98 protein-coding genes and 1 pseudogene (2 of these 99 running past the window's edge) are annotated in these 115,343 nt (G+C 60.1%); 41 read left to right on the top strand and 58 right to left on the bottom strand.

Annotated features, from left to right (window positions below; genetic code table 11):
* The 3 genes and pseudogenes from CAF73_RS16555 to CAF73_RS16550 form a co-directional block, all read left to right on the top strand.
* Positions 1–85, top strand: the final stretch of a protein-coding gene (locus CAF73_RS16555; protein WP_085703276.1) for a SurA N-terminal domain-containing protein. The gene continues 1,787 nt to the left of window position 1, outside the view; the window shows 85 of its 1,872 coding nt (coding positions 1,788–1,872); its start codon lies beyond the left edge, outside the window; its stop codon occupies positions 83–85.
* A 77-nt stretch (positions 86–162) separates the two neighbouring features.
* Positions 163–261: pseudogene (locus CAF73_RS30480) on the top strand (LysR family transcriptional regulator); the annotation flags it as partial.
* A gap of 92 nt (positions 262–353) precedes the next feature.
* Positions 354–1,223 (top strand): DUF2242 domain-containing protein, encoded by an 870-nt coding sequence (locus tag CAF73_RS16550; protein ID WP_085703275.1) that lies wholly within the window; start codon positions 354–356, stop codon positions 1,221–1,223.
* 321 nt (positions 1,224–1,544) lie between these two features.
* Here the strand turns inward: CAF73_RS16550 and CAF73_RS16545 are convergent, their stop codons facing one another.
* Both CAF73_RS16545 and CAF73_RS16540 read right to left on the bottom strand, forming a co-directional pair.
* A complete protein-coding gene (locus tag CAF73_RS16545) occupies positions 1,545–2,585 on the bottom strand; it encodes an AraC family transcriptional regulator (protein WP_085703274.1) in 1,041 nt (346 codons plus the stop codon).
* Positions 2,586–2,588: 3 nt separating this feature from the next.
* Positions 2,589–3,719 carry a nitrilase-related carbon-nitrogen hydrolase gene (locus CAF73_RS16540; protein WP_085699009.1) on the bottom strand — a complete coding sequence of 377 codons (1,131 nt, stop codon included), beginning with the start codon at positions 3,717–3,719 and terminating at the stop codon, positions 2,589–2,591.
* Between the two features lie 205 nt (positions 3,720–3,924).
* On the opposite strand from CAF73_RS16540, the gene CAF73_RS16535 reads away from it, so the two are divergent.
* On the top strand, positions 3,925–5,964 hold the full coding sequence (locus CAF73_RS16535) for an NADPH-dependent 2,4-dienoyl-CoA reductase (RefSeq protein ID WP_085699011.1): 2,040 nt from the start codon (positions 3,925–3,927) through the stop codon (positions 5,962–5,964).
* Between the two features lie 174 nt (positions 5,965–6,138).
* Positions 6,139–7,047, top strand: a complete 909-nt coding sequence (locus tag CAF73_RS16530) for a 1-aminocyclopropane-1-carboxylate deaminase/D-cysteine desulfhydrase (RefSeq protein ID WP_085703273.1) — start codon at positions 6,139–6,141, stop codon at positions 7,045–7,047.
* Here the strand turns inward: CAF73_RS16530 and CAF73_RS16525 are convergent.
* From CAF73_RS16525 to CAF73_RS16515, 3 genes are all read right to left on the bottom strand, one after another.
* Positions 7,044–7,598: a cytochrome b gene (locus CAF73_RS16525; protein WP_085699015.1), complete on the bottom strand. Its 555-nt coding sequence runs from the start codon at positions 7,596–7,598 to the stop codon at positions 7,044–7,046. The two genes, CAF73_RS16530 and CAF73_RS16525, sit on opposite strands and share 4 nt — an antisense overlap.
* 188 nt (positions 7,599–7,786) lie before the next feature.
* Positions 7,787–8,614, bottom strand: coding sequence for a phosphonoacetaldehyde hydrolase (phnX, locus tag CAF73_RS16520; protein WP_085703272.1), 828 nt, complete (start codon positions 8,612–8,614; stop codon positions 7,787–7,789).
* 145 nt (positions 8,615–8,759) lie between these two features.
* On the bottom strand, positions 8,760–9,869 hold the full coding sequence (locus CAF73_RS16515) for a 2-aminoethylphosphonate--pyruvate transaminase (RefSeq protein ID WP_085703271.1): 1,110 nt from the start codon (positions 9,867–9,869) through the stop codon (positions 8,760–8,762).
* Positions 9,870–9,982: 113 nt separating this feature from the next.
* Here CAF73_RS16515 and CAF73_RS16510 point away from each other — a divergent pair, with 113 nt between their 5' ends.
* Positions 9,983–10,843, top strand: coding sequence for a LysR substrate-binding domain-containing protein (locus CAF73_RS16510; protein WP_085703270.1), 861 nt, complete (start codon positions 9,983–9,985; stop codon positions 10,841–10,843).
* A gap of 104 nt (positions 10,844–10,947) precedes the next feature.
* Here the strand turns inward: CAF73_RS16510 and CAF73_RS16505 are convergent, their stop codons facing one another.
* The gene (locus CAF73_RS16505; RefSeq protein WP_085703269.1) at positions 10,948–11,820 is read right to left on the bottom strand and encodes a LysR family transcriptional regulator; all 873 of its coding nucleotides are present in this window, start codon (positions 11,818–11,820) and stop codon (positions 10,948–10,950) included.
* Positions 11,821–12,089: 269 nt separating this feature from the next.
* Here CAF73_RS16505 and CAF73_RS16500 point away from each other — a divergent pair, with 269 nt between their 5' ends.
* Both CAF73_RS16500 and CAF73_RS16495 read left to right on the top strand, forming a co-directional pair.
* On the top strand, positions 12,090–13,415 hold the full coding sequence (locus CAF73_RS16500) for an MFS transporter (protein WP_085703268.1): 1,326 nt from the start codon (positions 12,090–12,092) through the stop codon (positions 13,413–13,415).
* Positions 13,416–13,487: 72 nt separating this feature from the next.
* Positions 13,488–14,879 carry an FAD-dependent oxidoreductase gene (locus CAF73_RS16495; protein WP_085703267.1) on the top strand — a complete coding sequence of 464 codons (1,392 nt, stop codon included), beginning with the start codon at positions 13,488–13,490 and terminating at the stop codon, positions 14,877–14,879.
* 3 nt (positions 14,880–14,882) lie between these two features.
* Here CAF73_RS16495 and CAF73_RS16490 read toward each other — a convergent pair whose 3' ends face one another.
* Positions 14,883–16,289, bottom strand: coding sequence for a type VI secretion system Vgr family protein (locus tag CAF73_RS16490; protein WP_085703266.1), 1,407 nt, complete (start codon positions 16,287–16,289; stop codon positions 14,883–14,885).
* A gap of 220 nt (positions 16,290–16,509) precedes the next feature.
* Here CAF73_RS16490 and CAF73_RS16485 point away from each other — a divergent pair, with 220 nt between their 5' ends.
* On the top strand, positions 16,510–17,214 hold the full coding sequence (locus CAF73_RS16485) for a YebC/PmpR family DNA-binding transcriptional regulator (protein WP_027614601.1): 705 nt from the start codon (positions 16,510–16,512) through the stop codon (positions 17,212–17,214).
* A gap of 38 nt (positions 17,215–17,252) precedes the next feature.
* On the opposite strand, the gene CAF73_RS16480 is transcribed toward CAF73_RS16485, so the two are convergent.
* From CAF73_RS16480 to CAF73_RS16465, 4 genes are all read right to left on the bottom strand, one after another.
* A complete protein-coding gene (locus CAF73_RS16480) occupies positions 17,253–18,566 on the bottom strand; it encodes a leucine-rich repeat-containing protein kinase family protein (RefSeq protein WP_085703265.1) in 1,314 nt (437 codons plus the stop codon).
* Positions 18,567–18,627: 61 nt separating this feature from the next.
* A complete protein-coding gene (gene zapE, locus CAF73_RS16475; protein ID WP_085703264.1) occupies positions 18,628–19,761 on the bottom strand; it encodes a cell division protein ZapE in 1,134 nt (377 codons plus the stop codon).
* A gap of 260 nt (positions 19,762–20,021) precedes the next feature.
* Positions 20,022–20,774, bottom strand: coding sequence for an anti-sigma factor (locus CAF73_RS16470; protein ID WP_085703263.1), 753 nt, complete (start codon positions 20,772–20,774; stop codon positions 20,022–20,024).
* Positions 20,771–21,277, bottom strand: coding sequence for an RNA polymerase sigma factor (locus CAF73_RS16465; protein ID WP_085699036.1), 507 nt, complete (start codon positions 21,275–21,277; stop codon positions 20,771–20,773). The genes CAF73_RS16470 and CAF73_RS16465 overlap by 4 nt, the downstream gene beginning before the upstream one ends.
* 157 nt (positions 21,278–21,434) lie before the next feature.
* On the opposite strand from CAF73_RS16465, the gene CAF73_RS16460 reads away from it, so the two are divergent.
* Both CAF73_RS16460 and CAF73_RS16455 read left to right on the top strand, forming a co-directional pair.
* A complete protein-coding gene (locus tag CAF73_RS16460) occupies positions 21,435–22,529 on the top strand; it encodes a catalase family peroxidase (RefSeq protein WP_085703262.1) in 1,095 nt (364 codons plus the stop codon).
* Entirely contained in the window at positions 22,526–23,071 is a 546-nt protein-coding gene (locus CAF73_RS16455) for a cytochrome b (protein ID WP_085703261.1), read from the top strand. The genes CAF73_RS16460 and CAF73_RS16455 overlap by 4 nt, the downstream gene beginning before the upstream one ends.
* Before the next feature lie 5 nt (positions 23,072–23,076).
* Here the strand turns inward: CAF73_RS16455 and CAF73_RS16450 are convergent, their stop codons facing one another.
* From CAF73_RS16450 to CAF73_RS16440, 3 genes are all read right to left on the bottom strand, one after another.
* On the bottom strand, positions 23,077–24,285 hold the full coding sequence (locus CAF73_RS16450) for an MFS transporter (protein ID WP_085703260.1): 1,209 nt from the start codon (positions 24,283–24,285) through the stop codon (positions 23,077–23,079).
* 147 nt (positions 24,286–24,432) lie between these two features.
* Positions 24,433–25,584 carry a M14-type cytosolic carboxypeptidase gene (locus tag CAF73_RS16445; RefSeq protein ID WP_085703259.1) on the bottom strand — a complete coding sequence of 384 codons (1,152 nt, stop codon included), beginning with the start codon at positions 25,582–25,584 and terminating at the stop codon, positions 24,433–24,435.
* Between the two features lie 479 nt (positions 25,585–26,063).
* Entirely contained in the window at positions 26,064–26,402 is a 339-nt protein-coding gene (locus CAF73_RS16440; protein ID WP_085699047.1) for a DUF6124 family protein, read from the bottom strand.
* A 129-nt stretch (positions 26,403–26,531) separates the two neighbouring features.
* On the opposite strand from CAF73_RS16440, the gene CAF73_RS16435 reads away from it, so the two are divergent.
* Positions 26,532–27,188, top strand: a complete 657-nt coding sequence (locus tag CAF73_RS16435) for a LexA family transcriptional regulator (RefSeq protein ID WP_085699254.1) — start codon at positions 26,532–26,534, stop codon at positions 27,186–27,188.
* Between the two features lie 39 nt (positions 27,189–27,227).
* Here CAF73_RS16435 and CAF73_RS16430 read toward each other — a convergent pair whose 3' ends face one another.
* The 4 genes from CAF73_RS16430 to CAF73_RS16415 are packed head-to-tail and all read right to left on the bottom strand — an operon-like array spanning position 27,228 to position 32,789.
* Positions 27,228–29,177, bottom strand: coding sequence for an acetyl/propionyl/methylcrotonyl-CoA carboxylase subunit alpha (locus CAF73_RS16430; RefSeq protein WP_085699049.1), 1,950 nt, complete (start codon positions 29,175–29,177; stop codon positions 27,228–27,230).
* Positions 29,177–29,992 carry a gamma-carboxygeranoyl-CoA hydratase gene (locus CAF73_RS16425; protein WP_085703258.1) on the bottom strand — a complete coding sequence of 272 codons (816 nt, stop codon included), beginning with the start codon at positions 29,990–29,992 and terminating at the stop codon, positions 29,177–29,179. Before CAF73_RS16425 ends, CAF73_RS16430 begins: the two co-directional genes overlap by 1 nt.
* A gap of 13 nt (positions 29,993–30,005) precedes the next feature.
* Positions 30,006–31,613: a carboxyl transferase domain-containing protein gene (locus CAF73_RS16420; protein WP_085699053.1), complete on the bottom strand. Its 1,608-nt coding sequence runs from the start codon at positions 31,611–31,613 to the stop codon at positions 30,006–30,008.
* 12 nt (positions 31,614–31,625) lie between these two features.
* Complete coding sequence (locus CAF73_RS16415; protein WP_085699055.1) at positions 31,626–32,789, bottom strand: isovaleryl-CoA dehydrogenase; 1,164 nt, start codon at positions 32,787–32,789, stop codon at positions 31,626–31,628.
* Positions 32,790–32,990: 201 nt separating this feature from the next.
* Here CAF73_RS16415 and CAF73_RS16410 point away from each other — a divergent pair, with 201 nt between their 5' ends.
* Positions 32,991–34,688 (top strand): AMP-binding protein, encoded by a 1,698-nt coding sequence (locus tag CAF73_RS16410; RefSeq protein ID WP_085703257.1) that lies wholly within the window; start codon positions 32,991–32,993, stop codon positions 34,686–34,688.
* A 606-nt stretch (positions 34,689–35,294) separates the two neighbouring features.
* Here CAF73_RS16410 and CAF73_RS16405 read toward each other — a convergent pair.
* From CAF73_RS16405 to CAF73_RS16395, 3 genes are all read right to left on the bottom strand, one after another.
* Positions 35,295–36,194 (bottom strand): hydroxymethylglutaryl-CoA lyase, encoded by a 900-nt coding sequence (locus CAF73_RS16405; RefSeq protein ID WP_085703256.1) that lies wholly within the window; start codon positions 36,192–36,194, stop codon positions 35,295–35,297.
* Between the two features lie 147 nt (positions 36,195–36,341).
* Positions 36,342–36,743 carry a MerR family DNA-binding transcriptional regulator gene (locus CAF73_RS16400; RefSeq protein ID WP_007951507.1) on the bottom strand — a complete coding sequence of 134 codons (402 nt, stop codon included), beginning with the start codon at positions 36,741–36,743 and terminating at the stop codon, positions 36,342–36,344.
* A gap of 55 nt (positions 36,744–36,798) precedes the next feature.
* On the bottom strand, positions 36,799–37,743 hold the full coding sequence (locus CAF73_RS16395; RefSeq protein ID WP_011334997.1) for a LysR family transcriptional regulator: 945 nt from the start codon (positions 37,741–37,743) through the stop codon (positions 36,799–36,801).
* Positions 37,744–37,920: 177 nt separating this feature from the next.
* Here CAF73_RS16395 and CAF73_RS16390 point away from each other — a divergent pair, with 177 nt between their 5' ends.
* Complete coding sequence (locus CAF73_RS16390) at positions 37,921–39,150, top strand: acyl-CoA dehydrogenase (RefSeq protein ID WP_041075051.1); 1,230 nt, start codon at positions 37,921–37,923, stop codon at positions 39,148–39,150.
* A 174-nt stretch (positions 39,151–39,324) separates the two neighbouring features.
* Here the strand turns inward: CAF73_RS16390 and CAF73_RS16385 are convergent, their stop codons facing one another.
* Both CAF73_RS16385 and xthA read right to left on the bottom strand, forming a co-directional pair.
* Positions 39,325–40,653, bottom strand: coding sequence for a substrate-binding domain-containing protein (locus CAF73_RS16385; protein ID WP_085703312.1), 1,329 nt, complete (start codon positions 40,651–40,653; stop codon positions 39,325–39,327).
* Positions 40,654–40,825: 172 nt separating this feature from the next.
* A complete protein-coding gene (gene xthA, locus CAF73_RS16380; protein WP_085703255.1) occupies positions 40,826–41,638 on the bottom strand; it encodes an exodeoxyribonuclease III in 813 nt (270 codons plus the stop codon).
* Positions 41,639–41,812: 174 nt separating this feature from the next.
* On the opposite strand from xthA, the gene CAF73_RS16375 reads away from it, so the two are divergent.
* From CAF73_RS16375 to CAF73_RS16345, 7 genes are all read left to right on the top strand, one after another.
* Positions 41,813–42,463: an N-acetyltransferase gene (locus CAF73_RS16375; RefSeq protein ID WP_007951503.1), complete on the top strand. Its 651-nt coding sequence runs from the start codon at positions 41,813–41,815 to the stop codon at positions 42,461–42,463.
* A gap of 66 nt (positions 42,464–42,529) precedes the next feature.
* A complete protein-coding gene (locus CAF73_RS16370; RefSeq protein ID WP_085699065.1) occupies positions 42,530–44,257 on the top strand; it encodes an autotransporter assembly complex family protein in 1,728 nt (575 codons plus the stop codon).
* Complete coding sequence (locus CAF73_RS16365; RefSeq protein WP_085703254.1) at positions 44,254–47,928, top strand: translocation/assembly module TamB domain-containing protein; 3,675 nt, start codon at positions 44,254–44,256, stop codon at positions 47,926–47,928. Before CAF73_RS16370 ends, CAF73_RS16365 begins: the two co-directional genes overlap by 4 nt.
* A 279-nt stretch (positions 47,929–48,207) precedes the next feature.
* Positions 48,208–48,690 (top strand): MarR family winged helix-turn-helix transcriptional regulator, encoded by a 483-nt coding sequence (locus tag CAF73_RS16360; protein WP_085699069.1) that lies wholly within the window; start codon positions 48,208–48,210, stop codon positions 48,688–48,690.
* Positions 48,680–50,149, top strand: a complete 1,470-nt coding sequence (locus tag CAF73_RS16355; RefSeq protein ID WP_085703253.1) for an efflux transporter outer membrane subunit — start codon at positions 48,680–48,682, stop codon at positions 50,147–50,149. Before CAF73_RS16360 ends, CAF73_RS16355 begins: the two co-directional genes overlap by 11 nt.
* A 15-nt stretch (positions 50,150–50,164) precedes the next feature.
* Positions 50,165–51,367 (top strand): efflux RND transporter periplasmic adaptor subunit, encoded by a 1,203-nt coding sequence (locus CAF73_RS16350; RefSeq protein ID WP_085699073.1) that lies wholly within the window; start codon positions 50,165–50,167, stop codon positions 51,365–51,367.
* Between the two features lie 154 nt (positions 51,368–51,521).
* Positions 51,522–53,051: a DHA2 family efflux MFS transporter permease subunit gene (locus CAF73_RS16345; protein ID WP_085703252.1), complete on the top strand. Its 1,530-nt coding sequence runs from the start codon at positions 51,522–51,524 to the stop codon at positions 53,049–53,051.
* A 152-nt stretch (positions 53,052–53,203) separates the two neighbouring features.
* Here CAF73_RS16345 and lpxH read toward each other — a convergent pair whose 3' ends face one another.
* Together lpxH and CAF73_RS16335 are read right to left on the bottom strand one after the other, a co-directional pair.
* Entirely contained in the window at positions 53,204–53,959 is a 756-nt protein-coding gene (gene lpxH, locus CAF73_RS16340) for a UDP-2,3-diacylglucosamine diphosphatase (RefSeq protein WP_085703251.1), read from the bottom strand.
* Positions 53,956–54,462, bottom strand: a complete 507-nt coding sequence (locus tag CAF73_RS16335; RefSeq protein WP_085690022.1) for a peptidylprolyl isomerase — start codon at positions 54,460–54,462, stop codon at positions 53,956–53,958. Before CAF73_RS16335 ends, lpxH begins: the two co-directional genes overlap by 4 nt.
* 250 nt (positions 54,463–54,712) lie before the next feature.
* Here CAF73_RS16335 and CAF73_RS16330 point away from each other — a divergent pair, with 250 nt between their 5' ends.
* Together CAF73_RS16330 and cysS are read left to right on the top strand one after the other, a co-directional pair.
* Positions 54,713–56,413, top strand: coding sequence for a glutamine--tRNA ligase/YqeY domain fusion protein (locus CAF73_RS16330; RefSeq protein ID WP_085703250.1), 1,701 nt, complete (start codon positions 54,713–54,715; stop codon positions 56,411–56,413).
* 20 nt (positions 56,414–56,433) lie between these two features.
* Complete coding sequence (gene cysS, locus CAF73_RS16325; RefSeq protein ID WP_085699081.1) at positions 56,434–57,816, top strand: cysteine--tRNA ligase; 1,383 nt, start codon at positions 56,434–56,436, stop codon at positions 57,814–57,816.
* 102 nt (positions 57,817–57,918) lie between these two features.
* On the opposite strand, the gene CAF73_RS16320 is transcribed toward cysS, so the two are convergent.
* Positions 57,919–59,784 (bottom strand): sigma-54-dependent Fis family transcriptional regulator, encoded by a 1,866-nt coding sequence (locus CAF73_RS16320; protein ID WP_085703249.1) that lies wholly within the window; start codon positions 59,782–59,784, stop codon positions 57,919–57,921.
* Positions 59,785–60,147: 363 nt separating this feature from the next.
* Here CAF73_RS16320 and CAF73_RS16315 point away from each other — a divergent pair, with 363 nt between their 5' ends.
* From CAF73_RS16315 to CAF73_RS16290, 6 genes are read left to right on the top strand one after another with little or no spacing between them, the layout of a single operon-like run.
* A complete protein-coding gene (locus CAF73_RS16315) occupies positions 60,148–61,242 on the top strand; it encodes an ABC transporter ATP-binding protein (RefSeq protein ID WP_085703248.1) in 1,095 nt (364 codons plus the stop codon).
* Positions 61,242–62,354 carry an ABC transporter ATP-binding protein gene (locus CAF73_RS16310; RefSeq protein ID WP_085703247.1) on the top strand — a complete coding sequence of 371 codons (1,113 nt, stop codon included), beginning with the start codon at positions 61,242–61,244 and terminating at the stop codon, positions 62,352–62,354. The genes CAF73_RS16315 and CAF73_RS16310 overlap by 1 nt, the downstream gene beginning before the upstream one ends.
* Complete coding sequence (locus tag CAF73_RS16305; RefSeq protein ID WP_007951487.1) at positions 62,351–63,217, top strand: carbohydrate ABC transporter permease; 867 nt, start codon at positions 62,351–62,353, stop codon at positions 63,215–63,217. The genes CAF73_RS16310 and CAF73_RS16305 overlap by 4 nt, the downstream gene beginning before the upstream one ends.
* Positions 63,218–63,226: 9 nt before the next feature.
* A complete protein-coding gene (locus CAF73_RS16300) occupies positions 63,227–64,027 on the top strand; it encodes a carbohydrate ABC transporter permease (protein WP_007951486.1) in 801 nt (266 codons plus the stop codon).
* 10 nt (positions 64,028–64,037) lie between these two features.
* Positions 64,038–64,310 carry a DUF2160 domain-containing protein gene (locus CAF73_RS16295; RefSeq protein ID WP_039767461.1) on the top strand — a complete coding sequence of 91 codons (273 nt, stop codon included), beginning with the start codon at positions 64,038–64,040 and terminating at the stop codon, positions 64,308–64,310.
* Positions 64,311–64,357: 47 nt separating this feature from the next.
* Positions 64,358–66,100, top strand: a complete 1,743-nt coding sequence (locus CAF73_RS16290; RefSeq protein WP_085703246.1) for an ABC transporter substrate-binding protein — start codon at positions 64,358–64,360, stop codon at positions 66,098–66,100.
* Positions 66,101–66,143: 43 nt separating this feature from the next.
* Here the strand turns inward: CAF73_RS16290 and CAF73_RS16285 are convergent, their stop codons facing one another.
* The 18 genes from CAF73_RS16285 to CAF73_RS16205 all read right to left on the bottom strand — a co-directional run bounded on the left by CAF73_RS16285 (position 66,144) and on the right by CAF73_RS16205 (position 86,252).
* Positions 66,144–67,022: an alpha/beta fold hydrolase gene (locus CAF73_RS16285; RefSeq protein ID WP_085703245.1), complete on the bottom strand. Its 879-nt coding sequence runs from the start codon at positions 67,020–67,022 to the stop codon at positions 66,144–66,146.
* Positions 67,019–67,936, bottom strand: a complete 918-nt coding sequence (locus CAF73_RS16280; protein WP_227232940.1) for a trans-aconitate 2-methyltransferase — start codon at positions 67,934–67,936, stop codon at positions 67,019–67,021. The genes CAF73_RS16285 and CAF73_RS16280 overlap by 4 nt, the downstream gene beginning before the upstream one ends.
* A 29-nt stretch (positions 67,937–67,965) precedes the next feature.
* Complete coding sequence (locus CAF73_RS16275) at positions 67,966–69,189, bottom strand: YcaO-like family protein (protein WP_085703243.1); 1,224 nt, start codon at positions 69,187–69,189, stop codon at positions 67,966–67,968.
* A gap of 50 nt (positions 69,190–69,239) precedes the next feature.
* Positions 69,240–69,368 carry a hypothetical protein gene (locus CAF73_RS30475; RefSeq protein ID WP_256574697.1) on the bottom strand — a complete coding sequence of 43 codons (129 nt, stop codon included), beginning with the start codon at positions 69,366–69,368 and terminating at the stop codon, positions 69,240–69,242.
* A gap of 668 nt (positions 69,369–70,036) precedes the next feature.
* A complete protein-coding gene (gene nuoN / locus CAF73_RS16270; RefSeq protein ID WP_011334964.1) occupies positions 70,037–71,500 on the bottom strand; it encodes an NADH-quinone oxidoreductase subunit NuoN in 1,464 nt (487 codons plus the stop codon).
* Positions 71,501–71,507: 7 nt separating this feature from the next.
* The gene (gene nuoM, locus CAF73_RS16265) at positions 71,508–73,040 is read right to left on the bottom strand and encodes an NADH-quinone oxidoreductase subunit M (RefSeq protein ID WP_085699097.1); all 1,533 of its coding nucleotides are present in this window, start codon (positions 73,038–73,040) and stop codon (positions 71,508–71,510) included.
* A gap of 39 nt (positions 73,041–73,079) precedes the next feature.
* A complete protein-coding gene (nuoL, locus tag CAF73_RS16260) occupies positions 73,080–74,933 on the bottom strand; it encodes an NADH-quinone oxidoreductase subunit L (RefSeq protein WP_085703242.1) in 1,854 nt (617 codons plus the stop codon).
* Positions 74,930–75,253, bottom strand: a complete 324-nt coding sequence (gene nuoK / locus CAF73_RS16255) for an NADH-quinone oxidoreductase subunit NuoK (protein WP_085699101.1) — start codon at positions 75,251–75,253, stop codon at positions 74,930–74,932. The genes nuoL and nuoK overlap by 4 nt, the downstream gene beginning before the upstream one ends.
* 3 nt (positions 75,254–75,256) lie before the next feature.
* Complete coding sequence (gene nuoJ, locus CAF73_RS16250) at positions 75,257–75,757, bottom strand: NADH-quinone oxidoreductase subunit J (RefSeq protein ID WP_085690004.1); 501 nt, start codon at positions 75,755–75,757, stop codon at positions 75,257–75,259.
* 9 nt (positions 75,758–75,766) lie between these two features.
* The gene (gene nuoI, locus CAF73_RS16245) at positions 75,767–76,315 is read right to left on the bottom strand and encodes an NADH-quinone oxidoreductase subunit NuoI (protein WP_085690002.1); all 549 of its coding nucleotides are present in this window, start codon (positions 76,313–76,315) and stop codon (positions 75,767–75,769) included.
* 11 nt (positions 76,316–76,326) lie between these two features.
* Entirely contained in the window at positions 76,327–77,334 is a 1,008-nt protein-coding gene (gene nuoH / locus CAF73_RS16240; RefSeq protein WP_007951460.1) for an NADH-quinone oxidoreductase subunit NuoH, read from the bottom strand.
* Positions 77,331–80,045, bottom strand: coding sequence for an NADH-quinone oxidoreductase subunit NuoG (nuoG, locus tag CAF73_RS16235; protein WP_085703241.1), 2,715 nt, complete (start codon positions 80,043–80,045; stop codon positions 77,331–77,333). Before nuoG ends, nuoH begins: the two co-directional genes overlap by 4 nt.
* Positions 80,046–80,180: 135 nt before the next feature.
* Positions 80,181–81,536 carry an NADH-quinone oxidoreductase subunit NuoF gene (gene nuoF / locus CAF73_RS16230; RefSeq protein WP_085699105.1) on the bottom strand — a complete coding sequence of 452 codons (1,356 nt, stop codon included), beginning with the start codon at positions 81,534–81,536 and terminating at the stop codon, positions 80,181–80,183.
* Entirely contained in the window at positions 81,533–82,030 is a 498-nt protein-coding gene (gene nuoE / locus CAF73_RS16225; RefSeq protein WP_003223804.1) for an NADH-quinone oxidoreductase subunit NuoE, read from the bottom strand. The genes nuoF and nuoE overlap by 4 nt, the downstream gene beginning before the upstream one ends.
* Positions 82,031–82,032: 2 nt before the next feature.
* The gene (nuoC, locus tag CAF73_RS16220; protein WP_085699107.1) at positions 82,033–83,817 is read right to left on the bottom strand and encodes an NADH-quinone oxidoreductase subunit C/D; all 1,785 of its coding nucleotides are present in this window, start codon (positions 83,815–83,817) and stop codon (positions 82,033–82,035) included.
* Between the two features lie 69 nt (positions 83,818–83,886).
* Positions 83,887–84,561: an NADH-quinone oxidoreductase subunit B family protein gene (locus tag CAF73_RS16215; RefSeq protein WP_007951456.1), complete on the bottom strand. Its 675-nt coding sequence runs from the start codon at positions 84,559–84,561 to the stop codon at positions 83,887–83,889.
* 10 nt (positions 84,562–84,571) lie between these two features.
* Positions 84,572–84,985 carry an NADH-quinone oxidoreductase subunit A gene (locus CAF73_RS16210; RefSeq protein ID WP_003223812.1) on the bottom strand — a complete coding sequence of 138 codons (414 nt, stop codon included), beginning with the start codon at positions 84,983–84,985 and terminating at the stop codon, positions 84,572–84,574.
* Between the two features lie 505 nt (positions 84,986–85,490).
* Entirely contained in the window at positions 85,491–86,252 is a 762-nt protein-coding gene (locus CAF73_RS16205) for an SDR family NAD(P)-dependent oxidoreductase (RefSeq protein WP_085703240.1), read from the bottom strand.
* A gap of 330 nt (positions 86,253–86,582) precedes the next feature.
* Here CAF73_RS16205 and CAF73_RS16200 point away from each other — a divergent pair, with 330 nt between their 5' ends.
* The 8 genes from CAF73_RS16200 (at position 86,583) to CAF73_RS16165 (ending at position 94,383) form a co-directional block, all read left to right on the top strand.
* A complete protein-coding gene (locus CAF73_RS16200; RefSeq protein WP_085703239.1) occupies positions 86,583–87,827 on the top strand; it encodes an aminotransferase class I/II-fold pyridoxal phosphate-dependent enzyme in 1,245 nt (414 codons plus the stop codon).
* Positions 87,827–88,654 carry a CoA ester lyase gene (locus tag CAF73_RS16195; RefSeq protein WP_085699112.1) on the top strand — a complete coding sequence of 276 codons (828 nt, stop codon included), beginning with the start codon at positions 87,827–87,829 and terminating at the stop codon, positions 88,652–88,654. Before CAF73_RS16200 ends, CAF73_RS16195 begins: the two co-directional genes overlap by 1 nt.
* 10 nt (positions 88,655–88,664) lie before the next feature.
* Positions 88,665–89,189, top strand: a complete 525-nt coding sequence (locus CAF73_RS16190) for a MaoC family dehydratase (RefSeq protein ID WP_085699115.1) — start codon at positions 88,665–88,667, stop codon at positions 89,187–89,189.
* A gap of 84 nt (positions 89,190–89,273) precedes the next feature.
* Positions 89,274–90,263, top strand: coding sequence for an ornithine cyclodeaminase family protein (locus CAF73_RS16185; protein ID WP_085703238.1), 990 nt, complete (start codon positions 89,274–89,276; stop codon positions 90,261–90,263).
* A 63-nt stretch (positions 90,264–90,326) separates the two neighbouring features.
* A complete protein-coding gene (locus CAF73_RS16180; protein ID WP_085703311.1) occupies positions 90,327–91,304 on the top strand; it encodes an NAD(P)-dependent oxidoreductase in 978 nt (325 codons plus the stop codon).
* Positions 91,297–92,040 (top strand): class II aldolase/adducin family protein, encoded by a 744-nt coding sequence (locus tag CAF73_RS16175; RefSeq protein WP_085703237.1) that lies wholly within the window; start codon positions 91,297–91,299, stop codon positions 92,038–92,040. Before CAF73_RS16180 ends, CAF73_RS16175 begins: the two co-directional genes overlap by 8 nt.
* Entirely contained in the window at positions 92,037–93,182 is a 1,146-nt protein-coding gene (locus CAF73_RS16170; RefSeq protein WP_085703236.1) for a histidinol-phosphate transaminase, read from the top strand. The genes CAF73_RS16175 and CAF73_RS16170 overlap by 4 nt, the downstream gene beginning before the upstream one ends.
* A gap of 46 nt (positions 93,183–93,228) precedes the next feature.
* The gene (locus CAF73_RS16165) at positions 93,229–94,383 is read left to right on the top strand and encodes an MFS transporter (RefSeq protein WP_234205616.1); all 1,155 of its coding nucleotides are present in this window, start codon (positions 93,229–93,231) and stop codon (positions 94,381–94,383) included.
* A 135-nt stretch (positions 94,384–94,518) separates the two neighbouring features.
* Here the strand turns inward: CAF73_RS16165 and aceA are convergent, their stop codons facing one another.
* The 10 genes from aceA to CAF73_RS16115 all read right to left on the bottom strand — a co-directional run bounded on the left by aceA (position 94,519) and on the right by CAF73_RS16115 (position 106,014).
* Positions 94,519–95,844 (bottom strand): isocitrate lyase, encoded by a 1,326-nt coding sequence (gene aceA / locus CAF73_RS16160; protein WP_039767419.1) that lies wholly within the window; start codon positions 95,842–95,844, stop codon positions 94,519–94,521.
* 475 nt (positions 95,845–96,319) lie between these two features.
* Positions 96,320–97,072, bottom strand: coding sequence for a secretin N-terminal domain-containing protein (locus tag CAF73_RS16155; protein ID WP_007951453.1), 753 nt, complete (start codon positions 97,070–97,072; stop codon positions 96,320–96,322).
* Between the two features lie 132 nt (positions 97,073–97,204).
* Positions 97,205–97,630, bottom strand: coding sequence for a GNAT family N-acetyltransferase (locus CAF73_RS16150; RefSeq protein ID WP_007951452.1), 426 nt, complete (start codon positions 97,628–97,630; stop codon positions 97,205–97,207).
* Positions 97,623–98,798, bottom strand: coding sequence for a cupin domain-containing protein (locus CAF73_RS16145; RefSeq protein WP_085699125.1), 1,176 nt, complete (start codon positions 98,796–98,798; stop codon positions 97,623–97,625). The genes CAF73_RS16150 and CAF73_RS16145 overlap by 8 nt, the downstream gene beginning before the upstream one ends.
* Before the next feature lie 86 nt (positions 98,799–98,884).
* The gene (gene purB / locus CAF73_RS16140) at positions 98,885–100,255 is read right to left on the bottom strand and encodes an adenylosuccinate lyase (protein ID WP_085703234.1); all 1,371 of its coding nucleotides are present in this window, start codon (positions 100,253–100,255) and stop codon (positions 98,885–98,887) included.
* 127 nt (positions 100,256–100,382) lie between these two features.
* Positions 100,383–101,006 carry a high frequency lysogenization protein HflD gene (gene hflD, locus CAF73_RS16135; RefSeq protein ID WP_011334953.1) on the bottom strand — a complete coding sequence of 208 codons (624 nt, stop codon included), beginning with the start codon at positions 101,004–101,006 and terminating at the stop codon, positions 100,383–100,385.
* Positions 101,003–102,127, bottom strand: coding sequence for a tRNA 2-thiouridine(34) synthase MnmA (mnmA, locus tag CAF73_RS16130; protein WP_007951446.1), 1,125 nt, complete (start codon positions 102,125–102,127; stop codon positions 101,003–101,005). Before mnmA ends, hflD begins: the two co-directional genes overlap by 4 nt.
* Positions 102,128–102,186: 59 nt before the next feature.
* Positions 102,187–102,633: an NUDIX hydrolase gene (locus CAF73_RS16125; RefSeq protein ID WP_085699131.1), complete on the bottom strand. Its 447-nt coding sequence runs from the start codon at positions 102,631–102,633 to the stop codon at positions 102,187–102,189.
* 77 nt (positions 102,634–102,710) lie between these two features.
* On the bottom strand, positions 102,711–103,376 hold the full coding sequence (locus CAF73_RS16120) for a hypothetical protein (RefSeq protein ID WP_085703233.1): 666 nt from the start codon (positions 103,374–103,376) through the stop codon (positions 102,711–102,713).
* 412 nt (positions 103,377–103,788) lie between these two features.
* A complete protein-coding gene (locus CAF73_RS16115) occupies positions 103,789–106,014 on the bottom strand; it encodes an NADP-dependent isocitrate dehydrogenase (RefSeq protein ID WP_085703232.1) in 2,226 nt (741 codons plus the stop codon).
* A gap of 481 nt (positions 106,015–106,495) precedes the next feature.
* Here CAF73_RS16115 and icd point away from each other — a divergent pair, with 481 nt between their 5' ends.
* The gene (gene icd / locus CAF73_RS16105; protein ID WP_085699137.1) at positions 106,496–107,752 is read left to right on the top strand and encodes an NADP-dependent isocitrate dehydrogenase; all 1,257 of its coding nucleotides are present in this window, start codon (positions 106,496–106,498) and stop codon (positions 107,750–107,752) included.
* A 78-nt stretch (positions 107,753–107,830) separates the two neighbouring features.
* Here the strand turns inward: icd and CAF73_RS16100 are convergent, their stop codons facing one another.
* Positions 107,831–108,112, bottom strand: a complete 282-nt coding sequence (locus CAF73_RS16100; RefSeq protein ID WP_085699139.1) for a cold shock domain-containing protein — start codon at positions 108,110–108,112, stop codon at positions 107,831–107,833.
* A 224-nt stretch (positions 108,113–108,336) separates the two neighbouring features.
* Between CAF73_RS16100 and clpS the strand changes: the two genes are divergently transcribed.
* Together clpS and clpA are read left to right on the top strand one after the other, a co-directional pair.
* Positions 108,337–108,720: an ATP-dependent Clp protease adapter ClpS gene (clpS, locus tag CAF73_RS16095; protein ID WP_011334948.1), complete on the top strand. Its 384-nt coding sequence runs from the start codon at positions 108,337–108,339 to the stop codon at positions 108,718–108,720.
* A gap of 30 nt (positions 108,721–108,750) precedes the next feature.
* On the top strand, positions 108,751–111,021 hold the full coding sequence (gene clpA, locus CAF73_RS16090; protein ID WP_085699141.1) for an ATP-dependent Clp protease ATP-binding subunit ClpA: 2,271 nt from the start codon (positions 108,751–108,753) through the stop codon (positions 111,019–111,021).
* Between the two features lie 164 nt (positions 111,022–111,185).
* Here the strand turns inward: clpA and infA are convergent, their stop codons facing one another.
* From infA to aat, 3 genes are all read right to left on the bottom strand, one after another.
* A complete protein-coding gene (gene infA / locus CAF73_RS16085; protein WP_002553999.1) occupies positions 111,186–111,404 on the bottom strand; it encodes a translation initiation factor IF-1 in 219 nt (72 codons plus the stop codon).
* Positions 111,405–111,516: 112 nt separating this feature from the next.
* Positions 111,517–112,224: an arginyltransferase gene (locus CAF73_RS16080; protein WP_085699144.1), complete on the bottom strand. Its 708-nt coding sequence runs from the start codon at positions 112,222–112,224 to the stop codon at positions 111,517–111,519.
* Positions 112,225–112,283: 59 nt separating this feature from the next.
* Positions 112,284–112,964 (bottom strand): leucyl/phenylalanyl-tRNA--protein transferase, encoded by a 681-nt coding sequence (aat, locus tag CAF73_RS16075; protein ID WP_085699146.1) that lies wholly within the window; start codon positions 112,962–112,964, stop codon positions 112,284–112,286.
* 521 nt (positions 112,965–113,485) lie between these two features.
* On the opposite strand from aat, the gene CAF73_RS16070 reads away from it, so the two are divergent.
* A protein-coding gene (locus CAF73_RS16070) for a DNA translocase FtsK (protein WP_085687381.1) crosses the window boundary here: on the top strand, positions 113,486–115,343 show its 5' portion. Its footprint extends 551 nt past the window's final position; the window shows 1,858 of its 2,409 coding nt (coding positions 1–1,858); the start codon lies at positions 113,486–113,488; its stop codon lies beyond the right edge, outside the window.

Genomic DNA, 115,343 nt, shown 5'->3' with positions numbered 1-115,343 from the left:
CTTCCTCGCATCGCGTGTAGGCCAGCAAGACTTCGCGGCGTACCGCAAACAGCTGGAAAGCGAAGCCGACATCAAGCGTTTCTGATGCCTGGCTGAGCCGCAAGACCCGAGCCCCGGATGAAAATCCGGGGTTTTTTTATGCGCGCTGTTTCTGCCGCGGTCTGGGCCCTGTGGCGATCAAGCCGGGATGCAACCGCCAAATTGCGCGTGTTCGTCGATCATTTATCAGCGCGACTTTTTCCTGCGATTGAAGGTCGATAGAGTTGTAACTGTTTTAAGACACTAATCCATACGCCGCGGGGCAGCGATCTGTTGCACAATACGGCCCGGACCGTTTTCCCTCAGGATGTTCAATGTTGAATTCTATTCCCGTGCGTTTCATCGGGTTGGCGTTGTTGCTGACCGCCGCTGCCGGCTGTTCCAAGGACAAGCCTATCTACGAGCATGAGAATTTCGACGACTCCGGCACCTTTTCGCGCAATTACCCGGTGACCGACACCGCCAGTTGCGAAGCGGCCCGCCGAGCGTTGCTCAGCCAGGGCTACATCATTACCAGCAATGACCCGAAACTGGTCAGCGGGCACAAGAGCTTTCAGCAGACCGGCGAAACCCATCTGGAGATCAGCTTCAACGTGGTGTGCGCCGATGATGGCAGCGCCGGCCATCACGCCACCGTGTTCGCCAACGCCCTGCAGGACCGCTACGCGCTGAAGAAGACCAACAACTCGGCCAGCCTCGGTGTCGGCGTGCTGGGCTCGGTCTCGATGCCGATCGGCTCGTCTGACGACTCGATGGTCAAGGTCGCCAGCGAAACGGTGTCGTCGCAGAAGTTCTACGAGCGCTTCTTCACGTTGGTCGAGCTGTTCCTGCCGGCTGACGCAAAGAAGGCTGCGCACATCACCGAAAAACCGAAGACCGACCTGGGCGTCCCGGAAGCCAAAGCGACGCCAGCTCCATTGGCTCCAACCCCTGCGGCTGAACCGGCCCCGGCCCCGGCCCCAGCACCGGCGGCCGAGCCCGCTGCGGCACCGGCGCCAACGCCTGCGGAGGCAACCCCGGCCAGTTCCGAGCCGGTAGCACCGCCGGCCGAAGCCGCGCCGATCACCCCGGCACCGGTTGCCGAACCTGCGCCCGCGACGCAAACCATCACCCCTCCGGCCAACCCGACGGACATGCCGCCGCCCTCCGAGCCGATTCCAGCCATGCCTGCCTCCGGGCAGTGAACTTTACGCCACGTCTCCGACCTCTGTCGGACGCGTGGCGTTTTGTTGTCTCCCTTGAGCTTCTTCCTGCCAGTCCCGTCGAAAAAATTCCCGCGATAAATTCCTGACCGCCTGCTACGTTTATTTCATGAAGGACGCGTTTCATTTTTCCTTCACACGGGCACTTTATGCTCGAGGCACTGGTCATTTGTTCCAGGCCATTTCAAGCAAGCAGGTAGGGGGATTACGCAATGGATGACTATCAAGAAGAACTGCTCGAATTCCAGGCCTTTGAGCTGGATTCACCCGAGCCTGCGGAAGACGCCACCGAGCTGTGAGGCGTCAGCCTGTCTTGCGGTGACTGCGGCGAAATTCGCCCGGTGTCTGGCCGTTCCAGCGCTTGAAGGCGCGCTGGAAAGCTTCGGCCGAAGCAAACCCCAGCAGGTAGGCGATTTCACCGAATGCCAGTTCGGTGTCGCGGATGTAGGTCATCGCCAGATCACGGCGGGTGTCATTGAGGATCGCGCGAAACTGCGTGCCTTCCTCGGCCAGCTTTCGCCGTAACGTCCAGGTCGGCAGCTTCAGGCGTGCCGCCACTTCTTCCAGATCCGGTTCCCGGCCGCCATTGAGCAACGGCCCGAGCAATTGCGTGATGCGCTCACGCAGGCTGCGGGTGCGGGTCAATTGCTCCAGTTCCCGTTCACACAAACCGAGCAGATGTTTCCAGGTGCTGGGGCAATGCTCCGGGTTGCGTTGGGCCAGGCTGGTGAGGCTCAGGCGCAGTTGATTGTGTTCGGCGCCGAACTGGATCGGGCATTCGCCGAGCACCGTATAAGCGTCGCGGTAATCCGGGCTGTCGAATTCGATTTCGATCCGTTCGGCGCGCAGGGGCTCGGGGCTGACGCTGGACAACTGATGCAGCCAGCCGGCAATGATCGAATCCACCACAAAGCGGTTGTAGGCGTTGTACGGGCTGATCGAGTAGAACCGCAGCCATGCACCACTGGCGTCCTCGTGGAAACTCGACTGACCGCGATAGTTGGAGCCGTACAAGGGTTCGAAGCGAGTCAGACAACGAGCGGCTTCGCGTACCGTCGGGGCCTGCGCCGCGGTCACGCCGGCCAGCCCTGCCTGACTCAAGCGACTGAGCCCGCCCATGCGCAAACCCAGTGCCGGATCGCCGGTCAGCTGGATCGCGCCATGCCCCAGACGCATGTAGCGCGGGATCGACAGACGCGCCCCGGCTTCGGCCAGTCGTGCGGCATCCAGGCCGTACTGTTGGAGCAATGGCAACGGATCGACGCCATGGCTGCGCACGGCATCGGCCAGGCTGTGGACGAAGCCCACCGACAGATCCCCGAGACGCATCGGCAGCGGTTTCATGGTTTACAGCCAGAGGTTCAGCAGGCGCGCGCCACGAGCTTCGCTGTCAGCGAACTGCTGGCCGTTACTGTTGAGGAAGCTTTGCCCGGAACTCGGTTTGTCCCAGAACTGCCCGCGCAGAAACACACTCATGCCGGCCAGCGCCTTGCTGGCCGACGGTTGCGCGGTCAGGGTCAACTGGTGCCAGGCCTGGCCTTCGCTGATCGCTCCCGGTTTCAGGCTGACCGAGCCCGGCACGCTCAAGCCTTTGTAGCCTTTCCACGGTTGATCCCAGACGCCATGACCGACGACAACCGCAGGCACTGCGATCAGCTGCGCGCCTTGTTCGTCGAGTTTGCGGTAGTTGTCCGGATACCAACTGTCCTTGCCGATCAGCACGCCAAGGCGTCCGGCCGGAGTGTCGACCACATTGATCCGTGAAGCCTCGCGGGTGCTGGGTGCTTCGTCCTGATCGAAGACCGGACGCATCTGCCGCTGAGGCTGGCCGAGCGGGGCGCCGTCACGGCCAAAGACTACGGTGCTGTTGTACAGCGCGCCACTACCGGCCTTGAGCCTGCCTTCGATGATGTTCGGCTCGGGCAACACGATCGAGCCGGCCACCAGTGTGATCCGGAATTCCTTCGCCAACCCACCGAACAGCGCTTGATAGTCCTTGGCCATGTCCCGGGACTTCATGCGCAGGTGCGCGTCATCCAGACGTTTGCTGCCCTTGGCGGTGAGCCAGGCGCGAGCAAATTGCACCGGGTTGCTCGCCGCCAGCCAGTTCATCGCTTCGGCGAGGGTGGCGGCCTGGTACAGCTCGTCTTTCTCGCCGCTGATCATCAGCCAGGTGCCGACATGCTCCGGCAGGATGACCACGGTTTTTTCATTCAACAGCCCCTGATCCTGAGCCTGCTGCAAATAGGCGGCGAGCTTGCGGTGCAGACGTTCGGGGCTTTGGTAGTCGGTGGGGAACAGTTCGGGCTGGATGCCCAGCAGATTGCCGCGGTCGGCCGGGGTGCCCTGATCGACCGCGAGTTTGATCCGCAGGTCCGACAGGTAATGACCGGCCGGGCGGTCAGCCGCCCACATGGCGTAGAAGGTGAGCGCGGCGATGAGCGCCATGGAAAAAGTCAGGTACAGAAGTTTGCGCATGAAATCCAACAACAGCCGGGTACAGGGTGTGCGGACAGGGTAGGGCGCCAGCTCCGGCTTGCCAAGGGGCGCTGCGCATTTGGATCAATAACTTGTCAGTTACGGTCATTGAGTGACAGCGATGCGACTCCTAATCTGTCGACCATGACTGACGGGGGACGCAGAGCTCCCGCATTTTCCGTGATCGCTCGCTGTGGAGTTAACGATGACCGCCACTCAATACCCGCACCTGCTGGCCCCGCTGGACCTGGGATTCACCACGCTGCGCAACCGCACCCTGATGGGCTCGATGCACACCGGCCTTGAAGAGAAGCCGGGTGGATTCGAACGCATGGCGGCATACTTCGCCGAGCGTGCCCGTGGCGGCGTCGGCCTGATGGTGACCGGCGGTATCGGCCCGAACGACGAGGGCGGTGTGTATTCCGGTGCGGCCAAGCTGACCACCGAGGAAGAAGCGCTCAAGCACCGTATCGTCACCCGCGCGGTGCATGAGGCGGGCGGCAAGATCTGCATGCAGATCCTCCACGCCGGCCGTTATGCCTACAGCCCGAAACAGGTTGCGCCGAGCGCGATTCAGGCGCCGATCAACCCGTTCAAGCCCAAGGAGCTGGACGAGGAAGGCATCGAGAAACAGATCAACGATTTCGTCACCTGCTCGGTACTGGCCCGGACCGCCGAGTACGACGGCGTGGAAATCATGGGCTCGGAAGGTTATTTCATTAACCAGTTCCTGGCGGCCCACACCAACCATCGCACCGACCGTTGGGGCGGCAGCTACGAAAACCGCATGCGTCTGCCGGTGGAAATCGTTCGCCGCGTACGTGAAGCGGTGGGTCCGAACTTCATCATCATCTTCCGTCTGTCGATGCTTGATCTGGTGGAAGGCGGCAGCACCTGGGAAGAAATCGTTACCCTGGCCAAAGCCATCGAGCAGGCCGGTGCGACCATCATCAACACCGGTATCGGTTGGCACGAAGCACGGATTCCGACCATCGCCACCAAAGTGCCGCGTGCGGCGTTCAGCAAGGTCACGGCCAAGCTGCGTGGCTCGGTGAGCATTCCGCTGATCACCACTAACCGCATCAACACCCCGGAAGTCGCCGAGCAGATTCTCGCCGAAGGCGATGCCGACATGGTGTCGATGGCCCGGCCGTTCCTCGCCGACCCGGATTTTGTCAACAAAGCCGCTGAAGGCCGCGCTGACGAAATCAACACCTGCATCGGTTGCAACCAGGCCTGTCTCGATCACACCTTCGGCGGCAAGCTCACCAGTTGCCTGGTCAACCCGCGTGCCTGCCACGAGACCGAACTCAACTATCTGCCGGTCAAGCAGATCAAGAAGATCGCCGTGGTCGGTGCCGGTCCTGCCGGTCTGTCCGCTGCCACCGTAGCCGCCGAGCGCGGGCACCAAGTGACCTTGTTCGATTCGGCCAGCGAGATCGGTGGCCAGTTCAACGTCGCCAAACGCGTGCCGGGCAAGGAAGAGTTTTACGAAACCCTGCGTTACTTCAAACGCAAGTTGCAGACCACCCACGTCGAGGTGTGCCTGAACACCCGCGTCGACGTGGCGAAGCTGGTCGAGGGCGGTTACGACGAAGTCATTCTGGCGACCGGCATTGTGCCGCGTCTGCCGGCGATTCCGGGCATCGAGAACGCCAAAGTGCTGAGCTACCTGGATGTGCTGCTCGAGCGCAAACCGGTCGGCAAGCGTGTCGCAGTGATCGGCGCCGGCGGCATCGGTTTCGATGTGTCGGAATTCCTCGTGCATGAAGGTGTGGCCACCAGTCAGGATCGCGCTGCGTTCTGGAAAGAGTGGGGCATCGACTCGAATCTGGAAGCCCGTGGTGGCGTGGCCGGGATCAAGGCTGCACCACATGCTCCGGCGCGCGATGTGTTCCTGCTGCAGCGCAAGAAATCCAAGGTCGGTGACGGTCTGGGCAAGACCACCGGCTGGATTCATCGCACCGGTCTGAAGAACAAGCAGGTACAGATGCTCAACAGCGTCGAATACCTGAAGATCGACGACCAGGGCCTGCACATTCGCATCGGCGAAACCGGCGAGCCGCAAGTGTTGCCGGTGGACAACATCGTCATCTGCGCCGGCCAGGATCCGCTGCGCGAGCTGCACGACGGTCTGATCGAAGCCGGGCAGAACGTGCACCTGATCGGCGGCGCCGATGTCGCGGCGGAGCTGGATGCCAAACGCGCGATCAATCAGGGTTCGCGTCTGGCCGCCGAGCTGTAACGCTGCAATCAGGTCCAGCGTGCCAACGACCATCGCGAGCAAGCTCGCTCCCACAGGTTTTGCGTCGTTCACAGATGTTGTGAGCTCAGCAGAACCTTGTGGGAGCGAGCTTGCTCGCGATGGCGTCCTTTGAGCGACTAGAATGCTGGCTCTGTCCAGAATGAAAAGTCACCCATGCTTCTTCCCCCCGCAGACTGGCTCCCTCAAGCCCCCCTCGATCCCTTTCATCTGGACTGGCTCACTGCCGCCGGCATTGAAGTCGCGATCTTGCGTCTGGACAGGATCGATCCGCTGATCAGCGGCAACAAGTGGTTCAAACTCGTCGAACATCTCAAAGCCGCCGATCGCGCGGGCGCCGAAGGCATCATCAGCCTGGGCGGCGCGCACTCCAATCATCTGCATGCACTGGCGGCTGCGGGCAAACGCCTGGGATTCACGACGGTCGGGCTGTTGCGCGGGCATGCGCAGGACACGCCGACGGTCAGGGATTTGCAGGATTTCGGCATGCAACTGCACTGGCTCGGGTTTGGCGGTTATCGGGCGCGGCATGAGCCGGGGTTCTGGCAGCCGTGGCGAGAGCAATATCCGACACTGCATCCGGTGCCTGAGGGTGGCGGCGGTTTGCCGGGAGCACAGGGTTGTGCGTCATTGAAGGATCAAGTCAATGCGCAACTCGGCAAGCTCGGCTGGAACGACTATCAGGGTTGGTGGCTGGCCTGTGGCACGGGCACCACGCTCGCGGGATTGGTTTTGGCCGAGGCAGGACAACATGCGGTGTATGGCGCAATGGCTGTGCCCGACGATCACTGCGTCGCGGCCAATGTCGAGGCGATCGTGGGTGAGGCCGGAGGCTACGAGCTGATCGACGCCAGCCGTGGTGGTTTCGCCAAGGTCGATCCGGCGCTGCTTGAATTCATCGCGCAAACCGAACAGGCCAGCGGCATTCCCCTCGAACCGCTGTACACCGGGAAAGCCTTGCTGGCGCTCAAACAACAGATCGAATCTGGCCGCTTTGCCCGGGGTTCACGCTTGATTTTTGTCCACACCGGCGGTTTGCAGGGCCGGCGTGGATTTGATGGCTAGCCCTGATTGCGCTTGGGCATCATCCGCAGCAGCGTGTTATCGCCCACCACGTAATGGTGATACAGCCCCGCCAATGCATGCAGGCCGATCAGCCAATAGCCGATATTGCCGATCAGTACGTGCCATTGTTCAACCTGCTTGGCAAAGGCTTTGTCTTCTTGCACCAGCAACGGCAGGTCGAAACCGTAGAACATCACTTGATGGCCCTCGGCGCTGGTGATCAGCCAGCCGAGGATCGGCATGGCGATCATGAACAGGTACAGCGCCCAGTGCATCAGTCGGGCGAGCGCGGTCTGCCACAGCGGTGAAGCGGGGAAGATCTTCGGCGCCGGGCCGATGCTGCGTGCCAGCAGGCGAAACCACACCAGCACGAACACTGTCAGGCCCAGCATGTAGTGCACCTCGCGGATCAGCGAGCGGCCACCACTGCCCTTGGGGAAGATGCCACGCAATTCCATGCTGGCGTAAACCAGCACCAACAGCACCAGCATCAACCAGTGCAACAGGACTGACACGGTGCTGTAGCGTGATTCTGAACTTGTCCACGGCATACGGTATTTCCTCACGGATCAGGGTCGAAACGTGCCGTTCTTGAGCGACGGCATGCCTTAACTGTAATCCGCTTTGGCCGAATTGCCCGCGCCTAAAAACGCTTTCATTGCGCGAAATCAGGGGTTTGCCCAAAAAAAACGCCAGTGTCGGGCAGACACCGGCGTTTTTTTTGCCGCAGCCGCCGCAATCAGCTGCTTTGCGGCATCTCGCCGTTGGCCAGGCGTTTGTTGATGTCGGTGATCACTTCCGGCAGATCGCTGATGGTGTCGATCATGTAGTGCGGGCGCGAGCCTTCGAACAGCGCGTGAATGCGCTTGCGTTCGCTGGCCAGCGCATCGCTGCCCAGTGCGCGAAAGCCTTCGTAATCCAGGCCCAGGGCGTTGCCGGAGCAGATCAGTGCCACGGTCCACATGCCGGCGCGACGGCCTTCGAGAATGCCCGGCACGGTGTCGTCGATCTTCACGCAGGCGGCGACATCGTCGATGCCCAGCGCAATCACGTTGGCCAGTGCTTGTGCAGGCCATGGGCGGCCGTTCGGCACTTCGTCGGTGGCCACGACGTGGTCGGCGATGTAGCCGTTGGTGGCGGCGAGTGCCACGACCTTGTCCATCACCTGCTTCGGATAACCGGAGCAGGAACCGATCTTGATCCCTTGCTGACGCAGGTTGGCGATGGTCTCCAGTGCGCCGGGAATCAGCGCTGAATGCTCGGCGATTTTCTCGATCTGCAGCGGCATGAAGCGGTTATAGATTGCAGTCACGTCATCGTCGGTCGGAGTGCGGCCGAATGCCTTGCGATAGCGCTCGGCAACCTGCGGCTGATCGCACAGGGTGCGGATGTGATCCCACTTGCCCATGCCCATCGGGCCTCGAGCTTCTTCGATGGAGACCTGGACGTCGAACTCGGCGAAGGCTTCGACGAAGATCTGGGTCGGGGCGAAAGAACCGAAATCGACGACGGTGCCGGCCCAGTCGAGGATGGCGGCTTGCAGCTGGGTTGGGTTGTTGTAGTTCATGGCAAAGATTCCTGTGATAACACGCAATTCGAAAATATGGTGATCTTGTGGGAGCGAGCTTGCTCGCGAAGGCGTCGTGCCAGTTGGCATCTAGGTTGAATGTGTGACCGCATTCGCGAGCAAGCTCGCTCCCACAGTGGGTGGCTTAAATATCGAGCACTTCCATCTCGCGCAGCACTTCACCCACCGCTGCGACGGCTTCGCGCATCTGCGCCGGGGTGACGTGGCCGATGCAGCCGACGCGGAAGGTTTCGACCTGGGTCAACTTGCCGGGATAGAGGATGTAGCCCTTGGCCTTGACCCGTTCGTAGAAGTCCTTGAACTGGTAGCGCGGATCTTTCGGTGCGTGGAAGGTCGCAATGATCGGCGCCTGGATCGCGGAGGGCAGGAAACTGCGCAAGCCGAGCTTGCCCATCTCTTCCATCAGCGCCTGGCAGTTGGCGGCGTAACGCGCATGCCGCGCCGGCAGGCCGCCTTCTTCGTTGTATTGCAGCAGGGCTTCGTGCAGCGCCGCGACCACGTGGGTCGGCGGGGTGAAGCGCCACTGGCCGGTCTTTTTCATGTAGCTGTGCTGGTCGAACAAATCCATCGCCAACGAATGCGAGTTGTCGGCGGCTGCGGCCAACGATTCTTTGCGAGCAAACACGAAACCCATGCCCGGCACGCCTTCCAGGCATTTGCCGGAGGCGGCGATCAGCGCATCGAACGGGACTTTTTGCGCATCCACCGGCAACGCGCCGAAGGAACTCATGGCATCGATGATCAGGCGTTTGCCGTGCTGTTCGACGACCTGAGCGATTTCCGGCAGTGGATTGAGAATGCCGGTGCTGGTTTCGCAGTGGATCAGCGCGACGTGGGTGATGTCGCTGTCGGCGCGCAGCAGGCGGTCGACGTCGGCGGCGGTGGTCGGTTCGTCTTCAGCGGTTTCAAAGGTGCTGAACGGGCGGCCGAGCACTTCGCAGATTTTCGCCAGACGCTTGCCGTAAGCACCGTTGATCAGCACCAGCACCTTGCCGTCGCGGGGGACGAGGGTGCCGATCGCGGCTTCGACGGCGAAGGTGCCGCTGCCCTGCAACGGTACGCAGTGGTGAGTGGCGGCGCCGTTGATGATGGCCAGCAGTTGCTCGCACAGGCTGGCGGTCAATTGGTTGAAGCGGTCATCCCATGAACCCCAGTCGACCAGCATCGACTGACGGGTGCGGGCCGAGGTGGTCAACGGGCCGGGAGTGAGCAGGATGGGTGCGGCAGTACTCATTCGTGTGTCCTCGCGATAGCGCTGTGGGATGAAGCTACGGGGCCTACGTTGCAATTCGGCGGATCATCAATCAAATTGTTTGTTGTTATGCCAGCCATCAGTGAGGGTTATTCATGAACCTGTTCCAGCTCCGCGCCTTCGACGCCGTGGCCCGGGAAGGCAGCTTTACCCGTGCGGCTGCGCGGTTGTTCATCAGCCAGCCGGCGGTCACCGGGCACATCAAGGCGCTGGAGGAGCATTACCAGATCACGCTGTTGCGACGGACGGCGCGCCGGGTCGAGCTGACGGAGGAGGGCACCAAACTGGCAGCGATCACCCGGGCGATGTTCGGCATGGCCGAAGAGGCGCAGGCGTTGCTCGAGGCCAATCGGCAGTTGCTGACCGGACGTCTTGAGGTCGCGGCGGACGGCCCGCACATGGTTATGCCGATGCTCGCGAGCCTGCGGGCACGCTATCCGGGGATCACGGTGAATCTGCGATTGGGCAATGCTCAGGAAACGTTGGCAGCGTTGTTGTCCGAGCATGCTGATGTGGCGGTGCTGACCGAAGTCGAATCGCGCAAGGGGCTGCACCTGCAAGCGCTGAGCGAATCGCGGATCTGCGCGCTGGTGCCGGCGGGGCATCCGTGGGCGGCTCGCAGCGGTGAGGTCAGGCTCAAGGAGCTGGATCAGGTGATCATGGTCTTGCGCGAGCCGAGTTCGATTACCCGGCGCACGTTTGATCAGGCCTGTGCGCAAGCGTCGGTCAGCCCACGGGTGTTGCTGGAACTGGACAGTCGCGAGGCGGTTACTGAAGCGGTGGCAGCTGAGTTGGGGGTCGGGGTGGTGTCATCGGTGGAGGTCAGCCATGACCCCCGTGTCGTCGCGATTCCCATTGCGGGAGAGGGGCTGGTGAACCGGCACATGCTCGGCTGCGTGGAGCGGCGGCGGGAGTTGCGGTTGATTCAGGCGTTTTTCGGATTGGCTCCCAACTGATAACCGTATCGCGGCCATTCGCGAGCAAGCTCGCTCCCACAGGGTTTGTGCACGCCGCGGCTCCAGTGTGGGACCGAGCTTGCTCGGGAAGGGGCCGGAACTGACTACGCAAGGCTTTCGCGAACCATCTCGAGAAACGTCGCCACCACCCGCCGCGAACTCTGCTCGCGCAGGCACACCAGTGTTTCGGTCAAGCGCCGGGTGCAGTCGGTGATCGGCAGCGCGCAAACCCGTGAGTCCGCACCAAACTCTGCCGCCGACACCACGCCCACGCCAATCCCCACGACCACCGCTTCCCGCGCCGCTTCCCGGCCTTCGACCTGGATCGCCGGGCGGATGCGGAAACCGGCGCGGGCCATTTCTTCTTCCAGGGTCTGGCGAGTCACTGAACCGTGTTCGCGCAGTACCAGCGGCGTGTCATCCAGGTCTGCCAGGCAGATCGACTCGCGCTCGGCCCACGGATGATGACGCGAGACAAACGCCACCATCGGATCATTGCGCAGCGGCACGCACAGCAGACGTTCATCGCTGACATCGCGCCCAAGCAACGCCAGATCAGCCTGATAGTTGAACAGCCGAAACAGCGATTCATCGGTATTGCCAGTCTCGATCTTCACGCTGATCCCCGGGTAGCGTTCGCAGAACCGGGCAATCTGCGGCAACACGTGTACCGGCGCATCCACCGCCAGAATCAGGCTGCCGGTCTGCAAGGCCTGGGATTCCTGCAGCAGCTCCTGGGCTTCGGCCTCGACCACGAACAGACGCTGGGTGATCGCCAGCAGGCGTTCGCCCAGATCCGTCAAACGGACCGAGCGTTTGTTGCGATGGAACAGCAACACACCGAAACGTTCTTCGAGTTTGCGCACCTGGTCGGAAATCGCCGGTTGCGTCAGATAAAGCCGCTCGGCGGCTTTGGTGAAGCTTCCGTGCACGGCGACCGCGTGAAAGGCTTTGAGCTGTGCGTGTGAAACCGACATTTCTGACTCCAGTAACAAGCTGAGCTTATGTGTGAAATACGATAAATCGATTTTATTTATTAAACAGTAATTGCTTTGATCCGCTCACGCCAACGCTGACTGCCCGGTCGGGCAGCGACGCTGGCCATGAGCCTGTGCGTGCAACAGCAGGACTCATCTGACCGGTATCGCCGAAGGGACGGGGTGATATCGCAGTGCTCAACAATAAAAACACAGGCGTTTACTTAACGATTCTGCCGGCACACTCACACCCTGAGGTCAGAACCACAATGAACAAGCACATCGGCACCCTTGCGCGTTGGCGCATGCAGATCTTCGCTGTCACCTGGCTCGCTTACGCCGCGTTCTATTTCACCCGCAAAGCCTTTTCGGTGGCCAAACTGGGCATCGCAGAAGACCCCACCTTCATGCTCGACAAAATGGCGATGGCCAACCTCGACGCGATTTATCTGGCGGCTTACGCCATCGGTCAGTTCACCTGGGGCATGCTCGCCGACCGCTTTGGTCCACGGGTCGTGGTCCTCGGCGGCTTGCTGATTTCCGCCGCTGCGGCGCTGGTGATGGGCAGCTTCGCGACCTTGCCGATCTTCGCGACCTGCATGCTGATTCAGGGGCTGGCGCAGTCCACCGGATGGTCGGGATTGTGCAAGAACCTCGGCAGTTTCTTCCCCGCCGAACAGCGCGGGCGGGTGCTTGGGTTATGGAGTTCCTGCTACGCGTTTGGCGGCCTGGTGGCGTCACCGTTCGCCGGTTGGTGGGCTTACACACTGGTCGGTACCTGGCACGCGGCGTTCATTTCCAGTGCGGCGGTGGTCGCGTTGGTGGCGGTGCTGTTCTTCATCTTTCAGCGCAACAAACCGGAAGATGTCGGCTTGCCCGCCGTGGAGCCGGAGCCGGTCATCAGCGCCGAGGAAGCCGAAGCCAACAGCAAACTCAGCGTCTGGGAACCGCTCAAGGAAATCCTGCGCAACCGCACGGTGCTGGTGCTGGGGCTGGCGTATTTTCTGTTGAAACCGGCGCGTTACGCGATTCTGCTGTGGGGCCCGGTGATCGTGTTCGAACAGATGCCTTCGGTCGGCAAGGTCGGCGCGGCGATCATCCCCACCGCGTTTGAACTGGCCGGCCTGCTGGGCCCGATCATGATCGGCCTGGCTTCAGACAAACTGTTCGGAGCCCGACGCATGCCGGCCTGCGTGTTGAGCCTGCTGGCGCTGACCGTGACCCTCGCGTTGTTCATGGGCGCCTTGCACACCGGCAGCGTCATGCTGGTGGTGGCATTGTTGTTCGTGATGGGCCTGACCCTGTATGGCCCGGACTCGATGATCAGCGGCGCGGCCGCCATCGATTTCGGCAAGGCCAAGGCCGGCGCCACGGCGGCCGGATTCGTCAACGGCTGCGGCTCGGTCGGTGCGGTGCTCGGTGGTTTGCTGCCGGGATACTTCGACTCGGTGACGGTGTTCATCGTGTTCGCCGGTTGCGCGCTGTTCTCGGCGCTGGTGCTGATTCCGCACTGGAACAGTCGCCCGGTCGGCGTCATGGAACCCCGTGCTTCGGTGCCCAATCGGGCCCTGACCATCAAACCCCTGCGTAACTGAATAAACCTGCCTCGCGGCCTGCTGCGCCATTCGCGGCAGGCTGTGCCGTGGCCGACTGACTGGAGAACTCCCATGAGACCGTTTTGGCTGGAGCAGGCTTTGCAACTCGACACGTCCGAACCTTGCGCGCCGCTGCAAGGAGATGTGCGCGCCGACGTGTGCATCGTCGGCGGCGGTTACACCGGGTTGTGGACGGCGATCATGCTCAAGCAGCAGAACCCCGAACTTGATGTGTTGCTGATTGAGGCCGACATCTGCGGCGCCGGCGCCAGTGGGCGCAATGGCGGTTGTGCGCTGTCGTGGTCGGCGAAGTATTTCACCCTTGAGCGGCTGTTCGGCGTCGAAGAGGCGGTGCGGCTGGTCAAGGAATCGGAGCGCAGCATCCACGCCATCGGCGAGTTCTGCGAGCAGTACGGCGTCGATGCGGATTACCGTCTCGATGGCACGCTTTACACCGCCACCAACCGCGCGCAATGCGGCTCCACCGATGCGGTGATTGCGGCGCTGGAGCGCAACGGCATCAACTCGTTTACCCAGCGTCCGGTCGCTGATGTGCAGCGCATGGCCGGTTCGGAAAAACACCTGGAAGGCTGGTTTTCGCCAGCCGCCGCCAGCGTGCAGCCGGGCAAACTGGTACGTGGCTTGCGCCGGGTGGCGTTGCAACTGGGCGTGCGGATTCATGAAGGCACGGCGATGACCGGGCTGGAGGAAGGCCGTCCGGCGCGCCTTCATACGGCGAACGGCTGCGTGACCGCCGACCGCGTGGTACTGGCGATGAACGCGTGGCTGGCCCGCGCTTTCCCGCAGTTCGAGCGCAGTGTGGCGATCGTTTCCAGTGACATGCTGGTCACCGAACCGCGTCCGGATCTGTTGCAGGAAATCGGTTTGACCAGCGGCGTGACCGTGCTTGATTCGCGGATTTTCGTGCACTACTACCACAACACCCCGGACGGCCGGATCATGCTCGGCAAGGGCGGCAATACCTTCGCTTACGGCGGGCGGATGCTGCCGGTATTCGACCAGCCATCACCTTACGCCGGATTGCTCAAGCGCAGCCTCGACGATTTCTTCCCGGCTTTTGCCGATGTGAAGATCGACGCAACCTGGAATGGCCCATCGGATCGGTCAGTCACCGGCCTGCCGTTCTTCGGCCAGATGAGTGCCGGCGGCAACGTGTTCTACGGTTTCGGTTATTCCGGCAGCGGCGTCGGACCGTGCCACATGGGCGGGCAGATTCTCGCTTCGCTGGTGCAAGGTCTCGACAACCCATGGACGCGTTCACCGCTGGTCAACGGGCCGCTGGGTTACTTCCCGCCGGAACCGATTCGCTACCTCGGCTCGCTGATGGTGCGCAACGCCATTCGCCGCAAGGAGCGCGCCGAGGATCACGGTCGTCGGCCCCGGCACCTTGATGTGCATCTGGCGAAATTTGCTGCTGCGGCGGGCAAGGCTGACAAAGGTTGATGGTCAACGGGGCGGGGCGTAGCGGTTGAGCAGCCAGTCGAGCAATAAGTCGTCGTCAGGCTCGGTTTCCGTGGGCTGCGATGTTCGCGGGCGGCAGGCGTCGAGGCAGAGGATCGGCCGGTCGGGATCGCTGTCGAGAAAACTCACCCAGACCTCGCTGCCGGCGCAGGGCAGATTTTCCCGAGCCAGGCCGCTGCCGGCATGGGGCATGACCACCGCCAACCACAGCACTTCGCTGGCGCTGGCATTCGCATGATCGGGCCATAACCGGACGGCGATCCGCCCCTGATCGTCCACTTGCGCCGGTTGCCCCGGCACGCCGAGTACCTGCGCCGACTGATACCCCGGAATTGCAGGGCGCGGTTGTTTCGGCGGCGGGCGAAACGGGGTCGACCAGGGCAGCGCCGTAAAGTCGTTGTGATAACGGCGAACCGTCTGAACGGGATCGAGAATGGAAGGTTGCTGGCCTTGATGACGCAAGTCGGTGATCAACCATTGCTCGTTGAACGCGTTTACCGGGTGCTCCATGACTTGCACCAGACGCCCGCTGAGCAGTCGCGGGCAATCGCTGCGGCCGTGGATCGAGCGTGACCTGCAGCGTTGGCGTTCCAGCAGGCGACGACTGCGCTGGGCCGCGTGACGTTGCGCAGTCGGCAGAAATCCCGGAGGGGCGATGGCACTGCCCAGCGTGTGATTGGCAGCGTCCTGGCCCGCAATCGAATACCCTCGCTCACGCACTCCGGCGGGAATCTGAGGCAGCACCGCCTCATGGCGCTGGAACAGGCTGCTGAGGCCGGTTGCTGGCGCATCGATCTGCGTGTTGAAAGGAATCGCTGTCGGTTGCTGCGGCAGGCTCAGGCTGTCATCGGCGAACACCACCACGTGGCCGTCCGGCTGATGTTCGAAGTGATAGTGGATGCCTTCCTCTTCGCAAAGCCGTTGCAAAAAGGCCAGATCGGTTTCTTCGTATTGAATGCAGAACGGGCGCGGCGGGTAGTGGCCGACAGTCATCTCGATCCGATAGCTGTCGGCGGGCAGGTGATGTTCGCTGAGCAGTTGTTCAAGGATGGCGGGCACGTTCAGTTGCGTGAAGACCCGGCGAACAGGGTGTTGCTCCAGCGCCTGCAGATACGGCATCAGCACCAGTTGGTAGGCGATCCGGTGTGTTGCGCGGTATTCGCAGCTGGCACTTTGAATGATGCCGTGAATTCCGTGGTCATCATCCAGGTGCAGAAATGCCGCCTGATGCAGCAGCGTGCCGGGGGACCAGGCGGGCGCCAGGCCCATGACTTCGATCTCGAACCGATAGGGCTGATTCAGCGCTTCATGACCGCTGAAGCGCAGGACCGGCAGGTTTATCCCGCCCTCGGCCAGGGTCAGCGAAAACGGACTTTCCTTGTCATTGAGCATTCGAGCGGGCTCTGTTCAGGCGATACGGGCCACAGAGGGTACGAAAACACGACGTTGAATGGACGTGGCAAACCGGTTTTTCAGAATTGCCCTACAAGGCGTGTAGAAGATGTCGATGCGCATCGGAATTTTTGGTCGATTGCCGACTTTAGGCCGTATAAACTTGGCGCCATGCGTCGGCCAATAGATGTCTCGGCGCCACAGATCAAGAGAGTGAGTAATGGGCGCACAGTGGAAGGTTAAACACAAAGAAGCGGCAGCCAACGCCAAGGGCAAGATCTTCGGCAAACTGGTGAAGGAAATCACCATTGCTGCGCGTAACGGTGCCGATACCGCCACCAACGCACACCTGCGTCTGGTGGTCGAACAGGCCAAGAAAGCCTCGATGCCCAAGGAAACCCTGGATCGCGCCATCAAGAAGGGTGCTGGCCTGCTGGGTGAAACCGTTCAGTACCATCGCGTGACTTACGAAGGTTTCGCACCGCATCAGGTGCCGCTGATCGTCGAGTGCGTGACCGACAACATCAACCGTACCGTGGCGGAAATTCGCGTGGCGTTCCGCAAGGGCCAACTGGGTGCTTCCGGTTCCGTTGCGTGGGACTTCAACCATGTCGGCATGATCGAAGCGTCGCCGGACACCCCGGATGCGGATCCGGAAATGGCCGCGATCGAAGCCGGCGCCCAGGATTTCGAGCCGGGCGAAGAGGGCGCGACCCTGTTCCTGACCGACCCGACCGACCTCGATGCCGTGCAGAAAGCCCTGCCGGAACAAGGCTTCACCGTGCTGTCGGCCAAACTGGGCTACCAGCCGAAGAACCCGGTCAGCGGCCTGAGCGCCGAGCAGATGGCAGAAGTCGAGGCATTCCTGGAAGGCCTGGACAACCATGACGACGTGCAAGACATGTTCGTTGGTCTCGCCGGCTGACACACCAGAAAATCGCAGCCCTCGGGCTGCGATTTTTTTCAGGCGTCTTGCAACGCCAGGCTGATCTCGCCAAACCCCGGCCGCGCCAGTACATCCGGCTGACAGCAGCGCTGTTCCAGGGCTTCCAGCACCTGACGCTGTTCATCGCTCAACCCCGAGTCGATGCGCGCCAGCAATTCCCCCAGCAAAATCCCGAACGCCCGCACTTCAAGGCGTTGCAGCGCGCGGGTTTCAGGCGTGTCCGCCGTGGCGTGGAACGATGCCGCACCAAAGTCCCCCAGCAGACAGTCGCCCTGATCGTTCAACAGAATGTTGTGTCCGTAGAGATCGCCATGGGTGATGCCGTGACCGTGCAGATGCCCGGCGACCGAGGCGATGCCCCGGGCAATGCGCAGGGCAACGTCGGCGCTGAAGCGGCAATCGTCGGCATACACATCCCGTGAACAGGATGCCAGGCTCGGCAGCCCGGCCAAATTGCGGAAGCTCGGATCGATCAACTGCATCACCAGGCCTTGCTGGCCATCGGGATGCCGGTCGATGCGACCTTCGACGCGGATCAGGTTCGGGTGCAGCCCGGCGGTGATGCACGCGTTCATTTCATGCAGCGGCGAACCGTCACTGGTCATTTCACCCTTGTACAACTTGACTGCCACGGGCGCGGCCGCCTGATCGGCAGGTTGCCACTGCGCCCGGTAAATGACTCCGGAAGCGCCTTCGCCCAGCCGTTGCTCCAGCTGCAGCGCCGACCAGTCGATCAGGGGCGCGGCATCGAGGGCGGCGGCATCGGCTTCGGTTTCCAGCGGATTACCGGCGTAGGCCAGCCAGGTCAGGCTCGGCAGGGTCAGCAGCCATTGCGGCAGTTCGGTCAGCTGGTTGGCGGCGATGCGGATCAGCTCCAGCCGATGGCACTGGCTCAGTGACGGCGGCAGGGCGCGCAACCGATTGCCGGCGAGCATGAGTTTTTGCAGCAACGGGCGCTCGCCCAGTTCCGTGGGCAGGGTTTCGATGGCGTTGTCGGTGAGGATCAGCCAGCGCAGGTTCGGCGGCAGCGCCGCGCCGGGCACTTGAGTGATCCGGTTGGCCTTGAAACCGATCATCGTCAGCGCCTGGCACTGGCCCAGACACGCCGGCAATTGCGTGAACTGATTGTCGGAGCAGAACAGCACGCGCAGGTGCGTCAGACGGTGCAAGTCATCCGGCAGGCTGCTCAGGGCATTGCCGCTGAGGTTGAGCACTTCCAGCGTTTCGGCCAGGTTGAAAATCTCCGGCGGAAATTCAGTCAGGCCTTCGGCCAGGTCCAGCCGGGTGATGCCCGACAGTTCGCCGGCGCGCAGTTGTGCAAGGGTGTGCATGAGCAGGATCGCTATCGAGAAGGCGCAGAGCGCCGGAAATGGGCCGCATGATAACGGCAAATCAGCCCGGTTCGTGCACTTCGCGCAATTGCCCGAGTCGGCTGCGGGTGCGGGACAGATCGATCGCCTGACCGCCGAGGCTTTCGTGCAACGGGCGTTGGCCGAGCAGGGTCAGGTGTTTGTCCTGATCGTAGAGCACGTCGATCAGGTTGATGAATCGCTGCTGGGCGGCGATCGAGCATTCGCCCAGCTCCGGCAGTTCATCGATGATCCAATGGTCGAAGCGTCGGCACAGTTCCAGATAATCCATCACGGCCGTGGGCTGTTCGCAGAGGTCGTTGAAGGTAAAACCGACGCGCCGGCCTTCGCACAACCGCGCCTGCAAGTGCCGGCTGCCGACCGCCAGCGGCAACGGTGTGGCGTCGAGTGGCGGCAGGTTCAAGGCGAGGCGCTGCGCCGGACTGGCCGGCCAGACGTAATGGCCCTGGGTGAACACCTGATGCTCATGCCGGCGCGCCTGGCTGCGGTAATCGTGCGGGCCGCCGACTTCCATGACCTGCATGCGCGCGTTGATCAGGTCGATCACCGGTTTGAAGCGCGCGTGATACAGCGGGTTGGGCAACAAGCCTTCGGGCGGGTAATTGGAGGTCACCAGCAACAGGATCCCGCGCTTGAACAACGCCTTGAACAATCGGGTGATGAGCATCGCATCGCCGATGTCATGCACATGAAATTCATCGAAACACAGCACCCGACAGTCCATCAGCAGCGCATCGAGGGTGACGGCGAGGGCGTCGTCGCGGTCGCGGTGCTCGAACATGCCTTGATGCAGTTGGGCGAAGAATCCATGGAAATGCAGACGGCGTTTTTGCTGAATCGGCAATGCCTGGAAGAATCCGTCCAGCAACCAGCTCTTGCCTCGCCCGACGGCTCCGTGCAGATACAGGCTGCGCGGGGTTCGCGCAGGCGTGCCAAACATCAGGCCGGCCTGCTGCGCCATGCAATCGATGACCCGTTGCTGGCTGTGGCTGAGGGTGTAGCCCTGGCCGTGGGCCTTTTGCCGGAAATAGTCACGCATCGATTGCGCGCTGGCAGCGCACTGGCCCGCGTTTGTAACGGAGCGTTTGCCGAAGAGATGGCGCAAGGCTGACCAGCGCTGGGTCAGACGCGAACGTTCGGGCGGTCGGGCGGGCACTGCAATCACTCCGTCATCATCGGGCCGGCTCCCCCCGAGCGCGGCGGCGTAGTTTAACCAGACGGGTAGTTTTGCATCCACTGCGCTTTATCGTTTTTCCGGGGAGCAAGCTGCGGCGTGTAGAGGGCAGTGCCTGCACCGTGGGACTGAACGACGGGCAGAATGCGCAATGACAACGCGAGAATCCACACCGACCAGACCACACCGCCCGCTGGAACCTGCCTGGACAATGTGGTGCTGGATGTGGGGTTCTGACCCGGCTAGAAGCTTACGGATTGCTTGAGCATTTTCGCTGCAGGTGTGTCAGTCGGGCTGACCATCGCGTAGTTGTAGCCCTTGCCGGACCAGTACTCGGCCTGCAGATCTCCGTCCTGGCGGCTGCCCCGGGGCAGAAAGGTATTTTTCGGTCCTGGTGGACGCACGTAGAAACTGACCTTGTGCCCGCTCTGGTCTTCATACATCACCATCGCCGCCGGGCCTTCATCGGTGCTCAGCAGACGACCGCTGACCGGTGTAAATCCAGCCGATGTCAGGTCCGGCAGGCGATTGGCCTGAGTGAAGTAACGGTCGAGCCAGCGCTGGATGTCGCCGTCGCCGTTGACCTTGTAGTCCGCCGGCAGAAGCCCTTGCTGGGCGATCAAACGGTAGGCCTGCAAGGCGTCCGTCATCGGTGCCGGGGGATGAAACACGGTCATGTCCCGAGCTTTCCAGCCACCGACACCGCCGAGGCTGACGGCAATCAGCAGCACCGCCGCGCTGGCCCACTGGCGGCGCGACTGGCGCTTGAGTCGCTGACGGATCAGCGACGGATCGAGGTTCGGATTGGCCGGTTGTTGCAAGGCACCGCCGAGGGCAGCGCGCAGGTGCTGGGCATCCTGTTGCCAGGCACGAACCTGCGCCGCTTCGTCCGGATGGCTGGCGAGCCAGGTTTCCAGCACATGTCGGTCGGCCTCGCTGAGCTGGTGGTCGACGTAGGCGTGCAGGTCACGTTCGTTGGGAGGCAGACTGATCATTTGAGTATCCGCAAGGAAGGGCTGCTGATTTCCCCGTCGCTGAGCTGGCGCAGGGCCTGGCGAGCACGGGACAGGCGCGACATCACGGTGCCGGTGGGGACGTCGAGAATCTCGGCGACCTCCTTATAAGTCAGGCCTTCCACCGACACCATCAACAGCAGCGCGCGCTGTTCGGTGGGCAGTCGGTCGAAGACCTGCAAGGTCGATTGGGCAATGACGGTGCGTTCCACCGAGGGCTCGGCGTCATCGCGGCCGGTGAAGAACTCGAGCATCCGCGCATACCGCCGCGAACGCCGATGCGCATCGAGGAACTGCCGGTACAGGATCGAAAACAGCCAGGCGCGCAGATCGCCGTCGGCGCGTTTGTCGCCCCAACTCGACAGCGCCCGCTCCAGGCTGGCCTGTACCAGATCGTCGGCGCTGCTGCCGTTGCGGGTCAACGACACGGCAAAGCGCCGCAATCTGGGAATGATTTCTCTCAGTTGTTCGTCGAATTCGCTCATGAAGTTCTACTAGTCACTACGCTGTGGACTAGGAAGACGTCCGGCATTGGAGGTTATTCCACGTTCTGAAAAATAAATACCGGACCGTGGAATAAATCCCGATGGCGTGCGTCTTGCTGATTCTTCCTACTTGTGGCCGATGGCCCTGGAGTGCTTCATGGTTGATCGCAGCTCATCGCCCGGCGGGCCACAACGCCCGCCACTGAGTGCCGCGAGCCTGGTGTTGCGGCTTGGCGGAATCGCCGTGGTGGTCGCAGCCCTGGCCGGGGCGTTTGCCTACGTTCATGGTTCATTTGACCCACAACGACTGACGCCGAAAGCGTTGGTCGATGTGCTGGAAAAGAACAACGGCGTGCATCCCGGCTTTCGCCGTAATCACGCCAAAGGTGTTTGCGTGATCGGCCACTTCGAGAGCAGCGGTGAGGCTCGCTCGTATTCGGTCGCGCAAGTGTTCAACGAGCCGCGCACCCCGGTGGTCGGGCGCTTTGCGCTACCGGCCGGCAATCCGTACGCACCGGACAGCGCCGTACCGATCCGCAGTCTGGCGCTGCGTTTCACTCAGGCCAACGGCCAGCAGTGGCGCACCGGGATGAACAGCATGCCGGTATTCCCGGTCGGTACGCCCGAGGCGTTCTATCAGTTGCAGCAGGCGCAATCGCCGGATCCCGCCACGGGCAAGCCGGATCCGGCCAAGGTGCCGGCATTTTTTGCCGCACACCCGGAAACCGTGCCGTTTCTGACCTGGATAAAAACCGCCAGACCGTCGGCCAGTTACGCGACGGAAACCTACAACAGCATCAACGCGTTTTATCTGGTGGATGCCAGCGGCAAGAAGCAGGCGGTGCGCTGGAGCATGACGCCTCTGGCCCAGGATGCTGCCGGTGCGACTGCGCCTGAAGGAAGCGACTTCCTTGAGAAGGACCTGGTGCAACGCCTGGCCGAAGGGCCGCTGCGCTTTCAGTTGAACATCACCTTGGCCAACGCCGACGATCCGGTGAACGACGCGAGCAAAACCTGGCCCGCCGGCCGCAAAGTGTTGAACGCCGGCACTCTGGTACTGGAAAAGACCCAACCGCAGCTCAGCGGTGAATGCCGTGACATCAACTACGATCCGCTGGTGCTGCCGGCCGGCATTCAGGGTTCCGACGATCCGTTGCTGGCCGCGCGCTCGGCCGGTTACGCCGATTCCTACCTGCGTCGCACCAGCGAAGTCAGCCAACTGCCGACCGGCAAAAAGGAGGCTCGCCCATGAGCACGCAACCGACTCATTTCAATCCGCTGGCGCGGTTGCTGCACTGGCTGATGGCGTTGATGATCATCGCGATGTTGTTCATCGGTGCCGGCATGGTGACCTCGGTGTCGGCGCGGCATGAATGGCTGATCAATCTGCACAAGCCGCTGGGCATCGCGATTCTGTTGCTGGTGGTCGTGCGCATTCTTGTACGGCTGGGCACCCGTCAGCCGCCGCTGCCAGCGGATCTGCCGGGCTGGCAAGTGCTGGCGGCCAAGGCCTCTCATCTGTTGCTGTACGCGCTGATGCTGGTGTTGCCGCTGCTGGGCTGGGCGATGATCAGCGCGGCGGGGGATCCGGTGATGCTCGGCGCGTCCTTGCAATTGCCGTCGATCGTGCCGGCGGATGCGCAGGTGTTTGCGTTGCTGCGCAAGGCTCACGGGTATCTGGCGTATTTGTTGTTCCTGACCGTGCTGCTGCATCTGGCGGCGGCGCTGTTTCATGGCTGGGTGCGCCGCGACGAAGTGCTCGACAGCATGCTGCGGGGACGCAATCGCGGTTGATTGTGTCAGTCCGACGTGGCGAGGGTGCAAACAGCCTCGCCACGTTTCTGTCCGGCCAGTGATCGCCACCAATAAAGCAACGCGACCATGTTGATTGCGGCACCCAGCCAGCAGACGCCCGGCCATCCTGCCCAGGCGTACATGGCCGTCGAGGCGATCGAGCCCAAGGCGCTGCCAATGGAGTAAAACAGCATGTAGCCGGCGGTCAGTCGGCTCTGCGCCTCCGGGCGGACGCTGTAGATCATGCTCTGGCTGGCGACGTGCACGGCCTGCAAGCCCAGATCCAGGGTGATGACGCCAAGCAGCAGCGCCCACAACGAAGTTTGGGTGAGTGCGATCGGCAGCCACGAGCCCAGCATCAGCAACAGTGACAGACCGCTGACCCACTGTCCCCATCCTCGATCCGCCAGGTGACCGGCTCTGGCGGCGGCGAGTGCGCCTGCCGCGCCGGCGAGTCCGAACAATCCGATTTCGCTGTGGGAAAGCGACAACGGCGGGGCGGACAGCGGCAACACCATCGGCGTCCACAGCACCATGGCGCTGGCGAAGGTGAGCAGCGCCAGGATCGCTCGTCGACGCAGCACCGGCTCCTCACGAAACAGAGTGAACACTGAAGTGATCAGTGCCACGTAATGCGTGTCCGGTCGTGCTTCTTCATCCTTGGGCAATACCCGAAACAGCAGCGCGGCCATCACCAGCGTCAATCCCGCCGACAACAGATAGATCGAACGCCAGCCGGCCAGATCAGCCATGCCGCCCGCTACCGTGCGCGCGAGCAGAATGCCGACGACGATGCCGCTGGTGATCACGCCGACAACCTTTCCGCGTTGCGCGGGGACGGCAAGGGTTGCGGCGTAGGCGACCAGCACCTGGGTGACCACCGCAAGCAGACCGGTCAGGGTGACGCCGGTCAGCAGCCACGCGCTGTTCGGGGCCAGAGCAATCATCAGCAAGGCTGCGGCGGACAACAGCGTTTGCGTGACGATCAGCCGCCGCCGATTGAGCAGATCGCCGAGGGGCACGAGCAATAACAGACCGAGTCCATAACCGATCTGAGTCAAGGTCATGACGATGCCGATGCTGCCCGGCGTCAGACCGAAGGCGTCGGCCATCGCATCCAGCAGCGGCTGGGCGTAATACACGTTGCCCACCGCGAGGCCGCAAGCGATGGCGAAAAGCAGTACGACAGCGTTATCGAGTGTTGCAGTTTTCATGTCCCGGATCCTTTCGGGTTTCAAGTTGAAACTTGATTGACGGTAAGTAATCCAGTTTTGATTTGCAACCTGATTGGGTAAAAGACGGCACAAAAAAAAGATCGCAGACAGGCTGCGATCTTTCGTGAAGTGAAAAACGGGGAGGGATCAGCGCAGGGTGTCGACCATGTCGGCGATGGTGGTCAGCACGTCTTTGCCCAGTTGCTTCGAGCGTTTGCCCGACCAGCCGGTGATCGGGTTCGGCGCGTCGTCGTGATCCTTGAACGGCATTTCCAGAGTCAGCGACAGGCAGTCGAATTTCTGGCCGACGCTGTTGCAGGCCAGGGTCATGTTGGCCTGGCCCGGTTCGTCGCGGGTATAGCCGTACTTGGTCTGGAAGTCTTTGGTGGTGTGTTTCAGGTGACTGCGAAAGTGCTCTTCAAGCTTCTCCAGGCGCGGGGTGTAGCCCGGATTGCCCTCGCAGCCGGCGGTGAACACGTGGGGGATTTCTTCGTCACCGTGTACGTCGAGGAACAGATCGACGCCGTACTTTTCCATCTGCTGCTGTACGAAAAATACTTCCGGGCTGATTTCCTGACTGGCGTTCTGCCAGGCGCGGTTCAGGTCCTGGCCCATGGCGTTGGTGCGCAGGTGGCCGTGGAAGGCGCCGTCCGGGTTCATGTTCGGGACCAGGTACAGATCGGCGCTGGCCAGCAGTTTGTTCAGTACCGGATCGTCATGATGTTCCAGGCGTTCGATCACGCCTTCCATGAACCACTCGGCCATGTGCTCGCCCGGATGCTGCTGGGCGATGATCCAGATCTTGCGGCGACCTTCAGCGCCGGTGCCTTTGCGTAGCAGCTGGATGTCGCGGCCTTCGACGCTTTTGCCGGTGGCCAGCAGTTCGGTGCCGGCCTTGGTCAGCGCCTGTTCGATCAGCCAGTCGTGACGGCCACGGCTGTAAGGTTCGAAGTAGGCGAACCAGGCGTGGGTCTGCTCGGCTTCGAGGCAGAAGCGCAGGCTGTCGCCTTCGAATTGGGTAGGAATACGGAACCAGTTGACGTGGTCGTAGGAAGCGACCGCCTGATAGCCGGTCCAGGCTTTGTTGTAGGAAGACTGGCTGGCGTTGACCAGGCGAAACCAGTGTTCCTGATGGATGTGCAGGCCGCTGGCCTTGAAGTGGAACCACTGGAAATGGGCGCTGCGCGTATCTGGCCGAATTGCCAGAACCGGGTTGAGCGGATTGCTGATGTCGATGACTTGGATGTTGCCGCTGTCGAAGTTTGCGCTGATGTCGAACGAGGATTTGGCCACGGTCATAATCGGTTCCTGAATATGATTTTTATGGCGGCTACTTTACACGCAAGACAGGGGTGAAACCGAGGGAAATTGCGGGGTGTGGCGGGGGGGCGTCCTCCATGACGCGGATGCAGCTTAGTGACTGTGCGATTGATTCTCAAGTGCTGATTGGCATTACTTAGCCCCAATGTGGCCGGGGTCCGCTTGCCAAGCAATATTCTTTTGATATTATCCGCGCCATCGAATTTGCAGCACCCAAAGACTTCATTAGCCTGAAGCCATAAGCCAGAAAACTGGCAAAAAAAGACCCGGCAAAAAGCCGGGTCAAAAACCGTGATTAGCCTGATGAGGAGATAGTCCAGAAGACCGACCTAAGGTCTCTGGTCCATCGACTGATCTCGCGACCAGTTGCTTGCAATAGTAATCATTATCATTTGCAAGTCAAATGTTTTTATCTGCGCGATTGGAAAATTCTTTTCCTTCCGTCCGAACTCCCGTCTTCAGCGAACCGCGCCATCGAGCGAGTGATCAACCATCGCCCGCGCCATGTCCACCATGTGCACGACTGAAAAAGCCAGATCCCGACTCACGCCCTGCAAGCCGTCCGCCGCCTTGAACGCGGTAGCCGCTGCACATCGCAGCAAATCGGAAGCGTGGACCAGGGATTCTTCGCCACTCAGGTTGCTGTTCACACCGAAAAAGCGCTCGTCCACTTCTGGTTCTGACACAGCTGGTTTCAAGTAATAATCCAACGCCCGTTGCGCAGCGGCGCACCCTTGCGGGGAGGTGAAGGTGGTGTCCATTTGCAGATCGGGCAAGTCTTTACTGGTGATGGTCATGGTGAAAGGTCACTCCTTGGTCGATTCAAATCCGTGACTCAAGAATAGTACTATCAGTATTTGTGACCAGAAATTAAATACTACAATATGTGTTTTGCCGGCCGCAGGCATCCACGTATGGTGCCGCACATGGATAAATGGATTGAGTTGGTCAAGGCCAAAATGAGTGAACTCAACGTCACTCAAGTCGAACTCGGCGAGCGCGTCGGCATGTCTCAGGGCGGTATCGGCCATTGGCTGAACAAGCGCCGCGAGCCCGGCATCACGCAGATGAACCGCGTGCTGAAAGCGCTGGGCATGGAGTATCTCGAGGTCGCGGTGGTGATTCGTGAACCGCAGGTCGATGCGGACGACGAAATGCCCCTTGCGCAGAAGTACAACCCTTACTTTCGCTATCCGGTCAGCGAGTGGAATTCGCCGGTCGAGGCCCGTGAGAGCCAGCCAGCGTATTCGAGTGCCAAGGACAAGCGACGTTTCGTGCTGACGGATTACCACGCCCGCGGCCCGGCGTTCTGGCTCACGGTGACGGGTAACGCGATGACGGCGCCCACCGGGCAGAGCATCGGCGAGGGAATGATGATTCTGGTGGACCCGGCACTGGAAGCCGAGCCCGGGAAATTGGTAATCGCCCAGTGGCCGGACAGCGACGAGGCGATTTTCCGCAAACTGATCGAAGAGGGCGGCCAGCGTTACCTGGTGCCGCTCAATCCGACCTGGCCGAAAGCCTTGTTGACCGACGAGTGCCGAATCATCGGTGTCGTGGTTCAGGCAACCGCCAAATACTAGTCAGATCGATCCTCGCCAGGCGTAGGATCGATCCACCTTTCAAGCTTCTTCCAGCTCGACCAGTGCACTGCCTTCGCTGACCATTTCACCTTCCTGGCAATACAGTGACTTGATCACACCGGCGTGGGGCGCGCGAATGCTGTGCTCCATCTTCATCGCCTCAAGCACCACCAATTGCGCACCGGCTTCAACCGATTGCCCGGCCTCCACCAGCACCCGCACAATGCTGCCGTTCATCGGCGCGGTCAGACCGCCCTGATGGCTGTGACTGGCTTCGACAGCGCTGATCGGGTCGTACGTTTCAACGCGTCGCAGCTCGCCGTCCCATTGCAGATACAGAACTTCTCCACGACGAATCGCCCGCAGCTGTCGACGCAGTCCATCGTGCTCGACCACCAATTGCTCGCCGATCAGTTTTGCATTGCCGCCGGCACCGAGCGTCAGCGCTCGATCCTGCCCCTCGCAGCTCAAATGCAGAGTGATTTCGCGAGGCAAACCGGCGCGCAAACCGCTGTGAAGCGCCCAGGGCGAAGCCGGATCATCTGCCCGAGCCATCCCCGGCAAACTCTGCGCAAAAGCCTGCGCCGCCGCATTCCAGAACTCATCACTCAGTGCAGCGGGCGCTGGCAGCAACTGTTCCTGATAGCGCGGAATGAACCCGGTATCCAGCTCCGCCGCCGCAAACGCCGGATGACCGATGATCCGTCGCAGGAAGTTGATGTTGGTTTTCAACCCGCCAATCGCAAACTCATCGAGCATGCTCAGCAGTCGCAAGCGCGCCTGCTCACGATCCTCGCCCCAGGCGATTAGCTTGCCGAGCATCGGGTCATAGAAGGGCGAAACCTCATCGCCTTCCTCAACGCCGCTGTCCACACGGCGCCCCGGCCCGGCGGTGGATTCGCGATACAGATCCAGACGCCCGGTCGCCGGCAGAAAATCATTCGACGGATCTTCCGCATACAGCCGAACCTCAATCGCATGCCCGTTCAGCGGCACTTGATCCTGAGTGATCGGCAACGCTTCGCCACGGGCGACGCGAATTTGCCAGGCCACCAGATCGAGCCCGGTGATGGCTTCGGTGACCGGGTGCTCGACCTGCAAGCGCGTGTTCATTTCCATGAAAAAGAATTCGCCGCGAGCGTCCAGCAAAAACTCCACGGTGCCGGCGCCGACGTAACCGATGGCTTGCGCTGAACGCACAGCGGCTTCGCCCATCGCCCGACGAAGTTCTGGACTCAGGCCTGGAGCCGGCGCTTCTTCGACGACTTTCTGGTGCCGACGCTGAATCGAGCAGTCGCGCTCGTTCAGGTACAGGCAATTGCCATGCTGATCGGCAAACACCTGGATTTCCACGTGACGCGGCTTGAGCAGGTATTTCTCCACCAGCATCCGCGAGTCGCCGAACGACGACTTCGCTTCACGCTGAGCCGAGGCCAGCGCTTCAGCCAACTGGCTGACGTCTTCAACGACCTTCATGCCCTTGCCGCCACCGCCGGCCGTGGCCTTGAGCAGCACCGGGTAGCCGATGCGTTCGCAAGCATCGCGGAAAGTGTCCAGATCCTGGGCTTCGCCGTGATAACCCGGCACCAGCGGCACGCCGGCGGTTTCCATCAACGCTTTTGCGGCGGATTTGCTGCCCATCGCGTCGATGGCCGAGGCGGGCGGGCCGAGGAAGATCAGGCCGGCCGCTTCAATGGCGCGGGCAAACCCGGCGTTTTCTGAAAGAAAGCCGTAACCCGGATGAATCGCCTGAGCGCCGCTGGCCTTTGCCGCCGCGATCAGTTTGTCGATTTGCAGGTAACTGTCGGCCGCTTTGCTGCCGCCCAGATCAACACGGATGTCCGCTTCACGGCTGTGCCGCGCTTCCCGGTCGGTGGCGCTGTGCACGGCAACGGTGGTCAGGCCCAGCGACTTGGCGGTGCGCATGACCCGGCAAGCGATTTCGCCACGGTTGGCCACCAGCAGGGTGGTGAGAACAGGTGCGCTCATCAACGCGGCTCCTTGGTGGTGGTTGCGGCTTGCCAGCTCGGTGGACGTTTCTGCAAAAAGGCCCGCAGACCTTCCTGTCCCTCTGGGCTGACGCGGATGCGGGCGATGGCGTTTTCGGTGTAGCGGCGCAGGGCCGGAGTCAGCGCGCCGTTGCCGACTTCCCGCAGCAAATCCTTGCTGGCGCGCATGGCGGCGGGGCTGTTGAGCAGCAGGTTGTCGATCCATTGCTCGACGCTCTGTTCAAACTCATTCGCTGGATAACTCTCGGACAACAAACCGATTTCCCGCGCCCGCTGCCCGCCGAAACGTTCGGCCGTCAGCGCATAACGCCGCGCCGCGCGTTCGCCGATGGCTTGCACCACGAACGGGCTGATCACCGCTGGCGCAAGACCGATGCGCACTTCCGACAGGCAGAACTGCGCGTCATCGGCGCCAATCGCCATGTCGCAGCAACTGATCAGACCCAATGCACCGCCGAACGCCGCGCCTTGCACCACGGCCACGGTCGGGATTTTCAGTTTGGCGAGGTTGTACATCAGCTCCGCCAGTTCCCGGGCGTCGTCGAGGTTGGTGTGGTAATCGAGTTCGGCCGATTGCTGCATCCAGGCCAGATCGGCACCAGCGCTGAAATGTTTGCCGCGTCCGCGTACCAGCAGAAAGCGCAGGCTGGCGTCGCTGGCGACCTTGTCCAGCGCCAGGATCAGTTCGCGAATCATCTCGGCGTTGAACGCGTTGTTCTTTTCTTCGCGGCTCAGCCACAGGGTCGCGAAACCCCGTGGATCGCTGTGCAATTCGAGGGTGTTGAAGTCGCTCATGAGGTTCTCCCGATCACATCCGGAACACGCCGAAGCGGCTCGGTTCGATAGGCGCGTTCAACGACGCGGACAAGGCCAGGGCCAGCACATCGCGGGTCTGCGCCGGGTCGATGACGCCGTCGTCCCACAGCCGCGCGCTGGAATAGTAGGGGTGACCCTGCTCTTCGTATTGGTCGAGAATCGGCTGCTTGATCTCGCTTTCCTGCTCGGCACTGAACGCCTGACCGCTGCGTTCGGCCTGCTCGCGCTTGACCTGAACCAGCACGCCGGCCGCCTGTTCGGCGCCCATCACGCCGATCCGCGCGTTCGGCCACATCCACAGGAAACGCGGATCATAGGCCCGCCCGCACATGCCGTAGTTACCGGCACCGAAGCTGCCACCGATGATCACGGTGAATTTCGGCACCTTGGCGCATGCCACGGCGGTCACCAGTTTGGCGCCGTGTTTGGCGATGCCACCGGCCTCGTATTTCTGACCGACCATGAAGCCGGTGATGTTCTGCAGGAACAGCAACGGAATGCCGCGTTGGCAGGCCAGTTCAATGAAGTGCGCGCCTTTTTGCGCGGCTTCGGCGAACAGGATGCCGTTGTTGGCGAGGATCGCGATCGGGTAGCCGTGCAGGTGGGCGAAACCGCACACCAGCGTGGTGCCGAACAAGGCTTTGAATTCATCGAACACCGAGCCGTCGACCAGTCGCGCGATCACTTCGCGCACATCGAACGGCTGCTTGGCGTCCGCCGAAACCACCCCGTACAACTCATCGCTGGCGTACAGCGGCGCAATCGGCGTGCGCTGCTGCACTTCGCCGAGCTTGCGCCAGTTGAGGTTGGCGACGCTGCGCCGGGCGAGGGCGAGGGCGTGCTCATCGCTTTCCGCGTAATGGTCGGCGACCCCGGACGTCTTGCAGTGCACGTCGGCCCCGCCGAGGTCTTCGGCGCTGACCACTTCACCGGTCGCGGCTTTCACCAAGGGCGGGCCGGCGAGGAAAATCGTCGCCTGATTGCGCACCATGATCGCTTCGTCGGCCATCGCCGGTACATAAGCGCCGCCGGCGGTGCAGGAACCCATGACCACGGCAATCTGCGGAATGCCCATGGCGCTCATGTTGGCCTGGTTGAAGAAGATCCGCCCGAAGTGTTCGCGATCCGGGAACACTTCGTCCTGACGCGGCAGGTTGGCGCCACCCGAATCCACCAGATAAATGCACGGCAGGCGGTTTTGCTGGGCGATGGTCTGGGCGCGCAGGTGTTTCTTCACGGTCAGCGGGTAGTACGAGCCACCTTTCACCGTCGCGTCGTTGGCGACAATCATGCATTCGACGCCTTCCACACGACCGATCCCGGCAATCACGCCAGCGGCTGGCACGTCTTCGCCATAAACGGCGTGGGCGGCCAACTGGCTGATTTCCAGAAACGGCGAGCCCGGATCGAGCAAGCGGTTGATCCGCTCACGGGGCAGCAGCTTGCCGCGCGAGGTGTGACGTTCCTGAGCTTTCGCGCCGCCGCCCTGAGCCACTTGAGCGAGCAGAGTGTGCAGGGCGTCGACCTGTTCGAGCATCGCCGCGCTGTTGGCGGCGAACTCCGCTGAACGAGGGTTGAGCTGGGTATGCAGGATGGCCATGGACAGCTCCGTTTAGCGGGTTTCGTTGAACAGTTCGCGACCGATCAGCATGCGACGGATCTCACTGGTACCGGCGCCGATTTCGTACAGCTTGGCGTCACGCAGCAGGCGGCCGGCCGGGAATTCGTTGATGTAACCGTTACCGCCGAGAATCTGGATCGCGTCGAGGGCCATTTGCGTGGCGCGTTCGGCGGTGTAGAGGATCACACCAGCGGCGTCCTTGCGTGTGGTTTCGTTGCGCTCGCAGGCCTGAGCCACGGCGTAGAGATAGGCGCGGCTGGCGTTGAGCTGGGTGTACATGTCGGCGACTTTGCCCTGGATCAGCTGGAATTCGCCGATGCTCTGGCCGAACTGCTTGCGGTCATGGATGTACGGCACGATCAGATCCATGCACGACTGCATGATGCCGGTCGGGCCACCGGACAGCACGACGCGCTCGTAATCGAGGCCGCTCATCAGCACTTTTACGCCGCCGTTGAGTACGCCGAGGATGTTTTCTTCAGGCACTTCGACGTCGTCGAAAAACAGCTCGCAAGTGTTGGAGCCGCGCATGCCGAGCTTGTCGAACTTGTTGCTGCGGCTGAAGCCTTTCCAGTCGCGTTCGACGATGAAGGCGGTGATGCCGTGGGGGCCCTTTTCCAGGTCGGTCTTGGCGTAGATCACGTAGGTGTTGGCGTCGGGGCCGTTGGTGATCCAGGTCTTGCTGCCGTTGAGCACGAAACGGTCGCCACGTTTATCGGCGCGCAGTTTCATCGAGACCACGTCGGAACCGGCGTTTGGCTCGCTCATGGCGAGTGCGCCGACGTGTTCGCCGCTGATCAGTTTTGGCAGGTATTTGGCTTTCTGTTCGTGGTTGCCGTTGCGGTTGATCTGGTTGACGCAGAGATTGGAGTGGGCGCCGTAGGACAACGCCACCGAAGCCGAGCCACGGCTGATTTCTTCCATCGCAACGACGTGCGCCAGGTAACCCAGGCCAGCGCCGCCGTATTCTTCCGGCACGGTGATGCCGAGCAGGCCCATGTCACCGAACTTGCGCCACAAATCGGCCGGGAACAGGTTGTCGCTGTCGATCTGCGCGGCACGCGGCGCGATCTCGTTGGCGACGAAGGACTGAACCTGATCGCGCAGCATGTCGATGGTTTCACCGAGGGCAAAGTTCAGGGATGGGTAGCTCATGGTTCACCTTTTGGCTTTTTTGTAGGGTGGGGAGAAGGGCGTTTCAGTTCTCACCTTTACGTTAACGTAAGCCTGTGACGAATGGCTGTCAATCACCCTTTACGTTAACGTCAACTTGAGCGAGAGTAGAGCCAGTTCTGAATGGTCGGAGCTGCTGTAGCTCCGTTCCAACACCCACTAATAAAGACAATAGGGGTCGTCATGGATCAACCCAGTGCAAACCCGCAGCGCAGCTACACCCGCGGTTCCCAGGATAAAGCCTTGCTGGCGATGACCATCGGGCAGAAGTTCGACGAAACCGTCGCGCAGTACCCGGACGGCGAGGCGCTGGTGGTGCGCCATCAGCAGCTGCGTTACACCTGGCGGCAACTGGCCGACGCGGTGGATGTTCACGCCAGAGCCCTGCTGGCGTTGGGTTTGCAAGCCGGTGACCGGCTCGGCATCTGGGCGCCGAACTGCGCGCAGTGGTGCATCACACAGTTCGCCACCGCGAAGCTCGGTGTGATCCTGGTCAACATCAACCCGGCCTACCGCAGCTCTGAACTCGAATACGTGCTCAAGCAATCCGGTTGCCAATGGCTGGTCTGCGCCGGGGCGTTCAAGAGCTCCAACTATCACGGCATGTTGCAAGGCTTGCTGCCGGAACTGGCCGAGCAATCCATCGGCGAGCTGCACAGTGAGCGGCTGCCGGAACTGCGCGGTCTGATCAGCCTCGACCCACAGCCGCCTTCGGGTTTTCTTCCGTGGTCGCAACTGGCAGATCTGGCCGCCAGTGTCACTGCGCAACAATTGCGTGAACGCAGCGACAGCCTGCACTTCGATCAGCCCGTCAATATTCAGTACACCTCCGGCACCACCGGTTTCCCCAAGGGCGCGACCCTCAGTCACTACAACATCCTCAACAACGGTTACATGGTCGGCGAAAGCCTTGGCCTGACCGCTGTTGATCGCCTGGTGATCCCGGTGCCGCTGTATCACTGCTTCGGCATGGTCATGGGCAACCTCGGCTGCATCACCCACGGCAGCACCATGATTTATCCCAACGACGCCTTCGATCCGCTGCTGACCCTGAGCACCGTCGCCGAAGAAAAAGCCACCGCGCTGTACGGCGTACCCACCATGTTCATCGCCATGCTCGATCAGCCGCAACGCGCCGAGTTCGACCTGTCGACCCTGCGCACCGGAATCATGGCCGGCGCCACGTGCCCGATCGAGGTGATGCGCAGGGTCATCAGCGAAATGCACATGAGCGAAGTGCAGATCGCCTACGGCATGACCGAAACCAGCCCGGTCTCGCTGCAAACCGGCCCATCCGATGAACTGGAACTGCGCGTCACCACCGTCGGCCGCACCCAGCCGCAACTCGAAAGCAAAATCATCGACGAGGCCGGCAACCCGGTACCACGCGGCACGATCGGCGAACTGTGCACCCGTGGCTACAGCGTGATGCTCGGCTATTGGAACAATCCGCAGGCGACTGCCGAAGCCATCGACGCGGCGGGCTGGATGCACACCGGCGATCTGGCGAGCATGAACGACGAGGGTTACGTGTGCATCGCCGGTCGTAACAAGGACATGATCATCCGTGGTGGCGAAAACATTTACCCGCGTGAACTGGAAGAGTTCTTCTTCACCCACCCGGCGGTGGCGGACGTGCAGGTGATCGGCATTCCCTGCTCGCGTTACGGTGAGGAAATCGTCGCCTGGATCAAATTCCATCCCGGCCACAGCGCCACCGAACAAGAGCTGCAAGCGTGGTGCAAGGAACGCATCGCCCACTTCAAGACGCCGCGTTACTTCAAGTTTGTGGAGGAGTTTCCGATGACGGTAACAGGCAAGATCCAGAAATTCCGGATGCGCGAGATCAGTATCGAGGAGTTGCGAGAAAAGCAGGCCTGACGAAGATCGAATGTGGGAGCGAGCAAGCCCGCTCCCACAAGGGGGCGGCGGTGAAAACAGGAATCGTGGAAAGCACAAAGGGGAGCCGAAGCTCCCCTTTAATTTTGTCGTCGCGTGCTCTTTTTTATTATTGAGGGGCGGTCTGTTGTTGTTTTTGGCAACCGTGGCCCTTTACCGCTGTTTTTGGCGACCCCCATCCGGGGTCAAGAGCAAACGTATTTTTTTGAGCGCTGATCTGCTTTCTCGCCAGGCGATCCAACCGATTCGGGAGCTACCTTAAGGTAGTTTTATTGTTCTCTGCCCGGTTGCGGGTCATTCCGAGGAACACCCTGAAAAGCACACCTTCTCCAAAAAAATCTGTTAGCTGCGTCTCTGCCGTGTTGTTTTTGTTATGTCAGAGTCGGTACGTCTTATTTTTATTGGTTTGCTGCTTTTTATTCTTGTTATGCCATAGAGATAGCAGAAGCCGTGCCAACTTTTAAAAAACCTTATAAATCAAGGAGTTGAATTTTTTGAAGGATTTCTCCTTCAGGCAAAACCAGACAATTTGTTTCCGTGTTACTCGCCTATGCCCACGTTTCGGACGCAGCGGTAACACCTTCGCCCTCACTGTGCGCTACGGGCCTTGGCTACGCGCGAACCGGTAGGGCGACCCAGCACGGCACTGATCTGTTGGCCGGCGGCAATCAAGGCGTCGAGGTCGATACCGGTCTCGATGCCCAGGCCGTTGAGCAGATACACCACGTCTTCGGTGGCAACGTTGCCGCTGGCGCCCTTGGCGTACGGGCAGCCGCCGAGGCCGGCGATCGAGCTGTCGAACACCGCGATGCCTTCCAGCAGACTGGCGTAGATATTGGCCATGGCCTGGCCGTAGGTATCGTGGAAGTGGCCGGCGAGTTTCTCTCGCGGCACCTGCTTCGACACTACTTCGAACAGCCGGCGGGTGGCGCCTGCGGTACCGGTGCCGATGGTGTCACCCAGCGACACTTCGTAGCAGCCCATCGCGTACAGCTCGCGGGCCACCATGGCCACTTGTTCCGGCGCGACCTCGCCCTCATAAGGGCAGCCGAGCACGCAAGACACGTAACCGCGCACGGTAACGCCGTGCTGTTTCGCCGATTCCATGATCGGCGCGAACCGCGCCAGACTTTCGCTGATCGAGCAATTGATGTTGCGTTGCGAGAACGCTTCGGACGCTGCAGCGAATACCGCGACTTCCTTGACCCCCGCCGCCAGCGCATCTTCAAAACCACGCAGGTTCGGCGCCAGTGCGCCGTAGGTCACGCCGGGTTTGCGCTGGATCTGCGCGAACACCTCGGCGGAGCCGGCCATCTGCGGCACCCACTTGGGCGAGACGAAACTGCCGACTTCGATATAGCCAAGGCCGGCGGCGCTCAGCGCGTCGACCAGTTGCACCTTGTCGGCGACGCTGATGGGCTGGGCTTCGTTCTGCAAACCGTCACGGGGGCCGACTTCGATCAGGCGTACTTTGGAGGGGAGGGACATGGGCTGAACCTGCTCATTATCTGACTGTATCGAGAACCCTGTGGGAGCGAGCCTGCTCGCGATGGCGTTGGGTCAGTCAACATCAATACTGGATGTTCCGGCCTCATCGCGAGCAAGCCCGCTTCCACAGGAGATGAAGTGTGGCTGTTACTGCGCGACTTGCTGACTCTTGAGCGTCTGCTCCAGCGCCTGCACGCAGCGTTCTTCGGCGGTGTCGAGTTCCAGCTTCATCTGTTCGATGTCCAGCAGCTGCTGCTCAAGCTGTTCCCGACGCTCGCTGATTTTCGCCAGCATGCTGTTGAGTTGTTTGGTGTTACCGCTGGAAGGGTCGTAGAGCTCGATCAGCTCGCGGCATTCGGCCAGGGAAAAACCGATGCGCTTGCCCCGCAGGATCAGTTTCAGGCTGACCTTGTCGCGCGGCGAATAGATGCGTTCCTGGCCTCGGCGCTCGGGGCTGAGCAGGCCTTGTTCTTCATAGAAGCGGATCGCCCGGGTGGTGATGTCCAGCTCGCGGGCGAGGTCGGAAATGCTGTAGGTCTGGCTGCTCATGAAAGCGCTCGAAATAAGGTCTTGGCGCTAAGCTAATGGCAGGTTGACGTTTACGTCAAGTGGCGGGCGCCTGCAGCTTGTCGAGCTTCTTCTCGTGCGCCGTCACTTGCTGGCACAGCTCGATCATCTGCTCGCGCATCCAGCGGTTGGCCGGGTCCTGGTCGGTGCTTTCGTGCCAGTACAAATGAGTTTCCACCGGCGGCACATCGTTGACCGGCAGATTAAACGCATGCAGGTCATGACGACGTGCGAAACGCTCCGGCACGGTCATCACCATGTCGGTCTGCTGCAACACCTGGGACGCCATCAGATAGTGCTGCGAGCGCAGGGCGATCTTGCGCTGGATGCCCATCTTGCCCAGCGCCAGATCGACATGGCCCAGGCCACTGCGACGGCTGGAAATATGAATGTGGGTCAGCGAAAGGTAATCGTCGAGGGTGAATTTTTCCTTGGTCGCCAGCGGATGACCCTTGCGCATCGCGCAGACGTAACGGTCTTCCATCAACTTGACGTGGCGCACCTGCGGGTCGGTGTTGAGCGGCGCGTCCACGGCGAAATCGAGGCGCCCGGCGGCCAGTTCCTTGGTGGTTTCCCGACGTTTGGACAGGAAGCTTTCGATGATCACCGTGGGCGCCAGACGGCGCAGGCGCTGGAACAGCGGCGGCAGAATCACCGCTTCGGTCAGGTCGGTCATGCTGATGCGGTAGGTCTTGACCGCTTGCGAAGGGTTGAAGATGCGGCTTTCCTGAACCGATACCCGCAGCAGCGACAGCGCGTTGCGCACCGGGCCGATGATGTTTTGCGCCATGGGCGTCGGCACCATGCCCTGGGCCGTGCGTACGAAGAGCGGGTCGTTGAAGGTCTCGCGCAACCGCGCCAGGGCGTTGGACACTGCTGGCTGGGTGATGCCGACAATCTGCCCGGCGCGGGTCAGGTTGGCTTCGGTGTAGATCGCGTCGAAGACGATGAAAAGGTTGAGGTCGACCTTGCTCAGATTCATTACGCGGCTCTCTTTTTATAGGTGGATGGCGCGGGTCAGGGCGGCCAGGAAAATCAACCAATCATATATCGGTGATGAATGTTTATACACGCCGAGAATAGGCTAGGTAAATTATCAGCGCTGTTCTAGCATCGATTGCATGACCTAAACAACCTCTGCCACAGAAGGTAATTGCTCATGGATTTCGCTTATTCGCCCAAGGTTCAGGAACTGCGTGAGCGCGTGACCGCGTTCATGGACACTTACGTTTACCCGGCCGAAGCCGTGTTTGAACGGCAGGTTGCCGAGGGCGACCGCTGGCAGCCGACCGCAATCATGGAAGAGCTCAAGGCCAAGGCCAAGGCCGAAGGGCTGTGGAATTTGTTTCTGCCTGAGTCGGAACTGGGCGCCGGCCTGACCAACCTCGAATACGCGCCATTGGCGGAAATCATGGGCCGTTCGCTGTTGGGCCCCGAGCCGTTCAACTGCTCGGCGCCGGACACCGGCAATATGGAAGTGCTGGTGCGTTACGCCAACGAAGAACAGAAACAACGCTGGCTCGAACCGCTGCTGCGCGGCGAGATCCGCTCGGCGTTCGCCATGACCGAGCCGGACGTCGCGTCCTCCGATGCCACCAACATGGCCGCCCGCGCCGTGCGCGATGGCGACGAGTGGGTGATCAATGGCAAGAAATGGTGGACCTCCGGCGCCTGCGATCCGCGCTGCAAGATCCTGATCTTCATGGGCCTGAGCAACCCCGATGCACCGCGCCACGCCCAGCACTCGATGATTCTGGTACCGGTCGACACCCCCGGCGTGAAGATCGTCCGTCCGCTGCCGGTGTTCGGTTACGACGACGCGCCTCACGGCCACGCCGAAGTGCTGTTCGACAACGTGCGGGTGCCGTACGAAAACGTCCTGCTCGGTGAAGGACGCGGTTTCGAAATCGCTCAAGGCCGCCTCGGCCCGGGCCGGATTCACCACTGCATGCGTTCGATCGGCATGGCCGAGCGCGCACTGGAACTGATGTGCAAACGCTCGGTGAGTCGCACTGCATTCGGCAAACCGCTGGCGCGTCTGGGCGGTAACGTCGACAAGATCGCCGACTCGCGGATGGAAATCGACATGGCACGTCTGCTGACCCTGAAAGCGGCGTACATGATGGACACCGTGGGTAACAAGGTCGCCAAGAGCGAAATCGCGCAAATCAAGGTCGTTGCGCCGAACGTCGCGTTGCGGGTGATCGACCGGGCGATCCAGATTCATGGCGGGGCAGGGGTCTCGAACGATTTCCCGCTGGCCTACATGTACGCCATGCAACGCACCCTGCGCCTGGCCGACGGCCCGGACGAGGTGCACCGCGCGGCAATCGGCAAGTTCGAGATCGGCAAGTATGTGCCGAAGGAAATGCTGCGTAGCGAGCGCTGATCCAGCACTTCAGCCCTGATCGTTCCCACGCAAAGCTCTGATCGAGGAGATCGCGGTGATCGTTCCCACGCTCTGCGTGGGAATGCATAACGTGACGCTCCGCGTCACAGTGGATGCGGAGCATCCATGGCTGCGTTACCACGCAGAGCGGGGGAACGATCAGTGGTTCGACGCTCAGTAAACCCACACCTCAACCCGCCGATTCTTGATCCGGCCTTCATCCCCGCTGTTGGTCGCCACCGGCATCAGCGCGCCAAACCCGCGCACTTCGCGCAGTACCACGCCGTTTTTCACCAGCTCCCGGCGTACCGCCATCGCCCGCAGCTTCGACAGCAAATCCGCCCGTGCCGGGTCGTCCTTGGCGTCGCCGAATCCCACCAGTGTTATCGCACGGTCAGTCTTGTCGTGGTGCTTTATATAGTCGAACACCCGGGCCAGATCCTGGCGGGCCTTGTTGTCGAGGCTGGCGCTGCCTTCTTCGAAGCGGAAGTTCACCGTCAGACGCTGGGCGTGGCGGCTGAGGGATTGATAACCCTCGGGCATCAGCGCATTCGGCGTGACGGCGATGGCCTGCACGGTCTGGGCGATAAAACCGTTGGCCGCGACAATTGCCTGACCCCGACGACTCTGCGCAAACTCCACCAAGGCCTTGGCCCAGGGATTGTTGCTGTCGGGTGGCAGATAGAAGAACAGCCGCCGCGACAGAGGATAGTCTTCAGTGGCGATCAGGCTGGCGAGTGGCAGCATCGCCTGGGATTGCCCGTCGACAATCGCCACGGCCTTGGCCTGACGCACGTAGGGCAGGCCGATGAAACCGATGGCCTGCGGGTCGGCACTGACGGCGTCGGACAACTGCTCGCTGGATTCAAACCGTTTCGCGGCATTGCTCAGGGATTTCCCACGACGGCTGAGAACCAATTCCTTGAACGTGTCGTAGGTACCGGACTGATCATCCCGCGCATACAGATGAATCGTCCCACCCTTGCCGCCGACGTCGTCCCACGTCTTCGCCTCGCCGCTGAAGATCCGCGCCAGTTGTTCAGTGTTCAATTGATTCAGCGGATTGGCGGGGTGAAGGATGATCGCCAGGCCGTCGATGGCGATGACCTGCTCGGCGTCAGGGCTTTTCAGATCGCCCCGGGCTTGCAGGTTCAGCAGTTCGCTGTCCTTGATCGGGCGTGACGAGGCGGCCAGATCGGCGCTGGCGTTCTTGAGTGCAGTGAAACCGGTGCTCGAGCCGTGGGCGGCGATCTCCACGACGACCCTTTGGCCTTGGGCCGTCAAGCCGGCGACTCGCTGTTCGTTGGCGGTGTCCGGCGTTTCGCTGTGGACTTTCAGCAGTCCCTGGTCTTGCAGCAGGCCTTCCACCAACGCCGGGCCGAGCGCCGCGCCAATGGTGTTGGAACCCTGGATGCGCAATACCGGGCCGTTCTCGGGAATGGGCAACGCCGCAACCTGCAGCCAGGCGCTGAGGAGAAAGACGAACAGAACACGCAGGGTCATGCCGGCACCGAATGCAGCCAAGGGGATTGCCGGGGAGATTAAGTCAGGCGCATGACCAAAACATTACAGCTGAATCAATGTGGGAGCGAGCTTGCTCGCGATTGCCGTGTGCCAGTCAAGCTTTTGCAGCCTGACACTCTGCTATCGCGAGCAAGCTCGCTCCCACAGGATCTCAGCTCAATTCAAGCCAGATCGGCGCATGGTCCGAAGGCTTTTCCATTGCGCGCAGTTCATAGTCGACACCGGCGGCTTTCACCCGTGGCAGCAAGCCGTGGGACGCCAGAATCACATCGATGCGCAGACCACGCTTCGGCTCGTCTTCAAAGCCACGGCTGCGGTAGTCGAACCAGCTGAACATGTCGGTCACGTCCGGGTTAAGGTGACGGAAGCTGTCGGTCAGGCCCCAGTTTTTCAGGCGGGCCATCCACTCGCGCTCTTCCGGCAGGAAACTGCATTTGCCGGTTTTCAGCCAGCGCTTCATGTTGTCCGGGCCGATGCCGATGTCGCTGTCTTCCGGCGAGATGTTGACGTCGCCCATCACCACCAGCGGTTGTTCATTGTGGAACTGGCTTTCCAGCAACGCCTGCAAATCGCTGTAGAAGCGCTGCTTGGCCGGGAACTTGGTCGGGTGGTCGCGGCTTTCGCCCTGTGGGAAATAGCCGTTCATGATTGTCACCGGCACGCCGTTGGCGTCGGCGAATGTGCCCCAGATAAAGCGTCGCTGCGCGTCTTCTTCATCGGTGGCGAAGCCTTTGTGCACGGCGATCGGTTCCTGGCGCGAGAGCAGGGCAACGCCGTAATGGCTTTTCTGGCCGTGGAAATACACGTGATAACCCAGGGCCCGCACTTCTTCCAGCGGGAACTGGTCGTCGTGGACCTTGGTTTCCTGCAGGCCGATGACGTCCGGCTGATGCTTTTCGATCAGCGCCGCCAGCTGATGCGGGCGGGCCCGCAGTCCGTTGATGTTGAAGGAAACGATCTTCATGGTCGGCAGTCCTGGCAAAAGGGCGATGCTAGCTGACATGTAGGATCTGGGCCAGCGTGGCGGTAGTCCATATGCGCTGCTAATGTCTTTCGGGTGTGGGAACGATCCCTTCAGCCCAAGGCTCGTATAACAAGAACGGGGCCTGTCGAGTCCTGTCCAGGGAGAATCACCGTCATGCCTGAAACCCAAACTGCCATCGCCGACATCCACATGCTCGACCGCGGCTATTCCCGGGAAGCGCGATCCCTTCTTTATCAGGCGTATCGCCACGAGCCGACTTTCGCTTATCTGTTCGAGGCCGAACGTCCGGGTTACGAGCAGCGGGTGCGCGCGACGGTGCGGGAACTGGTCAAACAGCATTTCCTGCAGGATCTGCCGGCTATCGGCCTGTTGGTCAACGACCGTTTGATCGGCATCGCCCTGATCGCGCCGCCGCAACGGCGTCTGGGCGTCACCGAGAGTTGGGCCTGGCGTCTGCGCATGGTGCTGAGCACCGGTTTTCGCTGCACCCGCCGTTATCTGGAATACCACGCCGCTGTCGAAGCCTGCGTGCCGACCGACTCGGTGCACATGCTGCCGCTGCTCGGCGTGCACCCACAATTTCAGGGCAAGCATTTCGGCGAACAATTGTTGCAAGCGGTGCACAACTGGTGCGCGGTGGACGAAAGCTCCCAAGGCGTGATCCTCGACACCGGCAACCCGCGATATCTGGAGTTCTACAAGCGTCAGGGTTACGAAGAAATCGGCGAAGTCGCTGTCGGCCCGGTGCGCGAGCACGTGTTTTTCCATGCCAACCCGCAGGTGTTACAAACTGCAACGGGATAACCATCGAACTTTTTCGGAAATTTCCTCTTCTATCACGCTCCCAAGCCCGTGATAGCATCCGCGCCTATGAAGTTTCCAGGAAGATTTACCAGTGGCGTGCTCATGCTGTTAACCAGCTGCGCGGCGCTGGCGCAAAGTGAATTGGATGTGCGGATCAAACCGTCCAACGATGAACTGAAAGCCAATATAGAAGGCTATATCGGCAGCCTCGGCGATCGTGACGAAGAAGCCTTGCAGCGCTTCAGTCGCGGCGCCGAAGAACAGGCGCGCAAGGCCGCCCAGGCCTTGGGCTATTACCAGCCGCAGATCGAAAGTGACGTCAAGGGCGGCGAAAAACCGCGACTAGTGCTGAACATCGATCCCGGCGAGCCGATCCGCCTGCGTAACGTGACCGTGCGCATCGACGGCCCGGCGGCCTCCCTCAAATCCTTTCGAGTCCCGAAAAGCGACGTGCTCAAGCCCGGCGCGGTGCTCAACCATGGGCGTTACGAAGACGCCAAGCGCCTGATTCAGAACCAGGCTTCGCGCTATGGCTTCTTCAGCGGTCGTTTCACCAGTCAGAAATTGATGGTCGATCCCCGCGCCGGGGTCGCCGACGTCGAACTGATCTACGAAAGCGGCCCGCGTTATGCGCTGGGCAAAGTCAGTTTTGAAGGCGACACACCGTTCGATGAAGACCTGCTGCAACGCATGGTGCCGTTCAAGGCCGGCGAGCCGTATGATTCCGAGCTGATCGCCGAACTCAACCGCGACTTGCAATCGAGCGGTTACTTCGAAGGCGTGCGGGTTGACGCCGCGCCGACCGCCGCGAAAAACGACGTGATCCCGGTGGACGTCAAACTCGATACCCGCAAGCCGCGCACCATGGGCCTGGGTCTTGGTTATTCCACCGACGTCGGCCCGCGAATCAAGGCCAACTGGACCCGTCACTGGGTCAATCCGCAGGGCGACAGTTATGGCTGGGAGGCCGAACTGTCCGCGCCACGGCAGAACGTCGGCCTGTTTTACGACATCCCGCTCGACCCGCCGCTGACCGACAAGCTGCGCTGGGCCGGCGGTTATCAATACGAGGACATCGACGGCTCCGACACCCTGAGCAAGCTGCTGACTTTCGGCCCGGAATGGCACAGCAAACTGCCGAGCGGCTGGCAGCGGGTCATCTCTTTGAAATGGCAGCGCGAGGAATACCAGCTCGGCGACGACTCCGGCCTGAGCACCTTGCTGATGCCCGGCGTCAGCTATTCCTACCTCAAGAGCGACAACCGCATCGATCCGCACAATGGCTATCGCCTGACCTTCGAAAGCAAAGTGGCAAAAGAAGGCCTCGGCTCGGACAACAACCTGGTTTACGGCACGGCGCTGGTCAAAGGCTTGACCACCGTGTTCGACAAGCACCGTTTGCTCGGTCGGGTGCAGGTCGGCGGCAGCGCCACCAACGGCTATAAATCGGTGCCGCCGTCGCTGCGCTTCTTCGCCGGTGGCGATCAGAGCGTGCGCGGTTACGACTATCAGAGCCTGTCCCCGGAGAACTCCGAAGGCGACCGCATCGGCGGGCGCTACATGGTGGCCGGCAGCGTCGAATACCAATACTCGATTGCCGAGAAGTGGCGCGTGGCGACCTTCGTCGATCAGGGCAACTCCTTCAACAAACTCGAACTGCCGAACCTCAAGACCGGGGTCGGTATCGGTGTGCGCTGGGTCTCGCCGGTGGGGCCGATCCGCCTCGACCTGGCCCACGCGCTGGACGACGATGGCGGCATCCGGCTGCACTTTTCCATGGGGCCTGAGCTGTGAAGCGTGGTTTGAAAATGTCGGCGCTGGCGCTGTTGTCGCTGGTGTTGCTGATGGTATTGAGTATTGCCGTTGTGCTCGGAACGCAGGCCGGCAGCCGTTGGGTGTTGGGACTGGTTCCGGGCTTGAGCGTCGACAATTTCCAGGGTCGCCTCGGCGGGCAGTGGAGCGCCGATCACCTGTTGTGGCAGCAGGACACCAGCCGCGTCGAACTGGACAAGCCGATCTTCGAATGGTCGCCGCTGTGCCTGACGCGCATGACGCTATGCATCGAACAGCTCAAGGCCGATACCGTCAGCCTGCAATTTCCGCCGAGCGAAGAAGTCACCGAAAGCGGTCCGATCAAACTTCCTGATCTGCAATTGCCCGTGGCCATCGAGTTGGGCGACGTGCAGGTCGGCAGTCTGCTGTTCAACGGCAGTGAAGAGCTCAAAGGCCTGCAACTGGCGGCGCACTGGACCGCCAAAGGCCTGCAGATCGACAGCGTGAAACTGCAGCGTGACGACTTGAGCCTGAATCTGTCCGGTCTGTTGCAACCGACCGGCAACTGGCCGCTGAACATCGCCGGTGATCTGACCTTGCCGTCGCCGGCTCCCGAGCCGTGGACGCTGGCGCTGAAAATCGACGGCGACCTGCTGAAAACCCTCAACCTGCACGCCGACAGCCGTGGCTACCTCGACGGCCAGTTGAGCGGCGAGCTGCAACCGCTGGTGGAAAACCTGCCGGCCAAAGTGCGGATCACCTCGGAGGCGTTCAAGCCGAGCGCCGATCTGCCGGACACCCTGCAATTCAATCAACTGGTATTGACCGGCGAAGGCGACCTGAAAAACGGTTACCAATTGCTCGGCAATGCGACGCTGCCTGCCGAGAAAGGTCCGGTGGCGTTGCTGCTCAAAGGCAAGGTCGACGCCAACGGCGCGCAGATCGCCGGCCTCGATCTGACGGCCAGCGACAAACAAAGCCTCAAGCTCACCGGCAATGTCGACTGGAGCAAAGGCCTCAGTGCCCAGGCCAATATCAACTGGCTGGATTTTCCGTGGCACCGGCTCTATCCGGAGATCGACGAGCCGCAGATCACGTTGCGTACCTTCACCGGCGAAGTCTCCTACACCGACGGTCAATACATTGGTAACTTTGCCGCCGCTGCAGATGGGCCGGCGGGGGCGTTCACCCTGAGCAGTCCGTTCAGCGGCAATCTCAAGCAGATCTTCCTGCCACAGCTGAAACTCGAAGCCGGGCAGGGCAAGGCCGAAGGCCATGTGAACGTGCAGTTCGCCGATGGCATCGCCTGGGACACCGCGCTGGAACTGTCGGCGCTCAACCCGGCGTATTGGGTCGCGGAATTGCCGGGCACGCTGGCCGGCCCATTGAAGAGCAAAGGCGAAATGAAGAACGAGCGCCTGAGCCTGAATGCCGACCTCGATCTGAAAGGCAAACTGCGCGGCCAGCCGGCGATCCTGCAAGCCAAGGCCGACGGCGCCGGCGAGCAGTGGAATCTGAATGCTCTGCAAATCCGTCTCGGCGACAACAGCATCAACGGCAAGGGCAGCCTGCAACAGAAGCTTGCCGGGCAGATCGATATCAAGCTGCCGCGTCTGGCCCAGCTCTGGCCGCAGTTGCGCGGGCAGATCAACGGTCGAGTCGATGTCGCCGGTACGCTGAAAGCACCGCAAGGCAAGCTCGACCTGCAAGGCTCGCAACTGGTGTTCCAGGACAACCGCCTGCAAAGCCTCAACCTCGATGCCACCCTCGACAGCGCGCAGCGGGCGAAAATCGATCTGAAGGGTAGCGGCATCCAGGCTGGCGACACGAACCTGGGTGTGTTGACCGTCAGCGCTCAGGGCGATATCAAAAATCAGAAGCTCAACCTCGACCTGCTCGGGCCGAGGCTGAAACTCGCGCTGGGGCTGGACGGCAACCTGGACAAAGGCAACTGGCGCGGGCGTCTGGCCAGCGGCGATATCCAGGCCGGCGGTCAGGACTGGAAGCTGCAAAACCCGGCGAAACTCGAACGTCTGGCCGACGGCAAGATCAACTTCGGCGCCCATTGCTGGATGTCCGGCAATGCCAGCCTGTGTGGCGAAGATCAGCGGTTGATGCCGGAGCCGAAGCTGCGTTACCACCTCAAGCAGTTTCCGATCGAAAGCCTCGCGCAATGGTTGCCGAAGGATTTCGCCTGGCAGGGCAAGCTCAATGCCGACCTGCAACTGGACCTGCCGGCCAGCGGCCCGAACGGCCAGATCAGCGTGGATGCCAGCGGTGGCACTTTGCGCATGAAGGAAAAGGATCAGTGGGTCGACTTCCCGTACCAGACCCTCAAGCTGACCAGCAAACTCACGCCCAAACGCATTGACACTGACCTCAATTTCGTCGGTGGCAAACTCGGTGAGTTGATGGTGCAGGCGCAGATCAATCCGCTGCCGAAGAACAAGCCACTCAGCGGTTCATTCCGTCTCAGCGGGCTGGACCTGTCGGTGGCGCGGCCGTTTGTGCCAATGGTCGAAAAACTTACCGGGCGCCTCAATGGCAGCGGCACGATTTCCGGCGGGCTGCTCGCGCCGCTGGTCAACGGCACCGTGCAACTCAGCGACGGCGAAGTGTCCGGGCCGGAGCTGCCGATCGAACTGCAAGCGTTGCAACTGCAGGCCGTGATCGCGGGAGAATCCGTGCAACTGAACGGCAGCTGGAAAAGCGGCAAGAGCGGGCAGGGCAGTCTGAGCGGCAACATCGCCTGGGGTCAGGCGCTGATGGTGGATCTGGCGCTCAAGGGTACGCAACTGCCGGTGACCGTCGAGCCCTACGCCAAGCTTGAAATGGCGCCGGACCTGAAGATTTCCATGGCCGGCGATGAACTGGCGATTGCCGGCAAGGTGCTGGTGCCCCGAGGCGAAATCACCGTGCGCGAGCTGCCGCCATCGACGGTGAAAGTCAGCGATGACACGATCATCGTCGGCGCGCAGACCGAAGAGGGCAAACCACCGATGGCCATGAAGATGGACATCGACGTGGTGGTCGGCGAGGACAAACTGAGCTTCGCCGGGTTCGGCCTGACCGCCAACCTGCAAGGTCACGTGCACATCGGCGACAACATGGACACCCGTGGCGAACTGTGGCTCAACGACGGTCGCTACCGCGCCTATGGTCAGCGCCTGACGGTGCGTCGCGCGCGTCTGCTGTTTGCCGGGCCGATCGATCAGCCGTATCTGGACATCGAAGCGATTCGCCAGACTGACGACGTGATCGCCGGTATTCGACTGAGCGGCAGCGCCGAGCAGCCGACTACGCAGATTTTTTCCGAACCGGCGATGAGCCAGGAGCAGGCGCTGTCCTATCTGGTGCTGGGGCGTCCGCTGAGCACCACCGGCGAGGACAACAACATGCTCGCGCAGGCGGCGCTCGGTCTGGGTCTGATGGGCAGTTCCGGGGTCACCAGCAGTCTGGCCAGTGATCTGGGCATTCAGGACTTCCAACTCGACACCCAGGGCAGCGGCAACACCACCAGCGTGGTGGCCAGCGGCAATATCTCGGAGAAGCTCAGTTTGCGTTATGGCGTCGGTGTGTTCGAACCGGCCAATACCATTGCCTTGCGTTACAAACTGAGCAAGAAGGTCTACCTCGAAGCCGCCAGCGGCGTGGCCAGTTCGCTGGACATCTTCTACAAGCGGGATTTCTAGCCCGCTTTTTCCATCGCCGGATTGCCTGATCGTCCCCACGCCCAAACACCTGATCGTTCCCACGCTCCGCGTGGGAATGCCTCAATGGACGCTCCGCGTCCGCTGTTGAATGGGACGCGTAGCGTCCCGGGCTGCATGCCCACGCAGAGCGTGGGAACGATCTCGTGCGGTCAGTTATCGCCTAATTACAAAGCAGCCTAACTATTGCGTTGACATTCGCTGCCTAGGCAGTAACATCTCGACATACATTCACTGCCTAGGCAGTTATTAGGTGCGTACATGAAGCATTTCACCCCGGATGAATTCAAGCATTGTCACCTCGGCCTGTTGCTCGGCCGTGCAGCCTTGCTCAAGGACAGGATCATCGACACCCACATGGAACCCCACGGCATCACTGCCGCGCAGTTCAAGGTGTTGATCATCATGGCCCAGTACGGCGTCGACACCCCGGCCGAGCTGTGTCGGCACCTGTCGCTGGACAGCGGTTCGATGACCCGCATGCTCGACCGTCTGGAGCAGAAAGACTTCCTGATCCGCCAGCGCAGCGAAGGCGATCGTCGTCAGGTGCAGTTGAAGCTCACCGGGCAAGGTCAGGCGCTGGCCGATCGTCTGCCGCACATCGGTGCCGACGCCATGAATGAGCTGGCCGGCGCGATTACTCCGGATGAGTTGAAAACCCTGGAATACATCCTCAAGAAAATTTTGCTGGCGGCCGGTGACCCGATCACCATCCAGCGGCTAGGTGAACACAATGAGCGGTAAAACCTTGCGCAGCAGCCTGACACTGGTGCTGTCGGCGATGATCCTCGCCGGTTGCGCCAACTACAGCGGCCTCGATACCCATGGCAAAAACCTTGATGCGAAAGACCTTAAGGTCGGCCAATCCCTCAATGGCGTGACACTGTCGCCGGCCGCGTGGCCGAAAAGCGACTGGTGGACCAGCCTCGGCGATCCGCAGCTCGACGGTCTGATCCGCGAGGCCCTGAAAGACAGCCCGGACATGCAGATCGCCGACGCCCGTGCCCATCAGGCCAGCGCCGCCGCGTATGCCGCTGATGCCGAGCGCTATCCGACCCTCGACGCCAGCGCAGGCATCAGCCGTTCGCGTCTGGCCAAGGATCAGGACCCGCGAGGGCAGGGCGATGCCTACGCCACCACGCGCAACATCAGCGCCGGCTTCAATTACAACTTCGACCTGTGGGGCGGTCAGCGCGATGCCTGGGAAGCCGCACTCGGTCAGGCCCGTGCCGCCGAAGTCGACCGTCAGGCCGCGCAGTTGACCCTGGCTGCCGACGTGGCCCGGGCCTACAGCGATCTGGGTCAGGCGCATATCGTTTATGACCTGGCCAACGAAGACCTCAAGCGCACCAAGCAGATGCTCGACCTGAGTCAGCGTCGTTTGAGCTCCGGGATCGACAGTCAGTACCAGTTCCAGCAGACCCAAAGTTTGGAAGCCAGCTCCGAAGCCAGCCTGATCGACGCCGAAAAGCGCCTGAACAGCGCAAAAATCGCTTTGGCGGTACTGCTCGGCAAAGGCCCGGATCGCGCCAGCGAAATCGCCCGGCCGAAAGTCCTGCAAGCCAGCGCCGTCGCGCTGCCATCGGTGCTGCCGGCCGAACTGCTGGGCCGTCGCCCGGATCTGGTTGCCGCGCGCTGGCGTGTCGAGGCGGCGAGCAAGGACATCGACTCAGCCAAGACCCGCTTCTATCCCAACTTGAACCTGTCGGCTTCCGCCGGTGCCGAATCCTTGTTGGGGGACGCGATGTTCGGTTCCGCCAGTCGCTTCTTCAACATTGCCCCGACGATTTCGGTGCCGATCTTCGATGGCGGACGCCTGCGCGCCAACCTCGATGCCCGCGACGCCGACTACGACCTCGCCGTGGCGCAGTACAACAAAAACCTGGTGAAAGCCTTGGGCGATGTCAGCGACACGATCAACCAGTTGCGTGATATCGGCCGGCAGATCGGCGCCCAGCAGCACGCGACCGAGATTGCCCAGGACTCTTACAACACCGTCGTCCAGCGTTACGGTTCCGGCATCGGCAACTACCTGGACGTGCTCAGCATCGAGCAGCAATTGCTGCAGGCCCAGCGTCAGCTGGCCAACCTGAATGCCGAGCAGATCGACCTGTCGATTCAACTGATGCAAGCGCTGGGCGGCGGCTTCCAGGGGCAAACCCTGACCGCAGCCAACGCCACCCCAGCCACGCCGCACAACTAATTCAAGGTATTTGTCATGGCCACTGCCGAAAACACACAAGCTCAAGACAACGCCCAGGACACTGGCAATCCGCGCAAACGCAAGGTGATGCTGCTGGTGCTGGCCGTTGTGGTTGCCCTCGCCGGTGCCGGTGTCTGGGCGTATCACGAATTCATCGGGCGCTGGAGCGAAAGCACCGACGACGCCTACGTCAACGGCAACGTGGTGGAAATCACCCCGCTGGTGACCGGCACCGTGGTCAGCATCGGCGCCGACGATGGCGATCTGGTTCAGGAAGGCCAGGTGCTGATCAACTTCGACCCGAACGACGCCGAAGTCGGCCTGCAAAGTGCCAAGGCCAATCTGGCCCGCACCGTGCGTCAGGTGCGCGGTCTGTACAGCAACGTCGACGGCATGAAGGCTCAGGTCAACGCGCAACAGGCCGAAGTGCAGAAAGCCCAGGACAACTTCAACCGGCGGAAAAATCTCGCGGCCGGCGGGGCGATTTCCCAGGAAGAACTGTCCCACGCCCGCGATGACCTGACCTCGGCACAGAACGCTCTGGCCAATGCCAAACAGCAACTGAAAACCACCAGCGCGCTGGTCGATGACACTGTGGTTTCCTCGCACCCGGACGTGATGGCCGCCGCCGCGCAACTGCGTCAGGCCTACCTGACCAACGCTCGCAGCACCTTGATTGCGCCGGTTACCGGTTATGTCGCCAAACGTACCGTGCAACTCGGCCAGCGTGTGCAGCCGGGCACCGCACTGATGGCGGTGATTCCACTGGATCAGCTGTGGATCGACGCCAACTTCAAGGAAACCCAGCTGCGTGACATGCGCATTGGCCAACCGGTGGAGATCGAGTCGGACATCTACGGCAGCGACGTGAAGTTCAGCGGCACTGTCGACAGCCTCGGCGCAGGCACCGGCAGCGCGTTCGCTCTGTTGCCGGCGCAGAACGCCACCGGTAACTGGATCAAGATCGTGCAACGGGTGCCGGTACGGATTCACGTCAACGCCGAAGAACTGGCCAAACACCCGCTGCGCGTCGGTCTGTCGACCAATGTCGAGGTCAACCTGCATGACCAGAGCGGCCCGGTACTGGCCCAGCAGCCGCCGCAAAAAGCTTCGTTCAGCACCAACGTCTACGACCGTCAATTGGCCGAAGCCGACGCGATGATCACCCAATTGATCCACGACAACAGCGCGGCGGTCAGCAAGACCGCGCAACGCTGATCCCTTCCCCTGTGGGAACGAGCTTGCTCGCGAGAGCGGTGTGTCATTCAGCATTGATTTATCGGACAGACCGCCATCGCGAGCAAGCTCGCTCCCACAAAGGTTACTGCGTCTGTAACAAGCGCGGCACCCGCCGAGTTCCAAAGGATTCGCGATGAGCAATAACGCCTCTTTTTCGCCGCCCAGCCTGTTGCTCAGCACCATCGGCCTGTCGCTGGCGACCTTTATGCAGGTGCTCGATACCACCATCGCCAACGTGGCGCTGCCGACCATTTCCGGCAACCTCGGCGTGAGTTCGGAGCAGGGCACCTGGGTCATCACCTCGTTCGCCGTGAGCAACGCCATCGCGCTGCCGCTCACCGGCTGGCTGAGCCGTCGCTTCGGCGAGGTGAAGCTGTTTCTGTGGGCGACCATCCTGTTTGTGCTGGCTTCGTTCCTCTGCGGTATTTCCACCTCGATGCCGGAACTGATCGGTTTTCGCGTGCTGCAAGGCCTGGTGGCCGGGCCGTTGTACCCGATGACCCAGACACTGTTGATTGCGGTCTATCCGCCAGCAAGGCGGGGCATGGCCTTGGCGTTGCTGGCGATGGTCACGGTGGTGGCGCCCATCGCCGGGCCGATCCTCGGCGGCTGGATTACCGACAGTTACAGCTGGCCTTGGATCTTCTTCATCAACGTGCCGATCGGGATCTTCGCGGTGATGGTGGTGCGCCAGCAGCTGGCCAAGCGCCCGGTGGTCACCAGTCGTCAGCCAATGGATTACGTCGGGCTGATCACGCTGATCATCGGCGTGGGCGCCTTGCAGGTGATCCTCGACAAGGGCAATGACCTGGACTGGTTCGAATCGAACTTCATCATCATCGGCGCGGCGATTTCGGTGATTGCGCTGGCGGTGTTCGTGATCTGGGAAATGACCGACCAGCATCCGGTGGTCAATCTGCGGCTGTTTGCCTATCGCAACTTCCGCATCGGCACGCTGGTGCTGGTGTTGGGGTATGCCGGATTCTTCGGCATCAACCTGATCTTGCCGCAGTGGTTGCAGACCCAGATGGGTTACACCGCGACCTGGGCCGGGCTGGCGGTGGCGCCGATCGGCATTCTGCCGGTGCTGCTGTCACCGTTTGTCGGCAAGTACGCGCACAAGTTCGACCTGCGCCTGCTGGCCGGTCTGGCGTTCCTGGCGATCGGCCTGAGCTGCTTCATGCGTGCCGAATTCACCAACGAGGTGGATTTCCAGCACATCGCCCTGGTGCAGCTGTTCATGGGGATTGGGGTGGCGCTGTTCTTCATGCCGACCTTGAGCATTCTGATGTCGGATCTACCGCCAAGTCAGATTGCCGATGGCGCCGGTCTGGCGACGTTCCTGCGGACATTGGGCGGCAGCTTTGCGGCGTCGTTGACGACATGGATCTGGATTCGCCGGGCGGATCAGCATCATGCCTATATGAGCGAGAGCATCAGCACCTTCGAACCAGCGACTCGCGAGACCTTGCATTCGCTGGGGGGCGCGAGCCAATCGGCGTATGCGCAGATGGATCAGATTCTCACCAGTCAGGCGTATATGCTCTCCACCGTGGATTACTTCACGCTGCTCGGTTGGGGCTTTATGGGGTTGATTCTGATTGTGTGGCTGGCGAAACCGCCGTTTGCTGCCAAGGCAGGCCCGGCCGCCAGCGGTCACTAAGTCAGGCAGATCGTTCCCACGTCGAGGCGTCGAACCGTCTGCGTGGGAATGCAGCCCGGGACGCTCCGCGTCCCATGCCGAAGCGGACGCGGAGCGTCCATTGAGGCATTCCCACGCAGAGCGTGGGAACGATCAACTAAGTCCGGGAACGATCAGGCGGTGGCAGGGGCGGGTAATGCTGGCGGTGGCGCAAAGTCAAAGGGCGCCAACGCAAACCCGTTCTCATCCACCTGCAATGCCCAACCCTGACGATCCCAATCCCCCAGCACAATCCGCTTCGCCGCCTGATCGCCGATCTGCAACTTGTGGATCGCCGGGCGATGGGTGTGCCCGTGAACCAGGGTTTTCACTCCGTATTCCTGCATGATCCGCGGAATTTCCTGCGGCGTGACATCGACGATGTCATTGGCCTTCATCCGTGTCTGCGCGCGGCTTTCGCTGCGCAACTTGCGGGCGAGCTTGTGGCGGGTGCGCAAGGGCAGGTTGCGCAGGATGAACAGGCTGAGCGGGTTGCGCAGATAACGGCGCAGCTTCATATAGTCTTCGTCGCGGGTGCACAGGCTGTCGCCGTGCATCAGCAATACCGGTTCGCCGTAAAACTGCACGACACTCGGGTCCTTCAACAGCGTGCAGCCGGCCTGTTTGCAAAAGGCCTTGCCGAGCATGAAGTCGCGATTGCCGTGCATCAGAAATATGGCCGTGCCGCTGTCGCTGAGTTCGCGCAGGGCCTGGCAGATGGAACGCTGGAAGGGGGTCATGGCGTCGTCGCCAATCCACGCTTCGAAGAAGTCGCCCAGAATGTACAACGCACTCGCCGAGCGGGCGCGTCCGGCGAGCAAATCCAGAAACGCCCGGGTAATGTCCGGGCGCTCCTCTTCCAGATGCAAGTCTGAAATCAGCAATATCACGCTTCGATGATCTCGGCTTTCTCGATGATCACGTCGTCTGCCGGTACGTCCTGGTGGCCTGCCTTGGACGTGGTGGAAACGCCTTCGATCTTGTCGACAACGTCGGTGCCCGCAACCACTTTACCGAACACGGCATAACCCCAGCCCTGAGCGGTCTTGGCGGTGTGGTTCAGGAAGCTGTTGTCGGAGGCGTTGATGAAGAACTGCGCCGAAGCCGAATGCGGGTCCATGGTACGGGCCATGGCGATGGTGTACTTGTCGTTCTTCAGACCGTTGTCGGCTTCGTTCTGGATGCTCGGGCTCTTGTCTTTCTTTTCTTTCATGCCTGGCTCGAAACCGCCGCCCTGGATCATGAAACCTTTGATGACGCGGTGGAACACGACGTTCTCGTAGTGACCCTTTTTAACGTACTCGATGAAGTTGGCGGTGGTGACCGGCGCCTTTTCAGCGTCCAGTTGCAGGACGATGTCACCGAAGTTGGTGGTCAATTTAACTTGAGTCATGATCGCTACTCTTTATAAGGAATTCGTGGGTATTGGGACATTTCGGCCCCGTACCGGTTCAGCCCCTGAGGGCCAAGGTGCGCAGTTTAGCGTGACAGGCGCGAATTTCGAGGCTGTTTTTCAAAACCCGGCGATTAAATGCATTCCTTTTAAGCCCCGCTCTGTCAGGGGCTTGACAGCATCGGCTATGATAGCGGCTTTGTTTTGTCAGGCCCGTGTCCCGGCCGCGCACTGTACGTTCAAGGATCCTATGAGCAAGCCCACTGTCGACCCTACCTCGAATTCCAAGACCGGCCCCGTTACGCCGGTCAATTTCCTGCGCCCGATCATCCAGGCGGACCTGGACTCGGGTAAGCACACGCAGATCGTCACCCGTTTCCCGCCTGAGCCCAATGGTTACCTGCACATCGGTCACGCCAAGTCGATCTGTGTGAACTTCGGCCTGGCCCAGGAGTTCGGCGGCGTCACTCACCTGCGTTTCGACGACACCAACCCGGCCAAGGAAGACCAGGAATACATCGACGCGATCGAAAGCGACGTCAAATGGCTGGGCTTCGAATGGTCCGGCGAAGTGCGCTATGCCTCGCAATACTTCGACCAGCTGCACGACTGGGCCGTCGAGCTGATCAAGGCCGGCAAGGCCTACGTCGACGACCTGACGCCTGAGCAGGCCAAGGAGTACCGCGGCAGCCTGACCGAACCTGGCAAGAACAGCCCGTTCCGCGACCGTTCGGTGGAAGAGAACCTGGACTGGTTCGCCCGCATGCGCGCCGGCGAGTTCCCGGACGGTGCCCGTGTGCTGCGCGCCAAGATCGACATGGCCTCGCCGAACATGAACCTGCGCGACCCGATCATGTACCGCATCCGCCACGCCCATCACCACCAGACCGGTGACAAGTGGTGCATCTACCCGAACTACGACTTCACCCACGGTCAGTCGGACGCCATCGAAGGCATCACTCACTCGATCTGCACCCTGGAGTTCGAAAGCCATCGTCCGCTGTACGAGTGGTTCCTCGACGCACTGCCAGTGCCGGCGCACCCGCGTCAGTACGAGTTCAGCCGTCTGAACCTCAACTACACCATCACCAGCAAGCGCAAGCTCAAGCAACTGGTTGACGAGAAACACGTCAACGGCTGGGACGATCCGCGCATGTCGACGCTGTCGGGCTTCCGCCGCCGTGGCTACACCCCGGCGTCGATCCGCAACTTCTGCGAGATGATCGGCACCAACCGTTCCGACGGCGTGGTCGACTTCGGCATGCTCGAGTTCAGCATCCGTCAGGACCTGGACGCGAACGCCCCGCGCGCCATGTGCGTGCTGCGTCCGTTGAAAGTCGTGATCACCAACTATCCGCAAGACCAGGTCGAGAACCTCGAACTGCCGCGTCATCCGCAGAAAGAAGAACTCGGCGTGCGCCAGCTGCCGTTCGCCCGTGAAATCTACATCGACCGCGATGACTTCATGGAAGAGCCGCCAAAAGGCTACAAGCGCCTGGAGCCGAACGGTGAAGTGCGTCTGCGCGGCAGCTACGTGATCCGTGCCGACGAAGCGATCAAGGACGCCGACGGCAACATCGTCGAACTGCGTTGCTCGTACGATCCGGACACCCTGGGCAAGAACCCTGAAGGCCGCAAGGTCAAGGGCGTGATCCACTGGGTGCCGGCCGCTGCCAGCATCGAGTGCGAAGTGCGTCTGTACGATCGCCTGTTCCGTTCTCCGAACCCGGAGAAGGCCGAAGACAGCGCGAGTTTCCTGGACAACATCAACCCTGACTCACTGCAAGTGCTGACCGGTTGTCGTGCTGAGCCTTCGCTGGGCAATGCACAGCCGGAAGACCGTTTCCAGTTCGAGCGTGAAGGCTACTTCGTCGCGGATATCAAGGACTCGAAACCCGGTCAGCCGGTATTCAACCGTACCGTGACCCTGCGTGATTCGTGGGGCCAGTGATCAAGTCTTAAGGAAACACCGTGCTTACGATCTACAACACGCTCACCAAGAGCAAAGAAGTCTTCAAGCCGCTGGATGGCAACAAGGTGCGCATGTACGTCTGCGGGATGACCGTGTACGACTACTGCCACCTGGGCCACGGCCGCAGCATGGTCGCGTTCGACCTGGTGACCCGCTGGTTGCGGTTCAGCGGTTATGACCTGACCTACGTGCGCAACATCACCGACATCGACGACAAGATCATCAACCGGGCCAACGAGAACGGCGAGTCGTTCGAAGCGTTGACCGAACGCATGATCGCGGCGATGCACGAAGACGAAGCGCGCCTGAACATCCAGAAGCCGGACATGGAACCGCGCGCCACGGATCACATCCCTGGCATGCACGCGATGATCCAGACCCTGATCGACAAGGGCTTCGCCTACGCCCCGGGCAATGGCGACGTGTACTACCGCGTCGGCAAGTTCATGGGCTACGGCAAGCTTTCGCGCAAGAAGATCGAAGACCTGCGCATCGGTGCGCGGATTGAAGTCGACGAAGCCAAGGAAGATCCTCTGGACTTCGTGCTGTGGAAAGGCGTCAAGCCGGGCGAGCCGAGCTGGGAGTCGCCGTGGGGCGCCGGGCGTCCGGGCTGGCACATCGAGTGCTCGGTGATGTCCACCTGCTGCCTCGGTGAGACTTTCGACATTCATGGCGGCGGCAGCGACCTCGAGTTTCCGCACCACGAAAACGAAATCGCCCAGAGCGAAGCGGCCACCGGCAAGACCTACGCCAACGCGTGGATGCATTGCGGCATGATCCGTATCAATGGCGAGAAGATGTCCAAGTCGTTGAACAACTTCTTCACCATTCGCGACGTGCTCGACAAGTACCACCCGGAAGTCGTGCGTTATCTGCTGGTGTCGAGCCACTACCGCAGCGCGATCAACTACTCGGAAGACAACCTCAAGGACGCCAAGGGCGCACTGGAGCGTTTCTACCACGCGTTGAAAGGCCTGCCGAACGTGGCGCCGGCTGGCGGCGAAGCGTTCGTCGAGCGTTTCACCACGGTGATGAACGACGACTTCGGCACCCCGGAAGCCTGCGCGGTGCTGTTCGAGATGGTCCGTGAGATCAACCGTCTGCGCGAGAGCGATCTCGATGCCGCGGCCGGTCTGGCGGCGCGCCTGAAAGAACTGGCCAGCGTGCTCGGTGTGTTGCAGCTCGAGGCCGATGACTTCCTGCAGGCCGGCGCCGAAGGGCGTGTCGATGCAGCTGAAGTCGAGGCGCTGATCGCTGCGCGTCTGGCGGCACGTGCCGGCAAGGACTGGGCTGAATCCGACCGCATCCGTGACCAGCTCACCGCCATGGGCGTGGTGCTGGAAGACGGCAAGGGCGGCACGACCTGGCGTCTGGCTGACTGATTGCTGCGCCTGTTACAAACAAAACCCGCCTTGTGCGGGTTTTTGTTTTTCTGACGGCGTGATCGTTCCCACGCAGAGCATGGGATCGATCCCGTGGGGCGCTCAGTTTTCAAGCTGCCGCAATCGCTTGTACAGCGTATTGCGGCTCACCCCCAACCGTCGCGCCAGATGGGAAATATTGCCCCCGGCCAACTGCAACTCCCGGTTCAACGCCTCGGCATCGTTCAGATCAATGCCCAACGGCTCGGCCACCTCTACCGGCTCCATCTCCAGATCGACGAAAAAATCGTCCGGCAGATGCTCGGGTCGAATCGGTTGTTCCTCGGCCATCGCCAGCGCCACCTGCATCACGCTGCTGACCTGACGCAGATTGCCCGGCCACGGGTGCCGTTCGAACAGTTCCAGCACTTCACGACTCAATCCCGCCCACTGCGTCGGCTCGCGATGCTGTTCCCACAGCCGTTTGAACAGCGCCTGCTTGTCGCTGCGCTCGCGTAGCGGTGGCAACTCCAGAGTCAAACCGCCAATGCGGTAGTACAAGTCTTCGCGAAAGCGCCCCAGTTGCACCTGTTCCCTGAGCGAACGGTTGGTGGCGGAGATGATCCGCAGATCCACAGGAAACAGCTCGCTGCTGCCCACCGGTTGCACGCAGCGCTCCTGCAACACCCGCAACAGCCTTGCCTGGGTTGGCAGGGGCATATCGCCAATTTCATCGAGAAACAGCGTGCCTTTGTCGGCCTTGCGGATCAGCCCGATGCTGCCTTTCTGGTTGGCGCCGGTGAACGCGCCTTTCTCGTAGCCGAACAGCTCTGACTCCACCAGTTCGGCGGGGATCGCCGCGCAGTTGACGGCGATGAACGCCTGTTTGCAGCGTGAGCTGGCCTGATGCAGGGCTTTGACGAAAACTTCCTTGCCAACCCCGGTTTCGCCGTGAATCAGCAGCGGGATGTCCTTTTCCAGCAGGCGTTCAGCCTGGCGCACGGCTTTTTCCACGCGGCTGTCGCCGAAATGCAAAGTGCTCAGGCTGATCGCCGTCGGTACGGCGACTTTCGGTTCGGCGGTTCTGGTTTCAGCGGTTCTGGTTTCATTGAAGACCCGCGCCTGAATCGGCACCTGTTTAGGCCGTTTCAACAAACACTGGAAACGATTGCGCCCCGAGGTCTGCAAGGCAAACGGCAATCCGTCCGGCTGATTGATCAACTCCAGCAACGACACCTTGAACAGGCTTTCAACGCTGACCCGGGATAACCGCACACCCAACAGATTGTCGGCCCGACGGTTGGCCGACAGCACCTGACCGCTCTCATCAAAGATCAGCAGCCCGGCCCACTGGCTGTCGAGGTTGTTCAACCCGGTGTTGAATGTCAGTTGAAAGTGCTGGCCGTGGAACAGGTTGAGGATCAGTCGGTTCTCCACCGTCTGGCTCATCATCTTGACCATGCCGAGGGTGTGCGAGGGCGGCAGGTAGCTGTCGCTGGACACGTCGAGCACGGCGATGACCTTGCGCTCGGCATCGAAAATCGGTGCAGCGGAACCGGTCATGAAACGGTTGGCCTTGAGAAAGTGTTCATCGTGTTCGATGTGCACCGCCTGCTCACAGGCCAGCGCCGTGCCGATGGCGTTGGTGCCGCTGGCGCGCTCGACCCAACTGGCGCCGGCCTGGAAACCCCGCGCCAGATTCGGCTCGATAAAGCGCTGGGTGCCCCAGGACGTCAAAACCTGGCCCTGATTGTCGGCCAGCATGATCAGGCAGTTGGAGTTGCTCAGGATGTTCTCGTAATACGGCAGCACTTCCTGGTGAGTGGTCTGCACCAGCGAATGATGGCGGTCGAGCAACTGCGCGATGCCGGCGGCGGGCAGCTGATCGAAAGCCGGGGCGCTTTGATGATTGAGACCGAAGGCGCGGCAACGGGACCAGGAGTCCTGGACGATGGCGTCATGGGAAAGCGGCGGGGCAGGTGCGGCCATGGCAGTCAGCCTCTGAATACAGCATTTTTATTATTGTTATTGAGATCTCTGTGGGAGCGAGCTTGCTCGCGATAGCGATGTGTCAGTTACATCAACGGTGAATGACATACCGCCATCGCGAGCAAGCTCGCTCTCACAGGATCCGTGCCAAAAAGCATCCATAGAGTGTTGTTCACTATTGTTCATTGTCAATCGCGCGACTGTTCAATTGTTCAGTCACAACTGTTCATTTGTGTTCAGCTACGAACCATGGTTTGCGTGGCTTTCAGTGAATTCGACGGTAAATCAACAGCTTGCCGTTTCTGGCACGAATGTCGCTCTACAGGACAGGTCGCTTGACTCCAATAATAAAAAGGCCGAGCAATGTCACTCACCCTGGAGCACGTCAGCCGTACCGTCGAGGGCCAGACCTGGATCGACGATGCGAGCCTGAAATTCGAACCTGGATCCTTTAACGTTTTGCTCGGACGTACGCTGTCCGGCAAAACCAGTCTGATGCGCCTGATGGCCGGTCTGGACAAGCCCGACAGCGGCCGCATCCTGATGAACGGCGTCGACGTTACTCAGCGCCCGGTGCGTTTGCGCAACGTGTCGATGGTCTATCAGCAATTCATCAATTACCCGACCATGACGGTGTTCGAGAACATTGCCTCGCCGTTGCGCCAGGCCGGGATCTCCAACGAGCTGATCCAGAGCAAGGTGCAGGAAACCGCGAAGATGCTGCGCATCGAGAAGTTTCTGAAGCGCTATCCGCTGGAACTGTCCGGCGGCCAGCAGCAGCGCACCGCCATGGCGCGAGCGCTGGTCAAGGATGCCGAGCTGATCCTGTTCGATGAGCCGCTGGTCAACCTCGACTACAAATTGCGCGAAGAGCTGCGCCAGGAGATGCGCGAGCTGTTCAAGGCGCGCCATACCATCGCCATCTACGCCACCACCGAACCCAACGAAGCGCTGGCGCTGGGCGGCACCACTACCATTCTTCACGAAGGTCGGGTGATCCAGAGCGGCCCTTCGACCGAGGTCTATCACCAGCCGAAAACCGTGCTGGCGGCCGAATTGTTCTCCGAGCCACCGATCAACCTGATGCCGGGACGTATCGCCGGCAACGAAGTGAGCTTCGCCAACTTCGTACACTTTCCGTTGAACGTCGATCTGCGGCCGGTGGGCGAGGGCGAGTACCGTTTTGGCGTGCGCCCGAGCCACATCTCGCTGGTACCGAGCAACGATGACGACCTGGAACTGGCGGTGACCGTCGAGGTGGCGGAGATCAGCGGTTCGGAAACCTTCCTGCACGTGCGCAACGAGCATTTCCTGCTGGTGCTGCATCTGCCGGGTGTTCACGAATACGACGTCGATGCGCCGATCCGCATCTATATCCCGACCCATAAACTGTTTGTGTTCGATGCGCAGGGCCGGCTGGTGCAGGCACCGGGCCGGCGTGTCGCGAGGGTTGCCTGATGGCCGAAATCCGTTTGCAGCACCTCGCCCACAGCTACAGCAAAACCCCGAGCGGGCCCGAGGATTACGCGATCCGCGAGATGGACCACATCTGGGAGCAGGGCGGCGCGTATGCCTTGCTCGGCCCTTCGGGCTGCGGCAAATCGACCTTGCTCAACATCATTTCCGGTTTGCTCAGCCCGTCCCAGGGGCATGTGTTGTTCGACGGCAAAGCGGTCAACGACCTGACCCCGGAGAAGCGCAACATCGCTCAGGTTTTTCAGTTTCCGGTGGTGTACGACACCATGACCGTGTTCGACAACCTGGCCTTTCCCTTGAGAAATCAGGGCCTGGCCGAGGCGAAAGTACACAGCAAGGTGCAGGAAATCGCCGAAGTCCTCGATCTGCAAAACCTGTTGAGCAAAAAGGCGCGCAACCTCACCGCCGACGAAAAACAGAAAGTCTCCATGGGCCGTGGCCTGGTGCGCGACGACGTGTCGGCGATCCTCTTCGACGAGCCGCTGACGGTGATCGACCCGCACCTGAAATGGAAACTGCGGCGCAAGCTCAAGCAGATCCACGAGCAGTTCAACATCACCATGGTCTACGTCACCCACGATCAGCTGGAGGCGTCGACCTTCGCCGACAAGATTGCGGTGATGTACGGCGGGCAGATCGTCCAGTTCGGTACGCCACGGGAATTGTTCGAGCGGCCGAGCCACACCTTTGTCGGCTACTTCATCGGCAGCCCGGGGATGAATCTGATTGAGGTACAGCCGCAACCGGGCGGTGTCGGTTTCAACTCGACCCATCTGCCGTTGTCCGACGCCTTGCAGCGCCATATCGAACACTGCCAGTGGAAAAATCTGAAGGTCGGCATCCGCCCCGAGTTCATCCATGTGTGGGACGAGCCGTTTGATGACGCGATGCAGGCACGGGTCGTACACGTCGAAGACCTCGGCACCTACAAGATCATGACCCTGGACCTGGACGGCGCCCCGCTGAAGGTGCGTCTGGCCGAAGACAAACCGGTGCCGCAGGGCACGGCTTACATCAGTTTTCCGGCGCAGTGGCTGATGGTCTATGCCGACGAGTTTCTGCTGGATGCCACCGACAGCGAGGTACAGCCATGAACAAGGTGCAAAACAACAAGGCCTGGTGGCTGGTGTTGCCGGTGTTCCTGCTGGTGGCCTTCAGTGCCGTCATTCCGATGATGACCGTGGTCAACTATTCGGTGCAGGACATCTTCGACCAGTCCAGCCGCTACTTCGTGGGCGCCGACTGGTACAAGCAGGTGCTGCTCGATCCGCGTCTGCACGACTCGTTGTTGCGTCAGTTCATCTACTCGGCGTGCGTGCTGCTGATCGAAATCCCGCTCGGCATCGCCATCGCGCTGACCATGCCGACCAAGGGGCGCTGGTCGTCAGTGGTGCTGATCGTGCTGGCGATTCCGCTGCTGATTCCGTGGAACGTGGTCGGCACCATCTGGCAGATTTTCGGCCGCGCCGACATCGGCCTGCTCGGGTCGAGCCTCAACGCCATGGGCATCAGCTATAACTATGCCGCCAACACCATGGACGCCTGGGTCACCGTGCTGGTGATGGACGTGTGGCACTGGACTTCGCTGGTGGCGCTGTTGTGTTTCTCCGGGCTGCGGGCGATTCCCGATGTGTACTACCAGGCTGCGCGTATCGACCGGGCCTCGGCCTGGGCCGTATTCCGGCACATTCAGTTGCCCAAGTTGAAGAGTGTGCTGCTGATCGCGGTGATGCTGCGCTTCATGGACAGCTTCATGATCTACACCGAGCCGTTCGTGCTCACCGGCGGCGGGCCGGGTAACTCGACGACCTTCCTGAGTCAGACCCTGACCCAGATGGCCGTAGGCCAATTCGACCTGGGGCCGGCGGCGGCATTCTCGCTGGTGTACTTCCTGATCATCCTGCTGGTGTCCTGGCTGTTCTACACCGCCATGACCCACAACGATGCCAACCGCTGAGGCCCGGCCATGAGCAAAAGAAAGCTGATTCCCCTGCTGCTCTACATCCTGTTCCTGCTGGTGCCGATCTACTGGCTGCTGAACATGTCGTTCAAGAGCAACACCGAAATCCTCGGCGGACTGACCCTTTTCCCACAGGATTTCACGCTGGCGAACTACAAGGTGATCTTCACCGACCCGAGCTGGTACACCGGGTATATCAACTCGCTGTACTACGTCAGTCTGAACACGATCATTTCTCTGACCGTGGCACTGCCGGCGGCCTATGCGTTTTCGCGTTATCGCTTTCTCGGCGACAAGCACCTGTTCTTCTGGCTGCTGACCAACCGCATGGCGCCACCGGCGGTGTTCCTGCTGCCGTTCTTCCAGCTGTATTCGTCGATCGGCCTGTTCGACACCCACATAGCCGTGGCGCTGGCGCACTGCCTGTTCAACGTGCCGCTGGCGGTGTGGATCCTCGAAGGCTTCATGTCCGGGGTGCCGAAGGAAATAGACGAAACCGCCTACATCGACGGCTACAGCTTTCCCAAGTTCTTCGTGAAGATCTTCATCCCGCTGATCGGCTCCGGCATCGGTGTGACGGCGTTTTTCTGCTTCATGTTTTCCTGGGTCGAACTGTTGCTGGCGCGCACGCTGACCTCGGTCAACGCCAAACCGATCGCAGCGGTGATGACGCGCACGGTGTCGGCGTCCGGCATTGACTGGGGTGTACTGGCGGCGGCGGGGGTGTTGACTATTCTCCCCGGCATGCTGGTGATCTGGTTCGTTCGCAACCACGTGGCCAAGGGCTTTGCCCTGGGCCGGGTCTGAGGAACTGATGATGGAATGGATGAGCTGGACCGTCCCGACGGCGGCGTTTTTCATCGTGATTGGTTTGATCCTGGTGGGCATGACCACCTGGGAACTGCGCTCGCCGAGCATCTTGCGGCGAGGGTTTCTGCCGATTGCCACCACCCGTGGCGATCGCTTGTTCATTGGTCTTCTCGGCAGCGCCTACCTGCATTTGCTGGTAATTGGCGTGACCGACTGGAGCATCTGGGTAGCGTCCGCGTTGTCCCTGGTGTGGCTGTTGGCTGTGATGCGTTGGGGCTAGTCGAATCGCTCGGCAATTTTGCTCCGAAAACCTAACAGGAGGTCTCTATGTTCGATAAGAAAAATAAGCTGCGACATAGCATTTCATTGGCAGCCATGCTGGCACTCAGCGGTTTGAGCGCGTCCGCCTGGGCCGACGCCTACGAAGATGCCGCAAAAAAATGGATCGGCAGCGAGTTCAAGCCGTCGACCCTGACAGCCGAGCAGCAGCTCGAAGAACTGAAGTGGTTCATCAAGGCGGCCGAGCCGTTTCGCGGGATGGACATCAAGGTCGTCTCGGAAACCCTGACCACCCACGAATATGAATCCAAGGTACTGGCCAAGGCCTTCAGCGAAATCACCGGCATCAAGCTGACCCACGACCTGTTGCAGGAAGGCGACGTCGTGGAAAAAATGCAGACCGTCATGCAGTCGGACAAGAACATCTACGACGGCTGGGTCAACGACTCGGATCTGATCGGTACGCACTTTCGCTACGGCAAGACCGAGTCGATCACCGACCTGATGGCCAACGAAGGCAAGAACTTCACCTCGCCGACCCTCGACATCAAGGACTTCATCGGCATCTCCTTTACCACCGCGCCGGACGGCAAGATCTACCAATTGCCCGACCAGCAGTTCGCCAACCTGTACTGGTTCCGCGCCGACTGGTTCGAACGCCCCGACCTGAAAGCCAAGTTCAAGGAAAAGTACGGCTATGAACTGGGCGTGCCGGTGAACTGGTCGGCCTATGAAGACATCGCCAAGTTCTTCAGCGAAGACGTCAAGGAAATCGACGGCAAGCGCATTTACGGACACATGGACTACGGCAAGAAAGATCCGTCCCTGGGCTGGCGCTTCACCGATGCCTGGTTCTCCATGGCCGGTGGCGGCGACAAGGGCATTCCCAACGGCTTGCCAGTGGACGAGTGGGGGATTCGTGTCGAGGATTGCCATCCGGTCGGTTCCAGCGTGACCCGTGGCGGCGACACCAACGGCCCGGCCGCGGTGTTCGCCACCACCAAATACGTCGACTGGCTGAAGAAGTACGCGCCACCGGAAGCGGCGGGCATGACCTTCTCCGAGTCCGGCCCGGTGCCGTCCCAGGGCAACATCGCCCAGCAGATCTTCTGGTACACCGCGTTCACCGCCGACATGACCAAACCGGGCCTGCCGGTGGTCAACGCCGACGGCACGCCGAAATGGCGCATGGCGCCGTCGCCACGCGGGCCTTACTGGGAAGAGGGGATGAAACTCGGTTATCAGGACGTGGGTTCCTGGACCTTCATGAAATCCACGCCTGAGAAGCAGAAACTCGCAGCCTGGCTGTACGCGCAGTTCGTGACCTCGAAAACCGTGTCGCTGAAGAAAACCATCGTCGGCCTGACGCCGATCCGCGAGTCGGACATCAACTCGCAAGCGATGACCGATCTGGCGCCGAAACTCGGTGGTCTGGTCGAGTTCTACCGCAGCCCGGCCCGGGTGCAATGGACGCCGACCGGCACCAACGTGCCGGACTATCCACGCCTGGCGCAACTGTGGTGGAGCCACATCGCCGAAGCCGCCAGCGGCGAGAAGACCCCGCAACAGGCCCTCGATGGTCTGGCCAAGGATCAGGACGCGATCATGACTCGCCTGGAACGCTCCAAGGCCCAGGCGGTGTGCGCACCGAAAATGAACCCCGAGCGCGACGCGCAATACTGGTTCGACCAGCCGGGCGCACCAAAACCGAAACTGGCCAACGAGAAACCAAAAGGCGAAACCGTGAGCTACAACGAACTGCTCAAGTCGTGGGAGGCGGCACGCAAGTAAGCGCTTTTGCAGGACGGAACGGCACCTTCGGGTGCCGTTTTTTTTAGCCTTCGATTTCACGTTTCACCGCCCGGCGCACCGCTTTGAGTGTGGCGTTTTCAAAAGCGTTGTGCCCGGTGTGCAGCAGTCGGCAGTGGATGTTCATGCGTTGCCTGAGCCAGCGCACGCTGGCCATGCCATGGGTGTCGCGAATGCCCTGGATCAGCTGGGTGTTGTCATCGAGAGTCAGATCTTCATCCTCTGGCGTGAAGCCGTAGTTCTGCAGGTGGTAATGCAGTTCGAGGCGGATGGCGAGCACCGCTTCCTGATCGACAAAGCGCTCCAGGGTGTCGGGGCAGATCGTCTGCCCTGTGCGACGTAGAACAGCGTTCAACCATTCGATGGCGGCGCGGTGTTGCTGCGATGGGCGGCCTTCGCCGAGTATCCGGTAGATGTCCCTGGCGCGTTGGCCGGACGATGATTCTGGCGATTGCCTCAGCCCGTCATTGAGCGCCTGATCGTAAGCCCGGACATTGGCGGCAAACGGCACGAATACCGAAACCAGCGTGGTTTTCAGCAGGTGCTGCGGGTAACGCTGCTGGTACTGAATCGCCAGCCAACTGCCCCATGACACTCCCAACACACTGATTCTTTCGAAGCCGAAATGCTGGCGCAGGGCATCGATGTCTTCGACACACAACCCGGTGGTGTTGTACTGCAGCTCGCCGTAGGGCGTCGAGCGCCCGCAACCTCGTTGGTCAAACAGGATGATGTCGAACCGGCCCAGGTCGAAAAACTGCAGATGGTGACGACTGATACGTCCGCCGGGGCCGCCATGGAGGAAAAACACCGGTTCGTGTCCCGGAACACCATGGCGTTCCCAATAGAGCCGATGTCCGTCACCAGTCGGGTAATAACCTCGGCTGTGCAGGGAAAAGGTCATGACGCGTGAACCGTCAGACGATAAAACTGGAACAGCTCGACTTGCCCCGGCCGGGCCGCGACGCTGGATTCAAGTTTCAGGTGGTGGATGGAGGCAAGCCAGGTGACCGGGATCAGCACCGGGGTGTGACCGAAAACGAGGATCGTGCCGCCGGGCTTGACGCAGCGGATCAGCGACTCGAATGCGGTTTGCGCCTCTCGGCGGGTCAAGACTTCGGCGTTGAGGAAACGCAGGATCAAGACATCGCAGCGAATCCCGGTATCGAAGGCCTCACTCGCCTCCAGCACGTCGAACTCGACGGATGTTCCGCTGTGCCATCGCCTGGCATGTTCGATCATCGAGGCCGAGCGGTCACTGCCCAGGCAAAGACAATCGGGCAGGGCGCGGGCGAGATGGGCGATGAACGCGCCCGTTGAACAAGCCGGGTCGTAAACCAGTGCGCCTTTTTCAGTGATGGCCTGGAGCAGCCCGGCGCAGTATTCGCGCAGGTGGTGCTCGTCAGTGTTCAGCTGTTCGGCCAGTGATTCGTTGCCTTGCCAGAACTCTGCCGGGCAGACCGCTTCCCGGCCCGCCTCATCCAGCAGTGGAAAGGGAACCAGGATCTCGCTGTCAGCCTGATGCAATGCATGTTCGAAGACCTGCGTTTTCTCCGCGGGGGAGGCCGTTCGATAGCCGATCGACAAACCGTCATCCCCCCACAATGAATGCAGATGCGGGCCAAACAACATGCCGGGTTTGAGCACGCTGCTGGCCTGCCAGCGAAAATGCCGGTCACGTTGCAGGAGCTTGCGGCCGACCCAGAGCTCATCGCTCACCCGCAGGAAAAAAACCTGATGCAGTCCGCTGCCTCGCGGTTCGAGGAAGTGGCCAACAGCGCCGTTCTCATTGAGATGAAGGCGCATGGATCGGGCCAATGTCAGTTCCCGGGTGCGATCGAGTCGGTTCATGGGGCTCGCCTCTCCAGCGTACGGCCCCGGGCTTGCGGGATGACGACGTTGCCGCTGGAAACCACGAAGAAGCGCTCAAGGCCGGGGATCACCACGTTGAGCAGGGTGGTGTCGAGCTCGGTTCGTTGCAGGACGGCTGTACCCAGCGTACGGCCATGAATCCGCAGGTCTTGAGTCAGCAAGTACAGCTGGTTTTCCACTGACAGGTTTTTAGCGCAATCCGGCAGTCTCACCTCGTGTTGAACGCAGCGATGCAGCAGCGTCTGCGTATCGAACTGCGCGCAGCGCAGCAGGCGCGGGAAGGGTCGCAGGTTGCGTAACGCATTGGCCAGCGTCTGGCAGTATTCGGGTTCGGCGGCATTCAGTTGCAATTGCACCAGTTCAGTGAGCGCCCGCCATGCCGCGTGGCGCGGGTCGAGAGAGCTACCGCTGCCAAACACCTGTGGGTGAACGCCCGGCCTGGTCGTGAAGGCCAGAAAGGTCCGTACCTTGAATTCGGTGCTGATATCCACCAGGACGATCTCGCCGTCGATTTCCTGTTCGGCATCGGCCCACAGACGTCCGAGTGGGTCGCTTTCATTGAGACGCGCTACCCGTCGCAGCGGCGGATGGTTCTGGTAATAAAAATGATCGAGCAGAAACAACGACACGGCATCGCGCTCGATGCATTCGTTGGCGGCGTGCAGCATCGCTTCGTTGTAAGTGGCGCCAATCGCGGTGCCGCTGTTGCTGGCGTAGCGCCGCACGGCGCGGTAGTCCGCCATGCCCGGTGACGAGGGCAAACGTGAACCGTTCGGCGAAGTCAGCGCAACCGGATAGGAAAACCGGTCATGCCACGGCGGACAGACATAAGTCCGGCAGGCGATGCGCACGTTTTGCTGGCAGGTGAGCCTGTGCAGAAGCGAGTCATCGGCAAACATCGGCGCATCTTTGAAATAACCTTCTGTCTCGTGGTGAACATCGGAGGTACAGAGCTCATCGGTCCAGTAGTGTTCGAGTGCTTCATAAAGCGCACCCAGGTGTGCCTGATCGGCATAGCCTTTGCCGCAGCCACGGGCATGACGGTTGTCGCTGCCCTGCAGACTTGCGTGAACCGCAACGACTTTGCTGCCGAGGGTGCGGGTGTGCGGCGTGAGGCCCAGGCGTGAAAGTTCGGTATGAATACGCCGTTCTGCCTGATCGGCCGTGAGCTTACGCTCGGCCAACGTTGTCTTGTCCATGATTCCCTTCCTGGAAAGCCTGCGAGGGCGCAAGGCCCTCGCAGGTTCTGTCACTCGGCGTTCAGCTCTGCCTGTTCTTCCTCGGTCAGTTGCAGTGCTTCGATCTGCTCTGCCGAGGGCGCTTCCTGCTCTTCAAGTTCGTCGATGTGGTTGGCATTCCAGTTGCCCATATAGCCCATGATGTCGCTCCTAAGTTGTTGGGGGAGTGTGCTGTTGCAAGCACGAGCCGAATCTAAAAGCGCGGTGAGGGCGGGTCAAAAATGTCCAGACGTTTCCAGCAGCGGGTTTCAGCGGTGTCGAAATACGTACTGATAAAACGTGAATTGACGCCGGGCGGACGTGTTTCTGAGAGGGGTAGCCCTGCGTGGGAGCGGGCGAACCAGGCGAAAGGAATCAGCTGTCTCAGGTGTTCTATCTGTTGTCGCTGTCAGACGTTTCAGCGCAGGGGGGGAGGCAAATTCTTACTGAAGGATTTACGAGGCTGTATGCAGCACTTGTGCGGCGATTTTTCCCATGGAGTTTGAGAAAAAACCGCACAAATCGGCTTGGGGGTCAGTGCCGTTCCCGGTTCATCGCGGGAAACAGAGTTGCGGCCGTCACCGGTGTCACCGTGGACGTCCCGACGACCACTACCAGAGCGGCATCGATATTTTTGTGTTGTTGACCATTAATCGCTCCTGAGTCCGGCAGACGGGAACGTGCTTCGGCGTGGGTTTTATTGTTCGACGGGCAAGGGCCCGCCGGCAGGGTCGCCGAAAGGGGAGGGTGTAGAAAATGGAAATCCCGCAAAAACAGAAACGGCACCCGAAGGTGCCGTTTCTGTTCGTAGCCGACTATCGCTGAGCGATCAGCCCGCCAGGCCCGATTGCTGAACCAGTGTCAGCAATGGTTGCGGGTAGACGCCGAGGAAGAACGCGACAACGGCGATCGCCAGCAGCATCACGCCGCCTGCTTTCTGTTCCCAGTGCAGCTGGGCGTCGTGGCGGCGCAGGTTCGGTTCGATCAGGTACAGGGTCACCATCACGCGCAGGTAGTAGAACACACCGATTGCGCTGCCCAGTACCAGCGAACCTACCAGCCACCATTGGTGCGACTCGACACCGGTAGCGATGATGTAGAACTTGCCGATGAAGCCTGCGGTCAGCGGGATACCGGCCAGGGACAGCATCATCACGGTCAGTACGGCGGTCAGGTACGGACGGCGCCAGAACAGGCCGCGGTACTCGTACAGCGCATCTGCGTCACGGCCGTTGTACGGCGAGGACATCAGGGTGATCACGCCGAACGCGCCGAGGCTGGTGATCACGTAGGTGACCAGGTACACGCCGATGGCTTCCACCGCCAGACCCTTGCTCGCCACCAGTGCGATCAGCAGGTAGCCGAAGTGCGCGATGGAGGAGTAACCGAGCAGACGCTTGAGGTTGCTCTGGGTCAGGGCCAGCAGGTTACCGAACAGGATCGAGGCGATGGCGATGATGGTCAGCACGTTGCTCAGTACGCCACTGCTTGCGGCAGGGGAGATCTGGAACAGGCGAACCATGACCGCGAACACAGCCACTTTCGACGCGGTGGCGAGGAACGCGGCCACCGGCGCCGGAGCACCTTCGTACACGTCCGGCGTCCACAGGTGGAACGGTACCAGCGACAGTTTGAACGCCAGACCGATCAGCATCATGCCCAGACCCAGTTGCGCCAGCGAGCTTGGCAGGCCGGTTGCGGCCAGTGCCTGACCGATGCCGACGAAGCTCAGCGAACCCGAGTCTGCGTACAGCAGCGCCATACCGAACAGCAGGAACGCGGAACCGGCGGCCGACAGCACCATGTACTTGATGCCGGCTTCCAGCGAACGCTTGTTGAAGAAGGCGTAGGCCACCAGACCGTAGACCGGCACCGACAGCAGTTCCAGACCGATGAACAAGCCGGCCAGGTGCTGCGCGCTGACCAGAACCAGACCACCGGCGGCGGCCATCAGGATCAGCAGGTACAGTTCTTCACGGTTGCCCGGGTAACCCGAACCGCCATCGCCGAGATAGGCGTGGGCGAGGGTGACGCAAGCGAGGGTGGCGACCAGGATCAGCGCCATGTACAGGCAGGCAAAAGTGTCGATCTGCAGCAATGGAGTCACGGCCAGAGGCGCGACTTTCAGGGCCGGCAGGATCGACAGCAAGGCCAGGTTCAGACCCGCCACCGAAATCAGGAAGGTCTGCGAGTGGTTGCGGCGCCAGGCGATTGCCAGCATCACCACGATAATGGTGAGGCTGGTGATCAACAGTGGCGCTAGCGCAATAAAGTGTTGAATCGTGAATTCCATAGCGCTCTTACCGGGCCGAAGCGAGTTGAGTGAAGGCGGTGCCGAGCCACTGCTGCACGCCATGCATCGTGGCGGCAGAGGTGTCGAGGAACGGTTGCGGGTAGACGCCGAGGTAGACCAGCAGCACCGCAAGGCCCAGCACCATGATCAGTTCGCGAGCGTCCATGCCGTGCAGGATCGAATCCGATTTGGACGGACCGAAGTAGGCACGGTGGATCATGATCAGCGAGTAGACCGAACCGAACACCAGACCGGAGGTGGCAATTGCGGTGATCCATGGCGCGCTGGCGAAGGTACCGATCAGGATCAGGAACTCGCCGACGAAGTTACCGGTGCCCGGCAGACCCAGCGAAGCGGCTGCGAAGAACAGGCTGATCGCCGGCAGGTATGCGATACGCGACCACAGACCGCCCATCTCACGCATGTCGCGAGTGTGCAGGCGCTCGTACAGCTGACCGCTGAGGATAAACAGCGCGGCTGCCGACAGACCGTGGGCCAGCATCTGGACCACGGCGCCTTGCAGCGCCAGTTGGCTGCCGGAGTAGATGCCGATCAGTACGAAGCCCATGTGGGAAACGGACGAAAAGGCGATCAGACGCTTGATGTCGGTTTGTGCGAAAGCGAGGAAAGCACCATAGAAGATCCCGATCAGACCGAGGGTCATGGCGATCGGCGCGAACTCGGCCGAGGCGTTCGGGAACAGCGGCAGTGCGAAACGCAGCAGACCGTAGGCCGCGGTTTTCAGCAGGATACCGGCGAGGTCGACGGAACCTGCAGTCGGTGCCTGGGCGTGAGCGTCAGGCAGCCAGGAGTGGAACGGGACCACTGGCAGCTTGACCGCGAAGGCGATGAAGAAGCCGAGCATCAGGATGTACTCGGTGGTCATCGACATCTTGGTCTTCAACAGATCGGCGTAGTTGAAGGTGATCACGCCGGTGCTGTTGTAGTTGACCAGGACCAGACCCAGGATCGCCACCAGCATGATCAGGCCGGAAGCCTGAGTGAAGATGAAGAACTTGGTCGCGGCGTAGATACGGGTTTTCTTGCCGTCCGAAGAACTGTGACCCCAGAGCGCGATGAGGAAGTACATCGGCACCAGCATCATTTCCCAGAAGAAGAAGAACATGAACAGGTCGAGGGCGAGGAACACGCCGACGACGCCGCCCAGGATCCACATCAGGTTCAGGTGGAAGAAGCCAACGTGACGCTGGATCTCTTTCCACGAGCAGAGTACCGACAGGATGCCCAGCAGACCGGTCAGCAGGATCATCAGCAGCGACAGACCGTCGAGGGCCAGGTGCACGTTGATGCCGAAGCGCTGGATCCAGACATGCTTGAACTCAAGCGCCCAGGTCGGATCGGCGCCAGGCGCCGGAGCAAATGAATAGTCACCGTGGGCCCACAGCCAGAGGCCGAGGGCGAGTTCCAGGGTCATGGTCAACAGCGCAATCCAGCGGGGGAGGGTAGCGCCGAAGCGCTCACCCATCCAGCACAGCAGGCCGCCGATGAAGGGGATCAGGATTAGCCAAGGCAGAATCATGACGGGCTCGTTTCCTTTCGCAAATTCGCAAGGTTCATATCAGACCGCTACCAGCACGACAGCACCGATGACCAACACGGCACCAGTAGCCATCGAAGCAGCGTACCAACGCAGTTGACCGGTTTCGGTACGGCTCAGGGCAGTGTGACCACCCTTGGCCATGCGCGGGATCAGACCGATGGTCTGGTCGAGCGGGTCTTTGCGCAGCATGTGGCTGATCGCAAGGTACGGCTTGACGAACAGTTTGTCGTAGATCCAGTCGAAGCCCCAGGCAGCGAACCACCAGGCCGAAAGGAGACGGCCGATGCCGCTGTTGGCGATCGCGGTCACGAAGCGACGCTTGCCAAGGAACAGCAGGGCCGCCAGCAGGATACCGGCCAGGGCGATGGCGCCCGAGGCGATTTCCAGGCTGTGCTTGGCTTCGCCACCGGCATGGCCAACGCTCTCGGGCAGTACGCCGTGCAGCGGTGGAACGATCATGGCGCCGACGAAGGTCGACAGCACGATCAGCACCGACAGCGGCAGCCAGTGAGCGATGCCGTGACCGGCGTGGGCTTCGGTCTTGGCTTCACCGTGGAACGCGATGAAGATCAGGCGGAAGGTGTACAGCGACGTCATGAATGCGCCGACCAGACCTGCATAGAGCAGACCGTGGTTGCCGCTGGCGAACGCTTCCCAGAGGATTTCGTCCTTGGAGTAGAAACCTGCGGTCACCAGCGGCAGGGCGGCCAGGGCGGCACCACCGACGATGAAGCTGGCGTAGGCCAGCGGCAGTTTCTTCCACAGGCCGCCCATCTTGAAGATGTTCTGCTCGTGGTGGCAGGCAACGATCACCGCACCGGAGGCAAGGAACAGCAGGGCCTTGAAGAAGGCGTGGGTCATCAGGTGGAAGATCGCGCCTTCCCAGGCGCCAACGCCCAGCGCCAGGAACATGTAGCCGATCTGGCTCATGGTCGAGTAGGCGAGGATACGTTTGATGTCGGTTTGCACCAGCGCGGCGAAACCGGCCAGTACCAGGGTCACACCACCGACGATGCCGACCAGGTGCAGGATATCCGGCGCCAGGGCGAACAGACCGTGGGTACGGGCGATCAGGTAGACACCCGCAGTCACCATGGTTGCAGCGTGGATCAGTGCCGAAACCGGGGTAGGACCGGCCATCGCGTCCGCAAGCCAGGTCTGCAGCGGCAGTTGAGCCGACTTACCGACTGCACCACCCAGCAGCATCAGGGTCGCCAGCACGATCCAGAAATCGCCGACCTTGAAGTGCTCAGGCGCCTTCACCAGCAGTTCCTGGACGTTCAGCGTGCCCAGTTGCTGGAACAGGATGAACAGGCCGATCGCCATGAACACGTCGCCGATGCGGGTGACGATGAAGGCTTTGAGTGCGGCGTTACCGTTGTTGCGGTTGCTGTAGTAGAAACCGATCAACAGGTACGAGCACAGGCCCACGCCTTCCCAACCGAAGTAGATGAACAGCAGGTTATCGCCCAGGATCAGGAACAGCATGCTGGCGATAAACAGGTTGGTGTACGAGAAGAAGCGCGAGTAACCGTCTTCGCCACGCATGTACCAGGAGGCAAACAGGTGGATCAGGAAGCCGACACCGACGACCACACCGAGCATGGTCACGGACAGACCATCCAGGTACAGCGCAAAGTCAGGCTGGAAACCTTCCACCGATATCCAGCGCCACAGCACCTGGGTGTAGACGCCACCTTCCGGTGGAGCGACGTTGAACTGCCAGATCACGTAAGCCGCGACGATGGCAGACAGGCCGATGGAGCCGACACCGATCAGCGCCGACAGGTTTTCCGAGAAGCGGCCGCGCGAGAACGACAGCAACAGGAACCCGATCAGAGGGAATACGAAAGTCAGAAAGAGTAGGTTCATCCGCGCATCTCACTGGCAGCGTCGATATCGAGCGTGTGGAAGCGGCGATACAGTTGCAGCAGGATCGCCAGGCCAATACTGGCTTCGGCGGCTGCAAGGCTGATCACCAGGATGAACATGATCTGTCCATCCGGTTGCGCCCAGCGGGCGCCCGCGACGATGAAGGCCAGTGCAGAGGCGTTCATCATCACTTCCAGACTCATCAACACGAACAAAATGTTGCGGCGGACCATCAGGCCGACCAGACCAAGGCAGAACAGGATGCCGGCAACGGCCAGGCCATGCTCCATAGGTATAGAACCGAGAGGGATAACAGGCATGTTCTACTCCTTAGCCTCATTACGGCCCAAATGGAACGCCGTGACGGCTGCAGCGAGCAGCAGCATCGAGGCGAGTTCGACCACCAGCAGGTACGGACCGAACAGGCTGATGCCCACGGCTTTCGCGTCAACGGTGGTTTGACCGATGGCCTGACCGCTCTGGTGAGCGAACAGCACATACAGCAGTTCGGCCAGCAGCAGGGCGGCGAGAATCACCGGTCCTGCCCAGATGCCGGGCTTGAGCCAGGTGCGTTCCTGCTGAACCGAGGCCGGGCCAAGGTTCAGCATCATCACCACGAACACGAACAGCACCATGATGGCGCCGGCGTAGGCGATCACTTCCAGCACGCCGGCGAACGGTGCGCCGAGGGCGAAGAAGGTCATGGCCACGGAGATCAGCGAAATGATCAGGTAGAGCAGGGCGTGCACAGGATTGGTGTTGGTGACCACACGCAGTGTGGACACAACAGCGATACCCGATGCGAAATAGAAAGCGAATTCCATCGTTCTTCCTTAAGGCAGCAAGCTCTTCACGTTGATCGGCTCGGCTTCGTTTTGTGCGGCGCCTTTCGGCTTGCCCGCAACGGCCATACCTGCAACACGATAGAAGTTGTAATCAGGGTTTTTGCCGGGGCCGGAGATCAGCAGATCTTCTTTCTCGTACACAAGGTCCTGACGTTTGAACTCGGCCATTTCGAAATCCGGGGTCAACTGGATCGCGGTGGTCGGGCAGGCTTCCTCGCAGAGACCGCAGAAAATGCAGCGCGAGAAGTTGATACGGAAGAAGTCCGGGTACCAGCGACCGTCTTCGGTTTCAGCTTTCTGCAGCGAGATGCAACCCACCGGGCATGCCACGGCGCACAGGTTGCAGGCTACGCAGCGTTCTTCGCCATCGGGGTCGCGGGTCAGGACGATGCGGCCACGGTAGCGTGGCGGCAGGTAGACCGGCTCTTCCGGGTATTGCAGGGTGTCGCGCTTGCGAAAGCCATGGCCGAAGATCATGACCAGGCTGCGCAACTGGGTACCGGTACCCTTAACGATGTCGCCAATATATTTGAACATGGGTCAAATCCTCACTGAACCGCAACCGCAGGCGTGTTCCACAACACGATTGCAGCGGTCACCAGCAAATTGATCAGGGTCAGTGGCAGGCAGAATTTCCAGCTGAAATCCATCACCTGGTCATAACGCGGACGCGGGATGGAAGCGCGCAGCAGAATGAACAGCATGATGAAGAACGCAGTCTTCAGTGCGAACCAGACGAAGGACAGTTGCGGCAGGATGCCGAACGGACCGTGCCAGCCACCGAAGAACAGGGTGACCAGCAGCGCCGAGATCAGGATGATGCCGATGTATTCACCGACGAAGAACATGCCCCATTTCATACCGGCGTATTCAATGTGGTAACCGTCGGCCAGTTCCTGTTCCGCTTCCGGCTGGTCGAACGGGTGACGGTGAGTCACGGCCACGCCAGCGATGAAGAAGGTACAGAAGCCGAAGAACTGCGGAATGATGAACCACAGGTTCTGCGCCTGGTACTCGACGATGTCGCGCATGTTGAACGAGCCGACCTGCACCACGATGCCCATCAGGGCCAGGCCCATGAACACTTCGTAGGACACGGTCTGCGCCGAGGCACGCAAGCTGCCGAGCAGGGCGAACTTGTTGTTACTCGACCAGCCGGCGAACAGCACCGCGTAGACCGAAAGACCGGCCATGGCGAAGAAGAACAGCAGGCCGATGTTCAGATCCGCCACGCCCCAGGTCGGGGTGATCGGGATGATCGCGAAAGCGATCAGCAGGGCGGACATGGCCACCACCGGTGCCAGGGTGAAGATCACCTTGTCGGCAAACGGCGGGGTCCAGTCTTCCTTGAAGAACATCTTCAGCATGTCGGCTGCGATCTGGAACATGCCGAACGGGCCGACACGGTTCGGACCGTAACGGTCCTGCCACCAGCCCAGCAGGCGACGCTCGACAAAGCTGAGCAACGCGCCTGCGACCACCACGGCCAGCAGGATCACGATGGCTTTGATGACCGTCAGGATCACATCGATCACTTCAGGGGTGAACCAGGTCATTGCGCTGCCTCCTGCAGACCATCAACGGATACGCCGGCGAATGCCGGTGGAATGCCGGCGATGCCCGCAGGCAATGCCACCAGACCTGCGCCCAGTTCTTCATTGATGCGCAGCGGCAGACGCAGGGTCTGGCCGGCAACATTGAGGCTCAGCAGTGCGCCGTCGTTGACGCCCAGGCGATCCGCTTCGGACTTGGCCAGAGCAACGTAAGCCGCCGGAATGCGTTCCTGAACCGGAGCAGCCTTCGAAGAGGTTTCTTCGCTGCCGAACAGGTGGAAAAACGGCACGGCTTGCCAGGTGCCCGGCGCCGGGTTGAACGCACGTGGCGCAGCGGCGAACCAGTTCAGCGAATCACCGGTGCTTTCGATCAGGCGGGTGCCCGGATCGCCAGCACGCAGGTGACCACCGACTTCGTCCTGGAACTTGTTCCAGGCTTGCGGCGAGTTCCAGCCCGGCGACCATGCAAAAGGAACCTGCTGACGCGGTTCGGCGGAGCCCGAGTAACCTTCCATCGAGAAGGCGAACGCGGTGTCCTTGTCTTGCGGGGTGCGTGGTTCGTGAACGCTGATGTCGGCGCGCATTGCGGTGCGACCGGAATAACGCAGCGGCTCACGCGCCAGTTTCAGACCCTTGATGCGGAACGAGGCGGACGGCGCGGCGTCGACGATTCGGGCCAGTTGCGGGGTGCTCGAAGCAACCGCAGCGGTGACGTGGTCGAGTTGCGTCCAGTCGATCGGCTGGTTCAGCAGCGTCGAGCGCAGGGCGTGCAGCCAGCGCCAGCCTTCGTGGACCAGAATGCTCGCGTCCATGTATTGCGGGTCGAAAACCTGGAAGAAGCGCTGGGCGCGACCTTCCTGGCTGACCAGCGTACCGTCGCCTTCAGCGAAGCTGGCGGCTGGCAGAACCAGGTGCGCGCGATCACTGGTGGCGGTCTTCTGATGGTCGGCAACGATCACTACTTTCGCAGCGTTGAGTGCCGCATCGACCTTGGCTTTGGCAGTGCGGGTGTACAGATCGTTTTCCAGCACGACGATGGCGTCGGCCTTGCCATCGATCACAGCTTGCAGCGCGGCATCAACCGATTCGCCACCGAGCATGGCCAGGCCGAGGCTGTTGGCTTCCGGCACGATCAGGCTGATCGAACCGTTCTTCTCACGCAGCTTCAGGGCCTTGGCGATGTTCGCCGCAGCTTCGATCAGGGCTTTGGAGCCCAGCGAAGTACCGGCGATGATCAGCGGACGCTTGGCAGCGAGCAGGGCCTCGGCAATGCGCTTGGCCAGTTCCAGGGCTTCGGCGTCCAGACCTTCAACGGCAGGCGCGCTGGCGTCCAGGGCGTGAGCCACGGCGAAACCGAGGCGGGCCAGATCGTCCGGAGCGGCGTGTACACACTCTTCGGCGATGTCGTCGAGCTTGGTTTCAGCCAGGCTGGCGATGAACAGCGGGTTCAGCTCGTGCTGACCGATGTTCTTCACCGCGGCGTCGAGCCAAGGCTGGACGCGCATGGCTTCGGCCATGTCTTCGGCCTTGCCTTTGACCGACTGACGCAGGGCCAGGGCCATGCGGGCGGCAGTTTGGGTCAGGTCTTCACCGAGGACGAACACGGCGTCGTGGTCTTCGATGTCGCGCATGTTTGGCACGGGCAGCGGGCTGTCTTTCAGCACTTGCAGGACCAGACGGATGCGCTCCAGCTCGGAGGCTTCGATACCGGAATAGAAGTGCTCGGCACCGACCAGTTCACGCAACGCGTAGTTGCTTTCGAGGCTGGCACGCGGCGAACCGATACCGACGATGTTGCGACCGCGCAGCAGGTCGGCGGCTTTGTCCAGCGCAGCATCCAGCCCAAGCTTGGTGCCGTCGGCCAGCATTGGCTGACGTGGACGGTCGGTGCGGTTGACATAGCCATAACCGAAACGGCCACGGTCGCACAGGAAGTACTGGTTCACCGAACCGTTGTAACGGTTTTCGATGCGACGCAGTTCGCCGTAACGCTCACCCGGGGAGATGTTGCAACCGCTCGAGCAGCCATGGCAGATGCTCGGCGAGAACTGCATGTCCCACTTGCGGTTGTAGCGCTCGGAGTGAGTCTTGTCGGTGAACACACCGGTCGGGCAGACCTCGGTGAGGTTGCCGGAGAACTCGCTTTCCAGCGTGCCGTCTTCAACGCGACCGAAATACACGTTGTCGTGGGCGCCGTACACACCGAGGTCGGTGCCGCCGGCGTAGTCCTTGTAGAAACGCACGCAGCGGTAGCAGGCGATGCAACGGTTCATTTCGTGGGAAATGAACGGGCCCAGATCCTGGTTCTGGTGGGTGCGCTTGGTGAAGCGATAACGGCGCTCGTTGTGGCCGGTCATCACCGTCATGTCTTGCAGGTGGCAGTGACCGCCTTCCTCGCACACAGGGCAGTCGTGCGGGTGGTTGGTCATCAGCCATTCAACGACACTGGCGCGGAACGCCTTGGATTCTTCATCGTCGATGGAGATCCAGGTGTTGTCGGTGGCAGGGGTCATGCAGGACATGACGATGCGACCACGGGTGTCGTTCTCGTCGGTGTACTGCTTGACCGCGCACTGGCGGCAGGCCCCGACGCTTCCAAGCGCGGGGTGCCAGCAGAAATAAGGGATGTCGAGGCCCAGCGACAGACATGCCTGTAACAGGTTGTCTGCCCCGTCGACTTCGAGCGCTTTGCCGTCTACGTGGATAGTGGCCATGGTTCAAAGGTCTTCGTTGGCCCGGTGTCAGCGGGCGTGGCTAATGGAATCTTGTTATCCGTCCGAATCCAGTCAGCCCCGAAAGGCGTCATCGGACGAAAGGCGAAGGGCACGGACCCTTCGCCTTTTAAGCGTTTACGCGCCGACTGTGATCGGCTTCGCCAGAGGCGGGACGGCGGCGCTTGCAGGCGCGATACCGGCTTCGAACTCTGGACGGAAGTATTTGATGGCACTGCCCAACGGCTCCACGGCACCCGGTGCATGAGCACAGAAGGTCTTGCCCGGGCCGAGGAAGTTGACCAGACCCAGCAGGGTCTCGATGTCGCCTGGCTGGCCGCGGCCTTGCTCGATGGCCATCAGCAGCTTGACGCTCCATGGCAGGCCATCACGGCAAGGGGTGCAGAAACCGCAGGATTCGCGAGCGAAGAACTGCTCCATGTTGCGCAGCAGGGACACCATGTTGACGCTGTCGTCCACCGCCATGGCCAGGCCGGTACCCATACGGGTGCCCACTTTGGCGATGCCGCCGGCGTACATTTGTGCGTCGAGGTGTTCCGGCAACAGGAAACCGGTACCGGCGCCGCCTGGCTGCCAGGCCTTGAGCTTGTAACCGTCGCGCATGCCGCCGGCGTAGTCTTCGAACAGCTCGCGACCGGTCACGCCGAATGGCAGTTCCCACAGGCCCGGATTCTTGACCTTGCCGGAGAAGCCCATGAGCTTGGTGCCCATGTCTTCACTGCCGTCGCGGGCCAACGATTTGTACCAGTCCACGCCGTCGGCAATGATCGCCGGCACGTTGCACAGGGTTTCAACGTTGTTCACGCAGGTCGGCTTGCCCCACACGCCAACGGCGGCAGGGAAGGGCGGCTTGGAGCGCGGGTTGGCGCGGCGGCCTTCGAGGGAGTTGATCAGTGCGGTTTCTTCACCGCAGATGTAACGCCCGGCGCCGGTGTGGACGAACAGCTCGAAATCGAAGCCGCTGCCCAGAATGTTCTTGCCCAGCAGGCCCGCTGCCTTGGCTTCTTCCACGGCACGGTTCAGGTGCTTGGCGGCGGTGGTGTACTCGCCACGCAGGAAGATGTAGCCACGATAGGTTTTCAGCGCGCGGGCGCTGATCAGCATGCCCTCGATCAGCAGATGAGGCAGTTGCTCCATCAGCATGCGGTCTTTCCAGGTGTTCGGCTCCATTTCATCCGCGTTGCACAGCAGGTAGCGGATGTTGATGGATTCGTCCTTGGGCATCAGGCCCCACTTCACGCCAGTGGGGAAGCCTGCACCACCACGACCCTTGAGACCGGCGTCCTTCACGGTCTGGACGATGTCGTCCGGTCCCATGTCGGCGAAGGCCTTGCGTGCAGCGGCGTAACCGTTCTTGGCCTGGTACTCGTCGAGCCATACGGCTTCGCCGTCGTCACGCAGGCGCCAGGTCAGCGGGTGAGTCTCGGCCGAACGCTGAATGCGGTTGGCCGGGCCGAAAGAAGTCAGGGTCATACGTAGCCCTCGAGCAGTTTGGCGACGCCGGCAGGCTGGACATCGCCAAAGGTGTCGTCATCGATCATCAGCGCCGGTGCCTTGTCGCAGTTGCCGAGGCAGCAGACCGGCAGCAGGGTGAAGCGACCGTCGGCGGTGGTCTGACCCAGGCCGATACCCAGGTTGTTCTGGATTTCGCTGACCACCGACTCGTGGCCACCGATGTAGCAGACCATGCTGTCGCAGACGCGAATGATGTGACGGCCGACCGGCTGACGGAAGATCTGGCTGTAGAACGTGGCGACGCCTTCAACGTCGCTGGCCGGGATGCCGAGGATCTCGCCGATGGCGTACAGAGCGCCGTCCGGCACCCAGCCGCGTTCCTTCTGGACGATCTTCAGGGCTTCGATCGACGCCGCGCGCGGGTCTTCGTAGTGATGCAGCTCGTGCTCGATGGCCGAGCGCTCGGTTTCACTCAGGGTGAAACGGTCTGTCTGGATAAGCGTGCTGTTCATGCTTAGCGGTCCACGTCGGCCATAACGAAGTCGATACTACCCAGGTACGCAATCAGGTCCGCGACCATGCTGCCTTTGATCACCGAAGGGATCTGCTGCAGGTGGGCGAAGCTCGGAGTACGGATCCGGGTACGGTAGCTCATGGTGCCGCCGTCGCTCGTCAGGTAATAACTGTTGATGCCCTTGGTCGCTTCGATCATCTGGAAGGATTCGTTGGCCGGCATGACCGGGCCCCACGAAACTTGCAGGAAGTGCGTGATCAAGGTTTCGATGTGCTGCAGCGTGCGCTCTTTCGGCGGCGGCGTGGTCAGCGGGTGATCCGCCTTGTACGGGCCTTCCGGCATGTTGCGCAGGCACTGGTCGATGATCCTGACGCTCTGGCGCATCTCTTCGACGCGAACCATGCAGCGGTCGTAGGCATCACCGTTGGCGGCCAGCGGCACTTCGAACTCGAAGTTCTCGTAGCCGGAGTAAGGACGCGCCTTACGCAGGTCGAAATCGCAACCGGTGGAACGCAGGCCGGCACCGGTGACGCCCCATTCCAGGGCCTCTTTGGTGTTGTACTGGGCAACGCCGATGGTACGACCCTTGAGGATGCTGTTCTGCAGGGCGGCCTTGGTGTATTCGTCGAGGCGCTTTGGCAGCCATTCAACGAAGTCTTTCACCAGTTTGTCCCAGCCGCGCGGCAGGTCGTGGGCGACGCCACCGATGCGATACCAGGCCGGGTGCAGACGGAAACCGGTGATGGCTTCAATCACCGTGTACGCCTTCTGACGGTCGGTGAAGGTGAAGAACACCGGAGTCATGGCGCCGACGTCCTGGATGTAGGTACCCAGGAACAGCAGGTGGCTGGTGATCCGGAAGAACTCGGCCATCATGATGCGGATGACGTCGACCTTCTCCGGCACCTTGATGCCGGCCAGTTTCTCGACCGAGAGCACGTACGGCAGGTTGTTCATCACGCCGCCGAGGTAGTCGATACGGTCGGTGTACGGAATGAAACTGTGCCAGGACTGACGCTCGGCCATCTTTTCGGCGCCACGGTGGTGGTAACCGATGTCCGGAACGCAATCGACGATTTCTTCACCGTCCAGTTGCAGGATGATGCGGAACGCACCGTGAGCCGAAGGGTGGTTCGGCCCCAGGTTGAGGAACATATAGTCCTCGTTCGGGCCGGAACGCTTCATGCCCCAGTCTTCAGGACGGAAGCGCGCGGCTTCTTCCTCAAGCTGTTGCTTGGCCAGGTTCAGGCTGAACGGGTCGAATTCGGTGGCGCGCGCCGGGAAGTCCTTGCGCAGCGGGTGACCTTCCCAGGTCGGCGGCATCATGATGCGCGACAGGTGCGGGTGACCTTTGAAGTCGATGCCGTACATGTCCCAGACTTCACGCTCGTACCAGTTGGCGTTCGGCCAGATGCTGGTGACGGTCGGCAAGCTGAGGTCGCTTTCGGACAAGGCGACCTTGATCATCACGTCACTATTACGTTCCAGCGACATGAGGTGATAGAACACGGTGAAATCGGCACCGCCCGGCAGCCCTTGACGCTTGGTGCGCAGACGCTCGTCCACGCCGTGCAGGTCATAAAGCATGACGTACGGCTTGGGCAGGTTGCGCAGGAAGGTCAGGACTTCGACGAGTTTGGCGCGCGCCACCCACAGCACCGGCATGCCGGTGCGGGTCGGCTGAGCGGTGAACGCTTCGGCGCCAAAACGGTTGTTCAGTTCGACGACCACATCCTGGTCGTCTGCCTTATAAGGCGGGATGTACAGAGCACTGCCTGTAGTCATGGTTATTTTTTCGCTTTCGGTCAACGTAAAGAATGAAGCCAGCTTCTCGTTTCTTTGAAACAGACTGGATCAGACTTCGTCAGGGCTGCGCAGGTTGGTGACTGCGATTCGCTGTTCGCGGCGCTGTTCCTTCTGCGAAGGCATGTCGGCGCGATAAACGCCTTGATCGCCAACGACCCAGGAAAGTGGGCGACGCTCCTGGCCAATGGATTCCTGCAACAGCATCAAGCCTTGCAGAAACGCTTCTGGACGGGGCGGGCAGCCAGGTACGTAGACGTCAACGGGCAGGAACTTGTCCACCCCCTGAACCACGGAGTAGATGTCGTACATGCCGCCGGAGTTGGCGCACGAACCCATCGAGATCACCCACTTGGGCTCGAGCATCTGCTCATACAGGCGCTGAATGATCGGCGCCATCTTGATGAAGCAGGTCCCGGCGATAACCATGAAGTCGGCCTGACGCGGTGATGCCCGGATTACTTCGGCGCCGAAGCGCGCGATGTCGTGGGGCGCCGTGAAGGCGGTGGTCATTTCCACGTAGCAGCAGGAAAGGCCGAAGTTGTACGGCCACAGGGAGTTTTTACGTCCCCAGTTGACCGCGCCACTCAGCACGTCTTCCAGCTTGCCCATGAAAATGTTTTTGTGGACTTGATCTTCTAACGGATCGGAAACGGTTTCCCGCTGGCCAATCGGATACTGCTCGTTAGGAGCATCGGGGTCGATTCTGGTGAGATTGTATTGCATTGCCAAAGCCTCATTGTTTCAGCTTCGCCTGCCGCTTGCGACGAGCTTCCGGAGCCCAGTCAAGGGCGCCCACTCGGAACAGGTAGACAAGACCTGCCAACAGAATTGCTATGAAAACGAGAGCTTCGACGAATCCGGTCCAGCCGCTTTCGCGGACGGACACAGACCATGCAAAGAGAAAGAGGGCTTCGATATCGAAGATCACGAACAGCATCGCGACCAGATAGAATTTGGCTGAGAGCCGCAAGCGGGCGCCACCGGTAGGTAGCATGCCGGACTCGAACGGTTCGTTTTTGCTGCGGCCCCAGGCTTTTGACCCGAGGAGGCTGGAGACGCCGAGCATGAAGGCACACAGGCCGACTACACCCAGAAGGAAAATGGCAAAGCCCCAGTTGTGGGCCATGAGTCCTGTCGCTTCGGGCATGCTGGAAATCCTTAACAGAGAGCAAAGGTCTCTGAGCTTGATAAAGAAATAAGGCAGTGACGATATGTCGCAGCAATCAATCGCGCTGATTTTATGGCTAAACACCCTGCAAGTAAAATTCCTATAGCGAAATTATTTATTGGAATAAGGACATAGCGCTCCTCGAAGGGCCCGCAGCCCATGCGTTGCGGGCATTAGCCGGGTTTACGGGAAATATGTTTTGTTTGGAATGTAACGAACATAGTTGCGGCCAAATGATAATCAATATTGTTTGCGGGGTTTTTTAGATTGTTAGGCGGGTGTGTGAGTGGGAAGTTGTCTTGAATAGCGGTTACTGCAAGTAGCAGCCGAGGTCGTTTTACCGCATTTTTCGAGGGACGGATCTGCTCTGGATCAATGTTTCTGCCGAAGGCATGGCAAGGCGCGGGGCGAATCGCAGGCAAAAACCTCCCAACCCGTCGGTTAGCCTTGGGTCGGTCCGCAACAGGCGGCCGACCTCCGTAGTTCAAATCGCGCTGTGGCCTCCATCAATGACCAGATCGGCACCGGTCATCCAGGAGGAGTCATCAGAGGCCAGAAGGATCGCCGCGCCTGCCATGTCTGAAGGTATTCCCGCTCGCTGCAGGGGAATGTGCTTTTTTCTTTCCTGCCATATCGCCGGGGCGTCCCGCCACTGGCTGGCGTTACCACCTGTCGCGGTCAGTCCGGGTGAAATCGTATTGACTCTGACGCCATGAGGAGCCAGTTCCACCGCGCAGCTTCGTGTGAGCATCGACAGCGCCGCCTTGCTGGCTTGATAAGCCGACAGGCGACTGACCGCTCTGAAAGCACTGACAGATGAGATGTTGATGACGCTACCGCCCTGACCGCGAGCGATGCAGTTTTTTGCGAAGCGCTGAGTGGCAAAAAAAGGAAAACGCAGATTGACCGCCAGCGTCTGCTCATACTCATCGTTGCTCAGTTCAAGAAAAGGCGTGCGGGTGATAAACGCGGGATTGTTGACGAGTACATCAATGGGCCCGATGGCGGCGTGCGCTTCATCAAAGAGCGCCTCGATGCTGACGCTCGTGGCTTCCATGAGGGTGAAGCTGGCGCGCTGCCCCTGGCGCGCTGCGAACTCAAGAACTTCACGAGCCGCAGCTTCATCGGTGCGAGCGGTAATGAATACATCAGCGCCCTCGGTAATGAAGGCTTCGGCTATCGCTCTTCCAATGCCTGAGGACGCGCCGGTTATAAGCGCTCGCTTTCCTCTTAATCTTCCATTCATGAATAGTTCTCCATAATACAAAGCTGCAGTGCGCGCGCCTATAAGTTGTACGCAGCGCACGGTTAGAACGTAGATCCGTTAATGTGATTCGGCATGTGTAAATGATTATTTAAGAGTGTTCCTACGGATCATTCATTAATGGGTGAAGGAAGTTTCTTGAGTGTCTATAAGGGCTCTGATTTTAACCGCCGGTGGCGGGCTGTTGTCAGCTAAGCTTTGGTTGAGTAGAGGTCGGATGTTTATGGGTGTTCAGCATTGTCATTGAGTCGGCTACGTGCGAACGCATGTAAGTAATTGTTCCTGTTATATGGACTTATACTGAGGTCGTGTATGTCAGAACAACGAAATAAATTCATTAATACCGCCAGGTCCGTCGATATCGGTAACCCTTCCTGGGCCCTCGCGCAACAATCGGGATTGACCGATTTGAGCGTCCAACATACCCAGCAGGGGCGTATGCAGGATCAGAACGGTCATCCATTCATGAACATGTGCTCTTGTTCATACCTGGGTCTTGAGGTCGATCAGCGTCTGGCGCGCCGCGCCGCAGATTATGTGCTCAATAGCGGTACGGTGAATCTGCCCACCTCGCGTATCAGAATAAGGTTGCGAGAACTCGATGAGCTTGAGGATGCCTTGTCCGCGCATTTCAACTGTCGAGCCTTCACCGCGACGTCCTGCAGTGCGGGTATTGTTGCCTCGTTGCCGCTTCTGGCTGCTGGCATGTTTACTGAAGGGCAGCGCCCCTTTTTGATCTTTGACAAGCACGCCCATTTTGCACTGAATCAGGTCAAGGCCATTTGTGGTGATGAAACGCAGGTGATGACCTGCAATCATAACGATGTAGATTTTATTGAGGATATGTGCAAGCGACATCCGTTGGTCGCATATGTTGCTGATGGTGCCTACAGCATGGGCGGAAGTGCGCCTATTGAACGGTTGTTGGCGTTGCAGGATAAATATGGGCTGTTTCTTTATTTTGACGACTCTCATTCCTTGAGTGCCTATGGCGATCGGGGTGAAGGTTATATCCGTACTTATATGCCTGAGCTCAATCCCAGAACGCTTCTGGTTTATTCATTGGCCAAGGCATTTGGTGCCAATGGTGGAGGCATATTCATGTCGGAGAAGGCCGATTATCAAAGTGTCTTCCGACGCTTTGGTGGTCCGATGTCTTATTCTCAATATATAAATCCGGCGGCTGTCGGGGCGGCCATGGCTTCGCTGGATATCCATAAGAGTCCTGAGCTTGGCGTCTTGCAGGACAAGCTACGTTGCAACATTCGCCTCTTCGACAGTTTGTTTGATACGGAACACGCGGGGTCCGAATTGCCGATTCGGGTTATTCCATTGGACAGCCCGGACCTGGCGATCAGCGTTTCCGAGGGCGTCTTCAAACGAGGGTATTACACCTCGGCGGTGTTCTTTCCCATTGTGGCCAGAAACAAGTCCGGTTTACGCGTGATGATGCGTGCCGATATGTCGCAAGAAGATATCCGCAGTTTTTGCTCCGCAGTCTGGGCAGAGATCGAAGAGGCCCGTCTGAACCCGAACCTGCCGAACGCGAGGTGGTGATGACTCATCCGATACCACGAAGCTTGTTGTATTGCTCTGCCTTGCACCCTGAGCAATATGCCAAGAGTGCCCTGACGGATGTCATGGTGATTGATCTGGAGGACGGCGTCCCGCTCCTCAAAAAAGCCGAAGCCCGCCTATGTGTCGAGCAGTTCTATCGATCCGCTGTGGTGCAGCGTACGGCACTGCGTATCAATCCCTTGCGTGACAATCAGGGATTGCTCGATTTGCTGATGGTGCAGTCACTTGAACAGCGACCCGAGTATGTCGTCCTGGCAATGACTGAAGCCGCGGCCGAGATAGACGTGGTACGCGCCAACTTAGGGGGGCAGGGAAGCAGTCCGAAAATCCTGGTCACCGTCGAAACCCCGGCCTGTCTTCGGGATATTTACGCCATTGCATCCAGCGCCGACGGACTGATCTTCGGTTCCGCCGACTACGCGGCCAGCCTGGGTGTGCCGATTGGCGGCTGGAGCAACATCCTCCACGCCCGTGCAAGCATCATTGCCGCCGCCAGCGCAGCGGGTATTCCCGCGTTCGACACCGCTTACTTCAACCTCGATGACGAAGCCGGGTTACTGAAGGAATGCCAGGACACCCGGGAGTTGGGCTTCAGTGGCAAGACCTCCATTCACCCAAGGCAGATATCGATCATCAATGAGGCATTCACGCCTTCGATCGCGGAGTACGAACATGCCTTGGCCGTTGTGCAGGCTGCGCAAAACAGCGGTGAAAAAATCACCCGATTGAAGAATCTGATGGTCGGGCCGCCCTTTGTGAAGCTAGCCCGCAAAGTCATCCAGCGCGCCCAGGAACTGGGTCTTTAAGGAGGACGCCATGGAACCGATGATTCCGGCGCATGAACGGATTGGGGCGAATCGCTACCGTGAATCTTATGGGCTGCATTACGAAGAGTTTGTGGTGGGCGATGTGTTCGAGCACCGCCCCGGGCGCACGGTGACGGAGCTGGATAACATCTGGCAGTCACTGATGAACATGAATAACCATCCGGTGCATATCGATGTGGCTTACGCACAGCGCACCGAGTTCGAAAAGTTGCTGGTGAACAGCTCCGTGACCTTGTCGATTATCAGCGGCATGACGGTCGCGACGATGAGCGCACGAGCCATCGCCAACCTGGGCTGGGATGAAATACGCCTGCCCAGCCCGGTGTATGTCGGCGACACACTTTACGCGGAGAGCGAGGTGGTTTCCAAGCGTGAGTCCCGGTCGCGTCCGGGCCAGGGCATCGTCACCATCAGGGTGATTGGGCGTAAGCAGGATGGCACTCCGGTCATCACCTACCTGCGCACTTTTCTGGTTCCAAAGCAGGGGTTTTCCCAGGGCTACCCCCTCGGCTGAAGGTCAGCTTCAGTCAGCGTGGAAGCGCTGCCGGTGAGGGAATGGCCGGGACCTTCAAAGAGCCTTGATGGAAAAGGACAAACCATGCTGCTGCTTAATCGTGAAGATATAGGGCGTTGTGTCGAGTTGCCGTCGCTTGTGCGCGTACTCGAAAAAGCTCACCAGGGTTTTTCTCTCGCGGCACCCGTGGTTCCGCCACGTTCGATAATCACGCACTCGCGACAAAAAGCATTCTCTTTGTTCATGCCGGCCTTTTTGCCTGTGAGCCAGACGCTGGGCATCAAAGTGTCGTCGTTTCATCCCGGCAACGCCGTGCTGGGGCGCTCGGCGGTCAATGGCGCGGTTTTGCTGATCGACGTCGATAGCGGCAGGTTATTGGCGATGCTCGACAGTGCCGCTCTTACAGCAATTCGCACCAGTGCCCTGAGTGCGTTGGTGACGGACAAACTCTGCCTGCAGGCCCGGCTCAATCTGGCGGTGATCGGGGCTGGGGCTCAAGCGGCGGCGCATATCCAGGCAATGGCCGCTATCAGGGAATTGGGGCAGGTCAGGATCTTTTCCCGCTCGATGGCCCGCAGTGTCGCCTTGGCCGAACGTCTGTCCATTGAACTTGCGCAGCCGGTCGAGGCTGTTGAGCGCATGGAGGATGCTTTGGCAGACGCGGATATTGTCTGTACGACAACCTCCTACGACAGTCCGCTGCCGTTGATCGGGGTACATCAGCTCAAACCCGATGCCCATATCAATGCCGTTGGCGGCAGTACGCAGCAGGCGTGCGAGGTCGATCCAAAATTGCTGGGCAGTGCTCAAATACATGTCGATCATTTGGACGCCGCATGCCGCGAATCGGGCGAAATTGCCCAGGCCTTGGCGTGGTCGGTGATCAACCGCAAGGACATCCGTGAGATCAGTACTTTGGTTGTCGAGCAGCCTTCGCCGGTTACCCGCAAACAAGGCCTCAGTTACTTCCGCAGTGTTGGCCATGCCAGTCAGGACATGGTGGTTGCCGCCTGCATCTATGGCGCGGCCGTGGAGGGGCATATCGGCCAACAGTGCGACTACCTCAATGCCTGAGAGTCGCCGGGCGCAACGTTTTGAATCAGCAGTGCCAACGACGCAGGAAGGAAAAGGATGCCCATGAATATTTTGATGATCGATTCGCAGCGAGTGAACTACGTCGACCCCGGGGAATATGGCCCGGGGTCGGAGTATCGACACTACGGCGTGGAGGTGACGTTCCGGCCCTCGGATGAGCAACTGGCCAAAGCCGACGGCATCATCGCCTTTCATTCGGTGGTCATCGACGCGCCGCTGATCGCCAGAATGCATCGTTGCCGCGCATTGGTTAAGGCCACGATCGGCCTTGATGATGTGGACGTCGAGGCGTTGAGCGCGCGAGGCATTGTGTGCGCCAACATCGGTTCTGTAGGGGCGGAGGAAGTTGCCGAGCACGCCTTGGCATTGATCCTTTTTGCCCAGCGCAAGCTGTTCGACTACGCGGGACACACCCGCCAGGGAGGCTGGAACTGGCGAGCCCATACCGGTGAAGTGAGAGCCTGTGCAGACACCGTTCTGGGAGTCGTGGGTTATGGTGCAACAGGGCGAGCGTTGGCCCGCAGGGCGGCGGCCCTGGGTTACCGCATCTGTTTTTACGACCCCGGGGTCGAGCGCTGTGCCGAAGGCATTGCCACGGGCGTGACGCTGGATTCACTGCTCGAAACGGCCGATATTCTGTCGCTGCATCTGCCGCTTACCCCGGACACTGCGCATCTTATGAACGACGCGGCATTTTCACGGATGAAGCACGGTGCGACCTTAGTCAATACCGCGCGAGGTGGCATCGTCGACACCGATGCGCTGCTTCGGGCCTTGCAGGCAGGGGGCGTGTCCATGGCTCTGCTGGATGTCGTGCAGGAAGAGCCTGCTCCTCTCCAGGCCTTGATCGAGCATGAGCGGGTGTTATTAACGCCGCATGCCGCTTTTTACAGCGAGCGCTCTCTGGCCCAACTCAAAGCCAATGCCCTGGAAACCCTGCTGGCTCTGTTACAGGGGAAAACAGCCGAAACTGTGGTCAATTCCGATTGTGTATCGCGGGAGGCAGACGGATATGCCTGAATTGAAACGTGCGGGATTTGAATCGTCCCGAGCCGGGTTGCCACCTTGGTTCGACATGGCGATCGGCAACAGCATTGTTCAATACGGTCAGCGGCTGGCGGCGCGACAACTACTGGTCAATACGCTGGGCAATATCGCTGTACGCAGCCGCTCTCAGTACTGGCAACGCGACGTGATCTACACCAAACACCGCGGCATCTCTCTGGAAGAGTGCGGGCTTGAGCATTTGTCGGTGCTGGACATGCAATCCGATGAGCTTTTGCACGGTTGTTTCCGGCCCAGCCAGGGGCACCGGATGCATCGGGAAATCATGCGCTGTCGCGCCGATGTCAATGCGACGGTGCATCTGCATCCCAATGAAGTCATTTCCTTCTTCGCTGTCTCGCAGTGGCGTGAGATGAAATACGTGTCGAACGACACGGCATTGGTCATGGGCAAACCACCGTGCATTCTCGGCGAAGGTGTGAATATCGAGCTGGATGTCAGTGCCATTGGCCGCTGCGCGGGTGACACCAACTGCATTGTCATGCCCGGTCATGGCATTACCTGTTTTGGCCGCGACCTGTCGGAGGCGTTTCATCGCGCCGTGGCATTCACTGCCGAAATCAGCCGCTTGATTACCAGCCAGTTTCTATCGGCCGCCACGGGGAAATCGGTGGTGTATGCCAGTCACGAAGAGGTCAGGCAGATGTATGCGCTTGGCGAGCAGGTGATCTATGGAGGGATGCGCAAATGAAGTTTCACCCTCACATCTCATGTTCCGGATTATGGAAGGCGCCGGAGCGCGATCTTTCATCGGTGTTGCTGGATTTGAACGAAAACCAGTTTTTACAAAGGTTTCTGGCAGGGTTCATCGCCAACGAATTGAAGCCCCAGGATCTGTTCGCCTATCCCAATTACCGGCCGCTCCTTAACCAGCTCGCACAGTACTGCAAGGTCTCCACCGACCGTTTGCTGCTGACCAATGGCGCGGATCAGGCCATCGATCTGGTGATTCGGTTACTGTTTTCGCCAGGGGATCGGGTGGTGGTGCCTTCTCCGGTTTTTTCCTTTTATTACCAGATGCTCGACGTAAACGGTGTGGCTCCCGTGATCGTGGGGTTTGAAAAACAGGCCGAAAAATTCGTGCTGTCCACCGAGGCGGTACTCCAGTCCCTGCAAACCAGCCAAGGGCTGATCCTGTGCAACCCCAACAATCCACTGGGTGTTCGCATCGATCCAGAGCAATTGCAGGTGTTCGTCGAGGCTTGTGTCAGGCAAGACAAACCGATGATCGTGGACGAATGTTATTTCGAGTATTTGCAACAATCTTGTCTGGATGCATTCAGTGCGGTCAGGCAGTTGTTTGTGATTCGTTCGTTTTCCAAGTACTTCGGTCTTGCCGGGTTGCGCCTGGGGTATGTGGTCACGCGACCGGAATCCATACGTGAACTGATGAAAGTGCGTGGCCCATGGGATGTGAACCAAGTAGCGGTGAAAGCCGGGCTGTTCTGTTTGCAGAATCAGAAAGTCTTGCAGCAGGCGCACGATCATCTTGCGCAGATCAAGACTGAAATAATCGAAGTCTGTCGGGCCAACGCGATCGTCGTCTATGAGAGCGACACGAACTTTCTGCTGCTGCAGGATGAGCACGACGGTCGTCTGGCCAGCGCTTTCGCTCAGGCCAATATCCGCGTAAGCAACTGCTCGCAATACCCGCACAGTTTTGGCCTGCTCGACAATTTACTGCGAGTGGCTGTCCCTTCATCGTCGGATCTCAAACTATTGCTGATGGCGATATTGCGCGGGAGCGGCAGCGCGGCTTGTTTGAGCGATGTGAAAATAGAACGCTGGATTGCCGGAAGACCAAAGCTGCGCACTGGCGGAGCATCGCGGTGATGCTCATATGAGGAGATGGCTGAAAAGGATCGGTCTGGCGGCAGGGATGCGCAATATCATTGCGCTGCGCTTGCTGTTCGTCATGGCCAACGCATTGGGGCCTTTTGCGGCATTGTTTTTCCAGCGGCATTACGAGCTCGACAGCGCGGCGGTGGCCTGGGTGATCACGCTGATGTCGGCATTTTATCTGCTGGGTAATCTGTTGGGTGGAGCGCTGATCGGTCGTTTTACCTTCCGGGCACTTTTGATCTGTACGTCGTCCTGTTCATCACTGTTTTTGTTGTTCGCTGCCGTATTCAGTTCAACGATCGCATCAATTGCGATGGTGCTGTTGTTCATGCTGTGCGCAGGCCTGATCACGCCGGTATTCAGTGTGCTTACGTCCCTGGCCGCGGACGACAGCAATCGCATCGCCTCCTTTGGTTATCTGCACCTGGCCAGCAATCTGGGGGGAGCGCTGCTATTTGTGATGGGTGGGTACTTGCTCGGTCTCGACAGTCACTATCTGGTGCTGTTTGCGATGGTTGCCAGTGTGTTGTGCCTGTTGGCGAGTGTGTTTCTGGTGTTGCCGGAGCGTCAGAATGTTTTAACTGAAACCAGAAGTGCTTCCATTCGCGCACTGGCCGATGTGCCAAGGATCGTGATCGTGGCGGGCGCCATGTTTTTTGCGTTGTCGGTGCTGGATGCCCAGCGCGAGTATCAGCTGCCTCTATGGCTTGATCAGGTGACGGAGGGGAAGGCCGCCGGGCTGTTTGGTGCGGTAGGTATCGTCAATGCATTGCTGGTGGTCGTGGTGACGCAGCCTCTGATTGCATTGACGTCGCGTTTCGGGGCGCTGACCAATTTGTCCCTGGCGGCGGTTTTTTACGGTATCGGATTTGGAGCCTATGCCTTTTTCGAGCAAACCGCACTGATCCTCTCGTTTGTTTTCCTCTGGACGCTGGGTGAGATTCTCGGTGTTACCTACATCACTGCGTTGATTGCGCAGAAAACCACGTTGCAAACCCAGGCCAGTCTGTTTTCGATAATTCCTGTAGTGCTGGCGTTGGCGAGGATGGTTTCTGTGGGCATCGGCGCCTCTTTGATCGCCGGGATCGGTTTCCAGTTGAGCTGGAGTGTCTACGGGCTGGTGGGCATTTTGTTCGGAAGCGCTTGTCTTTTACTTGCTACCAGAAAGAGCCGCTATGCGACTGCAGTCTGAAATGGCCTGTTTAAATGGCAGTGATGGTGAAAGCGCGAGTAAAAAAACGCCCCGAACCAGTCGGGGCGTCAGTCTTTCGGCAATGCGGTTAGCTTTCTAAACGGTCCGCAAAGGCCGTTTACTTGGTGAAGTCGATCAGTGGAACTGTTCTTCTTCGGTCGAACCGGTCAGCGCAGTCACCGAGGACGTGCCGCCCTGGATCACGGTGGTCATGTCGTCGAAGTAGCCGGTGCCCACTTCCTGCTGGTGAGCCACGAAGGTGTAACCCTTGGCGGCGTCAGCGAATTCCTGCTCTTGCAGCTTCACGTAGGCAGTCATGTCGTTGCGGGCGTAGTCGTGCGCCAGGTTGAACATGCTGTGCCACATGTTGTGAATGCCGGCCAGGGTGATGAACTGGTGCTTGTAACCCATGGCGGACAGTTCGCGCTGGAACTTGGCGATGGTCGCGTCGTCCAGGTTTTTCTTCCAGTTGAAGGAAGGCGAGCAGTTGTACGACAGGATCTGGTCCGGGTATTCCTTTTTGATCGCTTCGGCGAAGCGACGGGCTTCTTCCAGGTCTGGCTTGGCGGTTTCGCACCAGATCAGGTCGGCGTACGGTGCGTAGGCCAGGCCACGGGCGATTGCCTGGTCCAGACCTGCGCGAACCTTGTAGAAACCTTCCTGGGTACGGGTGCCAGTCACGAACGGCTGGTCGTACGGGTCGCAGTCGGAAGTCAGCAGGTCGGCAGCGTTGGCATCGGTGCGGGCCAGGATGATGGTCGGTACACCGGCCACGTCGGCAGCCAGACGAGCGGCGGTCAGCTTCTGCACGGCTTCCTGGGTTGGAACCAGAACCTTGCCGCCCATGTGGCCGCATTTCTTCACGGAAGCCAGTTGGTCTTCGAAGTGAACGCCGGCGGCGCCTGCTTCGATCATGCTCTTCATCAGCTCGTAGGCATTCAGTACGCCGCCGAAACCGGCTTCGGCGTCAGCCACGATTGGCGCGAAGTAGTCGATGTAGCCTTCGTCGCCCGGGTTCTTGCCGGCTTTCCACTGAATCTGGTCGGCACGACGGAACGAGTTGTTGATGCGCTTGACCACGGTTGGAACCGAGTCCACCGGGTACAGCGACTGGTCCGGGTACATCGATTCGGCGGAGTTGTTGTCCGCAGCGACTTGCCAGCCCGACAGGTAGATCGCCTGGATACCGGCTTTCACCTGTTGAACAGCCTGGCCGCCGGTCAGGGCGCCCATGCAGTTGACGAAATCTTTCTCTGGGCGGAAGGACGGCTTGGCACCCTGGGTGACCAGGTTCCACAGTTTTTCGGCGCCCATTTTTGCAAAGGTGTGCTCTGGTTGAACCGAGCCACGCAGACGGACGACGTCAGCAGCGGAGTAATTGCGAGTCACGCCTTTCCAGCGCGGGTTTTCAGCCCAGTCTTTTTCAAGGGCTGCAATTTGCTGTTCGCGTGTCAGTGCCATGGAGATAAACCTCGTCGCGTCTTTATGAAAAGTTGTTCTGCGGTGGAAAATTCCTTGCGCTCGCTGACCAGAAGCTTAGGTGGTCAGGTCGGGTTCGGCGGGGCAGGCGACGGGATGAACGATGGGCTCGAGGGGAAGTGAGCAGGTAAAGGCAACTGGTGGGCGCATTCGGGTGTCGTGGGCCTTTATGCGAACTACAGTGTAAAGCCGGGTTACCTAATTACGCTTCCGTCCCTCGGGACAACTTCGTTCCAGTCGGCAACCTCGTCAAACACACCTTGTGGGCGGTACAGACACGAAACGGCTCGCGGGGATGGTTGCGAGCAGCGCTTCGAAGGCCCTTGCCAGGGCCTCTGATTAGCGGGAGCGAGGCCATCATGCCTTCGCTTTTTTGGCTCGTCAAACATTTTGTAGTGCTTTTTTTAAAGCACTACATCTTTCGTCTAATACGACTAATCAGTCAGTTTTTGGTGCTTTAGTCCAGTGTGTCGACTTTCACCCGCAAGGTCATGTCATCCCGGCCTTGAGTCGAGTAGCTGCGGGCCAGACCTTGTTTGTCGGCTTGAGTCTGGCGATTCACGCCGGCAAGGGTGATCCATTCGCCCAGTCGTCCGGTGACAGTTGTGTCGGTGCTTTGCACGTTCACTACATCGGGACGTTCCTGGCTCATGCGGTCACGGTTGGTACTGATTGCCAGATGAACGGTTTCGCCAGTGACGCTGGCGGTGACGTAAAACCCCTGTGTGACGTTGCGATATTGGGTCTGGCTGCTGTAATCGCCGTACGAGTTGGTCTGGCTGCTGGTGATCGGTACGCTCTGGCCGACCTGAATCAGCGCCGGCGCACCTTCGCTGGCCTGAATCTGCTGAATTCCGCCGTCTCGGCTGGCAGTGCTGCGGCTGATGATGCGGGTCTGCGCGCCGTTGACCGAATAGCCTTCGTCGCCACGCCCGTTGTTTTCGTTGGTATCGACCGTGATCAGCAGGCGCTTGGGTGCGGTGTCGAGCTGCGAGAGCAAATCCTTGAGCTCTTCGATTTTGCCGGGCTCGGCCTTGACGATCAGTTGGTTGCCGTAGGCGCTGACCTGGCCGTCCTTACCGATGAAGTCCTGAGCGACTGGCAGCATGTCGGCACTGGTGTGGTACTTGAGGGGAACGATTTCTGTGGCTGCCATCACCGAAAAACTGCAGCCGAGCAGCAGGGTGGTGAGCAGGGTGCGTAGGGACATGTCCGTTATCTCCGCTTTCGAAAGGCTTGATATTGCCAGTTTGTCGGCCCGGGGTGGGGCAAGTTGAATCGTAGACAGCAAAACGCCCCGGCATCGGTCGATGGCGGGGCGTTTTGTGGTGCTCATCAAGCGTTATGCCGAATGGCGAACCATGTCGACATGCGGAATCCCGGCTTCGAGGAATTCCTCGCTGACCAGGTTGAAACCCAGGCGCTCATAGAACGCCGTGGCCTGCACCTGCGCGCTGAGCATCTGCTGCTTCAAGCCACGCGCTTCCGCTTCGGCAATCACCGCTTGCATCAGCGCATCGCCGACCTTCAGCCCGCGCCAGTCCTTCAGTACCGAAACCCGGCCAACATGCCCGTCGGGCAAAAGGCGGGCGGTGCCGATCGGAAAGTCGCCTTCGAAAGCCAGGAAATGCACCGCCGTGGCGTCATCGGCGTCCCACTCAAGCTCGGGTGGAACCGATTGTTCGGCAATGAACACCGTTTCGCGAATGCGGCGGATCTCGGCGTTGTCCTTTTGCCAGTCTGCAACACGTACGCGAATCTTATTCATCATCGGCGAACCCCAGACTGCCCTGTTTGACCAGTTCGCACAGCAGGCCGCGACCGTCTTCGTCGCTCAGCCACTCACCAAGGTTGTCGGTGTGCAGGGCGTCGGCGGAGCAGATCAGCTTCAGCAATTCACGCAGCTTGCCCGGCAGGTATCGGCTCTGGCCGCTGGCGAACAGCAGCAGATCGTCATCGACGTCCGACCACGCCAGGCGCGCGCTCGGGTTGCGGATCAGGATGGCGCCGTCTTCGAGCGCACCGAGAAGGTCTTCTTCCTCGACTTCTTCCGGGCCTACCACCAGCTCTGGATAGCGCGGCTCGGTCATGTACTGGCCGAACCAGGTCAGCAACAGGCGTTCGTCGCTCATGTGCTCGGCGAGCAGCGCTTTCAGGCGATCGAGGGCATCGTGCTGGATCTGATGTGGATCGTCGCTGACCGGTTTGGCGTCGGCGTCGGTGTAGCGCTCTTCGTCAGTCAGGAACTGGCTGAGGAAGTCGGTGAAGTGGGTCAGTACTTCAGCGGCGCTTGGAGCGCGGAAGCCGACCGAGTAGGTCATGCAGTCATCGACGGCAACGCCGCAGTGAGCCAGGCGCGGCGGCAGGTAGAGCATGTCGCCCGGTTCCAGGACCCACTCTTCGGTCTCGTGGAATTCGGCGAGGATGCGCAAGTCTGCGTGTTGCAGCAGCGGGCTTTCCGAATCGCACATCTGGCCGATTTTCCAGTTGCGCTTGCCGTGGCCTTGCAGCAGGAACACGTCGTAGTTGTCGAAATGCGGGCCGACGCTGCCACCCGGGGCGGCGAAGCTGATCATCACGTCGTCGACGCGCCAGCTCGGCAGGAAGCGGAAGTTTTCCAGCAGCTCGCTGACTTCCGGCACGAACTGATCGACCGCTTGCACCAGCAGGGTCCAGTCGCGCTCCGGCAGCTTGCTGAATTCGTCTTCGGCGAACGGGCCGCGACGCAGTTCCCAAGGTCGCTCGCCGTGCTCGATCACCAGGCGCGATTCGACTTCTTCTTCCAGGGCCAGGCCGGCGAGTTCGTCGGCGTCGATCGGGCTTTCGAAATCAGGGATCGCCTGGCGGATCAGCAGTGGTTTTTTCTGCCAGTAATCGCGCATGAATTCGCGCGCCGTAAGACCACCCAGAAGTTGAAGAGGAATATCGGGATTCATATGTAACCTATTGAAAAAAAGCATTTTTCAGACGGGAATAAAAACGCCCGGCGCGGCCGGGCGTCTCAAACGGGTCAAGCAGTCGATCAGATGCGTTTGGCTTGCGCTACAGCGTTGCCGATGTAGTTGGCCGGGGTCAGTTGCTTGAGCTCGGCTTTCGCTTCGGCCGGCATGTCCAGGCCATCGATGAAAGTCTGCAGGGCTTCAGGGCTGATGCCCTTGCCGCGAGTCAGTTCTTTCAGCTTCTCGTACGGGTTTTCGATGTTGTAGCGGCGCATCACGGTCTGGATCGGCTCGGCCAGGACTTCCCAGCAAGCGTCCAGGTCGGTAGCGATCTTGTCAGCGTTCAGTTCAAGCTTGCTGATGCCTTTGAGGCTTGCTTCGTACGCGATCACGCTGTGGGCGAAGCCGACACCGAGGTTGCGCAGCACGGTGGAGTCGGTCAGGTCGCGCTGCCAGCGGGAGATTGGCAGTTTGCTCGCCAGATGCTGGAACAGCGCGTTGGCGATGCCCAGGTTGCCTTCGGAGTTTTCGAAGTCGATCGGGTTGACCTTGTGCGGCATGGTCGACGAGCCGATTTCACCGGCGATGGTGCGCTGCTTGAAGTAACCCAGGGAGATGTAGCCCCAGATGTCACGGTCAAAGTCGATCAGGATGGTGTTGAAGCGCGCAATGGCGTCGAACAGCTCGGCGATGTAGTCGTGCGGCTCGATCTGCGTGGTGTACGGGTTGAAGGCCAGACCCAGCTCGTCTTCGATGAAGGCGCGGGCGTTGGCTTCCCAGTCGATCTGCGGATAGGCCGACAGGTGAGCGTTGTAGTTGCCGACAGCGCCGTTGATCTTGCCCAGCAGCGGAACGGCAGCGACCTGCGCGATCTGACGCTCGAGACGATAAACCACGTTCGCCAGCTCTTTGCCCAGAGTGGTCGGCGAAGCCGGCTGGCCGTGGGTGCGCGACAACATTGGCACGTCGGCGAAACGCAGGGCCAATTCGCGGATGGCGTTGGCAGTCTGGCGCATCAGCGGCAGCATCACGTCGTCACGGCCTTCGCGCAACATCAGGGCGTGGGACAGGTTGTTGATGTCCTCGCTGGTGCAGGCAAAGTGGATGAACTCGCTGACCTTGGCCAGCTCCGGCAGCTTGGCCGCCTGCTCTTTTAGCAGGTATTCGATCGCTTTTACGTCGTGGTTGGTGGTGCGCTCGATCTCTTTGACGCGCTCGGCGTGCTCGAGAGAGAAGTTCTCGGCCAGTTCATTCAGAACGGCGTTGGCTTCGGCGGAGAAGGCTGGCACTTCCGGGATGCCGGCGTGAGCGGCCAGGCGCTGGAGCCAGCGCACTTCAACCAGAACGCGGGCACGGATTAGACCGTACTCGCTGAAAATCGGGCGCAGGGCCTGGGTTTTGCCGGCGTAGCGGCCGTCAACAGGGGAAACCGCAGTGAGCGAAGAGAGCTGCATGGGGTGTTCTCGGACAGTCGGGCAACGAAATGGGGCGCGTATCATACATGAAAAAATCCGCCGGTCCGTCGCCAACTGACCGGCGTATTACGCGTTACAGCCTACAAGGCTTTTATTGCGCGGCGATTTACTCGCTGCGCATCAACGGATACAGCTCTTTGAGCAACTTGCGCCGACTCACGACCAACTGCCAGCGATGACCGCCGAGCTGACGCCACAGGCGTGCCGAGCGAATGCCGGCGAGCAGCAGGGCGCGGATCTTCGAGGCATTGCTCGGCTGCTGCAGATTGCGCATGTCGCCGTGCACCTGAATGCGTTGGCGCAACGTGCTCAGGGTGTCCTGATACAGCGCGCCGCAGGCCGCGATCACGTTTTCGTGGGCCGGGCCGAAATGCTCGACCTGCGACTGGATCTGCGGCAAACGCTTGCCGATCACATCGAGCATGTCGTCGCGTTTGGCCAGCTGTCGCTCGAGGCCAAGCATCGACAACGCGTAGCGCAGCGGTTCGCGCTGCAAGGTGCTCGGATCGCGCTCGAGGGCGCCGATCAGCGCGCGGTAACCTTCGCGCAGGTTGATATCGTCGCCGCCGTACACATCCAGGGTGTCTTTCGGGTCGCGAACCAGCAGACTGCCGAGCATGCAGCTCAGGCCGGCCTCGTTGGTCTGGCCGGTCTTGGCGATCCGGTCCACCAGCACGGCGGCGAGAAACACGCCGCCCAGCGCCGTCAGTTGCTCCTGAGTCGGGCTCATGCCTGGCCGCTCCACGGCTCGGCAACTTCGATCACGCCGCCACCGAGGCAGATTTCTCCGTCATAGAACACCACCGACTGGCCCGGCGTGACCGCGCGCTGCGGCTCATCGAACACGGCGCGATAACCGGTTGCGGTTTTTTCCAGGGTGCAGGCCTGATCGCTCTGGCGATAACGGACCTTGGCAGTCAGTCGCAACGGCTGGCTCAGATCGATCGGGTTGACCCAATAGATTTCCGAAGCGAGCAGGGCGCTGGAGAACAGCCACGGATGGTTGTTGCCCTGGCCGACGATCAGCTCGTTGGTGTCCAGATCCTTGCGCAGCACGTACCACGGCTCGTCGCCAGCGTCTTTCAGTCCGCCGATGCCCAGGCCTTGGCGCTGGCCGATGGTGTGATACATCAAGCCGTGGTGACGGCCGATGACTTCGCCTTCGGTGGTCTTGATCTCGCCCGGCTGTGCCGGCAGGTATTGCTTGAGGAAATCGCTGAAACGGCGCTCGCCGATGAAGCAGATCCCGGTGGAATCCTTCTTCTTGGCGGTCGCCAGCTCGTATTTCTCGGCAATGGCACGGACTTCCGGTTTTTCCAGCTCGCCGACCGGGAACAGGGTCTTGGCGATCTGTTCACCGCCGACGGCGTGCAGGAAGTAGCTCTGATCCTTGTTCGGATCCAGGCCCTTGAGCAGTTCGGTGCGGCCATCGATGTCGCGGCGGCGCACGTAGTGACCGGTGGCGATCAGGTCCGCGCCGAGCATCATGGCGTAGTCGAGAAACGCCTTGAACTTGATCTCGCGGTTGCACAGGATGTCCGGGTTCGGCGTGCGGCCGGCCTTGTATTCGGCCAGGAAGTGCTCGAACACGTTGTCCCAGTACTCGGCGGCGAAGTTGGCGGTGTGCAGCTTGATACCGATCTTGTCGCACACGGCCTGTGCATCCGCCAGGTCGTCCATGGCGGTGCAGTATTCCGTTCCGTCGTCTTCTTCCCAGTTCTTCATGAACAGGCCTTCCACTTCATAGCCCTGCTCGATCAGCAGGAGAGCGGAAACGGAAGAGTCCACGCCGCCGGACATGCCGACAATGACGCGCTTCTTGGATGTGTCAGAAGGGGCTGGATCACGCATAGGGATTCAATGAGTGTCTTGAAAAAGGACGCGATTCTATCAGGCTCACGCCCTCAAGGCTAAAGGGAAGGGCGGATCAGTTCGAGGCCGAAGCGATTGCCGGCCAGATAATCATCGATGCAACGGATGATCAGCTCGCTGCGCCAGTTATCGCGCTGGGCCAATAATTCGTCGCGGGTCAGCCACTTGGCGCCGACTATGCCGTCGTCCAGTTGATAATCCGGGTGGTGCTTGACGGCTTTGGCGCTGAAGCACACGCGTTGGTAAGTCACGCCGTTGCTCGGTGCGGTGTACAGATAAATGCCGATCACGGCGGTGGGTTCGACATCCCAGCCGGTTTCTTCGAGGGTTTCGCGCACGGCGGCTTCGATCAGGGTTTCGTCCGGATCCAGATGGCCGGCCGGCTGATTGAGTACGTTACGCCCGGCCTTGTGTTCCTCGACCATCAGGAAACGACCGTTGTCCTCGACGATGGTAGCGACGGTGATGTGGGGTTGCCAGTTCATGGACTGCTCTTGCTCGGGGGAGGGGCGCAAGTAAACAACAAGGCGTCGTAGTCCTCAACCGATTCATGCAGGTCTGCTTAATAAGGCATGCTCATAAAGTTTTTTGATTGAAAGCCATAACTTTCCAGGAAAGTCGAAATTTTTGAAATCTGTTCGTTCGTAAGTGCGGGTATTAATGAAATTACATTAAAGACTTGAACGTTACCCGCAAAGCAGTGCCACTCGACAAGTGCGTAGGGGTCCGCCCAAATATACCGAGATGGAATGTTCGTGCCTCCAAATCCATAAGGCGCAGATCCTGGACTTGGATTGACAATGTTGACACTCAAGTCTGTGGCGATGAGATTCTTGGGGATGGCTTGTACGTAATACCATTTATCGACGGGGTTGTGATCGTAGACATCAACTTTTCCCACTGCCCAAAATATGGGTGCCAGCAAGTCCGGGAAAGTCACTCGGGGTTTGGTTGCCAGAATCTGGGATTCGTCTGTCGCAGCCATACCACCATTTATTTTTTGATGGATCCAGCGGTAATACGCCTGATTTCCAAAAGGTAAATAAACTCTGAAACCTTGTGGCAGGCCTTTCAGAGTGTTGAAGAGTTGCATAGGGACCTGGAGGGCGGGAGGGTCAGTGCATGGTCCATCACTGATTGCCGGGTCATTCCATGAGAGAGTGTCGGCAGATGCTGAAGATATAAGTGCGGCCAATGCAAAGCTGGTGAGTAGGCTCGACGGTTTCATTTTTATCTCCTTGCGAGGTTTAAAGGTATCTGAAAAAGTTGTCTCTCAAAGTTTTTGTTGGGCTCGGATGTCTGCATCGGGGATGCAAGGTGTTGATTCGACTCGCTCGTTTTTTATTATTGATTCCGGAGTAATGGCCGGTCGGCTATTTCGGTGTTTTGTGTTATCGGGAGCGTGAGTGAGGTGGCAGATATTTTATTTTGAGTGTTCTGAGATTAGTGGCTTGCTCGAGTCTTGTGACCTGTCAACTTTGACAGTTGATTATGCTTTTTTGCGATCGTCCATTGCGACGATGTGGAATAAGGCGCTCGATTCTCGGGGGGGGTAAGTAAGACCGAAAACAAAATTTCAACCTTTTGAAAAAAACAAACCCCGGCGCATGGCCGGGGTTTGTGAAGTTCCCTTTACAACCTTATACCAGCGCAGCAATCGCCGCGTTGAGGGTTGCGCTTGGGCGCATGGCCTTACTGATCAGCTCGGCATTGGCGTGGTAGTAACCGCCGATGTCCACTGGCTTGCCTTGAACGGCATTGAGCTCGGCGACGATGGTCGCTTCGTTCTCGGTCAGGGTCTTGGCCAGAGTCGCGAACTGCGCTTGCAGTGCAGCGTCTTCAGTCTGGGCGGCCAGGGCTTGAGCCCAGTACATCGCCAGGTAGAAGTGGCTGCCGCGGTTGTCGATGTTGCCGACTTTGCGCGATGGCGACTTGTTGTTGTCCAGGAACTGGCCAGTGGCCTGGTCCAGGGTCTTGGACAGAACCAGCGCTTTCGGGTTGTTGTAGTTAACACCCAGGTGCTCGAGAGAAGCGGCCAGGGCCAGGAATTCACCCAGCGAATCCCAGCGCAGGAAGTTCTCTTCGACCAGCTGCTGCACGTGCTTGGGCGCCGAACCGCCAGCGCCGGTTTCGAACAGACCACCACCGTTCATCAGCGGCACGATCGACAGCATCTTGGCGCTGGTGCCCAGTTCCATGATCGGGAACAGGTCGGTCAGGTAGTCACGCAGTACGTTGCCGGTCACCGAGATGGTGTCCTTGCCTTCGCGGGTGCGCTGCAGGGTGTACTTCATGGCGTCGACCGGCGACATGATCTGGATGTCCAGACCGGCGGTGTCGTGATCCTTCAGGTAAGCCTGAACCTTCTCGATCACCACGCCGTCGTGGGCGCGCATCGGGTCCAGCCAGAAAATGGCCGGGGTGCTGCTTGCGCGAGCACGATTGACGGCCAGTTTGACCCAGTCCTGGATCGGCGCGTCTTTGGTCTGGCACATGCGGAAGATGTCGCCGGCTTCAACAGCCTGCTCCATCAGCAGGGTGCCTTTGCTGTCGGTCACGCGAACCACGCCGTCGGCCTTGATCTGGAAGGTCTTGTCGTGGGAACCGTATTCTTCAGCCTTTTTAGCCATCAGGCCAACGTTTGGCACGCTGCCCATGGTGGTTGGATCGAAAGCGCCATTGGCTTTGCAATCTTCGATCACGGCCTGGTAGATGGTGGCGTAGCAACGATCCGGGATCACAGCCTTGGTGTCGTGCAACTGGCCGTCGGTGCCCCACATCTTGCCGGAGTCACGGATCATGGCCGGCATCGAGGCGTCGACGATGACGTCGCTCGGCACGTGCAGGTTGGTAATGCCTTTGTCGGAGTTGACCATCGCCAGCGACGGACGAACGGCGTAGACCGCTTGAATGTCAGCTTCGATCTGGGCTTGCTGTTCGGCCGGCAGGGATTTGATGCGGGCGTACAGGTCGCCGATGCCGTTGTTCAGGTTGAAGCCGATTTCGGCCAGCACGTCGGCGTGCTTGGTCAGGGCGTCCTTGTAGAACTCGGCAACTATCTGGCCGAACATGATCGGGTCGGAGACCTTCATCATGGTGGCTTTGAGGTGAACCGACAGCAGCACGCCTTGTTGCTTGGCGCTGTCGATTTCAGCGGCGATGAACGCGCGCAGGGCCTTTTTGCTCATGACGGAGCAGTCAAGGATCTCGCCCGCCTGAACGGTGGTTTTTTCTTTCAGGACGGTCGCGGTGCCGTCTTTGGCGATCAGCTCGATCTTCACGGCGTCAGCGGCGTCGACCAGGGCAGCTTTTTCGCTGCCGTAGAAATCACCGGTGCTCATGTGAGCGACGTGGGACTTGGAGTCCTTGGCCCAGGCGCCCATTTTGTGCGGGTGCTTGCGAGCGTAGTTCTTGACCGACAGCGGAGCGCGACGGTCGGAGTTGCCTTCACGCAGGACCGGGTTCACGGCGCTGCCCTTGACCTTGTCGTAGCGCGCCTTGGCTTCTTTTTCGGCGTCGTTGGTCACGGTTTCCGGGTAGTCCGGCAGGTTGTAGCCCTGGGCTTGCAGTTCTTTGATCGCGGCTTGCAGCTGCGGAACCGAGGCGCTGATGTTCGGCAGCTTGATGATGTTGGCTTCAGGCGTAACGGCCAGGTCGCCCAGTTCGGCGAGGTGGTCGGCTACGGCTTTGTCGCCCAGTTGCTCGGGGAAGCTGGCCAGAATGCGTGCTGCAAGAGAGATATCGCGGGTTTCCACGGCGATATCGGCCGAGGCGGTGTAAGCCTCGATGATCGGCAGCAGGGAATAGGTGGCGAGGGCTGGAGCTTCGTCGGTGAAGGTATAGATGATCTTCGAGCGGGTGGGCATATTCGGATTAACTCTCTCTTCTTTGCTAAAGCGTGCGCAGAAACTCGAGGGGCGCCGGGTAAGCGCGTTCGTTCAAAGTCATCCATGAACCGAATGTCGAGAATCTTCGCGGTGATGTTGGGTGCATCAGTAGAGCGTCAAGCAGTCGGACTGCGGTAACAACCCGACCAATCAGGCGGAAAGTCTCGTGCTAGAGAGGCCAGCCGTCGTGACCCTTTGGTCAGCGGGCGGCATTATACATAGGTAGCTGGCAATCTGCCGATGGTTCATATGCAACGATTCTCGTCCATTGGTCTAAAGGTCGCAGGGCGGGGTGGGGCGTAGAGTCGCCGTGAATGCTTGAGATTGGCGCTTTTCCCTTTGCTTTCAGGCTTGTACGAAACGAGATGTGGTCGGGCCCGGAACAGAGGGTTTGCGTGTTGATTCAACTGGGTTACGCTCGAACCAAGCCAGATGTTCAATCCAAACAATGGAGTTCAGCATGGGTTACAAGAAGATTCAGGTTCCAGCCGTCGGCGACAAAATCACCGTCAACGCAGACCATTCTCTCAATGTCCCTGATAACCCGATCATTCCCTTCATCGAAGGTGACGGCATTGGCGTCGACGTCAGCCCTGTGATGATCAAAGTGGTTGATGCTGCCGTAGAAAAAGCCTACGGGGGCAAGCGCAAGATTTCCTGGATGGAGGTTTATGCTGGCGAAAAAGCAACTCAGGTTTATGACCAGGACACCTGGCTGCCCCAGGAAACCCTGGACGCCGTCAAGGATTACGTGGTTTCCATCAAAGGCCCGCTGACCACTCCGGTCGGTGGTGGTATCCGCTCCCTCAACGTTGCCCTGCGCCAACAGCTCGATCTCTATGTCTGCCTGCGCCCGGTGGTGTGGTTCGACGGCGTGCCAAGCCCGGTGAAAAAGCCTGGCGACGTCGACATGGTGATTTTCCGCGAGAACTCCGAAGACATTTATGCCGGTATCGAATGGAAGGCCGGCTCGCCTGAGGCCACCAAGGTCATCAAGTTCCTGAAAGAAGAAATGGGCGTCACCAAGATCCGTTTCGACCAGGATTGCGGTATCGGCATCAAGCCTGTTTCCAAGGAAGGCACCAAGCGTCTGGTGCGCAAGGCCCTGCAGTACGTGGTGGACAACGACCGCAAGTCGCTGACCATCGTGCACAAGGGCAACATCATGAAATTCACCGAAGGTGCCTTCAAGGACTGGGGTTACGAGGTGGCGAAGGAAGAATTCGGCGCCGAGCTGCTGGATGGCGGCCCATGGATGAAGTTCAAGAACCCGAAAACCGGCCGCGAAGTCGTCGTCAAGGACGCCATTGCCGACGCCATGCTTCAGCAGATCCTGCTGCGTCCGGCCGAATACGACGTGATCGCCACCCTCAATCTCAACGGTGACTACCTGTCCGACGCCCTGGCGGCGGAAGTGGGCGGTATCGGTATCGCGCCGGGTGCCAACCTGTCCGACACCGTGGCCATGTTCGAGGCGACCCACGGTACTGCGCCGAAATATGCCGGCAAGGACCAGGTCAACCCGGGCTCGGTGATTCTGTCGGCGGAGATGATGCTGCGTCACCTGGGCTGGACCGAGGCGGCCGACCTGATCATCAAGGGCACCAACGGCGCCATCAAGGCCAAAACCGTGACCTACGACTTCGAGCGTCTGATGGAAGGCGCCACGCTGGTATCTTCTTCGGGCTTCGGTGAGGCGATCGTCAAGCACATGTAAAAAGGCAGCTGCAACGAAACCGCCCGGCTCGAGTGATCGAGCCGGGCGGTTTGCTTTCTGGCAGGTGTCCGTGTTGCTTCAACTGGTCACTGACTGATGCTGAACAGCGGTCGAGGCGGCATCTTTTGCAGCGTCGGCATTCTGAATTTTTGTGGCATGCAGGCCTTTGGGCCCTTGCACGATCTCGAATTTGACGATTTGCCCGGCTTTGAGGGTTTTGTATCCGTCCATTTCAATGGCGGAGTAGTGGGCAAAGAAATCGATCTCTTTGCCGTCCTCGTCCTTCCCCTCGCGGGAGTCGGTGTTGATGAAACCGAACCCCTTGGCATTGTTGAACCATTTCACCTTGCCGACAGCCATGCTCAAATCCCTCTGCAACAGTCTCCATCGCTGGAGTATCATCCAATTCATCCGTAGTCGAATCCGTTAAAAAGATTGACTCCGCGGATCTTTTTTCCCCACTGTGGGTTCTATTGGTTGTAACACCGTTTTCCCGATAGTCAAGGTGACCGGGCAGTCGGAGTTGAAAACGTGTCAAGCCGCCCCCACCACTGTATTTGCACAACTGACGAACCTTTCTTTCCATGCATGCAATCAGCCAGATTCGACTAACATTCAATCAGGATCGCCCGCTTCTCCAAAAGGATCTTCCACAGGAGCACGACGACGATTCGGCAGGCGTTGCTGTTCAGGAAGCAAAGCCCGCGTTACAGGCGCCGCCGATGTACAAGGTGGTTTTGTTCAATGATGACTACACACCGATGGATTTCGTCGTCGAAGTGCTCGAGGTGTTTTTTAACCTGAATCGCGAGCTGGCGACCAAGGTCATGCTGGCCGTCCACACAGAAGGGCGGGCAGTATGTGGAGTGTTTACCCGCGACATCGCCGAGACAAAGGCCATGCAGGTCAACCAGTACGCCAGGGAAAGCCAGCATCCGCTACTCTGTGAAATCGAGAAGGACGGTTAATCGCCGACCACTTGGGTATGAGGTGAAGCTATGTTAAACCGCGAGCTCGAAGTCACCCTCAATCTTGCCTTCAAGGAGGCTCGTTCGAAGCGTCATGAATTCATGACCGTCGAACACCTGCTGCTGGCCCTATTGGACAATGAGGCTGCCGCCACTGTATTGCGTGCCTGCGGCGCAAACCTCGACAAACTCAAGCACGACCTGCAGGAGTTCATCGACTCCACCACGCCACTGATCCCCGTCCACGACGAGGATCGCGAAACCCAGCCAACCCTGGGCTTCCAGCGTGTGCTGCAACGTGCTGTCTTTCATGTGCAGAGCTCGGGCAAGCGCGAAGTGACCGGCGCCAACGTGCTGGTTGCAATCTTCAGTGAGCAAGAGAGTCAGGCGGTGTTCCTGCTGAAACAGCAGAGCGTTGCACGCATTGATGTCGTCAATTACATCGCTCACGGCATTTCCAAAGTGCCGGGGCATGGCGATCACTCTGAAGGTGAACAAGATATGCAGGACGACGAGGGCGGTGAGTCTTCTTCTTCAGGCAATCCGCTGGATGCGTATGCCAGCAATCTCAACGAACTCGCGCGCCAGGGCCGGATCGATCCGCTGGTTGGGCGTGAAACGGAAGTCGAGCGTGTGGCGCAGATTCTCGCGCGCCGTCGCAAGAACAATCCGCTGCTGGTAGGCGAGGCGGGCGTGGGTAAAACCGCGATTGCCGAAGGCCTGGCCAAGCGCATCGTCGACAATCAGGTGCCGGACCTGCTGGCCAACAGCGTCGTTTATTCCCTTGATCTGGGTGCTTTGCTCGCGGGCACCAAGTATCGCGGTGATTTCGAGAAGCGCTTCAAGGCGTTGCTCAGCGAACTGAAAAAACGTCCGCAGGCGATCCTGTTCATCGACGAAATCCACACCATTATCGGTGCGGGTGCTGCGTCCGGTGGCGTGATGGATGCCTCGAACCTGCTCAAGCCGCTGCTGTCGTCTGGCGACATTCGCTGCATCGGCTCGACCACGTTCCAGGAATTCCGTGGCATTTTCGAAAAAGACCGTGCTCTGGCACGGCGCTTCCAGAAGGTCGACGTCGTCGAGCCGTCGGTGGAAGACACCATCGGTATCCTGCGTGGCCTGAAAGGTCGTTTCGAACAGCACCACAACATCGAATACAGCGATGAGTCGCTGCGCGCCGCTGCGGAACTGGCTTCGCGCTACATCAATGACCGGCACATGCCGGACAAGGCCATCGATGTGATCGACGAGGCTGGCGCTTTCCAGCGTCTGCAACCGGTCGAGAAGCGTGTGAAGCGCATCGAAGTGTCTGAGGTCGAGGACATCGTGGCGAAAATCGCGCGGATTCCGCCGAAGCATGTCACCAGCTCCGACAAGGAACTGCTGCGCAACCTCGAGCGTGACCTGAAACTGACGGTGTTCGGTCAGGACGCGGCGATCGATTCGCTGTCGACCGCGATCAAACTGTCCCGTGCCGGTCTCAAGTCGCCTGACAAGCCTGTCGGTTCGTTCCTGTTTGCAGGTCCGACCGGTGTCGGTAAAACCGAAGCCGCGCGTCAACTGGCCAAGGCGTTGGGCATTGAGCTGGTTCGCTTCGACATGTCCGAGTACATGGAGCGCCACACCGTATCGCGTCTGATCGGTGCACCTCCGGGTTATGTCGGTTTCGACCAGGGCGGTCTGTTGACCGAGGCGATCACCAAGCAACCACATTGCGTATTGCTGCTCGATGAAATCGAGAAGGCGCATCCGGAAGTCTTCAACCTGCTGCTGCAGGTGATGGACCACGGTACGCTGACCGACAACAACGGGCGCAAGGCGGATTTCCGCAACGTGATCGTGATCATGACCACCAACGCCGGTGCTGAAACGGCGGCGCGTGCTTCGATCGGTTTCACCCATCAGGACCACTCGTCCGATGCGATGGAAGTGATCAAGAAGAGCTTCACGCCGGAATTCCGCAACCGCCTGGATACCATCATTCAGTTTGGTCGCCTCAGTCATGAGGTCATCAAAAGCGTGGTGGACAAGTTCCTCACCGAGCTTCAGGCGCAGCTGGAAGACAAGCGTGTGCTTCTGGAAGTTACCGATGCGGCGCGCAGCTGGCTGGCGGCCGGTGGTTACGATTCGGCCATGGGCGCTCGTCCGATGGCGCGTCTGATCCAGGACAAGATCAAGCGTCCGCTGGCGGAGGAGATTCTGTTTGGCGAACTGGCCGAGCATGGCGGTGTGGTTCACATCGACATCAAGGATGGTGAGCTGACGTTTGACTTCGAGACTACTGCGGAAATGGCCTGATGGTTGTTGGTCTGTTGTAAAGCGAAAGGCGCCTTTTGGTGCCTTTTTGCTGTCTGCGGTTTTGGGTGTATAGCCGTTACCGCAGCAACGGATATACACCCAAACTCAAAAAACGCACAGACAAAAACGCCCGGCATTAAGCCGGGCGTTCTGTATTGACTTGATTAGCGAGCGCGGTAAGTAATACGCCCTTTGCTCAAGTCATAGGGCGTCAGCTCGACGCGCACTTTGTCACCGGTAAGAATACGAATGTAGTTCTTGCGCATCTTGCCGGAGATATGCGCGGTTACGACGTGCCCATTTTCCAATTCCACGCGAAACATGGTGTTTGGCAGGGTGTCGACGACAGTGCCTTCCATTTCGAAGCTGTCTTCTTTCGACATGCAGTAAAGCCCTCGGTGTCCAGTGAATGGCCCGGTGCAACTGCGCCAGGCAAAAGCGGCGTGCATTGTGCCCGAAAAATGGGGTTTACGCCAAGGGGTTTAGGGTTTGCGTTTAGTTCAGGATGACCCAGCGCTGGTTGATCAGCAGTTCGATAGGCCGATATTGGGTCTTGTAGTTCATCTTTTTGCAGTTTTTGATCCAGTAGCCAAGGTACACCGCCTCAAGCCCCAGGCGCCGGGCTTCGGCGATTTGCCAGAGGATCGCGTAGCGCCCCAGGCTGCGGCGTTCTTCCTGCGGTTCGTAGAAGGTATAGACCGCCGACAGTCCGTTGGGCAGCAGATCGGTCACGGCAACCGCCAGTAACCGTCCGTCGAGCCGGAACTCGTAAAAGCGTGAGAAGGGCAGGTCGCGTACCAGAAAAGTCGAGAATTGATCCCGGCTCGGCGGGTACATGTCGCCGTCGGCGTGGCGCTGTTCGATGTAGCGCTGATAGAGGTCGAAGTATTCTTCGCTGAATGCCGGCTTGACCGGGCGCACCTGCAAATCGATGTTGCGTTTGAAAATGCGTTTTTGCTGACGGTTGGGGGTGAACTGCGCCACCGGGATGCGCGCCGGCACGCAAGCATTGCAATTCTGGCAATGCGGGCGGTACAGATGGTCGCCGCTGCGACGAAAGCCCATTTCTGACAGGTCTGCGTAGACATGCACATCCATGGGCTGGCTCGGGTCGAGAAACAGGGTCGTCGCCTGTTCCTCGGGCAGATAACTGCAAGAGTGAGGCTGAGTGGCATAAAACTTCAACCGCGCCAACTCGGTCATGATCAACCCTCAAGGGTAAGCTGGTGAAATTAAGTGTAAGCCACGCGCGCAAAAGTCGCTCAGCAAACCCAGGTTGCATGATTGGGTTGGTCGAGGTGCCGGGCCAGGTATTCGGCGAATGTCTGCCGTGAAATGGCCCGGGCGCCGAGGCTGTGCAGGTGATCGGTAGGCATCTGGCAGTCAATCAATACGAAACCCGCTTCTTTCAGATGTTGCACCAGCGTCGCAAAACCGTACTTGGAGGCATTGTCCGCGCGGCTGAACATCGACTCACCGAAGAACAGTTGCCCCATCGCCAGACCGTACAGGCCGCCGACCAGTTCGCCCTCATCCCAGACTTCCACTGAATGAGCAAAGCCGCGTCGATGCAATTCGACATAAGCGTCCTGCATCGCTTCGGTGATCCAGGTGCCGTCGGCGTAATCCCGGGGAGCGGCACAGGCACGGATTACCGCTTCGAAATCCTGATCGAAGGTCACTTGATAACGCTGTTTGCGCATCAATTTTCCGAGGCTGCGCGAGACGTGCAGTTCGTCGGGAAAAAGTACGGTGCGCGGATCCGGCGACCACCAGAGAATCGGCTGACCTTCGGAAAACCATGGAAAGCAGCCGTGGCGATACGCCTGGATCAGGCGATCGGCGGACAGGTCGCCACCGGCCGCCAGCAATCCGTTGGGATCGCGCATGGCCTTATCCAGTGGCGGGAAAGTCAGTGAATTGCGTTGTAACCAAGTCAGCATGGCGTCCGGGCTTGCAGAAGGGGAGGGCGGTGGGCGCTGGGCCCGCGGTAAAGTGTGCCGGGAAATGACGCGAATGTCCTCCGTTGCAGTGGGATGATTGGGCTGCTGCAACTTGAGCATCCGGATGCGGTCGTAATCGGGCGCAACACCGCTGCGGGCAAGGTGACCGATGCCAATGTGTGGCGCTCAGGGGGGATGAGGCGCGAATGCTTCGCTACGTTCATCAAATACACCTCATAAGCCTTTGTCACAAAAGACAATGCATGCTCAAATTGAACGCCGGGCCTTGTGCCTTTGGCTATGCTTGAACCAGGGGCCGCGAAGCATGGCGTCGAACGCGCAAACCCGTACAATGCCGGGCTGTTACAGAATATTCGCCGCGTGCCGTGTTTATAAAAGGCGGGGCGCAGTGTTAAAAGTAGTCTCCGTTGCGCCCGTCATTTTTTTACCTGCCTGGATCGGGCAGTTTTTTATCGTCATTCAATAGATGGACGCGCCTCTGGCGCAGGAAAAGAAGCGTTTTGAAGAAATCCACGGAAGCACCAAAAACAGTCGTTCCGCTCTGGCGTCAACAGTTGCACTACCGGCTCAAGGAAGGTGCATTGATCGCCATCGGCGCCTTGTGCCTGTTCCTGATGATGGCGTTGCTGACTTACGGCAAGGACGATCCAGGCTGGAGCCACAACAGCAAGATCGACGATGTGCAGAACTTCGGCGGTCCGGCCGGCTCCTACAGCGCCGACATCCTGTTCATGGTGCTGGGTTACTTCGCGTATATCTTCCCGTTGCTGCTGGCGATCAAGGCGTATCAGATCTTCCGTCAGCGTCACGAGCCATGGCAGTGGAGCGGCTGGCTGTTTTCCTGGCGCCTGATTGGCCTGGTGTTCCTGGTGTTGTCCGGCGCCGCGCTGGCGCACATCCACTTCCACGCGGCCACTGGTTTGCCCGCTGGTGCCGGCGGTGCGCTGGGTGAAAGCCTCGGTGACCTGGCCCGCAATGCTCTGAACATACAGGGCAGCACTTTGCTGTTTATCGCGCTGTTCCTGTTCGGGCTGACGGTGTTCACTGACCTGTCGTGGTTCAAGGTGATGGACATCACCGGCAAGATCACCCTCGACCTGTTCGAACTGTTCCAGGGCGCGGTCAACCGCTGGTGGTCGGCGCGTACCGAGCGCAAGCAACTGGTCGCGCAATTGCGTGAAGTCGACGATCGAGTGCATGACGTGGTTGCACCGACCGTCACCGACAAGCGCGAGCAGGCCAAGGTCAAGGAGCGTCTGATCGAGCGCGAGCAGGCCCTGAGCAAGCACATGTCCGAGCGCGAGAAACAGGTGCCGCCGGTCATCGCCCCGGCCCCGGTCAAGGCGCCGGAGCCGAGCAAGCGCGTGCAGAAAGAGAAACAGGTGCCGTTGTTTGTCGACAGCGCCGTCGAAGGCACCTTGCCACCGATCTCGATTCTCGACCCTGCGGAAAAGAAACAACTCAATTATTCGCCCGAATCCCTGGCGGCGGTCGGCCACTTGCTGGAGATCAAGCTCAAGGAATTCGGCGTCGAAGTCACCGTGGATTCCATCCATCCCGGCCCGGTCATTACCCGTTACGAAATCCAGCCTGCTGCAGGCGTGAAGGTCAGCCGTATCGCCAACCTGGCGAAAGACCTTGCACGTTCGCTGGCCGTGACCAGCGTCCGGGTGGTGGAAGTGATTCCTGGCAAGACCACGGTCGGTATCGAAATTCCCAACGAAGACCGACAGATCGTGCGCTTCTCAGAAGTGCTGTCGACATCCGAATACGACAACTTCAAGTCGCCGGTCACTCTGGCCCTGGGCCACGACATCGGCGGCAAGCCGGTCATCACCGACCTGGCGAAGATGCCGCACTTGCTGGTAGCCGGTACCACCGGTTCCGGTAAGTCGGTGGGCGTGAACGCGATGATTCTGTCGATCCTGTTCAAGTCCGGCCCGGACGACGCCAAGCTGATCATGATCGACCCGAAAATGCTTGAACTGTCGATCTACGAAGGCATTCCGCACCTGCTGTGCCCGGTCGTGACCGACATGAAGGACGCCGCCAACGCCCTGCGCTGGAGCGTTGCCGAGATGGAGCGTCGCTACAAGCTGATGGCGAAGATGGGCGTGCGAAACCTGTCCGGCTTCAACGCCAAGGTCAAGGAAGCCCAGGACGCCGGCGAACCGCTGAGCGATCCGCTGTACAAACGCGAAAGCATCCACGACGAAGCGCCGCTGTTGCAGAAGCTGCCGACCATCGTTGTGGTCGTGGACGAGTTTGCCGACATGATGATGATCGTCGGCAAGAAGGTAGAAGAACTGATCGCCCGTATCGCCCAGAAAGCGCGTGCGGCCGGTATCCACCTGATCC

This window comes from Pseudomonas sp. B15(2017) (assembly GCF_002113215.1).
Lineage (GTDB): Bacteria > Pseudomonadota > Gammaproteobacteria > Pseudomonadales > Pseudomonadaceae > Aquipseudomonas.
This window is presented reverse-complemented; position numbering and strand designations above follow the sequence as displayed.

Coding starts and splice junctions, on each gene's coding strand:
- aceA (WP_039767419.1), bottom strand. CDS start 95,844: ATGGCACTGACACGCGAACAGCAAATTGCAGCCCTTGAAAAAGACTGG.
- CAF73_RS16545 (WP_085703274.1), bottom strand. CDS start 2,585: ATGAAACCGCTGCCGATGCGTCTCGGGGATCTGTCGGTGGGCTTCGTC.
- CAF73_RS16530 (WP_085703273.1), top strand. CDS start 6,139: ATGCTTCTTCCCCCCGCAGACTGGCTCCCTCAAGCCCCCCTCGATCCC.
- mnmA (WP_007951446.1), bottom strand. CDS start 102,127: ATGCGTGATCCAGCCCCTTCTGACACATCCAAGAAGCGCGTCATTGTC.
- CAF73_RS16175 (WP_085703237.1), top strand. CDS start 91,297: ATGCCTGAATTGAAACGTGCGGGATTTGAATCGTCCCGAGCCGGGTTG.
- CAF73_RS16185 (WP_085703238.1), top strand. CDS start 89,274: ATGCTGCTGCTTAATCGTGAAGATATAGGGCGTTGTGTCGAGTTGCCG.
- CAF73_RS16375 (WP_007951503.1), top strand. CDS start 41,813: ATGCCTGAAACCCAAACTGCCATCGCCGACATCCACATGCTCGACCGC.
- nuoE (WP_003223804.1), bottom strand. CDS start 82,030: ATGAACAGCACGCTTATCCAGACAGACCGTTTCACCCTGAGTGAAACC.
- CAF73_RS16080 (WP_085699144.1), bottom strand. CDS start 112,224: ATGACCGAGTTGGCGCGGTTGAAGTTTTATGCCACTCAGCCTCACTCT.
- CAF73_RS16485 (WP_027614601.1), top strand. CDS start 16,510: ATGGGCGCACAGTGGAAGGTTAAACACAAAGAAGCGGCAGCCAACGCC.
- nuoG (WP_085703241.1), bottom strand. CDS start 80,045: ATGGCCACTATCCACGTAGACGGCAAAGCGCTCGAAGTCGACGGGGCA.
- CAF73_RS16410 (WP_085703257.1), top strand. CDS start 32,991: ATGGATCAACCCAGTGCAAACCCGCAGCGCAGCTACACCCGCGGTTCC.
- CAF73_RS16540 (WP_085699009.1), bottom strand. CDS start 3,719: ATGCGCAAACTTCTGTACCTGACTTTTTCCATGGCGCTCATCGCCGCG.
- CAF73_RS16445 (WP_085703259.1), bottom strand. CDS start 25,584: ATGACCGTGGCCAAATCCTCGTTCGACATCAGCGCAAACTTCGACAGC.
- CAF73_RS16385 (WP_085703312.1), bottom strand. CDS start 40,653: ATGACCCTGCGTGTTCTGTTCGTCTTTCTCCTCAGCGCCTGGCTGCAG.
- CAF73_RS16215 (WP_007951456.1), bottom strand. CDS start 84,561: ATGCAATACAATCTCACCAGAATCGACCCCGATGCTCCTAACGAGCAG.
- CAF73_RS16200 (WP_085703239.1), top strand. CDS start 86,583: ATGTCAGAACAACGAAATAAATTCATTAATACCGCCAGGTCCGTCGAT.
- CAF73_RS16420 (WP_085699053.1), bottom strand. CDS start 31,613: ATGGCCATCCTGCATACCCAGCTCAACCCTCGTTCAGCGGAGTTCGCC.
- CAF73_RS16400 (WP_007951507.1), bottom strand. CDS start 36,743: ATGAGCAGCCAGACCTACAGCATTTCCGACCTCGCCCGCGAGCTGGAC.
- CAF73_RS16470 (WP_085703263.1), bottom strand. CDS start 20,774: ATGATCAGTCTGCCTCCCAACGAACGTGACCTGCACGCCTACGTCGAC.
- CAF73_RS16190 (WP_085699115.1), top strand. CDS start 88,665: ATGGAACCGATGATTCCGGCGCATGAACGGATTGGGGCGAATCGCTAC.
- CAF73_RS16145 (WP_085699125.1), bottom strand. CDS start 98,798: ATGAATCCCGATATTCCTCTTCAACTTCTGGGTGGTCTTACGGCGCGC.
- CAF73_RS16505 (WP_085703269.1), bottom strand. CDS start 11,820: ATGTCGGTTTCACACGCACAGCTCAAAGCCTTTCACGCGGTCGCCGTG.
- CAF73_RS16415 (WP_085699055.1), bottom strand. CDS start 32,789: ATGAGCTACCCATCCCTGAACTTTGCCCTCGGTGAAACCATCGACATG.
- CAF73_RS16535 (WP_085699011.1), top strand. CDS start 3,925: ATGACCGCCACTCAATACCCGCACCTGCTGGCCCCGCTGGACCTGGGA.
- CAF73_RS16390 (WP_041075051.1), top strand. CDS start 37,921: ATGGATTTCGCTTATTCGCCCAAGGTTCAGGAACTGCGTGAGCGCGTG.
- CAF73_RS16275 (WP_085703243.1), bottom strand. CDS start 69,189: ATGGACAAGACAACGTTGGCCGAGCGTAAGCTCACGGCCGATCAGGCA.
- CAF73_RS16510 (WP_085703270.1), top strand. CDS start 9,983: ATGAACCTGTTCCAGCTCCGCGCCTTCGACGCCGTGGCCCGGGAAGGC.
- CAF73_RS16360 (WP_085699069.1), top strand. CDS start 48,208: ATGAAGCATTTCACCCCGGATGAATTCAAGCATTGTCACCTCGGCCTG.
- CAF73_RS16100 (WP_085699139.1), bottom strand. CDS start 108,112: ATGGCTGTCGGCAAGGTGAAATGGTTCAACAATGCCAAGGGGTTCGGT.
- CAF73_RS16150 (WP_007951452.1), bottom strand. CDS start 97,630: ATGAATAAGATTCGCGTACGTGTTGCAGACTGGCAAAAGGACAACGCC.
- nuoH (WP_007951460.1), bottom strand. CDS start 77,334: ATGACCTGGTTCACCCCTGAAGTGATCGATGTGATCCTGACGGTCATC.
- CAF73_RS16550 (WP_085703275.1), top strand. CDS start 354: ATGTTGAATTCTATTCCCGTGCGTTTCATCGGGTTGGCGTTGTTGCTG.
- nuoJ (WP_085690004.1), bottom strand. CDS start 75,757: ATGGAATTCGCTTTCTATTTCGCATCGGGTATCGCTGTTGTGTCCACA.
- nuoC (WP_085699107.1), bottom strand. CDS start 83,817: ATGACTACAGGCAGTGCTCTGTACATCCCGCCTTATAAGGCAGACGAC.
- CAF73_RS16115 (WP_085703232.1), bottom strand. CDS start 106,014: ATGCCCACCCGCTCGAAGATCATCTATACCTTCACCGACGAAGCTCCA.
- CAF73_RS16335 (WP_085690022.1), bottom strand. CDS start 54,462: ATGACTCAAGTTAAATTGACCACCAACTTCGGTGACATCGTCCTGCAA.
- CAF73_RS16350 (WP_085699073.1), top strand. CDS start 50,165: ATGGCCACTGCCGAAAACACACAAGCTCAAGACAACGCCCAGGACACT.
- CAF73_RS16425 (WP_085703258.1), bottom strand. CDS start 29,992: ATGAGCGACTTCAACACCCTCGAATTGCACAGCGATCCACGGGGTTTC.
- CAF73_RS16405 (WP_085703256.1), bottom strand. CDS start 36,194: ATGTCCCTCCCCTCCAAAGTACGCCTGATCGAAGTCGGCCCCCGTGAC.
- CAF73_RS16120 (WP_085703233.1), bottom strand. CDS start 103,376: ATGAAACCGTCGAGCCTACTCACCAGCTTTGCATTGGCCGCACTTATA.
- CAF73_RS16305 (WP_007951487.1), top strand. CDS start 62,351: ATGAACAAGGTGCAAAACAACAAGGCCTGGTGGCTGGTGTTGCCGGTG.
- CAF73_RS16315 (WP_085703248.1), top strand. CDS start 60,148: ATGTCACTCACCCTGGAGCACGTCAGCCGTACCGTCGAGGGCCAGACC.
- CAF73_RS16435 (WP_085699254.1), top strand. CDS start 26,532: ATGGATAAATGGATTGAGTTGGTCAAGGCCAAAATGAGTGAACTCAAC.
- icd (WP_085699137.1), top strand. CDS start 106,496: ATGGGTTACAAGAAGATTCAGGTTCCAGCCGTCGGCGACAAAATCACC.
- nuoI (WP_085690002.1), bottom strand. CDS start 76,315: ATGTTCAAATATATTGGCGACATCGTTAAGGGTACCGGTACCCAGTTG.
- phnX (WP_085703272.1), bottom strand. CDS start 8,614: ATGAACTACAACAACCCAACCCAGCTGCAAGCCGCCATCCTCGACTGG.
- CAF73_RS16460 (WP_085703262.1), top strand. CDS start 21,435: ATGGTTGATCGCAGCTCATCGCCCGGCGGGCCACAACGCCCGCCACTG.
- CAF73_RS16285 (WP_085703245.1), bottom strand. CDS start 67,022: ATGACCTTTTCCCTGCACAGCCGAGGTTATTACCCGACTGGTGACGGA.
- CAF73_RS16180 (WP_085703311.1), top strand. CDS start 90,327: ATGAATATTTTGATGATCGATTCGCAGCGAGTGAACTACGTCGACCCC.
- CAF73_RS16480 (WP_085703265.1), bottom strand. CDS start 18,566: ATGCACACCCTTGCACAACTGCGCGCCGGCGAACTGTCGGGCATCACC.
- nuoL (WP_085703242.1), bottom strand. CDS start 74,933: ATGAACCTACTCTTTCTGACTTTCGTATTCCCTCTGATCGGGTTCCTG.
- CAF73_RS16195 (WP_085699112.1), top strand. CDS start 87,827: ATGACTCATCCGATACCACGAAGCTTGTTGTATTGCTCTGCCTTGCAC.
- CAF73_RS16155 (WP_007951453.1), bottom strand. CDS start 97,072: ATGTCCCTACGCACCCTGCTCACCACCCTGCTGCTCGGCTGCAGTTTT.
- CAF73_RS16320 (WP_085703249.1), bottom strand. CDS start 59,784: ATGGCCGCACCTGCCCCGCCGCTTTCCCATGACGCCATCGTCCAGGAC.
- CAF73_RS16165 (WP_234205616.1), top strand. CDS start 93,229: ATGCGCAATATCATTGCGCTGCGCTTGCTGTTCGTCATGGCCAACGCA.
- CAF73_RS16440 (WP_085699047.1), bottom strand. CDS start 26,402: ATGACCATCACCAGTAAAGACTTGCCCGATCTGCAAATGGACACCACC.
- CAF73_RS16290 (WP_085703246.1), top strand. CDS start 64,358: ATGTTCGATAAGAAAAATAAGCTGCGACATAGCATTTCATTGGCAGCC.
- nuoM (WP_085699097.1), bottom strand. CDS start 73,040: ATGATTCTGCCTTGGCTAATCCTGATCCCCTTCATCGGCGGCCTGCTG.
- CAF73_RS16495 (WP_085703267.1), top strand. CDS start 13,488: ATGAGACCGTTTTGGCTGGAGCAGGCTTTGCAACTCGACACGTCCGAA.
- CAF73_RS16430 (WP_085699049.1), bottom strand. CDS start 29,177: ATGAGCGCACCTGTTCTCACCACCCTGCTGGTGGCCAACCGTGGCGAA.
- CAF73_RS16395 (WP_011334997.1), bottom strand. CDS start 37,743: ATGAATCTGAGCAAGGTCGACCTCAACCTTTTCATCGTCTTCGACGCG.
- CAF73_RS16515 (WP_085703271.1), bottom strand. CDS start 9,869: ATGAGTACTGCCGCACCCATCCTGCTCACTCCCGGCCCGTTGACCACC.
- CAF73_RS16455 (WP_085703261.1), top strand. CDS start 22,526: ATGAGCACGCAACCGACTCATTTCAATCCGCTGGCGCGGTTGCTGCAC.
- CAF73_RS16330 (WP_085703250.1), top strand. CDS start 54,713: ATGAGCAAGCCCACTGTCGACCCTACCTCGAATTCCAAGACCGGCCCC.
- CAF73_RS16465 (WP_085699036.1), bottom strand. CDS start 21,277: ATGAGCGAATTCGACGAACAACTGAGAGAAATCATTCCCAGATTGCGG.
- CAF73_RS16500 (WP_085703268.1), top strand. CDS start 12,090: ATGAACAAGCACATCGGCACCCTTGCGCGTTGGCGCATGCAGATCTTC.
- CAF73_RS16355 (WP_085703253.1), top strand. CDS start 48,680: ATGAGCGGTAAAACCTTGCGCAGCAGCCTGACACTGGTGCTGTCGGCG.
- CAF73_RS16450 (WP_085703260.1), bottom strand. CDS start 24,285: ATGAAAACTGCAACACTCGATAACGCTGTCGTACTGCTTTTCGCCATC.
- CAF73_RS16210 (WP_003223812.1), bottom strand. CDS start 84,985: ATGCCCGAAGCGACAGGACTCATGGCCCACAACTGGGGCTTTGCCATT.
- CAF73_RS16310 (WP_085703247.1), top strand. CDS start 61,242: ATGGCCGAAATCCGTTTGCAGCACCTCGCCCACAGCTACAGCAAAACC.
- CAF73_RS16525 (WP_085699015.1), bottom strand. CDS start 7,598: ATGCCGTGGACAAGTTCAGAATCACGCTACAGCACCGTGTCAGTCCTG.
- CAF73_RS30475 (WP_256574697.1), bottom strand. CDS start 69,368: ATGGGCTATATGGGCAACTGGAATGCCAACCACATCGACGAACTTGAA.
- CAF73_RS16170 (WP_085703236.1), top strand. CDS start 92,037: ATGAAGTTTCACCCTCACATCTCATGTTCCGGATTATGGAAGGCGCCG.
- CAF73_RS16370 (WP_085699065.1), top strand. CDS start 42,530: ATGAAGTTTCCAGGAAGATTTACCAGTGGCGTGCTCATGCTGTTAACC.
- clpS (WP_011334948.1), top strand. CDS start 108,337: ATGCATGCAATCAGCCAGATTCGACTAACATTCAATCAGGATCGCCCG.
- hflD (WP_011334953.1), bottom strand. CDS start 101,006: ATGAGCCCGACTCAGGAGCAACTGACGGCGCTGGGCGGCGTGTTTCTC.
- aat (WP_085699146.1), bottom strand. CDS start 112,964: ATGCTGACTTGGTTACAACGCAATTCACTGACTTTCCCGCCACTGGAT.
- infA (WP_002553999.1), bottom strand. CDS start 111,404: ATGTCGAAAGAAGACAGCTTCGAAATGGAAGGCACTGTCGTCGACACC.
- nuoN (WP_011334964.1), bottom strand. CDS start 71,500: ATGGAATTCACGATTCAACACTTTATTGCGCTAGCGCCACTGTTGATC.
- CAF73_RS16125 (WP_085699131.1), bottom strand. CDS start 102,633: ATGAACTGGCAACCCCACATCACCGTCGCTACCATCGTCGAGGACAAC.
- CAF73_RS16490 (WP_085703266.1), bottom strand. CDS start 16,289: ATGCTCAATGACAAGGAAAGTCCGTTTTCGCTGACCCTGGCCGAGGGC.
- purB (WP_085703234.1), bottom strand. CDS start 100,255: ATGCAGCTCTCTTCGCTCACTGCGGTTTCCCCTGTTGACGGCCGCTAC.
- CAF73_RS16205 (WP_085703240.1), bottom strand. CDS start 86,252: ATGAATGGAAGATTAAGAGGAAAGCGAGCGCTTATAACCGGCGCGTCC.
- nuoK (WP_085699101.1), bottom strand. CDS start 75,253: ATGCCTGTTATCCCTCTCGGTTCTATACCTATGGAGCATGGCCTGGCC.
- xthA (WP_085703255.1), bottom strand. CDS start 41,638: ATGAAGATCGTTTCCTTCAACATCAACGGACTGCGGGCCCGCCCGCAT.
- CAF73_RS16300 (WP_007951486.1), top strand. CDS start 63,227: ATGAGCAAAAGAAAGCTGATTCCCCTGCTGCTCTACATCCTGTTCCTG.
- nuoF (WP_085699105.1), bottom strand. CDS start 81,536: ATGACCCTGACTTCTTTCGGCCCGGCCAACCGCATTCAGCGTTCGGCC.
- CAF73_RS16345 (WP_085703252.1), top strand. CDS start 51,522: ATGAGCAATAACGCCTCTTTTTCGCCGCCCAGCCTGTTGCTCAGCACC.
- CAF73_RS16295 (WP_039767461.1), top strand. CDS start 64,038: ATGGAATGGATGAGCTGGACCGTCCCGACGGCGGCGTTTTTCATCGTG.
- clpA (WP_085699141.1), top strand. CDS start 108,751: ATGTTAAACCGCGAGCTCGAAGTCACCCTCAATCTTGCCTTCAAGGAG.